Below are 113,884 nucleotides of genomic sequence, written 5' to 3' on the forward strand. Positions count from 1 at the left end.
AATAATGTTTTTTTTTGTTTTTTAGTGTTTACATGATTTGAGGATAGGGGACCGGACTCCACACGTCTGCTCTTCCGAACTGCCCCCGCCCCCCCGCCCCCCCCCCCCCACGATTCGGTGACGACAACTTCAGGGATGTAGTGGCCTCGCCACTGTGGGAGGCCACTACATCCCTGAAGTTGCGCGGATCTTGCCAGCGGCCCGGCGCGTGGAGGCGCAGCGCGCGGGAGCCCTGGCCCGCGACCGGTCTGGCCCGCGACAGGCCTGGCCCGCGGACCGGCCTGGCCCACGATCGGCCTGGCCCACGATCGCCTGGCGTGGGCCGGGGTCAGCCGAGTAGGGGGCGGAAGGTTCCGGCCAGGATGCTCGTCGTCAGGGCCGCGCCGGCCAGCGCCGCCGCGCCGACGACCAGCAGCGTGTCGGCGAGCCGGAAGCGTTGCCGGCGAGCCACGGTACGGGGTGTGCCGGCGTCGAACCCGCGCGCGTCCATCGCGACGGCCAGCCGGGTGCCTCGGCGGATCGCCCCGACCAGCAGTGCGAACGCCGTGGACGCGAAGAGTCGTAGCTTGGCCACCGGGTTGCGCCCCGCGTCGACGCCGCGGGCCCGGCGGGCCATGCTGATCATCTGCCACTCCTGCCCGAGCAGCGGCACGAGCCGGAACGCGGCCAGTGCCCCGATGGCGAACCGCGCCGGCGCCTTCGCGTTCTGGATCAACGCGTCCGCCAGGTCGGTCGGGTCGGTGGTGGCGAAGACGATCACCCCGGGCAGGGCCACCGCGAAGATCCGCAGCACCAGGCCGAGAGCGGTGAGCAGCACGCCGGTACTCACCAGCACCGGCCCGGCGTGCAGCAGGACGCGGCCGGACTGGTCGGCGGCGAAGAGCACCAGCGTGACCAGGATGCCGACGGCGCTGAGCAGCAGCGGCAGCGCCCGCCGGGCCAGTACCCGGTAGCGCAGGCCGAACAGCGGCAGCACGGCGAGTTCGACGGCGATGGCGACCGCGGGCGCCACCGGGTCGAGCGTGGCCAGCAGGGTGAACGAGAAGACCAGCGCGGCGGCGAGCTTCGCCACCGGGTTCCGGCGGGCCAGCGGCGCTCCGGGTCGGGCGACCGGCTCGATGCTGATCATGGGCGTGGCTCCCGTCCGGCGCTGCGGCGTCGGTAGCGGCGCGCCGCCGCGTTCACGATCGCTCCGAGGTGACGGTTGCGCGCCGCCGCGCTCACGACCGCTCCAGGGTGACGGTGCGGTCGGCGAGCGCGGCGACGAAGTCCGGGTCGTGGGTGACGCTGACGACGCCGTGCCCGGCGTCGCGCAGGTCGGCGAAGAGGTCGACCAGCTCGCCCCAGGTCCGCCGGTCCTGGCCGAAGGTGGGTTCGTCGCAGATCAGCAGGCGTGGCGCGGTGGCCAGGGCCGTCGCCACGCTGAGGCGTCGCGCCTCCCCACCGGAGAGGGTGTACGGGTTGGCCGCCGCGAGCCGGGTCAGTCGTAACCGCTCGAGTAGTCCGGCCACCGTCTCCTTGACCGCTGCCTCGGGTTGACCCGTCCGGCGTGGGCCGAGCGCCAGCTCGTCGAAGACGGTGCCGGTGACGAACTGGTGCTCCGGGTCCTGGAAGACCGACCCGATCCGCCGCGCCAGCGTGGGCGCGCGCCAGCGGTGCGGGGGAGTGCGATGGTGGGCACCGGCCAGCTCGGCCGAGGCGGTGACCCGGCCGGTGCCCGGTTTGAGCAGCCCGCCGAGCAGCAGCGCCAGGGTCGACTTGCCGGCACCGTTCGGTCCTCGTACGGCGAGGGCCTCTCCGGCGCGTACCGTCAGATCGGTGGGCCCCAGCCGCGACGGCAGGCCGAGCCGGTCGGCGGTGAGCAACACGTCGCCGGCGGCGGCGGTGGCCCGGCGCGGCGCGATGGGGTGACCGGGCACCCAGACGCCCTCGGCGGCGAGGGCGTCGCCGTGCGTGGCGAAGACCGCGTCGGGTGGCCCGTCCGCGCGGATGCCGCCGCCGGGCTCCAGGACGACCACCCGGTCGACCAGCGGCAACGCCTCGGCCACCCGGTGTTCGACGAGGATCAGGGTGGTGTCGGCGTCCAGCGCGCCCGCCACGGCGCCCCGGACCAGGGCGGCGCCGTCCGGGTCGAGGTTGGCGGTCGGCTCGTCGAGCAGCAGCAGGCCGGGCCGCAGCGCCAGCGCGCCGGCCAGGGCGAGGCGCTGCTGCTCGCCGCCGGAGAGGGCGGCCGTGTTGCGGTCGCGGGGGTACGGGAAGCCGACGCGCCGCAGCGCCTCGTCGACGCGCGGCCAGATCTCGTCCGTGGGTACGCCCCGGTTCTCCAACCCGAACGCGACGTCGTCGCCGCTGCGTGCCATGACCAACTGGGTCTGCGGGTCCTGGAAGACGATGCCGACCCGTTCCCGGCCCTTGCGCGGGTCGAGCCCGTCGATCTCGACGGTGCCCTCCTGCTCACCGGAGTCCTCCGGCAGCAGCCCGGCGAGCGCGGCGAGCAGGGTGCTCTTGCCGGCCCCGGAGGGCCCGAGCAGCAGCACCCGCTCCCCGTCCGCCACCCGGAGATCAACCCCGCGCAGCGCCCAGGCCCGCCGCCCGGCGTGCCGCCACCCAAAACCCCGCAGCAGTACCCCCACCACCCCTCCTCCCGGGTCGTCCCCCTGTTGATCAAGAGGTTCGCGTCAGAATTCCGCCTCGCGGTGACGCCAACCTCTTGATCAACGAGGTAAGGGCAGGTTCTAGACCAGCGCGCGGGTTCGGCCTGATGGGAGGCGGTCCAAGGCGCCGGTGTTGGCCAGGGCGCGGGTGAGCGCCCAGCCGCCGACGCCCGCGATGATCGTGGCGCTGACGATGGTGAGCAGCGCGTACGGGATGCGGTAGTCGCCCAGCGCGTACTCGGCGTTCCAGACGAAGAAGTCGAACAGGGCCGCGCTGAGGCCGGTCAGCGCGCCGGCCAGCACGGCGGTCGGCAGGCGGTACGACCGGTACCGGAAGGCGGCGAACGCCAGCTCGGCCCCGATTCCCTGCACGATGCCCTGCGGGATGACCGTGCCGGCCCACTGGCTGCCCAGTAACGCGGAGATGACCGCGGCCACCGTCTCGCAGTAGAGCGCGGCGCCGGGCTTGCGGATGACCAGCCCGCCGACCACGGCCGGCATCAGCCACACGCCGTAGATCAGCGTCTGCGCCGGCGGGAAGAAGGCGAACGCCCCCTCGGTGGCGCTCCAGACCAGGCCCCAGGCCCAGAAGATGACGCCGAAGGCGACCGCGATCACCGAGGCGACCACGATGTCGATCGTGCGCCAACGGTTGGTGGTGTTGTCCATGCTGTGCTCCCAGTTCAGTGAAACGAACCAGGAGAAGACGCACGCCGCGCGTCCGGTGGCACCGGACCCACGGCGCGGCTGGAGGTCGACCGAACTCCCTGCGCTGGCATTACCCAGATCAGGTTCGAGGGTCTGCGGGCGTGCCCGCACTCTCAGCGCTGTGCGCTCCCCTGTCGGATGTGAAGTTGTCTCGCTGACGCTAGCACCGACCAGGGGTAACAGCCCAGCAGGGCGTCACCGTGGCCGGCGCATCCGGGTCGGCGCGACGACGGCTGGGTAGGCTGACGATCATGCAGGTCGACGCGCGGGGTCTGACATTCGAGGTACGCACCGGCGGCCCGTCCGACGGCGTCCCCGTCCTGCTGCTGCACGGGTTTCCGCAGCACAGCGGCGAGTGGGACGAGGTCGTGCCGCCGCTGCACGCCGCCGGCCTGCGCACCTACGCCCTCGACCAGCGGGGCTACTCGCCGGGCGCGCGCCCCGCCGAGGTGGCGGGGTACCGGATTCCCGAGCTGGTCGCCGACGCGGTCGCGGTGCTCGACGCGCTCGGTCTGGACGCCGTGCACCTCGTCGGCCACGACTGGGGCGCGGTCGTGGCCTGGGCGGTGGCCGCCGCGCACCCGCAGCGGGTCCGTACGTTGACGGCGGTGTCGGTGCCGCATCCGGCGGCCATGGCACACGCGCTCGCCACGGACGGCCAGCAGAAGGCCCGGTCGTCGTACATCGCGCTGTTCCGCAAGCCGGGCAAGGCCGAGAAGGTGCTGCTCGCGTGGCACGCGACGGCGCTGCGCAAGCTGCTGGGCGGGGTGGGCGACGCCACCCGGGTTAACCGCTACGCCGAGCCGATGCGCGAGCCGGGCGCGCTCACCGCCGCCCTGAACTGGTACCGGGCCATGTCCCGCGCCGACCTGGCCGCCGTCGGCCCGGTCGCCGTACCGACCACCTACGTGTGGAGCGATCGGGACGTCGCGATCGGCCGGACCGCCGCCGAGGCGTGCGCCGCCCACGTGACCGGCGACTATCGCTTCGTACCCCTGGCCGGGGTGAGCCACTGGATCCCGGACGCCGCGCCCGCCGCGCTGGCCGAGGCGGTCCTGGCGCGGGTCGCCGGGACGGCCTGAGCCGTGCCGGGCGGGGGAGAGCTGTGACCGTTCCCGTCGGCGGGCCGAGCACCCGCCGGTCGATCGCCGCGCAACTCCGCCTGCTGGGCGTACGCCCCGGATCGACGGTGCTGGTGCACGCCGGGATGCGCCCGCTGGGCTACGTCTGCGGCGGACCGCAGGCGCTGGTGCTCGCCCTGCGTGACGCGCTCGGCCCGGACGGCACGATCGTGGTGCCCACCCACACCCCCGACAACAGCGACCCCGCGCAGTGGCGGAACCCGCCGGTGCCGGTGGACTGGTGGCCGCTGATCCGCGCCGAGATGCCCGGCTTCGACCCGGCGGTCACGCCGAGCCGCCACATGGGCGTCCTCGCCGAGACGGTCCGCTGCTGGCCACGGGCACTCCGCAGCACCCACCCCCACGTGTCGTTCGCGGCGCTCGGCCCGACGGCCGGGCAGGTCGTCGCCGGGCACGCGCTGGCCGACATGCTCGGCGAGGCCTCACCGCTGGCCCGGCTCTACGACCTGGACGCCGACGTGCTGCTGCTCGGAGTCGACCACAGCGTCAACACCTCGCTGCACCTGGCCGAGTACCGCCGTCCCGCCCTCGTCCGCGAGCGACTGGGCGCGGCGGTGCGGACCGCCGACGGCGGCCGGGAATGGGTCTGGTGGCAGGACGTCCGGCTCGACGAGAGCGACTTCGGCGCGCTGGGCCGGGACCTCGACGCCACGACGGTGGTCCGCGTCGGCCCGGTGGGCGCCGGGACGGCGAGGTTGGTACGCCAGCGGGCGGCGGTCGACTTCGCGGTGCGGTGGTTCGCCCGCAACAGACGGACGGAGGACGTATGACGGTGAGCGCCGAGGACTACCTGAGGGTGGTGACCGAGACGATGTCCCGGGTGGCCGCCAGCCAGGCCGAGGCCGTGGGTCGGGCCGCCGACCTGATCGCCGACGCGGTACGCGCCGACGGGGTGGTGCACGCCTTTGGCACCGGGCACTCGGAGGCCCTCGCCATGGAGATCGCCGGCCGGGCCGGCGGGCTGGTACCCACCAACCGGATCGCCCTGCGGGACCTGGTGCTGCTCGGCGGCGAGCCGGCCGACGTGCTCGGGCCGCTACTGGAACGGGACCCGGCGGTGGCGCACCGGCTCTGGGCGTTGGCTCCCGTACGGCCCGCTGACATCTTCGTGCTCGCCTCGAACTCCGGGGTCAACGGCGCGATGGTCGAGTTCGCCACGCTGCTCAAGGAACGGGGTCACCAGCTGGTCGCGATCACCTCGGCACAGCACTCCGGCCGGATGACCTCCCGCCACCCGTCCGGGCGCAAGCTGGCCGACCTCGCCGACGTGGTGCTCGACAACGGCGCGCCGTACGGCGACGCGACGCTGCCGTTGCCCGACGGGGGCGCGGTCGGCGCGGTCTCCTCGATCACGGCCGCGCTGCTGGCCCAGCAGATCACCGTGGAGGTGGTGGCGCGGCTGCTCGCGGTGGGGGAGCGGCCCCCGGTCTACCTGTCGGCGAACATCCCGGACGGGGACGCGCACAACAACGCGCTGGAGGCCCGGTACGCCGGACGGATCCGTCGCGGTTCCTGACGTTGCCGCGCGATGAACGGCAGGTGTCGTGAGCCTGTTTCGCGCTCGGTCGGGTGGGGCATTGGCGTTGCTGCCGGCGGCCAGGACCGTCGGCAGTACCGTCGCACCGGAGGTAGCGCGTGTCCAAGGAGACCGAGAAGCAACGCTGGCAGCGTAACTTCGCCGACCTACTCCAGGAGTTGCGGGTCGCCCAGACCGGCGTGCAGATCCTCTTCGCCTTCCTGCTCACCCTGCCGTTCAGCAACGGCTTCACCCGGACCAGCGAGTTCCAGCGCGACGTCTACATCGTCGCCCTGCTCGCCGCGGCCGCCGCCACCGCGATGATCATTTCGCCGGTGGCGTTCCACCGGGCGCTGTTCCGCCAGGGGCGCAAGCCGGAACTGGTGCGGTTCGCGCACCGCATGGCGACCGGCGGCCTGGGCTTCATGTTGATCGCCATGGTCAGCGCGGTGCTGCTGATCACCGACTTCGTGCTGGACCGGCCGATCGCCTTCGTGCTGAGCGCGCTGGCCGGGCTCTGGTTCCTCGTCTTCTGGGTGATTCTGCCGTTCGCCCGGCGCAACTGGGGTGACGACGACATCGACGACGAGGACGACGACCCGGACACGCTCACCGTCGGCTGACCTCCGTCGATGTTCACGCCACGCTACCCCTGGGTAACAACCGGGGGTAGCGTGGCGTTAGTCGCACACGTCGAGCAGCCGCACCGAGCTTCGAGGGGGCAGCCGTGACCACGACACAGGACGGCCGACCGGCACCGGACGGCCCCGAATCCGGTCCTGCCCCCGAACCCGGTGCCTCGGCCGGCACCGCCGCACCGCTGCCCGCCGAAGCCGGACAGGTCTCCGAGAAGGAGGCCCGCAGGGTCGCCGAGGCCGCCCGCGAGTCCACCTGGGACCGTCCCAGCTTCGGCAAGGAACTGTTCCTCGGCCGGTTCCGGCTCGACCTCATCGACCCGTGGCCGCGGTCCGACCCGGACGACGTGGCCCGCGCCGAGGAGTTCCTCGGCCAGCTGCGCTCCTTCATCACCTCCGAGGTGGACGGCGCGGCAATCGAGCGGGACGCCTCCATCCCCGACTCCGTCTTCCACGGCCTCGCCGACCTCGGCGCGTTCGGCATGAAGATCGACCGGAAGTACGGCGGCCTCGGGCTGAGCAACCTGCACTACTGCCGGGCCCTGATGCTGGCCGGCTCGGCCAGCCCGGCGATCGGGGCGCTGCTCTCGGCCCACCAGTCGATCGGCGTGCCGCAACCGCTGAAGATGTTCGGCACCGCCGAGCAGAAGCAGCGCTTCCTGCCCCGACTCGCCGCCGGTGAGGTCTCCGCGTTCCTGCTCACCGAGCCGGACGTCGGCTCCGACCCGGCCCGGCTCGCCACCACCGCCGAACCGACCGACGACGGCACCGGCTACCGGCTCAACGGCGTGAAACTCTGGGCCACCAACGGCACCGTGGCCACCCTGCTGGTGGTGATGGCCCGGGTGCCCGCCGCCGACGGTCGACGCGGCGGCATCACCGCGTTCGTGGTGGACGGCGACAGTGCCGGCATCACCGTGGAACGGCGCAACGAGTTCGTCGGCCTGCGCGGCCTGGAGAACAGCCTGACCCGCTTCCACGACGTGTTCGTTCCCGCCGAGAACGTCATCGGCGGCGAGGGCAAGGGCCTCAAAATCGCCCTGACCACGCTGAACACCGGCCGGCTCTCGCTGCCGGCCATGTGCGTGGGCGCCGGCAAGTGGGCGCTGCACGTGGCCCGGGGATGGGCCGCCGACCGCGTTCAGTGGGGACGGCCGGTGGGCGAGCACGAGGCCGTCGCCCAGAAGCTCTCCTTCATCGCCGCGACCACGTACGGCATGGAGACCATGCTCGACCTGTGCTGCCTGCTCGCCGACGACGACCGCAACGACATCCGGATCGAGGCCGCGCTGGTCAAGCTCTACGCCAGCGAGATGGCCTGGAAGATCGCCGACGAGCTGGTCCAGATCCGGGGCGGGCGCGGCTACGAGACCGCCGACTCCCTGGCCGCCCGCGGCGAACGCCCGGCCAACGTCGAGCAGGTGCTCCGCGACCTGCGCATCAACCGGATCTTCGAGGGCTCCACCGAGATCATGCACCTGCTGATCGCCCGGGAGGCCGTCGACGCCCACCTGTCGGTGGCCGGCGACATCATCGACCCGGAGGCGGGGCTCGGCCGCAAGGCCCGCGCCAGCGCCCGGGCGGGAGCGTTCTACGCGCGGTGGCTGCCGACCCTCACGGTCGGCAAGGGCCAGAGCCCATCGGCGTACGCCGAGTTCGGTCCCCTCGCCGGCCACCTGCGCCAGGTGGAACGCTCCTCGCGCAAGCTGGCCCGTTCGACGTTCTACGCGATGTCGCGCTGGCAGGGAAAGATGGAGCGCAAGCAGGCGTTCCTCGGGCGCGTCGTGGACATCGGCGCGGAGCTGTTCGCCATGTCCGCCGTCTGCGTGCGAGCGACCGCCGAACGTGACACCCACCCGGAGAACGTCGAACTGGCCGACCTGTTCTGCCGGCAGGCCCGCGTTCGGGTGGACGCCCTGTTCGCCGCCCTCTGGAACAACACCGATTCGGTCGACACCGCCGCCGCCAAGCGGATCCTCGCGGGCCGCTACGCGAGCGTGGAGGAGGGCGTCGTCACCCCGTCCGCCGAACTGCCCTGGGTGGCCCGCTGGGAGCCCGGCCCGTCCACCGCCGAGGACGTCCGCCGCCGCATCCCCCCGAAGCCGTAGGCCTTCGCGACAGGTCCCCGACCCATCGGCGGGACGATCGCGGCGTTGGCGGGGACGATCGCGGCGTTGGCGGGGACGATCGCGGCCCGCAAGATCGTGCTCGATCCTGGATTCAGTGGCATCCCTGCGACCCCGAGGCCACTACTTCCTGGTTCGAGCACGATCTTGGTGCGGTGCGGTGCGGTGCGGTGCGGTGCGGTGCGGTGCGGTGCGGTGGGGCACGTCAGCGGGCGACCGCCCAGGCCAGCACCCCGGCCAAGATCAGACCGTTGAGCCCGGCCAGGGCGAGGTACGCCGCAGGTGGAATCTTCTTGCCCCGGCGGACGAAGGAGACCAGGACGGCGGCGTAGCCGAGCAGCAGGACGGCGATGACGATCAGGAAGTAGAACACCCGACGACCTTAACGGCCTGTACCCGCACCCCCGAGCCGCCGCCACACCCCCAAACCCCACGCCCCGTGTTCCCGCCCCGAGTGTTCGCGCCGATCTTGCACTTTCGGTTGTCAACTCAGGACGGTATGCCCCTTACGTCACCACAGAAAGTGCAAGATCGCGGGGTGGTCACCGCCCGACCTCGTCGATCATGGAGTTGTGGTGCCTGTTATAGGGATTGAGGGGTGCTTTGTCACCCACCAGAACTCCATGATCGACGAGCGGGGGCGCGGGCGAGGGTGGAGCGGGGCGGGGGAGAGGGGGCGCGAGGGTGCACCCGTGGGCGAGGGCTTGGCGCGGGTGGGCGAGGTGCGGGCTCGCGTGGGCGCGTGGGCGAGGGTGGGCGCGTCGGCGTGGGCGAGGGTGGGCGCGCGGGCGTAGGCGCATGGGGTAGGCGCATGGGTAGGCGCGGGGGCGTGGGGCGCGTGGGCGTGGGGCGCGTGGGCGTGGGGCGTGGGTGGGCGCGTGGCGCGGGCGTGGGGCGTGGGCGTGGGGCGTGGGTGGGCGCGAGGGCGTGGGTGGGGGAGGGCGTTGGTGGGCCGGGGTTGAGGGGCGTGGGGTGAGGGGTGGGGGGTTAGCGGGCTTTGTTGCGGAGGCCTAGTTGGCGTAGCTCCAGCGCGGCCAGGGCGTCGACGGTGTCGTCGTCGCCGCGTCGCCACGCCTCGGCGACGTCCGGGGCGATCCGCGTGAGCCGGCCCAGCGGCTGGGTGGCCAGCGCGCGGAGCGCGAGCAGGTCCCGTCCGGCCGGTACGGCGGCGAGCTTCGCGGCCGAGCCGGCGCGACGCATCCAGCGCAGCCGCAGCGGCAGCCAACCGAAGAGCACCAGACCGAGCGGGAAGATCAGCACCGCGACGGTAAGGGCGAGGGCGAGTTGGTCGACCAGGTGCTGCTGTTCCCGGCCGGCGTCGGCGAGCCCTCGGGCGGCGTCGGCGGCGCGCTGGAAGGGTGCGGTCAGTTCGTCACCGACCAGCGGTACCCGGCGTACCTTGCCGCCGGCGTCGGCGAGGTTGTCGGCGAGGCCACTGCCCGCGCCCTCCAGCTTCTGCCCGGGTACGGCGAGCTTCTGCACCAGGTCGTGCAGCCAGAGGGCGGCGCGGATCGCGACGTACACCCAGACGACGACGAGCAGGTCGGTGAGCAACTGACGGACGGCGGTCGGAAACCGATCGGCGTAGATCTTCACGTCGGACAGCGTGCCACGAACGACGACGGGCCGGCACCCGTCGATTCGGTGGCCGGACCGGAGGGCGGGAGCCAGCCGTCGATCAGGCGAGCCGCAGGTCCACGAACGCGATGGTGTCGCCCGGTAGGACGTACCGGTCGGTCTCGACGAAGCCGTGGTGGCGGGCGAACCGCAGGCCCCCGTCGTTGGACGCCAGGACGACGGTCTCGATCGTCTGCGCGCCCAGCTCACGGGCCCGGGCCAGCCCGCGCTGGTAGAGCTGCTCCCCGTAGCCGTGCCGGCGGCTCCCGGGCAGCACCCGGGCGATCACGGTCGCGGCGTCGGGCGCCGGGGGGCGTACGGTCGAGCAGCCCACGGCCACCCCGTCGGCGTACGCGACCTCGAGGATGTGGCGCTGGGCTCGAGCGGCGATCTCGTCGGCGGACAGGGGCGCCGTCGGGATGATCGAGTTGTGGATGTGCTGCCAGTCGCGCAGCGCCGTCTCGGTGCCCGCGGACTGGACGGGAGTGAACCGAAGGCCCGTCATCGGACGCAGGTCGGGCAGGTGCCGAAGATCTCCAGGGTGTGGCTGACATCTGCGTACCCGTGCTCGGCGGAGACCCGGTCCGCCCAGCTCTCCACCGCCGGGCCGGCGACCTCGACGGTACGCCCGCAGGCCCGGCAGACCAGGTGGTGGTGGTGCCCCTCGCTGCACCGGCGGTAGAGGTGCTCGCCGCCCGGCGGGCGCATCACGTCGATCTCGCCCGCGTCGGCCAGCCCCTGGAGGGTGCGGTAGACGGTGGTCAGGCCGACCCGCTCGCCGCGCTGCCGGAGCATCGCGTGCAGTTCCTGGGCGCTGTGGAAGCCGTCCATCTCGCCCAGCAGCGCGCTCACCGCCGAGCGCTGCCGGGTGTTGCGTACGGCGGCGCCGCTCTCGCTCATGATCCCTCCCCCGCGTGACTGACCGCGTCCGCCACGATATGCGCGACGTGCTCGTCGACCAGGCTGTAGGCGATCTCCCGACCTCGACGCGAGCCGCGCACCACGCCCGCGCCGCGCAGCACCCGCAGGTGCTGGGAGACCAGCGGTTGCGCGGCGCCCAGCTTCTCCACCAGCTCGTGCACGCACCGCTCGCCGTCGGCGAGCTCGCTGACGATGGCCAGCCGGATGGGCGCGGACAGGGCTCGGAGCAGTTCGCTGGCTCCGTCGAAACCCTCGTAGCCCGTTGCGCTGGTCATCTTGCAACGGTAACCAATACCACCGACATCCGCCGATCCGGCCAGGCCCTAGTCGAGGACGACCTCGTGCGGCTCCACGGCTGGTACGAGCGCCGGCGCGGTGCGGCGGTGCCGCCTACGCCAGATCGTCCCGGCGACGGCCATCACCAGGAAGGAGGCGATGGCCAGCAGCACCACCGAGGCCCCGGGCGGGGTGTCGGCGCTGGCGGCCACCCAGACACCCGAGCCGGCGGCGAGGAACCCGAGCGCCATGGCGGCGGTCATCGTGCTGCGGAAGCCCCGGGTGACCTGCTGGGCGGCGGCCACCGGAACCACCATCAGCGCGCTGATCAGCAACACGCCGACGGCCCGCATCGCGATGGTCACCGTGACCGCGGTGGTGACCGCGATCAGCAGGTTGAGCGTGCGCACCGGGAGGCCGGAGACGCGGGCGTACTCCTCGTCGTGGCTGATCGCGAAAAGCGCCGGCCGCAGGGCGATCATGGTGATCAGGATCGCCGCACCGAGCACTCCGACGGTGATCAGGTCGTCGGTCGAGGTGGAGAGCAGCGATCCGAACAGGTAGGCGTTGAGGTTGGCGCTCGTCGCGTCCGAGAGGCCGACCAGCAGGACGCCACCGGCGATGCCGCCGTAGAAGAGCAGGGCCAGGGCCAGATCGCCGGAGGTACGCCCGCGGGCGCGGACCAGCTCGATGGCGATCGCGCCGACGGTGGCGACGATGACCGCCACCAGCACCGGTGAGCGGTTCAGGAGCAGGCCTGCGCCGACACCCGTCAACGCCACGTGGCCGATGCCGTCGCCGATCAGCGTCAGTCGGCGCTGCACCAGGTAGATGCCGAGCGCCGGAGCGGCCAGGCCGATCACCAGCGCGCCGATCAGGGCACGCTGCATGTAGGGGTACTGAAAGAGTTCCATCGTCAGTTGCTCCACAGCCCGGCGGGCTCGTCGGGACCGTGCGGGTGCACGTGGTCGTGATCGGGCTCGGCGTGGTGGCCGGCCGGGTCCGGAACCGGGCCGTCGTGACAGATGCCGCCCTGGTGGACGACGACCGCCCGGCTGATCACCGGTCGCAGCGGGCCCAGCTCGTGGGCCACCAGCAGCACCGTCCCGCCGTCGGCGACGAAGTCGCGCAACGCGCCCGCGAACGCCTCCTGGCTGGCCGCGTCCACTCCGGCGGTGGGCTCGTCGAGGATCAGCAGTTCCGGCTTACCGGCCAGCGCGCGGGCGATGAGGGTGCGCTGCTGCTGTCCGCCGGAGAGGGTGGACACCGGATCGGTGGCCCGTTCGGCGAGCCCGACCGCCCGCAGCGCCGCGTCGACGGCGGCCCGGTCGGCGGCGCCGGGAGGGCGCAGGATGCCCCGGCGGGCCAGCCGGCCGGAGGCCACCACCTCACGGACGGTGGCGGGCACGCCCGACCCGGCGCCGAGGCGCTGTGGGACGTACCCGATGCGCTGCCACTGGCGGAACTGGCGCAACGGCCGGTCGAAGAGGGTGATCGAGCCGGAGCTGAGCGGCACCAGGCCGAGGATGGTGCGGATCAGCGTGGACTTGCCGGAGCCGTTGGCCCCGAGCACCGCGACCACCTCCCCGGCGGTCACGGTGAACGAGACGTCCCGGAGAACGGGGCGGCCTTCGTAGCCGACCGCGCCGTGCTCCACGGTGATGACAGGTGTGCTCACGAGCAGCTCAACGCCGTCCGCAGGGTCTGCAGGTTGGTACGCATCACCGAAAAGTAGTCGGCGTCGCTGCCCGCAGCGAGTCCTTCGATCGGATCGAGCACCGCGGTCTTCGCGCCGACCTGACCGGCGATGGTCTCGGCGACCTTCGGGCTGACCAGCGCCTCGAAGAAGATCGTGGTGGCGTGGTGTTCCTTCGCCTCCTCGATGACCTGGGCGAGCCGCTGGGGCGAGGGCTCGACGTCGGGGCTGAGCCCGGTGATGCCAACCTGGTCGAGGTGGTAGCGGTCGGCGAGGTAGCCGAACGCGGTGTGGCTGGTCACGATCTCGCGTCGCTGGCAGGTCGCCAGGCCCTTGGTGAACTCGCCGTCGAGGGTGGTCAGGTCGGCGCGCAGGGCCGCGGCGCGGGCGGTGTAGTCGGCGGCGTGCTTCTCATCGACCGTGCCGAGCTGTTGGGCGAGCTTGTCGCCGATGGTGGCGAGCCGGATCGGGTCGAGCCAGACGTGTGGGTCCTTGGCGTGCCCGTGCCCCTCCTCGCCCTCCTCGTCGCCCTCGTGGTTGTGGCCGCCGGAGCTCGCGTCCATCAGCGGCTGCACGCTGGCTACGTCGAACACGGGTGCGTCGTCGTCCTGCGCGATCGCCTCGTCCACCGCGGGCTGGAAGCCCTTGAGGTAGACGATCAGTTCGGCCTCGGTGATCTCACCGACCTGGCGTGGGCTCAGCTCCAGGTCGTGCGGCTCGGCGCCGGGCTTGGCCAGGTTGGTGACGCGGACGGCGTCGCCGCCGACGCGCTCGGCGACGAACTGGAGTGGGTAGAACGCGGCCACCACGTCGACCCGTTGGGGATCGGCGCCGGCCGGGCCGCCGGTGGAGCAGCCGGTGGCGGCGCCCAGGGCGATCAGGGCGGTCGCGGCGGCGGCCAGGACGCGGGACATGGTGCGGTTGCTCATGTCGCCAACTGTCCGTGGTAACGACAATGATTGTCAAAAACGCATGCTTGCATGTCAGAGCAGCTTCGCCAGGCCCACCGTCACCAGCAGAGTCAGCATCAGCAGCCGGAGCACCCTCGTCTGCGGCGCCTGAACCGGCCAGGTGGTCACCAACAGGGCGATCAGAGCGGCGGCGAGGGCCAGCGTCAACAGGCCGCCGACCACCCCCGGCGTGAAGAACGCCACCAGCACCACCACCAGGGTGAGCAGGAACACCGACGTCGGGTTCGCCCCGGCCAGCCGGGCCAGCAGAGGGCGCTGCGTACGCTGCATCCCACAGACTCTACGAGGAGGAACCCCCGGTGCTGGTGACCAACCGGTTCGTGGTCGACGTCGATGTCGCCGACGGCTTCACCGAACGGGCGCACGCCGCCCTGACCGCGCTGGCCGCCTGCCCCGGCTACCTGCGCGGCCAACTGGTCCGGGCCCTGGACGACCCCCGGTACTGGTCCCTGGTCACCGAGTGGGAGTCGGTCGGCACCTACCGGCGGGCACTGGGCGCGTTCGAGGTCAAGGTGAGCGCGGTGCCGTTGCTCGCCGAGTCGGTGGACGAGCCGTCCGCGTACGAGGCGCTGGCCAGCGCCGCGCCGGGCGGAGCCGTGGTGGTCGCCGAGAGTGATCGGGCGGCAGGTCCTTACCGCTGAGACTCGGGCACTACCCTGCTCCTATGACCGCACCCGCCCCGCCGCCCGGTCCCGGTGTGGCTCCTCCCTTCGCCGCGCCTCCCACCGAGGGGCGTCGTACCCGGCTCTGGATCGGCCTCGGCGTCGGCGCCCTCGCCGTGCTGCTCTGCTGCGGCGGAGGTGGCACGGCCATCGTGGGCCTGGCCGTGAGCGGCGTGCAGGCGGTACGCGAGCAGGGCCGCACGGTGACCGGCGACTACTACCAGGCGCTCGTCGAGCGCAACTACGGCCGGGCGTACGACCAGCTCTGCGACGACGCGCAGCGGCGCGAGTCCCGCCCCGAGTTCGAGCGGCGAGCGGCCGCCGAGCCGCAGGTCACCGCGTTCCGGGTGGGTGAGGTGGACACCACCAACCTCACCGTGCCGGTGGACGTGACGCTGGCCGGCGGCGACCGGGAACGTCAGCAGGTCAGCCTGGGTCAGGACGGTCAGACCGGTGGCATGGAGGTCTGCGGGGTGAGCTGACCCGCCCCCGGTATTCTGCTGGGCTCGGGGCGACGGTGGTCGTACCGTTGTTCCGAACCGACCGTTCCATCCACATCTCGCCCCCGCCGACCGCCAGCCGGCGTAGGAGGAAACATGCCAGCCGACCGTATCGACGCCGTCGTCAGCCTCGCGAAGCGCCGAGGCTTCGTCTTCCCCTCCAGCGAGATCTACGGAGGCACCCGGTCGGCGTGGGACTACGGTCCGCTCGGCGTGGAGCTGAAGGAGAACGTCCGCCGGCAGTGGTGGAAGACCATGGTCCAGCAGCGCGACGACGTCGTCGGCCTCGACTCCGCGGTGATCCTGGCCCGCAAGGTGTGGGAGGCGTCCGGCCACATCGCCGAGTTCGTCGACCCGCTCACCGAGTGCCAGTTCTGCCACAAGCGGTTCCGGGCGGACCACATCGAGGAGGCGTACGAGGCCAAGCACGGCCACGCGCCCACCTCGCTCGCTGAGGTCAACTGCCCCAACTGCGGCAACAAGGGCACCTTCACCGAGCCGAAGATGTTCAACGGCCTCATGAAGACGTACCTGGGCCCGGTGGAGAGCGACGAGGGCATGCACTACCTGCGCCCGGAGACCGCGCAGGGCATCTTCGTCAACTACAAGAACGTCGAGACGGTGGCCCGCAAGAAGCCGCCGTTCGGTATCGCGCAGACCGGCAAGTCGTTCCGTAACGAGATCACCCCGGGCAACTTCATCTTCCGGACCCGCGAGTTCGAGCAGATGGAAATGGAGTTCTTCGTCGAGCCGGGCACCGACGAGCAGTGGCACGAGTACTGGCTCCAGGAGCGCTGGAACTGGTACCTCGACCTTGGCCTCTCGGCGGACAATCTGCGCCTGTACGAGCACCCGGCCGAGAAGCTGTCGCACTACTCGAAGCGCACCGTCGACATCGAGTACCGGTTCCAGTTCGGCGGGACCGAGTTCGCCGAGCTGGAGGGTGTCGCCAACCGCACCGACTTCGACCTCTCCACGCACAGCAAGCACTCCGGCGTCGACCTGTCGTACTTCGACCAGACCAAGGGCGAGCGCTGGATGCCGTACGTCATCGAGCCGGCCGCCGGTCTGACCCGGGCGGTGCTCGCCTTCCTGCTCGAGGCGTACGACGAGGACGAGGCCCCGAACACCAAGGGCGGCGTGGACAAGCGCACGGTCATGCGGTTCGACCCGCGCCTGGCCCCGGTCAAGGTGGCGGTGCTGCCGCTGTCGCGTAACGAGGCGCTGTCACCCAAGGCGAAGGACCTCGCCGCGCTGCTGCGCAAGCGTTGGGTGGTGGAGTTCGACGACTCGCAGGCCATCGGCCGCCGCTACCGCCGGCAGGACGAGATCGGCACCCCGTTCTGCGTGACCGTCGACTTCGACACGCTTGACGACAACGCCGTGACGGTGCGGAACCGGGACACCATGGGCCAGGAGCGCGTCTCCCTCGACCAGGTCGAGCGTTACCTGATCGAGCGCCTCCCCGGCTGCTGAGACGGTGGGCACGGGGCCCCGGCCGACGCGGAAAGCGCCGGTCGGGGCCCCGTACACTTGTGCGGTGACCGCCTCGACCGTTCCCGCGCTGCGCCCGTTGGCCCTCGGGCCGTACCAGGTGTCGCCGCCGGTGGTGCTCGCGCCGATGGCCGGGATCACGAACGTCGGATTCCGCCGGCTCTGCCGCGAGCAGGGCGGCGGCATCTACGTCTGCGAGATGATCACGACCCGGGCGCTGGTCGAACGGAACCCGAAGACGCTGCGCATGATCGCCTTCGGCGACGACGAGAAGCCGCGCAGCCTCCAGCTCTACGGCACCGACCCGGAGATCACCGCCGCCGCCGTGCGGATCGTCGTCGAGCGCAACCTGGCCGACCACATCGACCTCAACTTCGGCTGCCCGGTCCCCAAGGTCACCCGGCGGGGCGGCGGCGCGGCGCTCCCGTGGCGACGCCGGCTCTTCGCCCGCCTGGTGCGGGCCGCGGTGGACGCCGCCGCACCCTCCGGCGTGCCGGTCACGGTCAAGATGCGCAAGGGCATCGACGACGACCATCTGACGTACGTCGAGGCGGGGCTCGCCGCGCAGGAGGCCGGCGTCGCCGCGGTGGCCCTGCACGGGCGTACGGCATCGCAGCGCTACTCGGGCACCGCCGACTGGGACGCGATCGCCACCTTGAAGCAGGCCCTCGACGTGCCGGTCCTCGGCAACGGCGACATCTGGGAGGCTGACGACGCGCTGCGGATGGTCGCCCACACCGGCGTCGACGGCGTGGTCGTGGGTCGCGGCTGCCTGGGCCGGCCGTGGCTCTTCGCCGATCTGGAGGCCGCCTTCAACGGTCGGCCGGAGCGGCGTCTGCCCACCCTCGGCGAGGTGGCGGTGACCATGCGCCGGCACGCCGAGCTGCTGGTCGACCAGTTCGTGGCGGGCGCCCGCAACCCGGCCCGGGGTGAGCGCGACGGCTGCACCGACTTCCGCAAGCATGTCGCCTGGTACCTCAAGGGCTTCCCGGTCGGCGGCGAGCTGCGCCGCTCGCTGGCGATGATCGAGAGCCTGGCCCAGCTCGACGACCTGCTCGGCAAGCTCGACCCGGCGGAGCCGTTCCCGGTGGCCGCCCTGGGTCAGCCGCGCGGGCGTACCAACTCGCCGGGCAAGGTCGCCCTGCCGGACGGCTGGCTGGCCAGCCGGGACGACGACACCGTCCCCGAGGGCGCCGAGATGGACGACTCCGGCGGCTAAGCGGCCAAGGGGCCGCCTCACCCGTCTCCGACCACGCCACCGCAGCCTGAACGCACAAATCTTGGACAGTTTCCGTTAGCCGCTAACGGAAACTGTCCAAGATTTGCTCATGTATTGGGCAGGTGGGCGAGGAACCGGGCCACTCGGCGCGGGGGCGGAGGGGCGCTTCGTGCCTGCCCGGCTGCCGGCTGACGGCATGCCGAAAGGGCCGGGCCCCGTGGTGGGGTCCGGCCCTCTCGGTTGTGTGCTGGTGGTGCAGGTTGCGATCAGCTGGTGGCGTAGCCGCGGGTGGCGATCCAGTCGGCGAGGTGCTCGACGGTGATGTCGTAGGCGGCGGTGTTCGGGTCGGCCGAGTCGGCGATTCGTACGATGTTGCCGTTGTCGCGGTAGCCCACGACGCTGATGTAGTGCCCGCCTTCGAACGAGTGGATACCACCGTCGGTGTCGGTGCTGGTGCCGGCGATGTTGGCGACCACGGCGCGGCCGTTGTCGACGGTCTTGACGATGTCGGCGCGCAGCTTGTCGGTCTGCGTGGCGTCGGCGTCGGGCTTGCTGATCTCGACGCTGTGGTAGGCGTCGGTCTTACCGGTCTCCTTGTTCAGCACCGGGGTGATGTCGTTGATGCTGTTGGTGCCGGCCTCGGTGGTGCCCATCTCCTTGGCCATGGCGTCCACGCTGATGTCCTTGCCCTGCACGCTCAGGGCGTTACGGGCGGCGGCGGGGCCGCAGTAGTAGAAGTTCGGCTGCGCTTCGTAGCGCACGCCCAGCTGACGCTCACCCGCAGGCTTGCGGTCGGCCTGCGTCGCAGTGGCGGGCTTGGCCTCGGACGCGGCGTAGGCGGTGGTGATGGGGCCGGCGATGGCGCCGCCGGTGAAGGCGAGGCCAGCAGCGGTCAGAGCGGTCTTACGAATCAGATCGGTACGCATGATGGCGTGCTCCTCTGCATCGGGGGATACCGCAACGACACACAAAACGGGGGGACGTGTGCCGAGCGGGAAAGTTCACGGCGGGACGTGGCCCGGCGACCCGGCGAGGGCCTGCACGGGGGTGTCCCGGAGGGTGGTGCAACGGTCCGGGGTGGCGAATCATTCCGCCGACGTTCTTCCCGGACCGGGGGACGACCGGTGGTGCTCGGCCGTGCGGGGTTGTAACCGTGGCCGCCGGCGGAGTGTTCGCGGCGGCTGTCACACGGGCCGGGCCGGGTGGTGCTGCTCGGCGGTACGGGGGATGTAACCGTGGCGGCCGAGCGGGTGTTCCCGGCGGCTGCCGCGCCACCGAAGCCCGAGGCTCGCGGCGCCATGCCAGGTATAACGACCCCGCCGGGTCCCCGATTCCGCCCCCAGGGTGCCGCCGACCACGGGACGGCAATGCCGAATCCACCCAAACCACCCACCGGAACGGACACCCGCCACCGCCGGGAGTGATCCACACGCGATCGGCGATACCGGGGTATCCGAGGCGCCCGGGACACCCCGACATGGCCGAACCCGAGTGGATCACCAACGCGCGGCCCCACGGCCACTCGATGATCGCGCTCGAACCAGGAAACAGGGCCCTCACCCAGCCGGCGAGGCCACTACATCCAGGATCGAGCACGATCATGCCCGCCGAGTCATGCGTGCACGGTGTCCGTCGGTGGGGCGGCTCGCCGCTGACCGCAACTCCGGGGTGTGCCGCGCCTTCAGTGGGTTGTCGTGTCGTCTTGGGGCGCGCGGTGTTGGCGGGGAATCGTGGGGGCCGCCGGCCAGGGGATCTCGGGGCTGCGGTGGAAGGTGATCCCGGCGGTGGACCAGCGCGGGCCGTGCCCGGCCAGGCGGTCCCGGAAGCCGGCCCAGTCGTGCGTCGCCCGGGGCGACCAACCCAGCTCGGCGATGGCGGGGAGCCGGGGGAGCAGTAGGAACTCGATGTCGGCCAGCGAGGTGACCGATTCGGTCCAGAGCGGGGCTTCCACACCGAGGACGGCCGTGCTGGGCACGCCGTCGACGTGCGTGCCCGGATCCCAGTCGTACGCGCGGCGTACGTCGATGAGGCCCGCCCAGTCGTGGCCGATCGGGGTGTCCTCGGCGTACTTCATGTCCAGGTAGGCGTGGTTACCGGGGGAGACGATCAGTCGTGCGCCCCGCCGGACGGCGTCGGCGGTGGTGGAATCGTCGGTGTCCGTACCCCACCACTGCAGGACCCGCCCGTCGACGTGTGCGGCCGGGGCGAGCTGGTGCCAGCCCAGCACGGTCTTGCCCGTGTCGGTGACGAGTCGCTGCGCCCTCTCCACGAAACCGGTGTAGACCTCGCCCTTGACCTTGAACGCCTCGTCGCCGCCGATGTGCAGCCACGGCCCCGGGGTGAGGGCGGCGACCTCGCCGAGGACGTCGGCGATGAAGTCGTACGTCTGCTCGTCGGCCGGGTCGACGTAGCTGAAGCCGACCTCGGTGCCGGTGTACGGCGCGGGCGCGAGCTTGTCCGGCGCCAGCTCCGGGTACGCGACGAGCGCCGCGTTGGTGTGGCCCGGAAGGTCGATCTCCGGGACGACGGTGACGTGCCGGGCGGACGCGTACGAGACGATCCGCCGGTAGTCGGCCTTGGTGTAGTGCCCGCCGGGGCCGCCGCCGACCTCGCTCGCCCCGCCGACGGTGGCGAGCCGCGGCCAGGAGTCGACGGCGATGCGCCAGCCCTGATCGTCGGTGAGGTGCAGGTGCAGGTGGTTGAGCTTGTAGCGGGCCAGGTGGTCGATCACCCGCAGTACGTCCTCGACGGCGAAGAAGTGTCGGGCCACGTCGAGCATCGCGCCCCGGTACGGGAAGCGGGGGCGGTCCAGGATCGTGCCGCCGGGCAACGCCCAGCGGGCAGCCACCGGAATCGGGCTCTCCACGGCAGCCGGGAGGAGTTGCCGGAGCGTCTGGACGCCGTAGAAGAGACCGGTGGCGGTCTCGGCGACGACGCGTACCCCGGTGGTGGTCACGTCGAGCCGGTAGCCCTCTGCCCCGAGGTCGGCGCTCTCGCCGGGGGTGATGGGAGGCGTCGGGGTCATGCCGGCCAGGGTGAGCGTCACCGTGCCGGCCGGCTCCGCCGCGAGGGTGTCGGCGACGGGCAGCGGGAGGCCGGTCGCCGGGCGCAGCAGCTGGGCCAGGTGGTCGGCCACCTCCCGGGCGCCCGGCGCAGCGGTGACCCGAATGGCCGTGTCCCCGTCGAGCACGAACGTCACCCTCGGGTCCGCTTCGATCCGTTCCGGTGCCGGCACGACGTCGTCGAGGCGGACCGGCGGAGCGAGCAGGTCGTCACCGGCCGCCCGAGCGGCGAGCGCCGCCAGGTCACCGACCCCCGGCTGGTGCGCGGGCAGCGCGGCCGGGTCGGCGCTGACGGTCGGATCGGGGGTGGGGGAGGAGAGCGAAGGGGAGGACACGACGACGGCTCCGGAAGGGGTTATTTCGCGTCGGATATGGCAAAAGCGAGCTTCGGCAGAACCAGTGTCGTCAACAATACGAGGACCGGAGATATTGCGTGATCGTGCGCGTGGAAGCGTTCCCAAAAACCGGTACGAACGCGGATAGTCGTGACGGCTGTGCCAATTGTCACCGACCAGCCCCAGGCCACCCGATCTTCGCTTAACCTTCGCCCTGAACCTTCGTTAAGTGTCAATCCGGCGCGCGTGGGAGGCTCTGGTGGCAGCGCAAGAGACCGACGATCACAAGTACGTCTACGACTTCTCCGAGGGCAACAAGGACCTGAAGGACCTGCTCGGGGGCAAGGGCGCCAACCTCGCCGAGATGACCAACCTCGGCCTGCCCGTGCCGCCCGGCTTCACCATCACCACCGAGGCGTGCCAGGCGTACCTCGCGACCGGCCGGGAGCCCGACGGCCTCGCCGGTCAGATCGAGGCGCACCTGCGGGCGCTGGAGCGTGAGATGGGCAAGCGCCTCGGCGACCCGGGAGACCCGCTGCTGGTGTCCGTCCGTTCCGGCGCGAAGTTCTCCATGCCCGGCATGATGGAGACCGTCCTCAACGTCGGCCTCAACGACCAGAGCGTGGTGGGACTCGCCGCGCAGGCAGGTCAGAACGACCGCTTCGCCTGGGACTCGTACCGCCGACTCATCCAGATGTTCGGCAAGACCGTCTGCGAGGTGCCGGGCGAGGAGTTCGAACACGCCCTCGACGAGGTCAAGCGCGCCAAGGGTACGCACAACGACCTGGACCTGGACGCGGACGACCTGCGCGGGCTGGTCGACGCGTACAAGAAGATCTTCGCCAAACACACCGGCCGGGAGTTCCCGCAGCAGCCGCGTGAACAGCTCGACCTGGCCATCCGGGCGGTGTTCGAGTCGTGGAACGCCGAGCGCGCGGTGCTCTATCGCCGCCAGGAGCGGATCCCGGCCGACCTCGGCACCGCGGTCAACGTGGTGACGATGGTCTTCGGCAACCTCGGCCCCGACTCCGGCACCGGCGTCGCCTTCACCCGCGACCCGGGCAGCGGCGCGCAGGGCATCTACGGCGACTACCTGGCCAACGCCCAGGGCGAGGACGTGGTGGCCGGCATCCGCAACACCGTGCCGTTGCAGGATTTGGAGCGACTGGACAAGTCCTCCTACGACGAGCTGCTCTCGATCATGGCCCGGTTGGAGGAGCACTACCGGGATCTGTGCGACATCGAGTTCACCATCGAGCGCGGCAAGCTGTGGATGTTGCAGACCCGGGTCGGTAAGCGGACGGCCGCCGCCGCGTTCGTCATCGCCGGGCAGCTCGTCGACGAGGGCCTGATCGACCTGAACGAGGCGCTGCACCGGGTCAACGGCGCGCAGCTCGCCCAGCTCATGTTCCCCCGCTTCCAGCTCGACCACGAGTTCGAGGCGGTCGCCACGGGCATCGGCGCCTCGCCCGGTGCGGCGTCCGGCACGGTGGTCTTCACCTCGGCCCGGGCCGTCGAGCTGGCCGCCGAGGGCAAGTCGGTGATCCTGGTCCGCCGGGAGACCAACCCGGACGACCTGAACGGCATGATCGCCGCCCAGGGCATTCTCACCTCGCGCGGCGGCAAGACCAGCCACGCCGCCGTGGTGGCCCGGGGGATGGGCAAGACCTGCGTCTCCGGCGCGGACGAGATCGACGTGAACGTGCCGGCGAAGCGGTTCACCGTGGCCGGACGGACCGTCGGCGAGGGCGACGTCATCTCCATCGACGGCACCACCGGCAAGGTGTACCTGGGCGAGGTGCCGGTCATGCCGTCCGAGGTGGTGCAGTACTTCGAGGGCAGCCTCGACCCCGAGCACATCGACAACCCGCTCGTCCGTGCCGTACACCGGATCATGACGCACGCCGACGGCAGGCGGCGGCTCGCGGTCCGCACGAACGCCGACACCGGCGCGGACGCGGCCCGTGCCCGGCGCTTCGGCGCCGAGGGCATCGGGCTGTGCCGCACCGAGCACATGTTCCTCGGCGACCGGCGCGAGCTGGTCGAGCGGTTGATCCTGGCCCGTGCCGAGGGTGAGCGCGACGAGGCGCTGGCCGCGCTGCTGCCGTTGCAGCGGGCCGACTTCGAGGAGATCTTCCGCGAGATGGACGGGCTGCCGGTCACCGTCCGGCTCATCGACCCGCCGCTGCACGAGTTCCTGCCGCCGCTGGAGCAGCTCGCGGTCAACGTGGCGGTCGCCCAGGAGCGCGGCGAGGACGTGGCCAAGGAGGAGGCGCTGCTCGCCGCCGTCCGGCGGATGCACGAGGAGAACCCGATGCTCGGGCTGCGGGGCGTACGCCTCGGCCTGGTCATCCCCGGCCTGTTCGCGATGCAGGTCCGGGCCATCGCCGAGGCCGCCGTCGCGGTCGTCCGCGCCGGCGGCAGGGCCTGCCCCGAGATCATGGTGCCGCTGGTCGGGGCCGTGCAGGAGTTGGAGACGGTACGCGCCGAGGCCGAAAAGATCATCGCCGAGGTGGTCGGGGACAGCGCCGTCGAGGTGCTGATCGGCACCATGATCGAGGTGCCCCGGGCGGCGCTGACCGCCGGGCAGATCGCCGAGGCCGCCGAGTTCTTCTCCTTCGGCACCAACGATCTGACCCAGATGGCCTGGGGCTTCTCCCGCGACGACGTCGAGGGCGCGTTCTTCTGGCGCTACCTGGAGCTGGGCATCTTCGGCATCTCGCCGTTCGAGTCGATCGACACCGACGGCGTCGGCCGGCTGGTGCGGATCGCCGCCGAGGAGGGCCGCGCCGCCCGCCCCGGGCTGAAGCTCGGCGTCTGCGGCGAGCACGGGGGCGACCCCGACTCGGTGCACTTCTTCCACGAGGTCGGCCTGGACTACGTCTCCTGCTCGCCCTTCCGGGTGCCGGTGGCACGCCTGGAGGCCGGCCGGGCGGCAGTGGAGACCGACGGTTCGGACAGTCGCTGACGCGTGACGCCGTGGCGGACCCGGGCGACCGGGCCGCCACGGCGTCCACCACCCGTCGCCGCGTCGGGGGCACGTCAAGGAGCCGTGACGGGCGTAACCTTGGCTCGCTCGCAACGGCCGATTGACTACGCCGTCGAACGGGAAGGGTGACTGAATGACAAGCGTCTGGGAGAGCCTCACCGTCGATGCCCGTGATCCGGCACGGCTGGCCCGCTGGTGGGCCGAGGCGCTCGGCTATCAGATCATCTCCGATAAGCCGGGCGGCGTGGAGATCCGCCAGTCGCCGGATCGGTCCCCCGCCATCTTCTTCGGCCCGGTCGCCGAGGGCAAGGTGCGAAAGAACCGGCTCCACCTGGACCTGCGCCCCGCCGACCGGGAGGCCGAGGTCGAGCGACTGGTCGACATGGGCGCCCGGCACGTCGACATCGGCCAGGGCGAGGTGGAGTGGACGGTGCTCGCCGACCCGGAGGGCAACGAGTTCTGCGTGCTGCCTGAGAAGTGAGCGTTGATCCGGCCGGCCGGTTGGTGGCGGAGCCGCCGAAGGACACCGGCCACCGCCGGTCGCCGTACGAGCGTGATCGTGCCCGGGTGCTGCACTCGGCCGCGTTCCGCCGGTTGGCCACCAAGACGCAGGTGCACACCGCCGGCACCGACGACTTCCTGCGTACGCGGCTGACGCACTCGTTGGAGGTGGCCCAGATCGCCCGGGAGATGGGCGCTCGGCTGGGCTGTGACCCGGACGTGGTCGACGTCGCCGGGCTCGCCCACGACCTGGGGCACCCGCCGTTCGGGCACAACGGCGAGGCCGCGCTGGACCTGCTCGCGTCGCCCTGCGGTGGCTTCGAGGGCAACGCGCAGACGCTGCGGGTGCTGACCCGGCTGGAGGCGAAGGTGCTCGCCCCGGACGGGTCGTCCGTCGGGCTGAACCTGACCCGGGCGTCGCTCGACGCGATCGGCAAGTACCCGTGGCCGCGCCGCCCGGGACAGCGGAAGTTCGGGGTGTACGCCGACGACACGGCGGTGTTCGAGTGGCTCCGGGCCGGTGCGCCGGGGGACCGGCGCTGCCTGGAGGCGCAGGTGATGGACTGGGCCGACGATGTCGCGTACTCGGTGCACGACGTCGAGGACGGCATCCACGGCGGGTACGTCACGCTGGGTCCGCTGCTCGCCGACGCCGACGAACGGGCCGCGCTCTGCGCCGACGTGGCCGCCACGTACTCGGGGGAGTCCTCGACCGACCTGGCCGAGGTGCTGGTCGCGTTGCTGGCCGACCCGCTGCTCGCCCCCCTCGCCGCGTACGACGGCAGCCATCGTGCCCAGGTCGCGCTGAAGGCGACCACGAGCGGGCTGACCGGCCGGTTCGTGTCGGCGGCGGTGGAGGCCACCGAGGAGCGGTACGGCCCCGGACCGCACCGCCGGTACGCCGCCGACCTGGTGGTGCCGAGGCGGGTCCGAGCGCAGTGTGCGCTGCTCAAGGGCATCGCCCTGCGGTACGTGATGCGGCGCAGCGGGTTCCGGGGTCGCTACGAGCGGCAGCGGACGATGTTGGCCGAACTGGTCGCCGCGCTGGTCCGGCGGGCGCCGGACGGGCTCGATCCGATCTTCGCTCCGCTGTGGCGGGCCGCGCCCGACGACGACGCCCGGCTGCGCGTCGTGATCGACCAGGTCGCCTCGCTCACCGACCCGGCGGCGGTGAGCTGGCACACCCGTCTGGTGGACAGCTCGACAACTTAGGCTAGCCTAACCGCATGACGGAACGCCCCAGGAACGTCACCTCGGTCCGGGTGCTGCGCACCGAACGACCCACCCCGCACCTGATCCGGCTCGTCCTCGGTGGGGACGAACTGGACGGCCTGCCGGTGGGCGAGTTCACCGACCACTACATCAAGCTGGTCTTCCCGCAGTCCGGCGTCGCGTACCCCGAGCCGCTCGACCTCGCCGCGATCCGCCGGGACATGCCCCGCGAGCAGTGGCCCCGGCTGCGCGCGTACACCGTGCGCCGGTGGGACCCGCGCGCCGGCGAGCTGACCGTCGACGTGGTGCACCACGGCGACGAGGGCCTGGCCGGGCCGTGGGCCGCGGCGCTGCGCCCCGGTGACCCGGTGCACTTCGTCGGCCCCGGCGGGGCGTACGCGCCGGACCCGGACGCGGACTGGCACCTCCTGGTCGGCGACGAGAGCGCTCTGCCGGCGATCGCCGCCGCGCTGGAACGGCTGCCGCTGGGCGCGCCGGCACACGTCTTCGTGGAGATCGCCGACCCGGTGGACGAGCAGAAGCTGCTCAGCCCCGGAGCGGTCACGCTCACCTGGCTCCACCGCGGCGACCGCCCGGTGGGCGAGGCGCTGGTCGACGCGGTGCGATCGCTGGAGTTCCCGGCCGGCCAGGTGCACGCCTTCGTGCACGGCGAGGCAGCCTTCGTCCGGGACCTGCGTCGGCTGCTGCGCGGCGAGCGTGGCGTGCCGCTGGACCGGCTCTCCATCTCCGGCTACTGGCGACGCGGCATGGACGACGAGGGCTGGCGTTCGTCGAAGCAGGAGTGGAACCGGCAGGTCGCCGCCGAGGAGCCGGCCGCCGCCTGAACGTGGCTCAACCCTGGCCGACGTCGGTCGAGCCGTCGGCCGTGGCGGCGAGTCGTCGGGTGAGCAGCACCGCGTACCCGACGACCGCCACCGAGAGCAGGGCCAGCATCAGCTTCGGCTCATGCACCACCGTGGTGATCAGGACGGCCGAGCCGATGCCGTAGCCGGCGATGCCCAGGCGACCGATACTCGGCCGGTTCCACACCCAGTGCAACGCCAGGCCGCAGAGCATCCAGACGGTGATCGAGGCGGCCAGGACGAGTCGCAGCTCCACCGGTAGCCGCACCACCTCGTCGTCGGCCAGTCGGACCATCTGCCCGAGCGCCCAGCCGAGCAGCAGCAGCGCCGCGCCGAGCGGGATGTGCAGGTAGGCGTACGTCTGGCCGCCGCGCAGCCGTCGCCGTGTCTCGCGGGTGGTGACGAAGGTGGTGTAGACCCACCAGACGGCCGCCGGCACCAGGAACGCCAGTCCGGCCGTCACGATCATGTGCGTCCGGGGATGGTCGGGCACCGCGAAGAGCAGGTTGGCCAGCGCGCTGCCCAGCACGATGATGGTGAACTGCCCGATCCGCTCGGGTAGGTGCTGGTCGTCGACCGGAAACCGGTTCAGCCAGCGCTTGCCCACCCACGGGGTGGCCAGCTCGATGATCATGGCGACGATCCACAACGTCGGCCGCGTGGATGCCGGGGCGGCCAGCGAGGCCAGCCAGATCAGCCAGCCCGACCCGAAGCCGCACAGGTAGATCGTGGTCACCGTACGGGCCTGCGGACTGGTCGGGCGGGCCCGCAGGTACAGCACGAGCAGCACACCCCGCACGACCAGGTAGCCGACCGGCAGGAGCACGCTCTCCGGCACCTCGTCCACCCCGAGCGTCATCGTGCCCGCGCCGACCAGCGCGACCAGCACCAGGAGCCGGTGCGGTACGTCGTCCGGGTCGAAGCGGGTGTCGTAGAACACCTGGCCCAACCAGGCCCACTGGACCACCACGAACAGCCCGAGCACGGCCAGCACGGCGCTGGGCGACGGCGTGGGATCGTCGCCCAGCCGGCGTACCACCGCCGCCAGGGCGTACACGAAGATGAGGTCGAGGAACAGCTCCAACCAGGTCGCGTGCCGTTCACCGGTGTCGTCCGTCTGCGGACCCTGCCCGCGCATCCGCAGCCGACCGGACACCCATCGCGGCGGCCGGGGCCCGTTGGCGCGTACCCTGCGCATCTGGTCATGGTCCCCGCGCGGACCCGGCTGCCGGGCGGAAACGGGTGACCCCGGCGGCGGCCTCCACCACACCGGCGTCCCCCGGCCGGCGTGTCGTCGGCCCGGCAGGGCAGGATGTACGACGAGGGGGTGGCGCATGGCTGGGCGGATCCGGGACGAGGACATCGCGCTGGTCCGGGAACGCACCTCGATCGGGGATGTGATCTCCGAGACGGTCACCCTGAAGTCCGCCGGGGGCGGCAACCTCAAGGGCCTGTGCCCGTTCCACGACGAGAAGAGCCCGTCGTTCAACGTCTCGCCGGCCCGCAACGTCTGGTACTGCTTCGGCTGCGGGGCGGGCGGCGACGCGATCAAGTTCCTGATGGACGCGGAGCACCTGAGCTTCGTCGAGTCCGTCGAGCGGCTGGCCGGGCGCGCCGGCATCCAGCTCCGCTACGTCGAGGACGACCGGGGCACCCCGCGTCCGCGCCCGCAGCAGGGCCAGCGCCAGCGACTGGTCGCCGCGCACGCCGCCGCCGTCGAGTTCTACCGGGCGCAGCTCAGCACCGCCGGGGCCCGACCGGCGCGCGAGTTCCTGGCCCAACGCGGTTTCGACCGGGCCGCCGCCGAGCGCTACGGGTGCGGGTTCGCGCCGGAGGGCTGGGACCTGCTCACCAAGCACCTGCGTCAGCAGGGCTTCACCCACCAGGAGCTGGTCACCGCCGGGCTGTCCCGGGAGTCCCGCTCGGGCACGCTGATCGACCGGTTCCGTCGTCGGCTGCTCTGGCCGATCCGCGACCTGGCCGGCGACGTGATCGGCTTCGGGGCGCGCAAGCTCTTCGACGACGACGACGGCCCGAAGTACCTGAACACCCCCGAGACGCCGATCTACAAGAAGTCGCACGTGCTCTACGGCCTCGACCAGGCCAAGCGGGAGATTGCCAAGCAGGGCCGGGTGGTCGTCGTCGAGGGCTACACCGACGTGATGGCCTGTCACCTGGCCGACGTGCCGACGGCGGTGGCGACCTGCGGCACGGCGTTCGGCGCGGACCACATCGGGGTGCTGCGCCGGCTTCTGCTGGACACCGACTCCGTAGCCGGCGAGATCATCTTCACCTTCGACGGGGACGCCGCCGGCCAGAAGGCGGCGCTGCGCGCGTTCGGCGACGACCAGCGCTTCGTCGGCCGGACGTTCATCGCGGTCAGCCCCGACAACATGGACCCGTGTGAGCTGCGCCTGGCCAAGGGTGACCTGGCCGTGCGGGACCTGGTCGCCCGCCGTGAACCGCTCGTCGACTTCGCGCTGCGGCACGAGATCAGTCGCTTCGACCTGGACACCGTCGATGGCCGGGTGGAGGCCATGCGCCGGGCCGCGCCGCTGGTCGCGCAACTCAAGGACCGGGAAAAGCGTCCGGAGTACGTCCGCAAGCTCGCCATGGACCTCGGGATGGAGATCGAGCCGGTGCAGCGGGCCGTGCTCGCCGCCGCCAACACTCCGCCGTCCGGCGGTCGGGACGCCGCGCCCGCTGCACGGCCCGCCCCGGCCCGCCCCGAGCCGGCCGTGGACAGCCCACAGTCGATGGTCGAGCGCGAGGCGTTGAAACTCGCCCTGCAACAGCCCGTGCTGGCCGGGCCGATGTTCGACGCGGTCGAGGCCACCGAGTACCGCCACCCGGTGCACGTGGCCGTCCGGGCGGCCGTGGCGGCGGCCGGCGGGGCCGCGTCGGCGACCGGAGGCGCGGTCTGGATCGAGAAGGTCCGCGACGCCTGCGAGGACCTGGCCGCCGCCGCGCTGGTCGGCGAGCTGTCCGTGGAGCCGCTCCGCATCGACGGTGAGCCCGACCCGCGCTACGTGTCGATCACCATGGCCCGGGTGCAGTTCGGGTCGGTGACGGCCCGCATCCGGGATCTCAAGTCGCGGATCCAGCGGATCAACCCGGTCAACAACAAGGACGAGTACTTCGCCGCCTTCGGGGAGTTGCTGTCGCTGGAACAGCACGCCCGGGCGCTGCGCGAGCAGGCCGCGGGAGGGCTCTGAGATGGGACTGTTCAGCCGCAAGCCGAAGCTGCCCCCGGCCGACCGGCCGCCGATGGCCGCCGACGAGCGGGTACTCGCCTGGGCGGCGGTGGGCAACGGCGAGGGCGACGGCGTGATCGTGGCCAGCAACCTCGGGCTGTGGCTGCCCGGCCGGGGGCACCGCATCGGCTGGCACGACCTGATCAAGGCGGTCTGGTCCGGTCGGGAGCTGACCGTCACGCCCGCCGAGACCGTCGTCGAGCGCGACGGCTACCTGGTGGTCGCCGACGGGCCGGCCGAGACGTACCTGCTACTCGACCCCGGTGAGCTGCCGCACCAGGTGCGCGCCCGGGTGACCCGCTCCGTCGCGTACACCGAACACCACCCGGTGCCCGGCGGCGCGGCGCGCGTCGCGGCCCGCCGCGCGGCCGGGGCCGACGGTCTGACCTGGACGGTCCGACTCGACCCCGGCACACCGGCGGACGACGAGGCGCTGCTCGCCGAGACCGACCGCCTGGTCGGCGTGGCCCGTGCCGCCACCGCGCCGACCGACCTCTGACCGACGGTCACCTCGCTCCCAGGTCGTTCAGCGCCTTCTCGGCGCCCCGGTGCAGCGGCACCGGCAGGGTCCGGCGGGCCTTCTCCAGCGAGATCCCCTTGGCCGCCGGGTTGGCCTGGGCCAGAACCTCGCGTTTGTCGAACACCGTCCGGGTGATCGCGCAGGCGACGTTGGCGTCCAGGTCCTCGCGGACCAGCAGCACGTTCGGCACGACGATGGTCGGGGTGTCGGTCACCGTCCGGTACACGTCCCGACCGATCGTGCCGGACTGGTAGCCGGGGCTCAGCGCGGTCAGCTTCGGCAGCAGCGACGAGATGTCGACGAACGTCACCGTGTCGCCGGCGGTCGTGAACAGGTCCGTCAGGCCGCCGGTGGGCAGGCCGCCGGACCAGAAGAACCCGTCGACGCTGCCGTCCTTGACGCCGTCGACCGTCTTGGCGAGGTCGAGTCGCTGCGCCCGCACGTCCTTGGCCGGGTCGAGCCCGGCGGCCTCCAGCAGCCGGTTCGCGATCACCTCCGTGCCGGACTTCGGGGAGCCCGTGGAGATCCGCTTGCCGCGCATGCCGGCGACCGAGGTGATCCCGGAGTCCTTGCGGACCACCACCTGCGTGTAGTTGTCGTAGAGGCGGGCCAACGCCCGCACCGGCTGTGGCTCGTTGAAACTGCCCTTGCCCTCGACCGCGTTGACCGCCGTGTCGAACAGCGAGAACGCCACATCGTACTGGCCGCCGACCAACTGCTCGACGTTCTGCACCGACGCGCCGGTCTCGGCGGCGGTGCCGGTGAGCTTGCCGCCGGTCGCCCCGGAGAGCTGCCCGGCCAGGGCGTTGCCGACCACGTAGTAGACGCCCGTCGAGTTGCCGGTGGCGATGCCCACGCGGGTCTCCCGGCTCACCTCGCAGGTGACCGCACTGGCGGTGTCGTCCTTGGCCGCGTCGCCCTGCTGGCCGCCGCAGCCGGTGACGCCCGCCAGGACGAGGGCGAGCGCGCTCACTCCCGCCGCGAGCCGTACGTCGGTTCGTCGCACAGTTTCTCCTCTGTTGGTGTTCGCGGTCGGCCCTCTGTCGCTGTTCGCGGTCGGCCCTGTGTTGGTGTTCGCGTTCGGCCCGTCGATCCGTGTCGGACGAGCACTCCCGCTGCCGCGATGGCAGCCAGCGCCACGCCCACCGCGACCGGCACGGGTTCGAGCCAGAGCAGGGTGACGCCGGCGATGACGCCGAGCACCCGTTCCGGTACGCCGGCGGGACCCACGCCGGGCAGCCAGCCACCCGCGGCGACGGCCAGCACGGACACGCTGAGCGCCGTCACCACGGCGGCGACGGCGATCCGCGGCACGCCGCCGATGCCGAGCAGGCCCAGCCCGGTCGGGGTGATGACGAACGCGATCGGGGTGAGGTACGCCGGCAGCGCGTACCGCAGGGTCTGCCACATGGTCGGCACCAGCCGGCCCCCGGTCACGGCAGCCGCGGCCACGGCGGCGAGCGCGGTCGGCGGGGACACCTCGGACAGCACGGCGAAGTAGAAGACGAACATCGCCGCGGCGGGCGCGGCCACGCCCAGGTCGAGCAGGGCCGGCCCGACGATCACCCACCCGATCACGAACGAGGCGGTGACCGGCACGGCCAGGCCCAGCAGACTGAGCGCGACGGCGGCGAGCAACGCCGTCAGCACCAGGACCAGCGTCGGGTCCGAGGTGGCCGCCTGCGCCCCGCCGACCAGCAGCGCCGCCGCCTGCGGCCCGAGCCCGGTCTTCGTGGTGGTCGCCGTGATGATGCCGGCGGCGGCGCACACGGCGGTGACGGCGAGGACCCCGCGTACGCCGGTGACGAGCGCGGTCACCAGCCGGGCCGGGGTGAGCCGGTGCGTGCGGTCCAGCCACGACAGCGCGGCGGTGAGGACGATGGCGAAGACCACGGCCCTCATCGCGGAGACACCGACCGCGAGGAACACGACGATCGCGATCAGCGAGGCGAAGTGGTAGCCGAAACGGCCCAGCAGCCGCCACGGCGAGCCGACGTCGAGTACGACCGGTCGTACGCCGGACCGGCGGGCGTCGATCTCCACGGAGAGCAGGATGCCCAGGTAGTACAGCACCGTCGGCACCGTCGCCCAGCCCAGCACCTGAAGGTACGAGACGCCCAGGTACTCCGCGATGATGAACGCCGCCGCCCCCAGGGTGGGCGGGGAGAGGATCGCGCCCACCCCGGCCGCCGCCAGCATGCCGCCGGCCCGCTCCGCTGGATAGCCGGCGCGACGCAGCAGCGGCCAGGTGACCGCGCCGATGCTCACCGTCGTCGCCGCTCCCGAGCCGGAGACCGTGCCGAGCAGGAAGCCCGAGGCCACCGCCGTCCGGCCGGCGGCGGTCCGGGAACGGCGGAACGCGGCGGCCGACAGGTCGACGAAGAACCGCCCCGCCCCGGACAGCTCCAACACCGCGCCGTAGATGGTGAACAGCACGATGTACGACGCGGCCACGTCCAACGGCGTGCCGTAGAAACCGCTGTCGGAGTTGTAGAACGCGTCGACGAGTTGCCGGAAGTCGAGCCCGGCGTGCGCGACCGGCCACGACTGCGGCAGCAAGCCGCCGTAGTAGCCGTACCCGAGGAACAGCAGGCAGACCGCCGGCAGGATCCAACCCGTGGTACGCCGGCACGCCTCCAGCAGCAGGAGCAGCAGCACGGTGCCGAGCAGCAGGTCGATCGGCGCGAGCAGGCCCTGCCGGTCGAGGAACGCGTTGTAGCCGCCGCCACCCGTGCCGATCGTGATCGGCACGACGGGATAGAGACAGGCCGCCACGGCCAGGGCGGCCAGCAGCCAGTCGACGAGGGTGGGTCGGGTGCTGTTGGTGCTGTCGGTGGCTTGTCGCGGCCCGCGTCGGCCGGCCCAGCGCGGCAGGACGGCCGGGTAGGCGAGGAAGACCAGCGGGAGCACACCCGCCAGGAAGATGATCAGGTAGTACTTGCTGCCCTGCGCGAGTGGGCGGAACACCTGCCAGAGCGCGAGCGCGCCGACCGCCAGGGCCACCGTGCCGAGGAGCAGAGCCGCCGGACCGGACAGCACCCGGCCGGGCTTCTCGTCCTCGAACTGGGCCGCCATGTCCCGGGTGGCCCGCTCGGCGGCGCCGGCCGGTCCACTGGGCTCTACGGTTCCGGTCGGCTCTGCGGTCTTGGCCGGGTTCGTGGTCTTGGCCGGGTTCGTGGTCTCGGCCGGTTTTGTGGTCTTGGTTGGATCTGCGGTCGCCGAGCGCGGTCGGGGTGGCCCGTCGCCGGGTGAGTTGGCTGGTCGGGCGGGTGGCGGCGGACCATCGGGCGAGCTGGCGGGCGACACAGGGGGACGATACCTGTCGATTGGCCGATGGCGTGAGGCATTGATCGGCGTTTCGTTTCGGGCGGGTCGGACGCGCGCGTATTTGCGTGGAGGGGTGTCGGACCCGGCGGTTAGGGTCGGGCGGTGACTACCGGGCGACCACTGATTCGGGCTCGTGGGCTGGTGAAGCGGTTCGGCGACTTCACCGCCGTGGACGGCATCGACGTCGAGGTGCAGTCGGGTGAGGCGTTCGGCTTTCTGGGACCGAACGGCGCCGGCAAATCGTCCACCATGCGGATGATCGGCTGCACCTCGCCACCGAGCGCCGGTGAGCTGCGCATCCTCGGCCTGGATCCGGTGGCCGACGGGCCGGCGATCCGCGCCCGCCTCGGCGTGTGTCCCCAGCTCGACAACCTCGACCCGGAGCTGACCGTCCGGGAGAACCTGACCGTCTACGCCCGCTACTTCGGCATCTCGCGGCGGGCGGCGCGGGCGCGCGCCGACGAACTGCTCGACTTCGTCCAGCTCACCGAGCGGGCCGACAGCAAGGTCGATCCGCTCTCCGGCGGGATGAAGCGTCGCCTGACCATCGCCCGCGCCCTGGTCAACGAACCGGACCTCGTGCTGCTCGACGAGCCGACCACCGGGCTCGACCCGCAGGCCCGACACCTGGTGTGGGAGCGCCTGTTCCGGCTCAAGCAGCAGGGCGTCACGCTGGTGCTCACCACGCACTACATGGACGAGGCCGAGCAGCTCTGCGACCGGCTGGTGGTGATGGACGGCGGCCGGATCGTCGCCGAGGGCTCGCCCCGGGCGCTGATCGAGCGGTACTCCACCCGCGAGGTGGTCGAGCTGCGCTTCGCCGCCGAGTCGCAGGCGCCGTTCGCCGACAAGCTGGACGGAGTGGGGGAGCGGGCCGAGGTGCTGCCCGACCGCGTACTGCTCTACGTGCCCGACGGCGACGCGGCGGTCGCCGAGGTGACCGCGCTGGGGTTGCAGCCGGCCAACGTGCTGGTGCGCCGCAGCAGCCTGGAGGACGTCTTCCTGCACCTGACCGGCCGCACCCTCGTCGACTGAGGCGCGGCTGGCTGCCGGCGGTGTGGCCGAGCCGGGCCGATCGGTGCGGGTCAGCCGGGCGATCGGTGGCCGCTCAGCGGTATTCGTGCCGGCGTGTCGTGCTGTTGAACAGCCAACGATCATCGGGCTCTGGCCCAGGCGAGGAAGCGGTCGGTCAGTCGTTCGCTCTCCGGGAGGTCCCCGGCGGCCTCGTCGAGCAGCGTGGCGAGGTAGATGAGCAGGCCGGTCCTGTTCTCGCGGTACTCGCCGAGCAGCGCCAGCCGGGCCGGTGAGCAGGGCCACGCGGCACCGCAGACCCGGCAGCGCCACGACGGGCGGGCCGCCACATGCGGACGGTAGCGAGGCATCGGCGCCTCCCTGCATCGTGAACCGACGTGCTCGGGCAGGTCCTTTGCTCTGCTTCCACCGGCGCAACACCCGAAGGCTCCCGGTGTTGCCTCCGGTGAAGCAGAGCAAAGGATGGGTGGGAGCGCCCCGGATCGGGGGTCACGGGGCGTTCCCGGCCTGGTTCCGCCCGCCGTCCGATCCCGTGAGCGGTTCCGCTGCGTGACAGTCTGGTGATGGCCCGACTACCGTGGGAGGTTCCGCGCGCCGACGACCAGGGCGTACGACGGTCGGCCCGGCACGGTACGAAGATGTACGGAGGTTGTCCGTGGAGAGTTCGTCCATGCTGGAGCACTTCGCGGAGGAGCTGCGGCTGGCCCGGGCAGCCAGGGGCCTGTCACAGGCGGCGCTCGCCGAGGCGCTGAGCTACTCGGGCGCGCTGGTCGCCAAGGTGGAGACCTCCGAGCGTCGACCGAGCCTGGACTTCGCGCGCCGCTGCGACGTCGTGTTGGCCGCCGACGGCCGGTTCGAACGCATCCAACGCCGGATCAGCCGCGAGACCGTGGTGCCGTGGTTCCGCGACTGGGCCGGCATAGAGCAGGAGACCACCGCACTGCGCTCGTTCGAGCCGCTCTACGTGCCGGGCCTGGTCCAGACCGAGGGGTACGCCCGCGCCATCCTGGCCGGTGCCGGGCTCTTCGCGGCGGACGAGATCGAGCAGCAGGTGACCGCCCGGCTCGACCGGCAGGGCGTGCTCAGCCGGGACCGGCCGCCGCTGCTCAGTCTGGTCGTCGACGAGTACGCGCTGCGCCGGCAGGTCGGCGGGCAGGAGGTAATGCGCGAGCAGTTGCACCACCTGACGAAGATCGGCGCGACGCTGCCCCGGGTCAGAATCCAGGTAGTGCCGCTCTCCGCGGGTGCTTACGCTGGGCTCGATGGTCCCTTCGTGATCGCCGCCGCGGCAACCGGTGAGGATGTCGTCTACCTCGACGGGCAGCGTCATGGGCAGGTCATCGACCGGTCTGAGTACGTCCGTCAGATGGTCGAGGTGTGGGAGTCGATCCGGGGTGAGGCACTATCGCAGCAACAGTCCCTCGACCTGATCGCAGAAGTGGCGGAGACATGGAACTGACCGGTGCCCGGTGGCGCAAGAGCACTCGCAGTAACGGCAGCGGTGGAAACTGTGTGGAAGTGGCTGACAACCTTCCGGGGCTGGTGGCCGTGCGTGATTCGAAGGACCCGGATGGCCCAGTGCTGGTCTTCGAACCCGAGGCGTGGCGCGCGTTCGTCGGGCTCGGTGCCGGTGTCCGGTAAGTCGCCGGGCCGATAGGTCGCCGGACCGGTAGCTCCCGGGCGGTCGCTCGTCGACCACCTCGGCCTGCACAGTCCCAAGGTCCACTCGGCTTCCTGCGAACCGGGGTGTCTGCGGGACCAGGACACCCCGCTTTCCGGGAGCCCGAGTTGATCTGCCATGAGGCACCACCGCAGCAGCAGTCACCCGACGGACGCGAAGGAAGTGGCGGAGACATGGAGCTGACCGGTGCCCGATAGCGCAAGAGCACTCGCAGCAACGGCAGCGGTGGCAACTGCGTGGAGGTTGCGGACAATCTGCCGGGGGTGGTGGCCGTCCGTGACTCCAAGGATCCGGATGGGCCGGCGCTGGTGTTCACGCCCGACGCGTGGCGCGCGTTCGTCGGGTCCGACGCCGCCCGCAGAGCGTGATCCACACCAGATCGGCGATGTGGGGCCGTCCGGGCGATGGGATGCCGCCACTCCGCAGATCAGGAGTTGATCATCGCGCGGGCGGGCCGCCGGCACGCCAGAGCCGAGCCGGCGCGGCGTAAAGGGGTCGCGGTCTGTCGTACCCCGGGGGTAGACAGGTCGTGGTCGATGCGGGTGGGGGTGGCGCGGTGAGTGTGGCGGAACGGACGCGGGCGAGACCAGGACCGCCGTGGGCGCCGGCGTCCGCGGTGTTCGGTTACTACCTGGTCGGGCTGCGGCGCACCTGGCGGGCCGGGGTCTTCTCGTCGTTCCTGCTGCCGGTGCTGACGGTGCTCGGGTTCGGCGTGGGCGTCGGGGGCTACATCGACCAGGGTGTCGACGGGGTGCGCTACCTGGACTGGCTGGTCCCCGGGTTGATCGCCTCGACCGCGCTCCAGGTGACCGTGGGTGACTCGACGTGGCCGGTGTTCAGCAACTTCCAGTGGATCAAGAGCTACCAGGCGCAGAGCGCGTCGCCGCTGCGCGTCGGCGACATCCTGGCCGGGCACCTGGCCTTCGTGCTGTTCCGAGTGGTCACCACGATCGCGGTGTTCCTGCTGGTCACCGGGTTGTTCGGGGCGTTGCGGTCGCCGTGGGCGGTGGTCACCCTGCCGGTGGTGGCGTTGCTCGGGCTGGCCGTGGCCGCGCCGACCTTCGCGTACTCGGCGGTGGTGTCCAGTGACAGTTGGCTGGCGATGCTGTTCCGGTTCGCGGTCATCCCGATGAGCCTGTTCGCGGGGGTGTTCTTCCCGGTCGAGTCGCTGCCCGAGGCGCTGCGGTGGCTGGCGTACGCGACGCCGCTGTGGCATGCCGTCGACCTGTGCCGGGCGGCCACGCTCGGTGTCGCCCCACAGTGGTCGATCGTCGGTCACCTGCTCTACCTGGCCGCCTGGGCGGTCGTCGGGTGGCTGCTCGCGCTGCGCACCTTCCGCCGCAAGCTCGTCGTCTAGGGGGAACCCGTGGTCACGCTGGTCCTGCCCCGGCTGGTCGACGTCTCCGGCGCGTCCCGCCGGTCGGCGTCGGTGATCGGGCGCAACGTCGCCGCCCTGAAGTCGGTCTACTGGCTGCTGCTGCTCTCCGGCTTCGTGGAGCCGCTGCTTTATCTGTTCTCCATCGGCCTGGGCGTCGGCACGCTGGTCGGGGACCTGCCGCTGCCCGACGGGCGGCTGGTGTCGTACGCCGAGTTCGTGGCCCCGGCGATGCTGGCCTCCTCCGCGATGACCGGGGCGCTCTCGGAGACCACATTCAATTTCTTCGGCAAGATGAAGTACATGAAGCTGTACGACGGGATGATCGCCACCCCGGTCCGCCCGTTCGAGATCGCCCTCGGGGAGCTGGGGTGGGCGATGCTGCGCGGCAGCGCGTACTCCGCGGCGTTCCTCGGAGTCATGGTCGCGCTCGACCTGACCACCGTGACCCGGGCCGTCACCGCGCTCCCGGCGGCGGTGCTGGTCGGGTTCGCGTTCGGTGGGCTCGGCATGGCGGTCGCCACCGTCATGCGCAGTTGGCAGGATTTCGACCTGGTGGGGTCGGTCCAGTTCACCCTGTTCTTCTTCTCGGGCACGTTCGTGCCGGCGCAGGCCTACCCGACCCTGCTGCGCTGGCTGGTCGAGGTCACTCCGCTGTACCGGGCGGTGCACCTGATTCGTGGGGTGACGTTGGGCGCAGGCGGGTGGCTCTGGCTGCTCGACGTGCTCTACCTGCTGGCGATGATGGCGGTCGGTCTGCTGGTGGCGTCGCGCCGGATGGGCAGGATGCTCTACAAGTAGGGGTTATCCGAGGCCGTCGACGGGGCATGTCCGCAGGTGACACCCCGACGACGAGGAGGGGCGATGGCCTCGGACGAGTCTTCCGCCCAACGCGACCACAGCACCGTGGGCGACCGCAGCGTGCACGACAGCACCGCGGGCGATCGCGGCGCGCGCGATCGCAAGCACGGCCGGAGCGAGCACGACCCCCGCACGCGCGGCCGCACCGAGCGTGACCGCGCCAGCGCGCCGGTCGGGCCGGTCGGGCCGGACGCCGGCCCGGACAGCCCCACCGACCTGCCCGGCAGTGGCTGGAAGGCGGCGCTGCGCCGTACGGTCCGCGAGTTCCAGGACGACAGCCTGACCGACTGGGCGGCGGCGCTGACCTACTACGGCGTGCTGTCGATCTTCCCAGGGGTGCTGGTGCTGATCTCGATCCTCGGGCTGCTGGGCACCAGCGCCACCGAGGGGGTCAAGGACACGGTCAACCAGGCGGTGCCCAACGACAGCGTCCAGAAGATCATCGAGGAGGCCATCAAGCAGGCGCAGGGCAGTGGTGGGCTGGCCAGCGTTGCCGCGATCATCGGTCTGCTGGCGGCGTTCTGGTCCGCGTCCGGTTACGTGGGCGCGTTCATGCGCGCCTCGAACACCATCTACGACGTGCCGGAGGGCCGGCCGATCTGGAAGACGCTGCCGATCCGGCTCGGCGTGACCGCGGTGATCGGCGTGCTGCTGCTGGCCAGCGCGGTGATCGTGGTGTTCACCGGCCGGCTCGCCGAGGTGGTCGGCGACGCGATCGGCGTGGGCTCCGAGGCGGTCACGGTGTGGAACGTCGCCAAGTGGCCGGTGCTGCTGCTCCTGGTCAGCCTGATGTTCGCCATCCTCTACTGGGCGTCGCCGAACGCCCGGCACGGCGGGTTCCGCTGGGTCAGCCCGGGCGGCGTGCTGGCGGTGGTGATCTGGCTGGTGATCTCCGGTCTGTTCGCCTTCTACGTGAGCAACTTCGGCTCGTACAACAAGACGTACGGGGCGCTGGCCGGGGTGATCATCTTCCTGGTCTGGTTGTGGCTGAGCAACATCGCGATCCTGCTGGGCGCCGAGTTCGACGCGGAGTTGGAGCGCGGCCGGGCCATCTCGGCCGGTCACCCGGTGGACGACGAGCCGTACGTCGAGCTGCGCGACGACCGCAAGCTCCGCAAGAAGGGCGCCGCGCACAACGGCTGAGCCACCCGAACCCGCCCCGCCAGCACAGACCCGCTGGCGGGGCGGGTTCGTGTCGGTCGATGAAACTGCACGCGAGCGCCTGCGGGCACGCCGTTATCCTTTTCTTGATCCACTTTTAGCTTTTGTTCCTTCGGACAAAAGTTGGGAACGGAACGGCTGAAGCTCTGGACACGCGGCGCAGAGCGCTCCTACTGTGTCGGACACAACACATCGACATTGCGTCGATGTGAACGAGTCCGATGAAGAGGTGAACCGCGCGTGCGGACCGTCGACCCCCTGCACGTCCGACTGTTGCGGTTGCTCCGCGACGAGGGGGCCGTGTCCCGCGCCGAGCTGGGCGACCGGCTCCAGATGCCGCGCCCGCGACTGCTGGCCGAGCTGGACCGGCTGGTCGCGCTGGGGTACGTCGCCGAGGCCGGTTTCGCCGCGTCCCGGGGAGGGCGTCGCTCGACGCTCGTCGAGCTGAACCCGAAGCTGCGCTTCGCCGCCGTCGACCTGGGCGCCAGCTCGATGGACGTCGAGGTGGTCAACGGTCGCCTCGAACCGGTGGCCCACTACGCCGAGCCGGCCGACATCCGCAGCGGCCCGAAGGTCACCCTGCAACGGGTCAACGAGCTGCTGCACAAGGCCCGGGTCGACGGGGCGTACGAGCGGCTGGACGCGGTGGGCATCGGCGTACCCGGGCCGGTCAGCTTCCGCGACGGCGTGCCGGTGTCGCCGCCGATCATGCCGGGCTGGGACCGGTTCCCCGTCCGCGAGTTGCTCAGCCGCGAGCACGCCTGCCCGGCGGTGGTCGACAACGACGTCAACATCATGGCCATCGGGGAACGCCACGGCGGGGTCGCCCACTCGGTGGACGACTTCCTCTTCGTGAAGATCGGCACCGGTGTCGGCTGCGGCATCTACCTCTCCGGCGAGGTCTACCGGGGCACCGACGGCTGCGCCGGGGACATCGGCCACATCCAGGTCGACGCGCACGGTCCGATGTGCTCCTGCGGCAACGCGGGCTGCCTGGAGGCCCTGTTCAGCGGCGCGGCGCTGGCCAAGGACGCGTTCGTCGCGGCCCGCAGCGGAGCGTCGCCGGCCCTGGCCGAGCGGTTGAGCACGCGGGGCACGGTGACCGCGCTGGACGTCGCCGAGGGCGCCGTCGAGGGCGACGTGACCTGCATCCAGTTGATCCGCGACGGCGGACGCCGGGTCGGCGGGGTGCTCGCCGGCCTGGTCAGCTTCACCAACCCGTCGATGATCGTGATCGGCGGCGGGTTGGCCCAGCTCGGGCACATCCTGCTCGCCGAGATCCGCAGTGTGGTCTACCGCCGGTCACTGCCCCTGGCTACCGGCAACCTGCCCGTCGTGCTGTCCGAGTTGGGTGGCCGGGCCGGTGTCGCCGGCGCGGCCGTGCTCGCCAGCGACGTCGCCTTCGGGGAAGCATCATGAGCGAGGAGGAGACCGTGGCCCTGTCCGACGAGACCGCCACCACCGGGTCGGCCGACGCCGACGCCGCCGCGCCGCTGGTCGAAGCTCCGCCCGACACCGTCGCGGGCGAGGTGGTCCTGCGCCTCACCGACGTGGTCAAGACCTTCCCCGGCGTACGCGCCCTGGACGGGGTCCAGCTCGAGGTACGCGCCGGCGAGGTGCACTGCCTGCTGGGGCAGAACGGCGCTGGCAAGTCCACGCTCATCAAGGTGCTGGCCGGCGTGCACCAGCCGGATTCCGGGCTGGTGGAGTGGCGCGGCGAACCGGCCACCTTCACCAACCCGCAGGCCGCCATGAAGGCCGGCATCGCCACCATCTACCAGGAACTCGACCTCGTCGAAGACCTCTCGGTCGCGGAGAACGCGTTCCTCGGGCACGAGTACCGCAGCTTCGGTTTCGTCCGGCGCGGCCGGATGGCCCGGCACACCCGGCAGATCCTCAGCCGGCTCGGGCACGGCGAGATCCCGCCCGGTCGGATGGTCCGCTCGCTACCGGCGGCCGGCAAGCAGATCGTCAGCATGGCCCGGGCGTTGTCGCACGAGGCGCGACTGATCATCATGGACGAGCCGAGCGCGGTGCTGGCCCACGACGAGGTCGGCAACCTGTTCCGGATCATCCGCGAGCTGACCGCTCAGGGCATCGCCGTCATCTACATCTCCCACCGCATGGAGGAGATCCGCGAGATCGGCGACCGGGTCACCGTACTCAAGGACGGCCGGACCACGGCGGCGAACCTGCCGGCGCGCGACACCCCGACCCGCGACCTGGTCAGCCGGATGACCGGCCGGACCATCGAGTACGTCTTCCCGGACCGCCCGGCCGACGACACCGCCGGCGCCGACCTGCTCCAGGTGGAGGGGTTGACCCGGACCGGCGAGTTCGCCGACGTCTCGCTGAACGTGCGGGCCGGGGAGATCGTCGGCATCGCCGGCCTGGTCGGCTCCGGCCGGTCCGAGCTGTTGGAGACGATCTACGGCGCCCGGCTGGCGGAGGCCGGCACGGTGCGGATGGACGGCAAGGCGCTGCGCCCCGGCGTCGGGGCGGCGGTGCGGGCGGGCATGGGCATGGCCCCGGAGGAGCGTAAGAGCCAGGCGCTGCTGCTCGGCGAGCCGATCTACCGCAACGTCACGCTGGCCACCTTCGGCCGGTACGCGCGGCTCGGCTTCACGAACGCGGCGGCGGAACGCGCCGAGGCGGACCGGATCGCCGAGACCCTGGAGCTGCGTCCCCGGGACGTCGACCGGCCGGTACGCACCCTGTCCGGCGGCAACCAGCAGAAGGTCGTGGTCGGCCGGTGGTTGCTCGGCGGCACCAAGCTGCTGCTGCTCGACGAGCCCACCCGGGGTGTGGACGTGGGCGCCCGGGCCGAGCTCTACCAGGTGATCCGCTCACTGGCCGCGCAGGGCGTCGGCGTGCTGCTGGTCTCCAGCGAGGTACCCGAGGTGCTGGGCCTGGCCGACCGGGTGCTGGTGATGCGCGAAGGCCGGGTCGTCCGCGAGGCCGCGGCCGGCGAACTGGACGAGAACACTGTGCTTGACCTCGTTATGGCGGGGTCCTTGATGGAAGGCGCACCGGCATGAGCGACGCGACTCCCACACCCACCGCGACACCGGAGCGCCCGCAGCTTCCGGCCCAGTCGCCGCCGGTGGACCCGGCGGAGACGGCGGTGGCCAGCGAAAAGACGGCATCCACCGGCAAGCTCTCCTGGTGGCGGGGCGACGGCGGCGACGGTGCGAAGCGTAACCTCGGCCTGATCGGCGTGCTGGCCGCGCTCATCGTGGTCGGCGCGATCACCAAGCCGGACCTGTACGGCGACCCGACCTGGGTCTGGAACAACGTCCTGGCGATCCTCCAGCTCGCCTCGGTCGTCGGCGTGGTCACGGTCGGCATGACCTTCGTGATCATCGGCGGCGGCATCGACCTGTCGGTCGGAGCGATCGTCGCGCTGGCCGGGGTCTGGTGCACCACGGTCGCCACCCAGAGCTACGGCGCGGGCGGCATGATCTTCACGGCCCTCGTGGTCGGCATCTGCGTCGGCCTGGTCAATGGCGTCCTCATCTCGTACGGCAGGTTGGTGCCCTTCATCGCGACCCTCGCGATGCTGGTGGCCGCGCGCGGCCTGGCGGCCTCGATCTCCAACAAGCAGACGCAGGTGTCGAGCAGCACGTTCATCAACGACATCGCCGCCCGCAAGATCATCGGTGTCCCGATCCTGGTCTATATCCTCGGCGCGGTCGTACTGGCCGGATGGGTCCTGCTCAACCGGACGACCTTCGGCCGGCGGACCATCGCCGTCGGCGGTAACCCGGAGGCGGCCCGACTGGCCGGCATCAACGTCCGCCGGCACACGATGCTGCTCTACGCGCTCTCCGGTCTGTGCTGCGGCATCGCGGCCATCATGCTCACCTCGCAGGCCACCTCGGCGCAGGCGGCGATGGCCAACCTGTACGAGTTGGACGCGATCGCCGCCGCGATCATCGGCGGGACGCTGCTCAGCGGTGGTCGGGGCACGATCGTCGGCTCGCTGCTCGGCGTCATCATCTTCGCCACGATCACGAACCTCTTCGCCATCAACGGCCTCTCCATCGAGGCGCAGAACATGGTCAAGGGCGGCATTATCGTCGCCGCCGTCCTGATCCAGCAGTTCAAGTTCAAGTCAGTCACCCGGCTCCTCGCGCGGAACAGGGTCACCACCACAACCTGACGCACCGCACCGTTGTCCTGGCGACGTCGAGATCTTCGACGGTGGCCGGGCCTCGCACACCCTCACCCAGATGAAAGCCCGCTCCCAGGAGGTCGTTCATGACCCAGAACAGTCGCGACCTGTCGCGCCGCCGGTTGCTCTTCGGTGGTGCCGCGGTTGGCGCCGCCACCCTGCTGACCGCCTGCACCAGTAACGAGACCCCGGCCGCCAGCACCCAGACCAAGGCCGCCGGCAACGCCGAGGGCAACAACGCTCCGGGCAAGAAGGTCGTCATCGGCTTCTCCGCCCCGGCCGCCGACCACGGCTGGATGGGCGCGATCCACGCCAACGCCAAGGCGCAGGCCGCGGCGTACTCGGACGTGGAGTTCAAGGAGGTCGACGGCGGGTCGAACTCGGAGGCCCAGCGCTCCACGCTCGGCACCCTGATCGCCCAGAAGCCGGACATCATCGTCGTGCTGCCGCACGACGGCAAGGAGGTCAACGCCGTTGCCCTCCAGGCCATGCAGGCCGGCATCCCGATCGTCAACCTCGACCGGGCGTTCCCCGACGCGCTGGCCTCGCGGCTGGTGATCAAGGGTGACAACTACGGCATGGGCGTCTCCGCCGGGCACTACATCGGAAAGATGCTCAAGGACAAGGGCGTCGCCAACCCGGTCATCGGTGAGATCGCCGGCCTGGAGATCCCGCTGACCGTCGAGCGCAGCGAGGGCTTCAAGGCCGCCCTGGCCACCTACGGGTTCAAGGTTGCCAACCGGCGCTCGGCCGAGTTCACCTCGGACAGCGGTCAGCGCGAGGCGGCCCAGCTCCTCCAGGCGCTGAAGAAGATCGACGCGATCTGGAACCACGACGACGACCAGGGCATCGGTGTGCTCGCGGCCATCAAGCAGGCCAACCGGTCGGAGTTCTTCATGGTCGGCGGCGCGGGCTCCAAGCTCGCGATCGACGCGATCAAGGCCGACAACTCGGTGCTCAAGGCGACGGTCACCTACAACCCGTCGATGGCGTCCTCGGCGATCTCGCTCGCGCGGCTCATCGCGCAGGGCCGGGGCCTGGGCGACCTGACGGAGCTGCAGGTGCCCAAGGAAGTGACCCTCGCCTCCGAGACGATCACCAAGGAGAACGCGAGCAGCTACGACAAGCTCGGGTTCTGACATACCGGGGGGAGACCCACCTTGTCCACGACAGACAGAGAACTGCGGATCGGCATGGTCGGTTACGCGTTCATGGGCGCCGCGCACTCACAGGCGTGGCGCACCGTGAACCGCGTGTACGACCTGCCGGCGCGGGCCCGGATGGCGCTGATCTGCGGCCGGGACACCACAGCGGTGTCCGACGCCGCCGACCGGCTCGGCTGGGACGCGTACACGACCGACTGGCGTGACCTCGTCAACCGGGACGACATCGACGTTGTCGATGTCTGCACCCCGGGCGACAGTCACGCCGAGATCGCCCTCGCCGCGTTGGCCGCCGGCAAGCACGTGCTGTGCGAGAAGCCGTTGGCCAACACGGTGGCCGAGGCACGGGCGATGACCGCCGCGGCGGACACCGCACGCGCCGCCGGGGTGCGGTCGATGTGCGGGTTCAACTACCGCCGGGTCCCCGCGGTCACGATGATGCGCCAGATGGTCGCCGAGGGACGACTCGGGGTGATCCGTCACGTCCGAGCGTCGTACCTGCAGGACTGGATCGTGGATCCGCAGTTCCCGCTGGTCTGGCGGTTGCAGAAGGACAGGGCGGGCTCCGGCGCGCTCGGTGACATCGGTGCGCACATCATCGACCTGACGCAGTTCGTCGTCGGCCAGCAGATCACCGGCGTCAGCGCGATCACCGAGACGTTCGTCAAGGAGCGGCCGTTGCCGGCCGAGTCGAGCGGGCTGGCGGCCACTGTCGACGGCGAGTCGGCCGACGGCAGCGCTCCGGCCACCGGGACGGTCACCGTCGACGACGCCGCGGTCTTCGTGGCCCGGCTCGACGGCGGCGCCCTGGCCACGTACGAGGCGAGCCGTTTCGCGACGGGCCGCAAGAACGCCCTGCGTGTCGAGATCAACGGCTCGCTGGGCAGCGTGGTCTTCGACCTGGAGCGTCTCAACGAGTTGGAGTTCTACGACGCCACCCGGCCCGTGCTGGAACAGGGCTTCAGCCGGATCCTGGTGACCGAGGGAGACCACCCGTACATGTCGGCGTGGTGGCCTCCGGGTCACATCATCGGCTACGAGCACTCCTTCACCCACCAGATGCGCGATCTCATCGAGGCGATCGCCACCGGCACCGACCCGGCGCCCTCCTTCGCCGACGCCTTGCAGGTCCAGCTCGTGCTGGACGCGGTGACCCGTTCGGCGGAGACCGGTTCCTCGTGGACCGACGTGGAACCGGCGCTGACCGTGGTCGCCGTCTGACCCCCTGACCATCCGCGACGGCGGTGTTCGCGCCGCCGTCGCCCGACCGGCTTTCCGGAGCCGACCGGCGAGGGACCGGCCGCGGTTTGCGCCCCGCGGCCGGGACGAGGTCGGCTCCGGAGAGTGTGCAGCCGGGCCCTTGAGGCCTGGTGGCGCACGGATAGGACGGTCGTCCGGTGCGACCGGACCGGGATTCCCCGGCCGCACCGGAGGACCGCCACCACCACCCCGGCGATCCGGAGGACCCGATGACATCGCCCGCCGCTGCCCCCACCCGTACCGCCTCCGCCTGCCACCGCACGGCGGACCGCACCCCGGTCGAGGATCCGGTGGGCGCGGCAACCTGAGACGTCCGGTCGGGGCATGCCAACGCCCCGGCCGGCGGATGCGGGGGAGGCAGGGTCGAGACGCCGACCGACCCTGCCTGCCAGCCCCGTCTGTCCGTACCCGTGCCGAGATCCGGTCCGTCGTCGTCGCCGCCGACGCCGACGCCGGGCCGGCGTCGTACCGGTACGGGTCGGGCGGGCGGGGCCCATCCATCCGGCCCGAAACTTTTCCGAAACCGGGCCGTATCTTTCCGAAACATATTCTGATATTCCTATATTTAGCGGTACCGACGGTTCCTCGGAAATGGGGAAGGAGCACCATGCGAACAGGTGTCTGGCTGGTAGGAGCGCGCGGTTCCGTCGCGACCACCAGCATCGTCGGGGGGCTCGCGCTGCGAGCCGGCCTGGCCGGGCCCACCGGCTGTGTGACCGAGCTGCCGGACCTGCGCGGTCCCGCCCTGCCGTCCTTCGCGGACCTGGTCTTCGGCGGGCACGACGTGGCCACCACCCCGCTGTGCAAGCGCGCCGAGGCGCTCGCCGACGCCGGTGTCATCCCCGGGCGGCTGGTCGCCGCGCTCCGCGACGAGTTGGGCGTGGTCGAGCAGGAGTTGCGCCCCGCGCCGGTCGGTGACACCCAGGCCGACCGGGCCGCGGCCGTGGTCCGCGACCTGACCAGCTTCCGGGAGCGCCACGACCTGGATCGCGTGGTCGTGGTCAACGTCTCCGCCACCGAGGCCGTGCCCCGACCGCACCCCGGGCACGCCGACCCGGCCGCGTTGCGCGCCGCCCTCGACGGCACCGACGAGGTGCTGCCGCCCAGCTCCCTGTACGCGTACGCGGCGCTGCTGGCCGGCTGCCCGTACGTCGACTTCACGCCGTCCACCGGCCTGCGGTTGCCGGCGCTGGCCGCGCTGGCGCAGGAGCGCCGCCTGCCGTACGCCGGGCACGACGGCAAGACCGGCGAGACCCTGGTCAAGTCGGTGCTCGCGCCGATGTTCGCGATGCGCAACCTCGCCGTGCGCTCCTGGTCCGGGATGAACCTGCTCGGCGGCGGCGACGGCGCCACCCTCGCCGACCCGGCCGCCAACGCGGCCAAGGTGCAGAGCAAGCAACGCGTGCTGGGCGAGACGCTGGGCTACGTCCCGCAGGGCAACACCCGCATCGAGTACGTCGAGGAGCTGGGCGACTTCAAGACCGCCTGGGATCTGATCACGTTCGCCGGCTTCCTCGGCACCGGCATGCGGATGGAGTTCACCTGGCACGGCTGCGACTCGGCGCTGGCCGCGCCGCTGGTGCTCGACCTGGCCCGCCTCACCGCGGCCGCACACGCCGCCGGGCACGTCGGGCCGCTGGCCGACCTCGGCTTCTTCTTCAAGGACCCGCTCGGCACGCCGACCCACTCGCTGGCCGAGCAGTGGGCCCGGCTGACCGACTTCGCCCAGCGACTGCACGCCGGCCCGGACGGTGGCCATGACCACGCTGGCTGACCTGGCCGAGCTGGTCCGCGCGCCGGCCGCGCTCTCGGTCCCCGGGGACGTCGTGGCCGGCGCGGCGGCGGCCGGCGCGCTGAGCCCGCGTACTCCCGCCTTGGCGGGCGCGTCGGTGCTGCTCTACTGGGCCGGCATGGCCGCCAACGACTGGTCCGACCGGCGGCTCGACGCCGTCGAACGCCCCGAGCGCCCGATCCCCAGCGGCCGGGTCACCCCGAACGCCGCGCTGGGTCTCGCCGCCGGCCTCACCGCCGCCGGCGTGGGCCTGGCCGCCGCCGTGGGCGGTCGCCGCGCCGCCGCGCTCGCGGTGCCGCTGGCCGCCAGCATCTGGGGGTACGACCTGCTGGCCAAGAACACCGCCGCCGGCCCCGCCGTGATGGCCACCTGCCGAGGGCTGGACGTGCTGCTGGGCGCGTCCGGCGGCCGGCTGGCGCGGGCGCTGCCCTCGGCGGCCACCGTGGCGGCGCACACCTGGACGGTCACCGCGTTGTCCCGTCGCGAGGTCAGCGGCGCGGACGCCGCCCTGCCGATGCGTACCCTGGCCGGCACCGCCGTGGTCGCCGCGAGCGCCGCCGTCGCCGTACCCCGGCGCGCTGGTATCGCCGCCGCGCTGCCCGCCGTGCTGGCCGGGTGGTACGCCGCCCGCTACGGCGCGGCCCAGGTGCAGGTGGTCCGTGATCCGTCGGCCGGGAAGGTCCGCGCGGCGGTGGGCGCCGGGATCACCGGCCTGCCCGCCCTCCAGGGAGCGCTCACCGCCCGTGGCGGCGCCGGCCTGCTCGGGCTGGCCGTCGCGGCGGCCGCGCCACTGGGCCGCCGGCTGGCCCGGAAGGTCTCCCCGACATGACCGTGCCCGAGCCCCGCCGCGTGCAGCCCGACGTCGTGCAGCCCGACGTGGTTCCGGGCGACGCGACGACGGTGCGCCTCGGGTACGGCACCAACGGCTTCGCCAACCACCGGCTCGACGACGCGCTCGCCGTCATCGCCGACCTGGGCTACGACGGGGTGGCGCTCACCCTGGACCACGATCATCTGGACCCGTTCGCGCCCGGCCTCACCCGCCGGATCGCCGCGGTCGGCCGCCGGCTGTCCGAACTGGGTCTCGCGGTGGTGATCGAGACCGGGGCCCGCTACCTGTTGGACCCGTGGCACAAGCACGCCCCGACGCTGCTGCACGACGACCCGACCCGGCGGATCGAGTTCCTGCGCCGGGCGGTACGGATCGGCGCCGACCTGGGCGCGGAGGCCGTCTCGTTCTGGGCCGGCGTACGGCCCGAGGCGGTGTCGCCGCAGTGCGCCTGGGACCGGCTCGTCTCCGGCTGCGCCACCGTGGTCGACGCCGCCGACAGCGCGGGTGTGACGCTCGGCTTCGAACCGGAACCGGGGATGCTGGTGCAGGACATCGCCGACTGGCGTCGACTGCACGCGGCGCTCGGCGCCCCGGCCCGCCTCGGCATCACCCTCGACATCGGCCACTGCCGGTGCCTGGAGCCTCAGCCGGTGCCGCAGTGCGTCGCCGAGGTCGCCGAGCACCTGGTCAACGTGCAGATCGACGACATGCGCAGGGGTGTGCACGAGCACCTGGAGTTCGGTGCCGGCGAGATCGACTTCCCGCCGGTGCTGGCCGCCCTGGCCAATGCCGGCTACCACGGCCTGGTCGCGGTGGAGCTACCCCGCGACTCGCACGCCGCGCCCGCCGTGGCCGCCCGGTCGATCGAGTTCCTGCGCGCCGCTGCCACCGCTGCCGCCGCTGCCACCGCTGCCGCCGCTGCCACCGCAGCCACCTCGGCCACCTCGGCCACCGCGATGGCCGGTGCCCGGCCCGCCGGGGGCGAGGTCCCCGCTGACGTCCTTTGCTCTGCTTCAACGGAGGAAACAGCGACCGTCCGATATTCGAACACCGGCCGTTTCCTGGAGTGAAGCAGAGCAAAGGACGTGCCTGAGGTGCCCGCCGCGCAGAGCAGCAGCCGGTCGACGCAGTAGCGCGGCATCAAGGGCAGCACGGCACGACGGCAGCACAGCAGCACAGCAGCACGGCAGCACGGCAGCACAGCAGTACAAGGGGAGGAGACGGGATGACACCGGATTCACTGCGGGCCGCGCTGCGGGGCGTACCCGATCCCGACTGGCTGGACACGGCGCTGCGCCGGGTCGCGGCCGAGCCCACCGCGATCACCCGGCTCTTTCCGGCCGCCGGCCGGCGGTGCGGTCGGGCCGCGCTGCCGGACGCACCCGGCTGGACCGCCGACGACGCGGCCCGGGTGCTGCTGCTCACCGGCCTGCCCGGCGAGCACGCCGCCTACGCCGAGAGCCTCTACCGGCACGGCGACGCCGCCGAACGGCGGGCCGTGCTGCGGGCCCTGCCGCTGCTGCCGATCGGCGCCGAGGCGGTGCCGCTGCTGCACGACGCGATCCGGACCAACGACACCCGGCTGGTCGCCGCCGCGCTCGGCCCGTACGCCCGGCACCTCGACGCGGCCGCCTGGCGGCAGGCGGTGCTCAAGTGCGTGTTCAGCGGGGTGCCCCTCGCCGCGGTGGCCGACCTGGACGGCCGGGCCGACGGCGAGCTGGCCGCGATGCTCGCCGCGCTCGCCGCCGAACGGCACGCCGCCGGCCGGGACCTGCCCGCCGACGCCACCGACCTGCTCCACCGGCTCACCGCCGCACTGCCCCGGGAGGCGTGACATGCGCATCTTCGACCCGCACATCCACATGACCTCGCGAACCACCGACGACTACGAACGGATGGCCGGCGCTGGCGTCCTCGCGGTGGTCGAGCCGGCGTTCTGGCTGGGGCAGCCGCGCACCAGCGCCGCGTCGTTCGTCGACTACTTCGACTCGCTGATCGGCTGGGAGCCGTTCCGGGCCGGGCAGTTCGGCGTGCGCCACTTCGCCACCATCGCGCTCAACCCGAAGGAGGCCAACGACCCGCGCTGCCGCCCGGTGCTCGACCTGTTGCCCCGCTACCTGGACAAGGACGCGGTCGTGGCGGTCGGCGAGATCGGGTACGACTCGATGACCCCCGAGGAGGACGAGGCGTTCGCCGCGCAACTCGCCCTCGCCGTGGCGTACGACCTGCCGGCGCTGGTGCACACCCCGCACCGGGACAAGGCCCGGGGCTGCGAACGCACCCTCGCCGTGGTCGCCGAGTCCGGCATCGACGCGGGTCGCGTGGTGGTCGACCACCTCAACGAAGTGACCGTCAAGCTCGTCAAGGACAGCGGCTGCTGGCTGGGCTTCTCCATCTACCCGGACACCAAGATGACCCCGTCGCGGATGGTCGAGCTGCTGCGCGAGTACGGCACCGAACGGATGCTGGTCAACTCGGCCGCCGACTGGGGACGCTCCGATCCGCTGCTGACCCGGGCCACCGGCGAGGCGATGCGTGCGGCCGGCTTCAGCGACGACGACGTCGACAAGGTGCTGTGGCGCAACCCGGTGGAGTTCTACGGGCAGTCGGGTCGGCTCGACCTCGGCGACGTGGAGGCGCCCGTCGCCGTGGACCCGCAGACCGGCAACTCAATCCTGCGCGGTGGTAGCTGATGCGGCTGCGACATTCCGGCGGCGAGACGGTCCACCTCGGCTACTGCACCAACGTGCACCCCGCCGAGGACCTGGCCGGCATCCTCGCCCAACTGGACACCTACGCCGTGCCGGTGCGTCAGGCGCTCGGCAGCGACCTGCTCGGGCTCGGCCTGTGGCTGGCCGCCCCGGTCGCCGCCGAACTGGCCGCCGACCCGGCGCTGCGCCGCCGGCTCCGCGCGGAACTGGACGCGCGCGGTCTGGAGGTGGTCACCCTCAACGGCTTCCCGTACGCGGCCTTCCAGGCCCCCGTCGTGAAGCAGGACGTGTACCACCCGGACTGGACGACCGAGCAGCGACTGACGTACACCCTGGATCTGGCCCGGGTGCTCGCCGACCTGCTGCCCGACGACGCGGCCCGGGGCTCGATCTCCACCCTGCCGCTGGCCTGGCGGCGGCCGTGGAACTCCGACCTGGCGGACGCCGCCCGGCGGCGGCTCGATGCGCTCGCGGCCGGCCTGGCCGATGTGCAGCGGGACACCGGCCGCGAGGTGCGGGTGGCGTTCGAGCCGGAGCCCGGTTGCGTGGTGGAGAGCACCGGGCAGGCCGCCGCGCTGCTGTCCGGCATGGACACCGACCGGATGGGAGTCTGCCTCGACCTCGCGCACCTGGCCTGTGCGTGGGAGGAGCCGGCGGCGGCGCTGGACCGGCTGCGGGCGGCTGGACTGCCGGTGGTGAAGGTGCAGGTCTCGGCCGCCGTCGAGGCGGCCGACCCGGCCGGTGGGGCCGACGCGCTGCGCCGCTGGGTGGAGCCGCGCTTCCTGCACCAGACCCGCAGCGCCGGCTGCGCGGGCGTGGCCGACCCGGCCGACGAGGCGTACGCCGCCGACGATCTGGACGAGGCCCTGGACCGGGAGCTTCCCGGTCCGTGGCGGGTGCACTACCACGTGCCCCTGCACGCCCCGCCCGAGGAGCCGCTCGGCTCGACCCTGCCGGTTCTCCGTGCGGCCCTGAGAGCGCTCTTCGAGGGGCCGGCCGCGGGCTGCGACCACCTCGACGTCGAGACGTACACCTGGGGTGTCCTGCCGGCCGCACGGCGGCCCGGCACCGACGCGGAGCTGGCCGCCGGCATCGCCGCCGAGTTGGCCTTCGCCCGCGACGAACTGGTCGGCCTCGGGCTGACCGCAGACCGAACCGCGAGCATGGAGGTGACGCGATGAGCCGGCGACTGGTGGTCCTCGACGTGGTGGGGTTGACCCCGCGACTGCTGAAGCACATGCCCCGACTGCGCGGCGTCGCCGACGGTGGCTTCCGGGCCGAGCTGGGCACGGTGCTGCCGGCGGTGACCTGCTCGGTGCAGTCCACGTTCCTCACCGGCGAGCAGCCCAGCGGGCACGGCATCGTCGGCAACGGGTGGTACTTCCGGGAGCTGGGCGAGGTGCTGCTGTGGCGGCAGCACAACGCGCTGGTCGGCGGGGACAAGCTCTGGCACGCGGCCCGCCGGGCCGAGCCGGGCTACACCGTCGCCAACGTCTGCTGGTGGTACGCCATGGGCGCCGACGTCAACTGGACCGTCACGCCCCGCCCGGTGTACTACGCCGACGGGCGCAAGGAGCCGGACTGCTACACCGACCCGCCGGAGCTGCACGACGCGCTGACCGGGCGGCTCGGCACCTTCCCGCTGTTCACGTACTGGGGGCCGACGGCCGCGCTGCCGTCGTCGAAGTGGATCTGCCAGGCGGCCGAGCAGATCCTGGCCGACGTGTCACCCGACCTGACCCTGGTCTACGTGCCCCACCTGGACTACGACCTGCAACGGTACGGCCCCTCGTCGCCGCAGGCCGCCACGGCGGCGGCCGAGCTGGACGCCGTCCTCGGGCCGCTGCTGGACGCCGCCCGGGCCCGGGACGCCACCGTGGTGGTGCTCTCGGAGTACGGCATCACCGACGTGTCCCGGCCGGTCGACGTCAACCGGCTGCTGCGCAGCGAGGGGTTGCTGCGGGTGCACACCCAGGCCGGCATGGAGTACCTCGACCCCTGGACGTCGAAGGCGTTCGCCGTCGCCGACCACCAGATCGCGCACGTCTACGTCAAGGACCCGGCCGACGTGCCGGCGGTGGCGAAGCTCTGCGCCGGACTGCCCGGGGTGGCCGAGGTGCTCGACGCCGACGGCAAGGCCGTGCACGGGCTGGACCACCCGCGCGCCGGCGAACTGGTGCTGGTGGCCGAGCCGGACTCCTGGTTCACCTACTACTACTGGCTCGACGACGCCAACGCGCCCGATTTCGCCCGGCTGGTCGAGATCCACCGCAAGCCCGGGTACGACCCCGCCGAGCTGTTCTTCGACCCGGCCAATCCCGGTGCCGCCAAGGCTCGCGCCGGCGTGGCGCTGGCCCGCAAGAAGCTCGGCATGCGCTACCTGATGAGCGCCGTCGGCCTGGACGCCGGTGCTCGGGCGGTCCGCGGTTCGCACGGGCGGCTTCCCACCGACCCGGCGGACGCCCCGGTGCTGCTCTGCTCCGACGCGTCCGCGGCCCGGGACCGGATCGCGGCCACCGAGGTCAAGGGCCTGTTACTGGAGCTGGCCGGGTTAAGCGCCGCTGGTGCGCAGGGTCCGGGAGATCGGACGTGACCGTCACCGTCGCGCCCACCGACACCAGCGGTCTGCGGGCGCGCTTCGACGCGGAGCTGGCCGCCTTCCTCGACCGGCAGGGGCCGGACTGGCCCGACGGCGCGCCCCGGGGGGTGTTCACCGCGCTGCAACGGTTCGTGCTGGCCGGGGGGAAGCGGCTGCGCCCGCTGTTCTGCTACTGGGGCTGGCGCGGCGCCGGGGCGGCCGACGCCACCCCGATCGTGGTGGCCGCGGCGGCGTTGGAACTGTTCCACGCGTTCGCGCTGATCCACGACGACATCCTGGACGGCAGCGACCGCCGCCGGGGTGAGCCGTCGGTGCACCGGCTCTTCGCCGACCTGCACGCCCGGTCGTCGTGGCGCGGCGACCCGGAGGCGTACGGGCGCAACACCGCCCTGCTCTGCGGCGACCTCTGCGCGGCCTGGTCGGATCAGATGTTCCACGAGTGTGGGCTGGGGACCGAGCAGGTGCACCGGGGGTACGCGGTGTTCGCGCTGATGCGTACCGAGGTCATCGCGGGGGAGTACCTGGACCTGGTGTCCGGGGTGGGCGACGGCTCGGTCGCCAGCGCGCTCACCGTGATACGGATGAAGGCGGCCCGGTACACGGTCACCCGGCCGTTGCAGATCGGCGCGGCGCTCGCCGGTGGGGGACCGGAACTGATCGCCGCTCTCGGCGAGTTCGGCGACCCGTTGGGGGACGCGTTCCAGCTCCGTGACGACGTGTTGGGTGTCTTCGGTGATCCGGCGGTCACCGGCAAGTCGATCCTGGACGACCTGCGCGAGGGCAAGCCCACGGTGATGATGGCGCTGGCCCGCAGCTCCGCGGACCGGTCGCAGACCGCGCGGCTGAAGGAACTGTTCGGCAACCCGTCGCTCGACACCGACGGCGCGGCGGACCTGCGCGAGATCATCGAGGCCACCGGCGCGCGGGACCGGATCGAGCAGATGATCCGGGTCCGCACCGAGGCCGCGCTGACCGCGTTGCGGAGCGCGGCGGTGAACGAGGAGGCCCGGGCGGCCCTGGTCGCGTTGGCCGGACAGGCCATCGACCGGCGCGCCTGACCGGCCGACTTTCGATCAAATCGACGAAAGTTCATGCCGTACCACCGGAAGGTATGGACACATCGACACTTGCGACTTAGTGTCGGGGCCAACACAGCAATGTTTCGTCGAGGTGAACCGGCGGCGCGGTAACCCATCGACCCCACCACCCGCTACGGCATCCGGCGCGACGGCGCGCGCCCCGCCCTGGCCTCTTCGTCAGGAAGGGACAGCACAGATGTCCATGAAGGACAGACCCACCCAACGGTCCCGACGATGGTTCTCCGCCGGATCGGCCCTGCTCCTCGTGGCCGCGGCCGGCACGGTCACCCTCACGGCCAGCGCGACACCGGCCCAGGCGCACACGATCAACGCCAGCGACTTCCAGCAGGTCGAACTCGCCCGGGGCGTCACCGACATGGGCGAGCCGATGTCGCTGGCTGTCCTGCCGGACCGCTCGGTCCTGCACACCGCCCGCAACGGCACCCTGCGCCGCACCGACGCGAACGGCACCACCTCGGTGATCGGCACCCTGTCGGTCTACAACCACGACGAGGAGGGCCTGCAGGGCGTCGGCGTCGACCCGAACTTCGCCAGCAACCGGCAGATCTTCCTCTACTACGCGCCGCCGCTGTCCACCCCCGCCGGCGACGCCCCCGCGACCGGCACCGACTTCTCGGCCTGGCAGGGAGTGAACCGCCTCTCCCGGTTCACCCTCAACAGCGACTTCACGCTCAACCAGTCCAGCAAGGTGGACGTCCTCGACGTGCCGGCCGATCGCGGCCTGTGCTGCCACGTCGGTGGGGACATCGACTTCGACGCCGCCGGCAACCTCTACCTGTCCACCGGCGACGACACCAACCCCTTCGAGTCCGCCGGCTACTCGCCGCTGGACGAGCGGACCAACCGCAACCCGGCGTACGACGCGCAGCGCAGCGCCGGCAACACCAACGACCTGCGGGGCAAGATCCTGCGGATCAAGGTGAACACCAACGGGACGTACTCCATCCCCTCGGGCAACCTGTTCGCGCCCGGCACCGCCAAGACGCGGCCGGAGATCTACGCGATGGGGTTCCGCAACCCGTTCCGGATCAGCGTGGACAAGGGCACCGGGGTCGTCTACGTCGGCGACTACGGGCCGGACGCCGGCTCCACCAGCTCCACCCGTGGCCCGTCCGGCCAGGTGGAGTTCAACCGGGTCGCGGCACCGGGCAACTACGGCTGGCCGTACTGCACCGGCACCAACACCAGCACCGAGACGTACAACGAGTGGGACTTCGCCACCAACACCGGCGGCGCGAAGTACAACTGCACCGGCGGGCCGACCAACAACTCGTTCCGCAACACCGGCCTGACCACCCTGCCGCCGGCCCAGCCGGCCTGGATCCGGTACGCCGGTGACGCCGGCACCCCGACCGAGTTCGGCGGCGGCTCCGAGTCGCCGATGGGTGGCCCGGTCTACCGGTACAACGCCTCGTCGACCTCCACCACGAAGTTCCCGCAGTCGTTCGACGGGCAGTTCTTCGCCACCGAGTTCGGCCGTGGCTGGATCAAGCCCATCCACGTCAACTCCGACGGCTCCCGGGGCACCATCGACACGTTCCCGTGGGTCGGCAAGCAGGTGATGGACTCGGCCTTCGGCCCGGACGGCTCGTACTACGTGCTCGACTACGGCACCGGCTACTTCAACGGCGACGCCAACTCGGCGCTCTACCGCTTCGACTACGTCGGCGGCGGCAACCGGGCGCCCAGCGCCTCGGCGAGCGCCAACAAGACGTCCGGCGCGGCCCCGCTGGCCGTGACGTTCTCCTCGGCCGGCTCGTCCGACCCCGAGGGCGGGACGCTCACCTACTCGTGGAACTTCGGCGACGGCACCACCTCCACGGCGGCGAACCCGACGAAGACCTACAGCACCAACGGCACGTACACGGCGACGCTGACCGTACGGGACCCGCAGGGTGCCACCGGCAGCGCCAGCGTGCAGATCAACGTCGGCAACACCGCGCCCACGGTGACCATCAACAACCCCGGCAACGGGCAGCTGTTCAGCTTCGGTGACACGGTGCCGTACAGCATCACGGTGACCGACCCGGAGGACGGCACGATCGACTGCACCAAGGTCAAGATGACCTACGTGCTCGGGCACGACCAGCACGGGCACCAGATCACCTCGAAGAACGGCTGCTCCGGCTCGATCACCATCCCCGTCGACGGCGAACACGACGACGCGGCGAACATCTTCGCCATCTTCGACGCCGAGTACACCGACGCGGGCGGCCTGACCACGCACACCCAGCACACCCTGCCGCCGCGGCACCGCCAGGCCGAGTTCTTCGGCAGCTCCTCCGGCGTCAACGTGTTCAGCAAGACCCCGGCCGAGGGCGGTAAGACCGTCGGCGACATCAACAACGGCGACTGGATCTCGTTCCAGCCGTACCGGCTCGGCAACGTCACCTCGTTCACCGCCCGGGTCTCCTCGGCGGGCAGCGGCGGCACCCTCCAGGTGCGGGCCGGCTCGGCCACCGGCACGGTGCTCGGCTCCGCGACCGTCCCGGTCACCGGTGGCTGGGAGACGTTCACCACCGTCACGGGGACGATCACCAACCCGCCGACCGGCACCACCACGCTCTACCTGACCTTCGCGGGTACGGGCACCGGCGCGCTCTACGACCTGGACGCGTTCACCTTCGTCACCGGCTCGGCCCCCACCGGTGGGACCGGCCCGATCACGGGCCTGGGTGGCAAGTGCCTGGACGTGCGCAACGCCGCCACCGCCGACGGCACGCAGATCCAGATCTACACCTGCAACGCCAGCGCGGCCCAGACGTGGGCGGTCACGCCGAACTCCACCATCAAGTCGTTGGGCAAGTGTCTCGACGTCTCCGGCGCCGGCACCGCCGACGGCACCAAGATCCAGCTCTACACCTGCAACGGCACCGGGGCGCAGAACTGGGCCGCGCAGGCCGACGGCACGCTGCGCAACGTGGCGTCCGGAAAGTGCCTGAACGTGTCCGGAAGCAACTCCGCGGACAGCACCGTGGTGAACCTCTGGACCTGCACCGCCGCCGCGAACCAAAAGTGGACCCTGCCCTGAGTTGAAAGGAAGGGCCCCTTGTTAACGCCTAGTGTTGTACAAGGGGCCCCTCCTAACACTTTTTAGGAGAGCGACATGCGCAGACTCCTGCGATCCACGGTCGGCCTGAGCGCCGCCGTCCTCGCCGTCATCGCCTGCACCACCCCGGCAACCCCGGCCAGCGCCGCCGACGCCCCGTACGACGTGCTGGTCTTCTCCAAGACCGCCGGCTTCCGGCACGACGCGATCCCGGTCGGCATCCAGACCATCCGTGACCTGGGCGCGGCCAACAACTTCACCGTCACCGCCACCGAGGACGCCGCCGCGTTCACCACGAGCAACCTCGCCCAGTACGAGGCGGTGGTCTTCCTCAACACCACCGGTGACGTGCTCAACGCCACCCAGCAGACCGCCTTCGAGTCGTACATCGGCTCGGGCCGCGGGTACGTGGGTGTGCACGCCGCCGCCGACACCGAGTACGACTGGCCGTTCTACGGCAACCTGGTCGGCGCGTGGTTCGCCTCGCACCCGGCCATCCAGCAGGCCAACGTCAAGGTGGAGGACCGGGGGCACGCCGCGACCGGGCACCTGCCGCAGACCTGGACCCGCACCGACGAGTGGTACAACTACCGCACCAACGCCCGGTCCACCGCGCACGTGCTCGCCACGCTCGACGAGTCGTCGTACTCCGGCGGCGGAATGGGCGCCGACCACCCGCACTCCTGGTGCAAGAGCTACAGCGGCGGCCGCTCCTTCTACACCGGAAGCGGGCACACCCAGGCGTCGTACGCCGAGCCGGCCTTCCGCAACCACCTGCTCGGCGGCATCCGGTACGCGGCCGGCCGGAGCAAGGCCGACTGCCGGCCCGAGACCGGCTACACGCCGCTCTACAACGGCTCCACCACCGGCTGGTCGCAGGCCGGCCCGGGCAACTTCACCAACTCCGACGCCACCCTCACCTCGGTCGGCGGCATGGGCCTGTACTGGTACAGCGCGAAGCAGTTCACCAACTACTCGCTGAAGCTGGATTGGAAGCTGGCCGGCGACGACAACTCGGGCATCTTCATCGGCTTCCCGCCGTCGAGCGACCCGCAGTCGGCGATCGACAACGGCTACGAGGTCCAGATCGACGCCACCGACGCGGTCGACCGCACCACCGGCGCGGTCTACACGTACAAGGCCGCCGACATCGCGGCTCGGGACGCGGCGCTCAACGCGCCGGGGGAGTGGAACACCTACGAGCTGCTGGTCGAGGGGGAACGGCTCCAGGTCTTCCTCAACGGGGTGAAGATCAACGACTTCACCAACACCAATCCGGTACGGTCGCTGGCCGGCCACATCGGCATCCAGAACCACGGTACGGGCGACGACGCCTACTTCCGCAACATCAGGATCAAAGAGCTGGGCGGCAGCAACCCGCCGACCGGCAACACCACGGTCCAGGCCGAGGCGTTCAGCTCGGCCAACGGCGTCAGCGCGTTCACCAAGGCCGGCGCCAACGGCGGCCAGACGCTCGGCTACATCGAGCCGGGCGACTGGGCCGGGTACAACGGCGTGGACCTGACCGGCGTCACCTCGTTCACCACCCGGGTCGTCTCGGGCGGCGCGGGCGGCACCATCGGAGTCCGTACCGGCTCGGCCACCGGGCCGGTGCTGGGCACGGTCACCGTGCCGAACACCGGTAGCTGGGACACGTACGCCAACGTCACCACGACGCTGTCGAACGTCCCGTCCGGCACCCAGAACCTGTACCTCACGTTCAACGGCAGCGGCACCGGGCTCTTCGACGTCGACGACTTCACCCTCGTCAAGGGGACCGGCGGCGGTTCCGGCGTCGGGCCGGTCAAGGGGCTCGCCGGCAAATGCCTGGACGTCCGCAGCGGCGCCACCGCCGACGGCACCCAGATCCAGATCTACACCTGCAACGGCAGTACGGCGCAGACCTGGACCGTGACACCGAACTCGACCATCAAGGCGCTCGGCAAGTGCCTCGACGTCAGCGGCGGCGGCAGCGCCGACGGCACCAAGATCCAGCTCTGGACCTGCAACGGCACCGGCGCGCAGAACTGGGCGGCCCAGTCCGACGGCAGCCTGCGCAACACGTCCTCGAACAAGTGCCTCGACGTGTCCGGCAACAACTCCGCCGACAGCACCGTCGTCCACCTCTGGACCTGCAACGGCGCGGCCAACCAGAAGTGGACCCTGCCCTGACCCACCGAGCCCGCTGGGGCCGTCGGACGTGACCGGCGGCCCCGGCGTACCACCCGATGACGCCGCCGGCGCGGCGGTACCTCACCGCCGCCGCGCCGACGGCGTCCCGCGCGTCGGACCGATGCCGCGGATCGACTGCCAGTCGGCTGCCGTACCTTGACCGGCATGGGGCGTTACGCGCGATGGCGCCGGATGGTCCAGGCGCAGGGGCGCCGGCTGCACGACGCGCTGCGCCCGGCCGACGAGCCCGACCCACTGACCGGGCCGGCACCCAGCCTGAACCGCCTCGATGCCCTGGTAGAGGGCTTCGCCGCAGGCCAGCCCGTGCGGTGGAGCCTGGCCGGGGCGCCCCGGCCGCTGCCCGAGGCGGTGGACGTGGCGGCGTACCGGGTCATCGAAGAGGCCCTGACCAACGCGTGCCGGCACGCGCCGGGCGCGGCCGTCGCGGTCCGCCTGCGCTACGACGACGAGGGCATCACCATCGAGGTACGCGACGACGGCGCGCCAGCGGTGCGGAGCCCGGCGGGGGCCGGTGGCGGCCTGGTCGCGGTATGCCGTCGGGTCGAGCGCGTCGGCGGCACCCTGAGCGCCGGCCCGAACCCGGGCGGCGGCTTCACCGTCCGGGCGGTCCTGCCGGCCCCCGAAGAAGTGGCCGGGTGACAGTCGGGGGCTTTCGCGATGCGGTCGGGTGACGGCCGGGGGCTTCCGCGATGGGCCCGGCGGAAATAGGGTGGGGTCGGCGACCGTGACGGTTGCCGGTGACCCGGTGGGAGGCGCAACCCGCCGGGTTCAGGTGCGCTCGGCACCCACCGGCGTTCCGCCCCGATGCCACGTACCGGTCTGACCGGTCACCCTCGCCCCGGTCCGCACAACGGAATCCCCATCACATCAGGGGAGAAGGACAATGGCGCGACCCATCACGCTCTTCACCGGCCAGTGGGCCGACCTGCCGTTCGAAGAGGTCTGCCGGCTCGCCTCCGAGTGGGGCTACGACGGTCTGGAGATCGCCTGCTGGGGCGACCACTTCGAGGTCGACAAGGCGCTCGCCGACGACTCGTACATCGAGCGCAAGAAGGAGACCCTGGCCAAGCACAACCTCCAGGTCTTCACGATCTCCAACCACCTGGTCGGTCAGGCGGTCTGCGACCACCCGATCGACGAGCGGCACCAGGACATCCTGCCCGGCCGTATCTGGGGTGACGGGGAGCCCGAGGGCGTACGCCAGCGGGCCGCCGAGGAGATCAAGGACACCGCGCGGGCGGCGGCGAAGCTCGGTGTGAACACCGTCGTCGGCTTCACCGGCTCGTCCATCTGGCACACCCTCGCCATGTTCCCGCCGGTGCCGCCGGCGATGATCGAGCGCGGCTACCAGGACTTCGCCGACCGGTGGAACCCGATCCTCGACGTCTTCGACGAGGTCGGCGTGCGGTTCGCGCACGAGGTGCACCCCAGCGAGATCGCGTACGACTACTGGACGACGAAGCGGACCCTCGAGGCGATCGGCAACCGGCCCGCCTTCGGGCTCAACTGGGATCCGTCGCACTTCGTCTGGCAGGAGCTGGACCCGGTGAACTTCATCTTCGACTTCGCCGACCGCATCTACCACGTCGACTGCAAGGACGCGAAGGTGCGTACCGGCGACGGCCGTCGCGGCCGGCTCGCCTCGCACCTGCCCTGGGCCGACCTGCGCCGCGGCTGGGACTTCGTCTCCACCGGCCACGGCGACGTGCCCTGGGAGGACTGCTTCCGGGCGTTGAACGCGATCGGCTACGACGGCCCGATCTCGGTCGAGTGGGAGGACGCCGGCATGGACCGCCTGGTCGGTGCCCCCGAGGCGCTGCAGTTCGTCCGCCGGCTCGCCTTCGACGCGCCGAGCGCCGCCTTCGACGCCGCGTTCAGCAGCAAGGACTGACGAGTCACCGCCCGGCCCGACGACAACCGGGCCGGGCCGGGTTCGGTTGGCCCGGTTCGGTCGCCGGGTTGCCCGGTTGCCCGGTTGCCCGGTTGCCCGGTTGCCCGGTTGCCCGGTTGGCCGGAGCGTGGTCCGGACAGACCACGGGCCGGTCGCCTCGCGGCGGCCGGCCCGTCGACGTGCGGGTGGGTCAGAGCGTGCTTGCGTTGGTGCCCGAGCCGGACGGCTTGGTGCGGGGGGTGGTGGCCGACGGCGACCCGGAGGTCGTGCCGACCGGGCTGCTGCCCGCCTTGGCGCCCACGGTGGCGGGCGTGCCGGCGAACGCGTCGTCGGCGGCGGTCAGCTCCTGCTTGCCGGTGCTGCCGTTGCCCAGCTTCTCGCCCAGCTTGGTCTGGCCGAGCTTGTCCTTGCCCTCGCTGTAGAGCCGGTTGGCCTGGGCCTGCGCGACCCCGGCCGCCTCCTGGACGGTCGGGTGGTCGAGCACCTTGCGGCCCCGGACCACGAGCTCTTCGTACTTCTCCCGGCCGGCACGGGCGCCCAGGACGAATCCCGCAGCCAGCCCGCCAAGAAACATGATCTTTCCGCGCATGGCGGCTCCTTCCGTACCTGACGCGCCGTCGCCCCGTCGGGTCGCCCCGCCGGACGCGACCAATCCGCGCCTGCGTCCTCTGTCCGCACCTAACTACCCATCCTGCTCTCCGCTCAAGCCTGCTTGTGCCCGGATGGCGATTTGCCCTAATTGTGAACGCGCTCCCAGCTCTGACCTGCGGATCTGGATCATGGTGGGCTGCGGGTGGATTGAGGGTGTGCCGCGGGTGGGCTGCGGGTGGAACCCACTGGACCACCACCCGGGGATGTCCTGTACTCTTGTCCCCGTCGCACGGTGCCGGCGAGATCCGGATGCCAAGCGGTGCACGATCCCCTGTAGCTCAATTGGCAGAGCAGCCGGCTGTTAACCGGCAGGTTATTGGTTCGAGTCCAATCGGGGGAGCTTCTCCACCCAACGCCCGTCGGCCCACGCCGACGGGCGTTGCCGTATCCCCACCCTCCCAGCCTCCTCGGGCCGTCCCTGCCCTCGGGTCGTCCCTGCCCCCCGGGTCGTCCCTGGCCCCGGGTCGTCCCTGCCCTCGGGTCGTCCCTGGCCTCGGGTCGTCCCTGGCCCCCGGCCCTCCCGGCCATGACGCGCCCCGGCACTGCCGGGCCCTCCCGGCCCTGGCCCCTGAAGGCGCTCCCGCCCCGGCCCCTCCACCCTCGGCCCTGCTCCGACCCCACCCTGGGCCCTGCCTCGGCCTCGCCTTGCCTCGGCCCAACCTCTGCCTCGGCCTCGCGGCCCACCCCTGCGCGCCGATCTTGCACTTGGTGCGGTGGCATATCGGGATGTAGCGCGCCTTTCGACAACCGAAAGTGCAAGATCGACGCGATCATGCCGGCAAGCGCCGGGGGCGCACGGCTGTGCGGGGCAGGATGTCGGCGTTCGGGGCAGCAACTTCAGCGATGTTGCTGCTTCCCGCGTGGCGGATGCAGCAACATCGGTGAAGTTGTGAGGATCTTGGGCGCGGGGCGCGGGGCGCGGGGCGCGGGGCGCGGGGCGCGGGGCGCGGGGCGCGGGGCGCGGGGCGCGGGGCGCGGGGCGCGGGGCGCGGGGCGCGAGGCGGAATGAGAGGTTCGACCCGCTTGGGGCTCGTGGGCGCGGCAGGATGACGATGTCGACTTGGACTCCCGCTGCGTCGATTGTTGCATCGATTCTTGGAGTGAGCGCGAATGTCCGGACGAGGGGGCTTCGGCCGCGCCACGCTGGTCGCGGTGGTGGTCGTACTGGCCTGGTTGGTGATCGGCGCGGTGGCCGGCCCGTACGCCGGACGGCTCGGTGAGGTCTCCACCAACGACAACGCCGCCTTCCTGCCCACCGACGCCGAGGCGACCCGTGCCCAGGATCTCGCCGGTGGGTTCGTCGACCGGCCGACCACTCCGGCGCTGGTCGTCTACGAGCGGGCGTCGGGGATCACCGACGCCGACCGGCAGCGGGTCGCCGCCGACGCGGCCCGCTTCGCCCGGGTGCCGGGCGTCGTCACCCCGCTGCCCCCGCCGATTCCCAGCGAGGACGGCCAGGCGTTACAGGTCGTCGTGCCGGTGGACGACGCCGAGGGTGAGCAGATCGGCGCGGTCGTCCGACAGGTGCGCGACATCGCCGGGGGCGACCGGGACGGTCTCACCGTGGACGTCGCGGGACCGGCCGGTCTGCTCGCCGACCTGATCGAGGTGTTCTCCGCGATCGACGGGCCGCTGCTGCTGGTCACGCTCGTCGTGGTGCTGGTCATCCTGCTGATCGTCTACCGCAGCCCGGTCCTGTGGGTCTTTCCGCTGCTGGCCGCGGGGATGTCGTACGCCCTCGCCGCGGTCTTCGTCTACCTGCTCGCCGACGCCGACGTCCTCAAACTCAACGGGCAGGCGCAGGGCATCCTCACCGTCCTGGTCTTCGGCGCGGGCACCGACTACGCGCTGCTGTTGATCGCCCGCTACCGGGAGGAGCTGCACCGGCACGACCGCCCGTGGAGCGCGATGCGTGCCGCGTGGCGGGGTGCGGCGCCGGCCATCATCGCGTCCGGCGGCACGGTCATCGTCAGCCTGCTCTGCCTGCTGCTGTCCAGCCTGAACTCCAACCGGGCGCTCGGGCCGGTCGCCGCCATCGGCATCGCCGCCACGCTGCTGGTGATGCTCACCTTCCTGCCCGCGCTGCTGGTGCTGGGCGGCCGGTGGGCGTTCTGGCCCCGACGTCCCCGGGTGGACCAGGCCGATCCGCAGGCCGAGCACGGCATCTGGAGCCGGATCGCCGGCTTCGTGGCCCGGCACGCCCGACCGATCTGGCTGAGCACGGCCGTCGTGCTGGCGGCGCTGACGTTCGGCCTCACCCAGCTCGGCGCGACCATCCTCGGTCAGTCCGACCTGTTCACCCAGCGCACCGACTCGGTGGACGGTCAGGAGGTGATCGCCCGGCACTACCCGGCCGGCACCGGCAGCCCGGCCACCATCTTCACCACCGAGCAGTCCGCGCAGCGGGTGGCACAGGTGGCGCAGGGCGTGCCCGGGGTGGCGGCCGTCCGCCCGTTCAGCGGCGGCCAGCAGGGCGGCCCGCCCGACCGCGACGCCGCCCCGAAGGTCGTCGACGGTCGGGTGCAACTGGAGGCGACCCTGACCGACCCACCGGACAGTGACGGCGCCGAGCGGACCATCCGCGACCTGCGGGAGGCCGTACACCGGGTGCCCGACGCGGACGCCGTGGTCGGCGGCTTCACCGCGATCAACGTGGACACCTCGGACGCCGCGAAGCGCGACCAGAATGTCATCATCCCGGTGGTGCTGGTGGTCATCGCGGTGATCCTGGCCCTGCTGCTGCGCGCCCTCCTCGCGCCGCTGCTGCTCATCGGCACGGTGCTGCTCAGCTTCGCGGCCACCCTCGGCCTGTGCGCGTTGCTGTTCCGCCACGTCTTCGGCTTTCCTGGCGTGGACTCCTCGTTCCCGCTGTTCGCGTTCGTGTTCCTCGTCGCGCTCGGCATCGACTACAACATCTTCCTGATGAGCCGGGTTCGCGAGGAGTCGGTCAAGCGGGGTACCCGGGCCGGTGTGCTCGCCGGCCTCGCCGTCACCGGCGGGGTGATCACGTCCGCCGGCATCGTGCTCGCCGCGACGTTCTCCGCCCTCGCCGTGCTGCCGCTGGTGGTGCTTGTCGAGCTGGGTACGGCGGTCGCGATCGGGGTACTGATCGACACGATCATCGTCCGGTCGCTGCTGGTGCCCGCGCTCACGTACGACGTCGGGCCGAAGATCTGGTGGCCGGGCCGGTTGTCCCGGACGAACGGTGAGCGGGAGGCGCGCGATGCTGGCTGAGACCGACGTGGTGGTCGTCGGCGGTGGCCTGGCGGGCCTCGCCGCCGCCCGCCGGCTGCACCGCGCGGGCGTGCCCTGGCGGCTGCTGGAGGCCGGTGGCCGGCTCGGGGGTCGGGTCGCCACCGACGTCGTCGACGGGTACCTGATCGACCGCGGTTTCCAGGTGCTCAACACCGCCTACCCGAAGCTCGGCACGCTGCTCGACACGGACCGCCTGAACCTCGGATACTTCACCTCCGGCGTGCTGGTCCGTCGGGGCGACGACCTGCTGCGGCTGGTCAACCCGCTGCGCGAGCCGACCGGCGGCCCGCGTACCGCCCTCGCCGGCGTCGGCTCGTTGCTCGACCGGATCCGCTTCGCCGCGCTCGCCACCGGTGCCGCCACGCTGCCGGCGTCCCGCCTGCTCGCCGCGTCGGAGACCACCACGGAGACGGCGCTGCGCCGGGCCGGTCTCTCCGACGCGATCATCGAGGAGCTGCTGCGGCCGTTCCTGTCCGGTGTGTTCATCGACCGGGAGTTGGCGACCTCCAGCCACGTGTTCGCGATGGTGCTGCGCTCGTTCGCCCGGGGCCGCATCGGTCTGCCCGCCGAGGGGATGGCCGCGCTGCCCCGGGCCATCGCCGACCCGCTCCCGGTCGACCTGCTCGACCTGGACACCCCGGTAGCGCAGGTCGCGCCCGGCCTGGTCCGCACGCAGGCCGGCGACATCAGATGCCGGGCCGTCGTGGTCGCCGTCGACCCGCCCGCCGCGGCCGCGCTGCTGCCGGCTCTGACGAGGGTACGGATGCACAGCTACACGACGTACTACCACAGCGCTCCCGAACCACCGCTCCGCGAGCCGATCCTGCTCGTCGACGGTGACCGTCGGGAGATCGTGGCGAACACGGTGGTGCTCAGCAACGCCGTGCCGACCTACGCCCCGGCCGGCCGGCATCTCGTGGCCACCTCGGTGGTCGGCCCGACGGCCCCGCCCGAACCGACCATCCGGGCCGAGTTGACCCGGCTGTACGGACGATCCACCGCCGACTGGACGCACCTCACCACCGTGTCCGTACCGGACGCGCTGCCCGCCGCCCCACCCCCGCAGGGACGGCTGCGTAAGCCGGTCGCGCTCGGGCAGGGGCTGTTCGTGGCCGGTGACCACCGGGACAGCCCATCGATCCAGGGCGCTCTCGCCAGCGGTTGGCGTGCCGCCGGCGCGGTGCTGGAGGAGCTGCGCGCCGGCTGAGCCCGCGCCGAAAACGAGGGCACCACAGCCTTAAATGATCACCTATGATCGCCGCCATGCCCGCCACCCTCCCGGCGCCCACCTTCGACGTCGCCGACGCGTACCCCGAGGTCAGTGACCTGCACAAGGCGCTCGACGCCGCTGACTGGCCCGCGGTGCGGGCGGTGTTCGCGGACCGCGACCCGGACGGCCGCACGCTGCTCGTCGCCGCGGCCGGCGACAAGGTCGGGACCGAGCCGTTCCTGCGCCAGGTGTACGACGCGGACCCCACCGACCAGCTCGCCGGGACGTTGCTCGGCAACCACCTCATCCGCGCCGGCTGGCGGATCCGCAGCGCCTACCGGGCCAAGTACGTCAGCCGGGAGCAGTTCGACCAGTTCCATGACCATCTGCGTCGCGCCGAACGGGTGCTCATCGACGTCACCGCCCGGTACCCCGACGACGCGGCCGCCTGGACCCAACGGATCACCATCGCCCGTGGTCTGGAACTGGGGCAGAACGAGGCCCGTCGCCGCTACGACCGGCTCGCCCAGCACCATCCCCACCACGCGCCCGCCCAGGCGACGCTGCTCCAGCAATTCTGCCCGAAGTGGAGCGGCGACTGGGATCGCGCCTTCGCCTTCGCCCGCGAGTGCGCGCAGGCCGCGCCCGCCGGCGCGCCCAACGCCGTGGTGCTCGCCGAGGCGCACCTGGAACGCTGGCTCGACTTCGACACCGAGCGGGAACGCGCCGCGTACGTGCGCAGCGCCCCCGTCGTGGACGAGATCATGCAGGCCGGGCAGCGGTCCGTGCTGCACCCGGACTTCGTCGACCGGCCCGGCTGGGTCTGGGTCCGCTCGTCGTTCGCGCTGGTGTTCAGCCTCACCGAGCAGTGGTCCGCGGCGGCCAGCCAGTTCAGAGCGCTCGGCAACCTCGGCTCGGAATTCCCCTGGACGTACGCGGACGACGCCGAGGGCTACACGAAGTACCGCGCGAAGGCGTACGCGAAGGGTGGCCAGTCGTGATCCAGCACCTGGACGTGGACGGGGTGCCCACGCTGCTCGCCCCCACCGGTGGGCCGATGCGCGCCGGGCTGACCTTCCGGGTCGGCACCGCCGACGAGACACTCGCCCGCGCCGGCACCACCCACCTCATCGAGCACCTCGCGCTCGCGCCGCTCGGCCTGGCCGACTACCACGTCAACGGCGTGACCGCCCCGGCGTTCACCATGTTCCACACGCAGGGCTCCGAGACCGACATCGCGGCGTTCCTGACCGCCGTCTGCGGGCACCTGTCCGACCTGCCGGTCGCGCGACTCGACGTCGAGAAGGACATCCTGCGTACCGAGTGGAGCAGCCGGGGCGCCGCCGCCATCGACGACATCCCGCTGTGGCGACACGGGGCCCGCGACTTCGGGCTCAGCAGCTACCCGGAGTGGGGCCTGGGCGCGCTGACCGCCGACGACCTGCGCGAGTGGACGGCCCGCTGGTTCACCCGGGAGAACGCGGTGCTGTGGATCTGCGGCGACCGCGTGCCCGCGGGGCTCCGGCTGCCGCTGCCGACCGGGGTACGCCAGCCGGTCCCGGCGGTCTCGTCGGCGCTGCCGCAGACCCCCGCGTACTTCGTGCACGGCGCCCGGGCCGTGGTGCTCGACGCCGTGGTGCGGCGCAGCGCCGCCGCGGCCGTCTTCGCCGGTGTGCTGGAACGGGAGCTGTACCGGTCGCTGCGCCAGGAGTCCGGTCTCTCCTACACCGCCACCACCGGGTACGACCCGCGCGGCGACGGCAACGCCACGCTGCGGGCGCTCGCCGACGCGCTGGCGGAGAAGCAGGACGCTGTTCTCGGCGGCTTCGTCGACGTGCTCGCCAAGCTGCGGGTCGGCCGGATCGAGCAGGCCGACCTGGACGCCACCGTGGCCAAGCGCGAGGATCTGCTCGGCACCGCCGAGGTCGATGCCGCGCGACTTCCCGGGTACGCCCTGAACGTGCTCACCGGGGAACCCAACCTCACCATCGACGAGCACCGGGCCGAGTTGAAGGCCGTCAACCTCGCCGACCTGCACGAGGTCGCCGGCGAGGTGATGGGCTCCGCGCTGCTCATGGTGCCGCGAGGGCTCACCGCCGACTGGGCCGGCTTCGTCGCCGCGCCCACCCACTCCACGGAGATCCTGGACGGCACCGGCTACTCGGCGAAGGAGGGCAACGCCGCCCTGCGGATCGGCGTCGACGGAGTGACCCTGTTGCAGAACGACAAGCCGCTGACCGTCCGGTACGCCGACTGCGCCGCCATGCTCACCTGGCCCGACGGCGCGCGGCAACTGATCGGCGCGGACGCCATCGTGCTGCACATCGAGCCGACGATGTTCCACCTGCACCCGGCGGCGCTCCCGGTCATCGACGCCCAGGTGCCGGCCGACCGGCACATCAGCATGCCGGCACGTACGCCGGACGAGATCCCCCAGCCCTCGACGCCGCAGAAGCCGGCCCGCGCGCCCGGCGACCGCCCCTGGTGGGAGGTCGCGATGATCGTGGTCAGCGGCGTCGCCGTACTCGTGGTGGGTGCCGCGAGTCTGCTGGTGACCTACGTCGTGGTCGCCGCCGGCACCGAGCCGGGCGAAGAGTTGCTGTGGGGCGTCGTCGTGGCAGGCTGGCTGCTCACTGTTATCCTCGCGTTGCCCATCGTCCTGCTGTGGCGACGGCGGCGGTGATGGGACGGGGCCGCATCGGCGCTGGCCCGTGATCCACCGGGCGGGATAAGATCCGCGCGGTTCCGGGGCGGTAGCTCAGCCGGTTAGAGCAGGGGACTCATAATCCCTCGGTCGCGGGTTCGAGTCCCGCCCGCCCCACCAGCACTAACACTCATCCAAAGATCAACAGTTTCGGGCTTTGGGTGCACCCTGGGTGCACCAATGGTCAAACAGCAGGGGCACGTCCCCTAAGGACGTGCCCCGTACGTCTCCTGTAGCCACGAGTCGGAGGGAATCCGAGCGCCAGGGGGCAGAGTGCCCGTGAGAGTCTGGTCGCGGAGGAGCGCGGCGAGCTCATGCGAGCTGACCTTCGGCTGCCCCGGGTCCATCACGAGCGTGATTGTGTGACAGCCGGCACTGATCGCTGTGGTGGGACATGTTGGTACAGGTTGGGCGGAATGCGAAACGCCCTTGCACTGCGGGGGACTGCGCGGGCCGGGTCGTCGGACGCCCTGCAGCATGACGGGACTGCGGGGCGCGTCGCCAACCCGATCGAGGTAGCGTGCCTCTACGCTCCCCGGCATGGAACGGCCACCCGTCATGCGCGCCAAGCAGCCCGGCTCTTGCTCCTCATGCAAGGGTGGATGGCGGGAGCGCACTCTCATCACCTTGAAAGACGGAGTCTGGATCCACTACGCCTGCCGAGACGGCAATCGGGCGTTGCCGAAGTGGACCCGCCACGACAGCCCCGAAACGGGGGCGTACCTGGCGGCGGTGGCACGCGGCGAAGCTAACCTGTCTCGTCGAAAGGTGAACTGGCGTACCTCGCCGCCTGCACCTCGGCAGCGCTGACTGGCCGCGCCGCAACGTAGCTACCTGCCGTTGCCGCGCGGGGCGTCAACAGTCAGGCGTCTAGGTAGACCCATCCGAGTCTCCTGCCACCTCCCGAACCAGCTCCCATGGGGTGCGCCACGCATCCCCTGCATCGACTCCCCATGGAGGCTGAGTTAGCTGCGCCTGAGCAGCAGCGAAGCGTAATGCGGCTGTGACAACGAACTGGAGACAAGACGCCACATCGTCCGCCGTGGGCTCGTATCCCGGCGGGGCGTGGTACTTGCGCCGCCCGTCGTAGTAGTCGTCACGCTGTGGGGTCAGCGCCCGGAAGCGATGGTATGCGGCGAAGTCGATGCCCACGCTGGTGAGGCGAGCCGCCGCCTGAAGCTCCTTCACGATTTCGGTGACGCCTGCGATCTGACGGCCGATGTCCTCATTTCGCCGGACATACCGATACCGCTGCCCCTCGTTCAGCAGGTAGCTCGCGATGTCTTGCTCCGAGAGAGTCCGCCCCAGCGTCGGCCCGAACTTGAACGGGGGCGAACCGTCGACGTCATCCCTCCATTCCTGCAGAGAGAACAACTCCGTCCATGCGTCAGTCAGGAGAACCATGGCCCCGATCCGATCACCGATGCCGTTCGCCGTGTCCGCCTGCACGACCAGCTCGCGCACGCGCTCCTGCGGGATCACGCTCGCCATGCTCGTCGTCTCATAGTCGACGCCGAAGACCAGCTGACTTGCTGCCGCGAGGAACGTGGCGGTGTCGTTCTTGATCAGCTCGATCGTCGTGGGACTCGGGTGGGCGCCGTGGTGCTTCACTAGCTTCCGCTGGTGGTTGAGGCGTTTCATGCCCTGCTGGACCGGAAGGTCGATGCCGCCGAGCAGCTTTGCTGGCCTCAGCGCATCCCAGTACCGGTCGAACTCGTACGTCGAGGGGGCACCTAAGTGCTCGCCGGCCGTGAGCAGGAAGCTCTCTACAGCGTCGTGGAACATGAGCACACTGGCGGACGACATCGGCTCCGGTAGGCGCGCCTGCTCAACGCCTAAGTGGTGCAGGTACCGGATGTAGGCGAGGCGTCGGACGATCTCGGCGGGTTCCAGGCGGGGCACGAATGGAAGCCTGCCATATCACTGCCGGCTAGCGAGCTCAGCGAGGCCGCGCTGCGCGGCGTTGATCGGGTCCAACGTCGCAGAGATCGGCTGGCTCGGAACACGGTCCACATGGCGGCGACGAAACTGAGGGCAGCCGTAGTAACGGCGGTCTGCTGAACGAAGCGGGAGCCAACCTCGGCAAGGCTCGCGATGCCCTCCGCAAGCAAAAGCGCGCCAGGGAGGAAAGCAAGCCCCATCGCGATCCGCAACGGCGCACATCCGCCGCGAATGGGGTTACTCGAAACACGAGGACAAGCGGCTCGTGGATGCGCTCAAGGAGGCCTTGGCCGGGAATCTGCTTTCCGATGCCCGAGGGCGGTTGGCTCGCTACCCGTACCTGGACAGCCTGCCCGCCAGAGGGTAGGCGGCTTCGTCGTATATGGGATCACTCGCACCCGTCGACTGCGCCCGCTGGTTCGCCTCGCAGTAGTCGGCCCGGTGCTCGGACACCGCCACATCCTCGCCCCGGTTGGCGCGCTCCCCGCTCCGCTCGTACACGCACACGTCAACCACGACCGTTTCACCGCCGCCATCGAAAAGCCGACCATCGGCGGGACCATGCCTAAGCAGCACCTTCACGCAGGTGAACGTAGCTCGGAGATGCGGTCACGACGCCAACAAGTCGAAGTGGAAGCCCACCACGAACAGCAGTAACGCCAGCCAGCGCAGCACATGCAACGGGCGGGACTTGTCTAGCACGCCCGCCAACACAGTGCCCGCAGCCAACGCCGGCAGCGACCGCACAACGTGCGGCACCAACACCAGCCCCGTTGTGAACCATGCCGCCACCGCATCGGCGAACATGCCCGTCAAGATGACGAGGCAGGCGACCGCGAAGACCAAAAGCAAGTCACCCAGCGACGGCACATCCGTCATCGTCGTCGCCGGAATCACAAAGCCCAACAGCAGCCCCGCGAACCAGACAGCAACCTTAAGCCGGCGCACGCGCCTCGTCGTCGCTAGCAGCGCAGCGAAAACCTCGTACGGTAAAACCCGCTGCATGCAGTTGCGTATCTCGCGCTCCATCACGGCACGCACATTCGGGTTCGTCGTATCAACCAGGTAGTACTGTGACTCCGGCAGGGCCAATCCCACGTCTCGCCAAAGCTGCTGGTATGTGGCGTTGGTGAAGGGGTGGCCGGGTCCGGCAGTCGGCGGCTCCCGCCTCAGGTAGGTCCCAAACGACGCGCCGTCGGTGCTGTCGGTGGTGTGGAAGCGCAGCTCGGTGAGCCCCTTGAATGCCCGCACTTCAAGGTCGAGCAGTGATCGAACCTCGACTTGACGCCGCAGCAGCGCCCGATGTGCCCGGATGCTCCGCGATGCGACTCGGCCTTTGCCGCGCAGTTTTTCCGGGTCGAGAAGGTCGACCACCACCACAAGCCCTGCGACGAACTGCATCAGCTTCCCGGCGCGTCCCCAGATGAGCACTGTCCACGGGCCGAGAGGCTGGCTGTTGACTTGCTGCCCGTCGGACCATGCCAACCACAGGTGCCACCACGTGTGGCAGGCGTCCGCCCACATGATCCACCTGGTCGGGTGCACGGCCCGAGGGTACAAGCCGACACCAAGCAGTCCGCACGTTCCGAACCTGTGACCTGCGCCAATGGCTTCCGGCCTACCCGGCGGTGCGACCCTGCACGACCTCGGCCTCATTATCGCTGTCGTCGTCGGGATCCCAACCGTGCTGCCGGGCGCGCGCCTCAGCCTCATCCCGAGCCGCAGACAACGCCTCAATCAGATCGTTCAACTCGACCGTGTCCATCCGGCACTGGTAGGCCACCGACAAGGCGCCCTCGTTCGTCTCCGCCATCCGCAGACCAAGGCTCACGTACACGAACGTGGTGTCCTCATACTCGGTGGCCTGCACATCGACGGTCATGCCCGTGCCATCGGAGATGGTCACCGAATGGCGGGGGAATCTGGGATCATCCAGCGGGCCTGGGGTGGAAGTCATGTGGGTGCTCCAAAGCGATGGCTTGTGAGATCAAGATGCTAGCCACCGTCGCGGCAATCGGACGCCTTGGTCGCTGACCGCTCGCCAGCACGACGAAGCCCGGGCCCGCACGGGACCGGTGCAACCTTTAACCCAAAGCTAAGAGTTGGCTGCTGAGCCGCACATCCCTCATGCGACGAAGCCCCGGCCGTCACCGGTCCGGGGCTTCACCCACCAGCGGCAAGACAAGGTCAACGCCCGTCGTCGTATTCCGGGTTGATGCCGTCGTGGTGGATCCGCGACAACTCCTGCGAGATCGACAGCAGCGCCCGAACCTGAACGACCTGCAACCGCTCCGCTGTGCTCATGGTGTCGAACGGCTGCCTCGCCAACACGTCGTTGAGGTCGTCGAATGCTTCAGCGAACAAGTCCATGTGTTCTCCCCACGGTCAGGCGGGTAGCAGGTGCTCCCGCCAGGGCCACGCTAGTTCAAGGCAGCCGGCCCCGGCCGGCGCGACCATCCCCGCATCGAGCGGCCCCCGTACGCCCTGCTCCATAAACCGGTACCGCTCCGGGACCACCGCGCCTTCGTCGTTGCGATCAACGAAGTCGGCCGCGAGGGAGTCGAACACGTCGGCGTCGACTACCCGCACCGTCATGATCTCCCCGATCAAGGTCAGCACATCCAGCGCGACACTCAGGCAGTGCACCTACAGCCGCCCGTCAGCCCGCACCCCGTCGAGCACGGCGAACGGCCCTGACGCGTAGTCCACCGGATGGCCGTGCCCATCGCATTCGGGCATGCCCAGCAGTCCTCCGAGAACTCGCGTTCGATGTTGCGCCCTAGGCCGAAGTCGGCGGCGCGGGCGGCAGGCAGGATGCTCGACGGTTGGAAGATGCCACTGGGGATGACCTGCATCATGCCGTCGACGGCAGCCACAGCGCGCGGGTCACGGCGGTGCCTGAGAAATTAGGCGGAGTCCCCGTCTCGGTGGATCGTCAACGTGGAGATGGCCGGCATGACCCGGGCGGCGGGCGACGTCGAACGGGGAGCCGATCAGGCGCCGGTACGGCAGATCCCGCAGCGACGCATGCGCGGCCAGCTCGCCATCCGAGTCCAACGCGACGTACGCCAGCTCGCGGGCGGTCGGATCGCACACGGCCACCGCTGCGAAATACGTCGTTGCCGCGAACCTCAACGAGCCTCGGCCGTCCGGCCCGGCCGACCGGCCAGGCTTGGAGACGACAAGACCAGAAGAGGTCGCCGCCTGTTCGCTCGATCGCGCCCGTGGTCAGGAGGTCGTCGGGGCGTGGCCCCGAGGGGCTGCTCCCCAACGCACGCCGGGCGGAACGAGGCCGAACCAGGCTCCGATGGCGGCCATCGAGGCGACGAGGTACGCCGCCCACCACCCGAGCAGCGCCCACATACCGTGGCCGACGAGGTCGGCCAGGCCGAGCACGAGGAACGCGAGAAAAAGGTAGGCCAGGCGGCCGTACGAGAGGCTCCTGCTCTTCGGCAACTCATGGGCCTTGCGGAACGGAATGAGGCTGACCCCGTAGGGACGACGGAGCAGCGTGAGACTTGCCGGCCAGAGCCGCCCGTACCCGGCCACGTCGACCACGCTGACGCCGGGCCCGTGCCGGACCGTAGCCTGATGCGACCTGGTCAGCTCGCGCAACCACGGTTCCCAGACGACACGTTGGTGCAGGACGCCGCCCCTGCCCCGGCCGCTCACCGTCAGCCACACGGAGTATCCCTTGGGGCTGGTGTCGGACCCGCCGGCGGCGCTTACGGCGTGCGCCGCAGCGGCGACCCGCCCCGCGCTTCCCGGCTGCCTCCCCTGCGCCAGATGCGCGGCCACCAGGACGCGCCTCGCGGGAGCACGAGCGGCACCCCACCACTGCACCAGGCGGACGAGCCAGGACAGCACCAGAAAGGCTCCCGGAGCCAGCACCACGCGGATGACGGTACCGCCGTGCCCGACCCGCGGGTCGGTACTCAGCCGGTACCCCAGCGCGATGAGGGCGGCCAACGCCACGACGCTGCCGATCACGACCATCGGCGCGCGAGCACGCCGATTCGCCAAGCTAGCTGTACTTCCGCTGCTGGCCATCGCGTCGTCCTGCCTGTTCACGCCCCAGACGTAGCCACGACGCTAGCAACGCCGAGCAAGGCTCATATCGCGCGTCCGAACCAGATCTTCACCGCGTTGCACGGCGTGGCAGTGCAGCTCAGGCGCGAACGCGATCGAACGCGACAGTGACAAGCAAGAAGACCCCAGCCCCGAGCGCGGACAGAGCGCGCCAGGTGTCGATGTGGGTGACGGTGGTGAGGACAGCCGTCAGGAACGTTGCCGATGCGCCTACCTGCCACCATTGGCGAACACGGAGAAGTCTTGCGCCAAGTAGCGCCACCAGGAGTGCTGCGGGAAACGCGAAGACCAGGCCAGTCATGCCCTGCGCCGCCCCGCACGCCACGCCATCAACGCCCGAGTTCAGGCACTCGGAAATTGGGGGCATGACCTCCCAGGCGACGGTGACAGCTGCCACGCCGAGCACGCCCGATCCCAACGCCGTCCAGAGCCACCGGTCCCGCACGAACATCAAGGTTTCATGCCCCAGCCTCACCACGGAGTCACCATAGTGCTGCCAGTCAGCCGAAGGCGCGCCGGTGTATCCGAACGCGGGTCCCTACTCCGGGGCAGGGGGATCCACGTACTCGCCGAACGGCTCGATCGATCCGTCCCAGCCGAGCCAGCCCTGTTGGGTCATCCGTCCGTCCGCGTAGATGTAGGACCAGCGGGCGCCGTCCTCACCTTCGAAGTGGACGACGCCGGAGCGAACGAACGGCGCGATCGCGACGTAGAAGGCGATGGCCTGCTTCGACCACTTGGGGTCGCCCTCGTCGTCGTGATCGAACTCGATCCAGTCCCCGTCGCGGGTGATCGAGGCCCTGGCCTCGCACGCTATGTCGACGAGCCGGTCATTCACCTCGCCCATGTCGGGCTCGTACCAATGACTCTGTTCGGCCATGGCGGCCTTGGCGGCGGCGGTCGCAGCGGCATCGTCCGACTCCGGTAGGTGCAGACGGCCCGATGGCCACACCGAATATCCCACGGCGAGCAGTCTACGGTCGTCGATGTTCCGTATACCGACCCGAACAGCGCGCTAACGCCGGGTCAGTCCGATGGCGGCGGCCAGGCGGGCAACGTCGGCGGTTGTCGGGCCGGCTCGTAGCGCGGCGGTCAGCGTCTCCCGGGCGACGGGGCGGGTCCGCGTCTCCGCAGGCGCTATGCGATCGGCGTTCACCAGGGCCTGGCCGGCTGCGCCCGCGTCGCCGAGGTTCAGGTGAGCACGTGCGATGTCGATCAGGTGGGCGGCTCGATGTTCGGCGGGGAGCAGGTGCCAGCCGGTGGCACCGATGGCCCGTCGGTGTCTGAGCACGGCCAGGTGGTGATCCCCGGACCACGTCGCGATCAATGCGCGAGCGAGGTCGACCCCAGTGGCGCTGAATGCGATGCCGTCGTGGTCGTGGCAGTCGGCGTGGTTCGCGAGGCGGGCCGCGCGCTCGGTGAGTTCGCCTGCGGCGGTGGCGTCCGAGCTGATGGCGGCGGCGAGCGCCGCCTCGATCAGCAGGGTCCCCGCTACGCCCGCATGGCGGGGGTGGGGCGGCGCAAGGTCGATCTGGCGTACGGCGTCCATGGCGGCCGTCATCGCCAGCCGGCCCCGACCGAGGGTCCGTAGTGCCTGCGCGAGGGAGATCCCCGCGAGGCCGCTGCGCCACGGGTCGCCGTTGGCGGCGCTCATCGCCCGGTCGGCGGCCAGCCAGGCCAGGTCGCCTTCGCCGACCTTGACCAGCACGTGGGCGGCGAGCCGGTTCACCCGCACCGAGAGGTCCGCTGCCTCGCGCGGGTGCGCGTGGCAGGTCCGGCGGCTGTCGGCGAGCAGGCCGGGCAACAGCCGTAACACCTGCGGATGGTGACCGTGGCGGTACGCCGTCCACGCGTACCCCGCCTGGCTGTCAAGCTCGACCAACGACGGCCTTGGCCGGTCGTCGCTGCCGGAACCGGGCAGGTCGTAGCGCGCGAGCGCGGCGCGGACCTGGTCCACGTCACCGCCGGTGTCGGCGACCGACTCGCGCGGAGCGTTGCCGGCGAGCAACACATCGGGCGCTACGCCGAGGGCTCCGGCCACCGTCTCGATCACCGAAAGTCGATCGAGGGTACGGACGCCTCGCTCGACTTTGTCCACCCAGCTCTTCGACCTGCGGATCCGGTCGGCGAACACCTGTTGGCTCATGCCGCGTCGGGCCCGTAGCTCCGCCATCCGTCGCCCGATGGGCGGCTCGTTGCGGTGGTGGGGCCGGTGACGTGATGGAGTTGCTCGTCGCGTACGGCGTCAGGATCGACGAGGAGCCGGGCACCTCGCTGCTCGACCAGGCGCGGGCACTGCGCGAGGACGGTTGGTGGCAGCGCCTCGGCGGTAAGTACGCCACCTACATCGCGTACGAGATCGAGGCCGTGGAGCTCAAGAACTTCGAGCCGATGCTGGTGCCCGGTCTGTTGCAGACCGAGAGCTACGCCCGCGAGGTCAACGTGATCGGCCGGGAGACGGACCCGGACACCATCGACCAGCGAGTCGCCGCCCGGATGACCCGGCAGGAGGTGCTGCGTCGGCAGCCGAATCCGTTGCGGATGCACGCCATCCTCTCGGAGGCGTCGCTGCGCACGGAGGTCGGCGGTCCGGACGTGCTGCGTGAGCAGCTCGACCACTTGGTCACGCAGAGCCGGCTGCCGAATGTGACGATCCAGGTGCTGCGCTTCGAGGCCGGTGCGCACTTGGCTGACAGCAGCGGCTTCGTTCTGCTCGGCTTCGAGCAGGATGAGCCACCGCTCGGCTACGTCGAGACCCTGGCGGGCGAGCTGTTCCTTGAGTCCAGTCGTGACCTGGCGCGGCTGTCGGCGGCGTACGACAATCTGAAGATGCTGGCGATGTCACCCGCCGAGTCGGTCACGTTCATCAAGGAGCTGAGCAAGCATGGAACGTAACGCCTGGCGCACGTCGAGCCGTTCCGGTAGCAATGGCCAGTGCGTGGAGGTGCGGGACCGGGGCGTCGGGGTCGATATTCGCGATTCCAAGGCTCCGGATGCCGGGGTGTTGAGCTTCGCACCGGCCGCCTGGGCGGCGTTCATCAGCAGCGCCAAGCAGCCGCGCTGACCCGTTCCCGCGCACGCGGCCGGAACCTTCGTCAGAAGGACCAGTCGAACATGCGCACCGGCAGGAGTACGAGGACGACGGTCGCGGCGACGGCGAGCAGCACACGCACCGTGCGGAGGCCTCGCCACCAAGGGATGGTCCAGAGCAGCAGCCACATGACGCCCGCGATCGCCAGGTGCGTGCCGATCACCCGGAGGCTGGTCTCCTCGCACATGTTGTCGGCGACGGCCTCTGTGCACAGCGGCGGGGTGCGGTGGTCGTTCTGGACGTTTCCCAACACGCCGACGATGCCGGCCAGCACCGGTGCCGCCACGAGGGTGAACAGTGGCGTCACCACCCATCCGGCAAGGTCACGACGCCGGTCCAGTTTCACCGGTGGGACGATACCGCCGAATATCGACGCCCACAGTCCCGTCACCGCGGGGAGTGGGACGCCTTCCCGCGCCGGGATCTGCCGCGATCCCGCCACAGTTTCGTCGTCGCAGTGGTGGCGACGAGGGTCGCGCCGACGGCGTTCGCCAGCCGGGCGCTCCGCGTACGCCTGGTGTTGAACGCACTTGTCGTCAGCGCCCACAGGCCTGCGGCGGCGACTGCGACGTACCCGCGTCGGCTCGTGGCGAGCGTGCCCGCCAGGACGGCGGCGGCCCCCACCACCGCGGCGGCCGTCGTCCGTGGGTGCGGCGCCCGCTTGCGTACGGCGAAGACGTTGACGACCGAGGCCACGCTGGTCCAGCCGAGCAGCAGCCCGGTGCTGTGCGGCGCGATGCCCGCCGGCCCCGTGCCCTGGAGTTGACGGTGTGCCCCCGCTGCCAGAGCCGTCGCGACCGGCAGGATCGCGGCGGTGTATCGGAAGCGGCCAGACTGGGCGACCAGCGACCAGGCGGCGTTCGCGGCGTGGGCGCCGGCGAGCCACCAGCCATGCCGCCGGTTGACGTCGTCGGCAGCGTGGACGATGTGCTGGATGGTGCTCGCCGCGCTGGTGGCGAAGATCGGCGCCCAGATCGCAAATGCGTAGTTGGGCGGCGTGATGTCGGTGTCGAACTCCTCCGCGCCCTCCTCGGTGCCCGCCAAGACCGGTCCGAGTGTGGGGACGAGAACCAGTGCGGCGGTCGATACACCGAGCGCGACGCAGCGGAGCCGGTCAGACCTGTTCATGAGCACTCACCTCGGATCGGGGTGCGGAGGGACATGCCGAGACCAGCAACGAGCAGGCTTGGCAACAAAGTAGCTTGGTTTCCAAGCTAGACTATTATGCGGAGATGCGAAACCAGGACGACAAGGCATCCCCGGACCTGTCGATGGCGCTGCACCACTTCGTCGTCGCGGCTGCGGAACTCGATGTCGCCCTGGGTCGGCGACTGCGGCTCAGCCCCGGCGACTATCTGGCCATGAAGCACCTGATGACCAGCGAGGCCGCCCTCGGTCCGGTCGAACTCGGCACCCTGGTCGGCCTGACCTCCGGTTCCGCCACCGGCCTGGTCGACCGCTTGGAGCGCGGCGGCCATCTCCACCGCCACCGCGACCCGCACGACCGGCGTCGCCTCGTCCTCGAACCCAGCGAGCAGGCCCTCGACCGCGCCGCGAACGAACTGCGCCCGCTCGACGACGCGATCCAGGATCTGGCGACCGACTACACCGACGACGAACGCGCCACGATCGAACGATTCCTGCACGACATCACCCGGCTCTATCGCGCGTTCAGTCGACAGGACCGCGACGAGCGGGCTTCCCGAGCCGCCAGGACGGAGGAAGCCGGAGGCGGCGACGATTGAGCCCACGACGGCACACGGACGATTGATCGACTCGGCTTCCGGGAAATGGGGGTATGAACGCGCCGTTTTCCGACCGACTTTCAGGAACCTGAGTGGATCAGGCAGTCCTAGGCGTCGATGATCGTCGTACCGTGTTCCGATGGTGTCGGACGCGATGCGGTACTACGACGACTTCCTCACCGAGCGGGACTGGCTCGCCGAGGGGCTGAGCTGGGCCGTGGTGCAGCCGGCGAGTGCCGAGGCCACCGTCGACGGGGTCGTCGAGCGGCTGCGGGCCAGGCGTGTCGAGCCGGGTGACGGGCAGGCGGGCGAGCTTGCCGACCTGGCCCAGATTGGCCCGAACGTGCTGGTGTTCCAGGACAACGGCTGCGCGTTGAGCCGGCCCGAGGTGCTGCGCTGGCTGAGCGACGGTACGCGGGTGCACACCGTCGAGTGGACCATCAACGGCAACGGCGGCCTGACGTACGCGGTGTACGGCCGGGTGCTCGCCTGGATGGACCTGAACGACCCGGATCGGCGGCACGGCGACGACCCGTCCGCGTTCGCCGACGACCTGGACGACGTACGTGCCGCGCGCGGAACCGGGTACGTGCGGTCGGCGGCGATGGCGTTCGTCGAGCGGCGAACCGGGGTGCGGCTGCCGGCCGAGTGGATGAGCGACGAGGGGGCCGATCCGCAGGCCGGGCCGTGGGTGACCGTACGGCTGCCGCACATTCCGGCCGACCCCAGGCCGCCGTCGAACTTCGGCCACTACGAGCCCGACCTGGACGCGCGGCTGCGGGCCGCGCCGGAGCAGGTACGGCGGGCGGCGGTGGCGCACGCCGTACGGGCGGTGACCACGCGGTTCCGGTTCAGCGACGACGACCTGGCGAGGCAGGTGGTCGAGGCCGTCGAGCGGGGGCTGACCGTGGACGCGGAGACCCGGTGGAGGATCGCCCGCCTCACGGCGCAGGTCGGTGACGTCCGGGCCGGCGCCGACGCCGCGCACGCCCTGCACGCGGCGCTGGCTGCTGGGGCGGCCGCCGTCGACGCGCTGGGCGCCGTTCGGCACGCGCTCGGCGAGGACTGGCCGGCGGTGCGCCAGGACCTGTACCGCCTGGTGCGGGAGGCCGGCTGACCGAGAGGGATCCGGCACGTGAGGGTGATTGTGCATGCATAATGAATGCATGGTTGCTCTTCAGATTCGGGACGTGCCCGAAGAGGTGCGGGACGCTCTGGCGGCCCAGGCCAAGGCGCGTGGACAGTCGCTCCAGGCGTACCTGTTGGAGTTGGTCGAGACGCAGGCGCGGCGGCTGCGCAACACGGCGACCCTTGATCGTTTCGCTGGTCGTTCGGATGGTGCCCGTTCCTTGCCGGGGGAGACCGCCACCGAGCTGGGTGACCAGCGGGAGCAGCGTGGACCGGGGGGAGACGCCGCGTGATCGTCGTGGATGCGTCGGCGTTGGTCGACGCGTTGGTCGACGATGGTCCGCTGGGCGACGCGGCGCGGGCGGAACTGACCGGTGATCCGCACTGGGCTGCTCCGGGTCACCTCCTCGTCGAGGTTCTGTCGGTCATCAGAGGCAAGGTCCTCGGTGGCAAGCTCGGCCTCGCTCGTGCTTCGGAAGTGGTTGACACTCTGCCCTCGCTGGTCGTCGACGAGGTCAACGTCGCGATGCTGCTCGACCGGATGTGGCAGTTGCGGGGCAATGTCACGGCGTACGACGCGGCCTACGTCGCGGCGGCCGAACTGTTGGGCTGCCCACTCGTGACCGGCGACGGCCGGCTCGCCAAGGCCAGCGGCGTCCGCTGTGAGATACGAGTGCTCGGAGCATCCTGAGGGGGTAGGGCTTCTTTCGACCCGGCTGTCGAAACCCTGGCGGCTCGTTCGTGGTACGGGTGGAGGCGGTTGCCGAAGGCCGCCCGGAAGAAGGGAACTCTGAGATGGCGCGATACCTGATCTCGTTCGACGATGGCGCGATGGACCACATCCCCGCCGAGGAGTTGCCCGAGGTGGGCAAGGCGGCGCACGCCGTGCTCCAGGAGGCCATCGACGCGGGCGTCTGGGTGTTCGGCGGCGGCCTGGAACGGCAGCAGGCCAGCATCGTTGCCACGGACGGGTCGGTCACCGACGGCCTCTACCCGGAGACCAAGGAGGTCATCGGCGGGTTCGTGGTCGTCGACGTGGACACCCGCGAGGAGGCGCTCGGGTGGGCCGCCAAGTGGGCCGCCGGTTGCCGCTGCGCCCAGGAGGTCCGGGAGATCATGGCCGACCCCGAGATGGAGGAGATGCTCCGCCGCGCCGACCGTCGAGGGTGACCTTCATCGGGATGATCCTGGTGGAGCGGTATACCTCAGCGGAATGAACATTCCACCGAGGTATACCGCTCGCCACGGCCGGTGTGGTGGGTCGAGCAGACCCGGCCGGCCCGGTAGCGCAGGCTGTACCAGAAGGAGGGCAGCTGGGGGGATCGTCCTCGGATCGGAATTCTTGAACCCTTGATGGCGTCAAGCGTTTCCGAAGCAGAGGAGCAGTCATGCCGCCGCACGCCGTCACGTCCACGCACCGCCGGGCCCTGCGGGCTCTCGCCGCGACACTGGCCGCCGCCACCATCCTGACCGGCTCCGCCGCGTTCGCCGCCACCGACGGCGGTCGCCCGGCCGGGCCACGCGATGCCGTGCAACGGCAACTGGACGGCCTGGTCAGCGAGAGCGGCTTTCCGGGCGTCCTCGCCTCCGTACGGGGGGCCGACGGCCGGGTCCGCGACTACACCGCCGGGGTCGGCGACCTCCAGACGCGCGGCCCGGTTCCCCGGGACGGCCAGGTTCGCATCGGCAGCAACACCAAGACCTTCACCGCGGTGGTCGTCCTGCAGTTGGTGGGGGAGGGACGCATCGACCTGGACGCCACGGTCGAGCACTACCTGCCCGGAGTCGTGCGAGGTCACGGCAACGACGGCGAGGCGATCACCGTACGTCAGCTGTTGCAGCAGACGAGCGGCCTGGCGGACTACGACGACGTGCTGTTCACCAAGGCGCAGGACCTCATCGACAAGAGCCACTCGTACTACCAGCCGAGGCGGCTGGTGGATGCCGCGCTGACGAACGCGCCGCACTTCGCGCCCGGCGCGAGGTGGGAGTACAGCAACACGAACTACGTCCTCGCCGGGCTCATCGTCGAGCAGGTCACCGAGCGTCCCATCGGCGAGGAGATCAACAACCGGATCATCAGGCCACTCGGCCTGCGCGACACCTACTGGCCGGGGGTGGGGGAGCAGTCTCTTCGGGGTACGCACCCGCACGGCTACGTCGGAGTGGCCCCCGGCGCACCGTGGGTGGACGTCACCGACATGGACCCGTCGCTGGGCTGGGCCGCCGGTCAACTGGTCTCCACGCCCGACGAGCTGCGGACCTTCTTCCAGGCGCTCGTCGACGGCCGGCTGCTCGAGCCCGCGCAGCAGAAGGCGATGATGACCACCGTGCCCGCGCCCGGCTTCGAGCCGACCGGCGAGTACGCGTACGGGCTCGGCATCGCCAGCCACGAGTTGCCCTGCGGCGTCGAAGCCTGGGGCCACGGCGGCGACATCCAGGGCTTCGAGACCCGCAACCTGGTCACCCGCGACGGCCGTGGGGCCGTGGTCGCCGTGACCGGCCTGCCGACCGGTGAGCAGATGCTCGCCGAGGTGAACGAGAGCGTCGAGAAGGCGCTGTGCGGCACCGACCACTGAGCATCGTCGGCCCGGTGACATCGCACGCGGACCTGCGCGCCTACCTTCCGGCCGCTACGCCGAGCCGACGCCGTAGGAAGGCGGCTCCCAGCGGGTACCGGTGATCCCGGCCGCCTGTTCGTGCGCGCGGTTGAGGATCGACTCGGCCTCCCGCCGCGCGGCGGTCACGATGTTCTCCGCCTCGAGTCGCGCGACGGCGCGGTGGTCCTCGGCCTGCTTCTCGGCGAGGTCGAGGATCTGCTCCACCCGGGTACCCAGGCCGCTGAGGGTCGGCGTCTCCCGCTTGCGTCGCCGCGGAGCGGTGGCGGCCTGGTCGTCCTCTCCCCGGTCGGCCAGGCCGTCCTCGACGAGGTGGGACTCGCCGGTGCCGATCAGGGAGAGCGCGACTCCGATCGCGGCGACCGCGACACCGGACCAGAGGGCGGCCGGCCCCAGGGCCGGACCGACCGCGCCGCCGACGCCGAGCCCGACGAGGACGGCCGCGGTCCTGGCTGGCTTGCGCACGGGTCCTCCAACGACGGTACGGGCGCGGGCATCGGCTTTCAGCATGACGATCGAGTCAAGCTCGCCAGCCCCGAACACTCCATCGTGGAGCGAGGTCGGTCACCGTACGGGGGACTGGATTCCCGCCAGGGAGAGGGCCAGGAGTCGTTCCGCCTTCGTGGCGTCGGCCGGCTGGGCGGCGAGTGAGATGGCGTTGGCGAGGGTCATCACGTCCGCCATGACGACATCCGCGCGGACGGTTCCCTGCTCGACGGCCCGACGCAACAGCTTCTCGCCCGCCGCGCTGAGCGTCGCGCCGCAGGTCTCGTTCTCCTCGGGTGGCGCGTTCAGCAGTGTCACCGCGAGCCCACGGGTCGTCGTGGCGTACACGGTGACCTCCCGCAACCAGGTGGTGAAGGCGGCGAGAGCGTCCGGTTCGGCCAGCAGGTCCTCGGCGCGACCGGCGAGGTTCTGCACGCAGGTCCGGAAGACGGCCTGGAGCAGGGACCACCGGGACGGGAAGCGCCGGTGCAGGGTCGCCGAGCCGACCCCGGCGGAGCGGGCGATCTCCTCCAGCGAGGCGTACGCGCCATCGCGGGCGATCGCCTCGGCGGCCGCCTTCACGATGAGGTCGTAGTTGCGTTGTGCGTCGGCTCTCATGTCCCGCCCTTGCCAAAGTGGGGTGGTCCCCCATATCGTAGCCGGCGACAAGTGGGGGGACGCCCCACTTATTTGGAGGCATCATGGCTGTCCTCGTCATCGGCGCGACCGGCAAGCAGGGAGGGGCTACCGCCCGAGCACTGCTCGACCGTGGCGTCGTGGTCCGTGCCCTGGTCCGCGACGTCGCCACCGACAGCGCACAGGCTCTGGCCGCGCGCGGCGCCGAACTGGTCAAGGGCGACCTGGACGATCCAGCGTCGCTGCTCGCCGCGGCCCAGGGGATGGACGGACTCTTCTCGATCCCGTTTCCCGACGTGGCGAACCTGCAGGGCGACGCCGAGCTGACTCGCGGTCGGAACGTCGTCGAGGCCGCCCGCCGGGCCGGCGTGGCACACGTCGTACACAGCAGCGTGTCCGGCGCGGGCGACTTCCACCGCAGCCAGCCCGGCTGGGCCGAGGGCCGCTGGGACCGGCACTACTGGGAGAGCAAGGCGGCGATCGACGAGATGGTCCGCACCGGTGGCTTCGCGCACTGGACCGTCCTGGCGCCCTCGACGTTCATGGAGAACCTCGTCGGCTGGTCGTACCTCTTCGGTGACTGGTCCAGCGGCACGATCATCACCGGCTTCGCGGCGGACACCCAGCTTCCCTGGGTCGCCGTCGACGACATCGGAGAGGCCGCGGCGATCGCGTTCACGGACCCGGGACGGCTCGACGGCCTGGACGTCGAACTCGCCGGCGACCTGCTCACCATGACCGAGGTGGCCGCGATCCTCAGCGAGGTCACCGGCCGGACGATCTCCGCGCCCGTGCTCACTCCGCGGGAAGCCGTCGAACGCGGACTGCTTCCCGCCATGGTCAATTCGGTCGAGCGGATCAACGAGAACGGCAGCCCCGCCCGTCCCGAGATCACCCGGGCGCTCGGCCTGCCCACGACCGACTTCCGGACGTGGGCACGCCGCACCTTCTCCTGAGGGTCACACTCTCGCGGCGGTCTCCGTCTTGGTCGCCGTGACCCGGCGGCGGCGCACCGGGTACGGGATCGGGTGGGAGATCCCCCAGGCGGCGCCCTTGCAGACGACCTCCTTGTAGCGGGCCGCCAGCCGCCCGGTCAGCTGGGACGGCTTGGCCCGGTCGTCGGCGGTCACGTACTGGATGATGCCGTCGCGGCGGCCGAGACTGATGCACTGGTTGAAGTAGCGCAGCGGGGCGTTCGGCATCTTCGTCCGGCCGGTCAGGCGCGCGGCGATGGCGTCGGCCGCCTGCCAGGCCATCGGAGTTCCCGAGGCGCACGACATCCGTAGCGGCTTGCCGCCGGGCCCGGCGGCGAGGGCGGCGTCGCCGACCGCGTACACGTCCGGGTGCGAGACGGACCGCATGGTGTCGTCGACGATGATCTGCCCGGTGGCCGCGACGGTCAGACCGGTGGCGGCGGCGATGGGGTGGACGGCGAAGCCGGCCGTCCAGACGGTCACCGTGGCCGGGATCGTCGTACCGTCGGCGGTGACCACGCCGGCCGGCTCCACCCGGACGACGTCGGTGTGCTCGTGCACCGAGATGCCGAGCCGGTCCGTGACGCCCCGCAGGTGCTGTCGCGCCCTGTCGTTCAGCCAGTCACCGAGACCGCCGCGGACGGCGATCGCGACGTCGAGGTCGGGCCGGGCCTCGGCGATCTCGGTGACGGCCTCGAGGCCGGTGAGACCCCCGCCGACCACGAGCACCCGCTGCCCGGCCACGAGGTGGGCGAGACGGTCCCGCAGCCGCAGCGCCGACGGTCGGCCCGCGAGGTCGTACGCGTGCTCGGCGACGCCGGGAACGCCGTGGTCGGCAGAGGCGCTGCCGAGAGCGTAGACGAGCGTGTCGTACGCGATCTCGTCGTTGCCATGCTCGTCGGTCAGCGCGACGGTCCGGCGGTCGACGTCGACGGCGGTGACCCGGGCGACGCGGACCCGCACGCCGGTGCCCGCGTACACCCGGCTCAGCTCGCGGCGCGTGAGGTCCTGGCCGGCGGCGAGCTGGTGCATGCGTACCCGCTCGACGAAGTCGGCCTCGGCGTTGACAACGGTGATCTCGATGTCGTCGGGGTGCAACCGGCGGGCGAGGCGGCCGGCGGCGGTCGCTCCGGCGTAGCCGGCTCCGAGGACGACGATGCGGTGCTTCATGGCGGCGCTCCTGTCTCGGCGATGGTCGCTACCTGAACCGGGCGGCGACGCCGTTGCTGACAGGAGGCGGCTATGACCTGGGTCACCAGACGTGCAGGAGCGGCTCCGAGTGTGCGGTGACGGACCACTGGCGGGTGACGCGTTCGAGCTTGTCGGGGTTGACCTGGACGCGGATCGCCGCGACTCCCTCGGGCGTCATCTCCAGGGACATGACACCGACGACCTGCTCGCCGGTCACGACGACGACCGCGGGGCCGCCGTTGACGACCTCGGCGTAGAGGGCGGGGCTGCTGCCGCCCACCAGGTTCCGTTTCACGTCGCTGGGCCGAAAGAGACCGCGCAGGAACTTCGCCACCGCCAGCGCGCCGACGACCGGCGTGGTGCGGGCCGGGATCTTGCCGCCGCCGTCACCGATGCTCGTCACGTCCCCGGTCAACAACTCCACCAGCCGCTCGATCTGGCCGCTGTTGGCCGCCGTGAGGAATTCGGTGACGATCTTCCGGGCGGCGACGTCGTCCACCTCGCCGCGCGCCCGACCGGCGGCGACGTGCTGCTTGGCCCGCCGGTAGATCTGCTGGCAGTTCGACTCGCTGAGGTCGAGGATCTCGCCGATCTCGCTGTGCGGGTAGCCGAACGCCTCGCGTAGCACGTACACCGCGCGCTCGTTGGGGGACAGCCGCTCCATGAGGGTGAGCACCGCCATCGATACCGACTCGCGCTGCTCGACGGTATCGACCGGGCCGAGCATCCGATCCCCGGCGAGGACGGGCTCGGGCAGCCAGGTGCCCACGTAGGTCTCGCGGCGGGCGCGCGCCGAGGTGAGCTGGTTCAGGCACAGGTTGGTGAGCACCCTCGTCAGCCAGGCCTCGGGCGTCTCGACGCGCTCCCGGTCGGTGGCCTGCCAGCGCAGGAACGTGTCCTGGACCGCGTCCTCGGCGTCGCTGGCCGAGCCCAGCAGTCGATAGGCGATCGCCTCCAGGCGGGGCCGGGAGCGCTCGAACACCTCGACCTCGTCGGAACGCAGTGGCATGGCTCGACAGTAACCGCGCCTGTCGCGCGGCCGCAGATCCCACTACCGGCCGTTAGGATGTGGGCCATGAGCGCCGAGGCCGTCGGCCCCCGCCGACTACCTCGACCAGAGCCTCTGACACGCGCCCCTACTGGTCGACGAGCGCCGTCAGGGCCGCGCGTTGTGGCCACGCCTCGTCGGTCATACAGTCCGTGAGGCAGGAGAGACCGAACGCGAGCGGCCACGAGGCGCTGTGCCGGTTCTCGGCGGGCAGCAGCGCGAGAGGGTCGTCGGGATCCCACTGTGTGGTGGTCGGGACGGGTACGGCGAGCACCTCACCCACGTACGGCCGTTCCCTCCAGAGGACGGCCCGCCGCAGCACCTCTTCGGCAGTGACCTTGAGCAGGGTGACCGTGCAGAACTCCGGCACGCCACCCCGACTGATCCACCGCCCGAAGCCGAGGACCACGCTCTCGGCTATCTCGTGGGGTTCGAGGTGGCACTCCTCGCGCAGCTCACGCAGCGCGCCAGCGACGATGACCTCCTGAAGGCTGGGCGCGGTAACCGTCGCCGCCGCGTCCCCGGGCTCCAACGAACCGGATCCGGAGGGTGCGATGAGCCCCGGGCTGCCCACGTTGTCCCGGGTCTGGGCGACGAGCAGCAGCCGTCCGTCGAGGGTGAACGCGAGGGTGGAGATGCCCACCACGTTCGCCAGCCGACTGTCGGCGAACCGTCGCAGCCGGCCCCGGTGGTCGAGGATCAGGTCGCGGCCACGCATCGGTCGGGTGTCCCGACCTGCCTCGTAGACGTCGTACGGCGCGAGCAGGTTGCTGCGGTGGCGGGCGGCCGCGCAGGTCGGCAATTCGTCTGTCGAGGACAGATGTCGCTAACCGGACAAGACGGTAAAGCCCCTGGTAGAGGACCCTTGAGGCAGGTGAGAGGGCGAGGAATGTCGGGCCACATCCCCACCCGCGCGCCCGGTACGGACAGCATCGTCCGCTCCGGTGCCGCCCTCGCCGGCCCGGCCCCGCCGGTGCGGGCCCGGCACAGCCGCCGGCCCCGACGACGCGTACGGCTCGGCCGTCCCCACACCGCTGGAGGCGCCCGCAGCGGTGTCACCGTCCACCGCCGGCGACGTCGCCCACCGGCACGTCGCCTACGTGCCCCGTCGACCACACGCATCGTGGATCCCGCCCTGTTCGGCGTCGCTCACCCGCGCGCCCGACCGGGCGACCGAATCAGAGAGGCCCTGTCATGGCGGCTCCCACCGCGACCGCAGCCCTGAACGCATCCGTCTTCTCGCCGGGTGACCAGATGCTGCTGACCGTCACGTACTCCGACGCCGACACCAAACCGCTGACCGTCACCATCGTGGTCACCGACGCGCAGGGCAACAGCAGCGCGCCGGTCAAGGTCACCGCGGTCATCGACCCGCTCACCGTGACCGTCTCCGACAACTCCGGGCGTACCTGGACCCGGGTCTCCGACAACGGCTCGGTTGCCGTGTACCGGGCGGTGGCGTGATGCCCCGGGTCACCGTCCAGGTCCGCGACGCCGCCGGACACACGGCGACGGCCGGGGTCGACTACACCGTGCGCCAACCGGTGCTCGGCGGCTACTACCTGTCCGGCGGGGCCGACCCCACCGCCGACATGGCCGGCGGCAACTTCCGCTCCCTGACCCAGTACCGCAGCTTCGCCGACGGGTACATCTTTCCGGGCTACAACCGACCGTGGCTGATCAACCTGGGCAAGGCCGGCGTGCAGATGAACATGGTCCTGGAGCTGAAGCACTACGGCGCCGCCAACGCCGGGCCGCAGACCTTCACCGTGGACGGCGTCACCTACACCGTGCCCGCGCCGTCGATGACGATCCAGCAGCGTCCGGGCGTGACCCCGTGGCCGAAGGCGTACGGGTACACCCAGGTGCTCAACGGCCAGTGCGACGGGCTGTTCGCGCGTGCCCTGTCGCAGTACCGGTCGCTCGGCTTCGGGGTGAACATCCAACTCGCGTCCGAGTTGGACACCGACCACGAGTTCGGTACGACCGAGGCCGGCAAGGCGTACACCTGGGCCGAGTCCGACGCGCGGGCGGTGCAGGCGGTGAACTACATCGTCACCTGGTTCAAGGCCCGGACCCTGCCCACCGGCACGACCTTCTCGGTCGGTCTGGGCGGCTTCGACCGGGCGTGCTTCCAGCGCACCCACCCCGAGTCGTTGATGTCGCGGCTGGACTACCTCCAGTGGAACGCCTACGCGACAGCCGTCGGGCAGACCGCGCTGGCCCGCTTCCGCCGGACCAAGGACTGGGCGGTGGCTGACCTCGGCCCGGTGGCGCTGTCCAAGCCGGTGATCATCGCCGAGTACGGAGTGCGCTCGGCCGAGATTCCCGACCAGGCGGCCTGGATCGCCACCGTTCCAGCGGCGATCGCGCAGCTCAACGGCGAGCGGGGTCCCCTCATCGCGCGGACCAACTACTTCAACTCCGGGTGGGGCACCCTGTCGCCGAAGGCGGCCGGGCTGGCCGCGCTACGCACCGCGTACGCCACCCGACCGTACGTCTGACCGGTCATTCGGCGTCGAGCTGCTCGGCGTACGCGTCGCGCAGCTCGGGCCAGCCGAAGTCCTTGGCCTCTGCGCCCCGGATGGGGCCGACCGGATCGCCGTCGAGCAGCCGGTCGGCCACGTCCAGGCAGAGGTGCCAGCCGGCGGCGACCATCGGCAGCGCGCCCGGATCCGCGACGGTGTGGCGCAGGGTGAGCCGGGTGCCGTCCCCCGAGGGGGTCAGCTCCCAGCGCAGCAGGTCCTCACCCCAGGTGTATTCGAGCAGGTGGGGTGGCTCTGCGTGGCGTACCACCGCGGTCTGGTCGGCGGTGGTCTCGCCGTCGACCAGGGTGAGCACGGCGGTGCCGGGGCTGCCGAGGTCACGGTCGGCGAGGAACGGCGCCCACTGCGCGAGCTGGGCCGGCTCGGTCAGCGCGGCCCAGACCGCGCTGGGTGGGTGCCGCAGGTCGCGGACGAGCACCAGGGTCGCGCCGCTGTCGGCGTGTTCGGTGTACGCCTTGCCGGGCGGGCTGGGGCGGAACGCGTCGCGGTCCATCTCACTGCTCCTGACTGTCGAGGTGCCGTTGCAGGGCGTCGAGGTGCCGGCTCCACAGCCGGCGGTACGGGTCGAGCCAGCCGTCGACCGCCCGCAGCGGGCCGGGGTCGAGGCGGTAGATCCGCTGCCGGGCGGCCACCCGGCAGGAGACGAAGCCGGCCTCGCGCAGCACCCGCAGGTGTTTGGAGACGGCCGGCTGGCTGACGCCGAGCCCGTCTACCAGCTCGTTCACGCTGTGGTCGCGCTCGCGGAGCGCGTCGAGGATCCGGCGTCGGGTGGGCTCGGCGAGCACGGTGAACGCGTCGGTGGACACCTGCCCAATATGTCTCGGCAGCCATATGTCTGTCAAGGCATACGACTCTCGCCGCCGTCCCGGAGCGGCGTCGGAGGCCGCTATCTATGCTCGGAGCATGGAACTGCGGATCTTCACCGAACCCCAGCAGGGCGCCACGTACGACCAACTGCTCGCGGTGGCCCGACGTGCCGAGGACGCCGGCTTCGGCGCGTTCTTCCGCTCCGACCACTACCTGAAGATGGGCTCGGTGAGCGGCGACCCAGGCCCCACCGACGCGTGGACGACGCTTGCCGGTCTGGCCCGCGACACCAGCCGCATCCGGCTGGGCACGCTGATGACCGCCGCCACGTTCCGGCTGCCCGGCCCGCTGGCGATCACGGTGGCGCAGGTCGACCAGATGAGCGGCGGTCGGGTGGAGCTGGGCATCGGCACCGGCTGGTACGGCGACGAGCACACCGCGTACGGCATCCCGTTCCCGGCGCTGGGCGAGCGGTTCGACCGGCTGGAGGAGCAGCTCGCGGTCATCACCGGCCTCTGGTCCACCCCGGCGGGCGAGACGTTCAGCCACCCGGGCCGGTACTACCCGGTCACCGACTCGCCGGCCCTGCCCAAGCCGGTGCAGCAGCCCCGCCCGCCGATCCTGCTCGGTGGGATGGGTCCGAAGCGGACGCCCCGGCTGGCCGCCCGCTACGCCGACGAGTTCAACCTGCCGTTCGCCTCGCCGGCGGACTCGGCGGCGCAGTTCGAGCGCGTCCGCGCGGCGTGCGCGGAGATCGGCCGCGACCCGGCGGAACTGGTCTGGTCCAACGCCCTGGTGCTCTGCTGCGGACGCGACGACGCCGAGGTGGCCCGCCGGGCCGCCGCCATCGGCCGTGACCCGGACGAGCTGCGGACCAACGGCGTCGCCGGCACGCCCGACGAGGTCCTGAACACCATCGACCGGTACGCCAAGATCGGCAGCCAGCGGATCTACCTTCAGGTGCTGGACCTGGCCGACCTCGACCACCTCGACCTGGTCGCGAGCGAGGTGCTGGCGAACCTGTGACCCGTCAGGCCCGGTACTGCGCGTGCCGGCCCGGCTCGCGCAGCACCGTGTCCAACCGGCCGTCACGGTCGCTGTCCACATAGGTGATGTCCGGTACGCCGTCACCGTCCACGTCGATCTGGACGACGTCGGCCACGCCATCGCCGTCGAGGTCGGTGACGATCTCGACCGACCCGTCCAGGTGCCGCGTCACGATCGACCGCGACTCGCCGCCGGGCTCGCGCGGCGGCGGCCCCGGCGACGGTACGGGCGTCGGGGCGGGCGCGGGAGCGGGCGTCGGCCGGGGACCGGGTGTGGGCGCCGGATGGTTCGGCAACCGGACGCCCGGCGGCGCACTGGCCGGCTCGACCGCGCTGCCGGTCGGGTCCAGCTCCTCCTCCGACGGGAAGACGTCACCTCGCGCGGCCGGATCACGGTAGCTGCTCATGGTCGTAGGGTTCCCCGACGACGGCGAGAACAACCGTGCCCGATCGTGGGGTGTCCTCGGTGCCCGGTCTGGCGGAAGATGTCGGGACCGACGCCACGGTCATGAAACGGGGGTCCGCGGGTGGAATTGCGCCGGAATCGGGGGGCCCGTGCGCTCGCCCTGGCCTGCGTACTCGGTGGGGTGATCCTGCTGGCCTATCCCAGCGACCGCGCCCTGCTACGGACGATCATCGCGGTGGGTGCCATCGCGCTCGGCGCGGTGGCGCTGGTCAGCGCGCTGCGGCCGTTCCGGTTCGGGATCCACGCGGACGGGCTGAGCATCCGGCGGCCGGGCCTGCGCCGGGAGTTCCGGTGGGCCGAGGTCGACGCGGTGGTCCTCGACGAGCCGCCTCGACAGGATGGCTACCCGACCCCGCCGAGGTTGCTGCTGGTGCCCGCGCAGGGTGTGCCGCGTGAGCTGGTGACCGCCCGCCACCCGCTCGACGGCCGGCCGGCCATCGAGCTGCTCGTCCTCGACCAGGTCCGCGAGCAACCCGAGCAGGTGTCCGAAGCGCTCACCCGGCATGCCGGAGACCGCTTCGTCGACCTGCTCGCGCTGCGGCGCGCCGCGTTCGCCGTCCCGGACATCACGGTGGGCCTGCGCGGCTACGCCATGGACCGGGTCGATCGGTTGATCCGGCGCGGCCAGGACGCCCTGCTGTCCGGCGACGAGACGGCCCGGCAGGCGGCCCGCGGTGAGATCGAACGCGCCGCCGCGGCCGGTCTGCCGCGCGCCCAACGTGGTTACCACACGTTCCAGGTGGATACGGTTCTAAACGCCCTCGTCGCCGCTCTGAGCGACCAGCAGTCCACCGATCGGGAGACCGCCACGTGACCACCCGGGGACCGAACGCCACGTCGACCGCAGCTTCCGAGGTGCCGCGCCGCAACTGGGCCGGCAACGTCCGGTACGCGGCCCGGACGTTCCACCGACCGACCTCCCTCGACGAGGTGCGTCGTCTCGTCGCCGACAGTCGGCGCGTCCGCGCCCTCGGCACGGGACACTCCTTCAACCGCTTCGGCGACACCGACGGCGACCTGGTGAGCCTGGCCGGTCTGCCGCCGACCGTCGAGGTGGACCGAGAACGCGGCCAGGTCACCGTGAGCGGCGCGATGCGCTACGGCGACCTCGCCGGACACCTGCACACCCAGGGGTACGCGCTGGCCAACATGGCCTCGCTGCCGCACATCTCGGTCGCCGGCGCGGTGGCCACCGCCACCCACGGCTCCGGCCCCACCCACGGCAACCTGGCCAGCGCCGTCGCCGGGCTGGAGCTGGTCACCGCCGACGGCGACCTGCTGCGGGTCGACCGCGACGACGACACGTTCGCCGGCATGGTGGTGGGGCTCGGCGCGCTCGGCCTGGTCACCCGGGTCACCCTGGACCTGGTGCCGGCCTTCGAACTGCGCCAGTACGTACGGCTCGACCTCGACCCGGCCGCGCTGGACGAGGCGCTCGACTCGGCGTACAGCGTGAGTGTCTTCACCGACTGGCGTACGCCGCGCCTGCGGGAGGTGTGGCGCAAGCAGCTCGCGGACCAGCCGCCCCCGGCGGCGGACTGGCTCGGCACCACCCCGGCCGACCAGCCACGGCACCCGGTGCTCGGCATGCCGCCGGAGAACTGCACCCCGCAACTCGGCGAGCCGGGCCCGTGGCACGAGCGCCTGCCGCACTTCAAGCTCGGCTTCACCCCGAGCAGCGGTGACGAGTTGCAGTCCGAGTACCACCTGCCGCGTACCGCTGTGGCCGACGCGCTCGCCGCCCTGGCCGACGTGGCGCACCTGATCGCCCCGGTCCTGCACGTGTGCGAGCTGCGGACGGTGGCCGCCGACGAGCTGTGGCTGAGCCCCAACCACCAGCGGGACAGCTTCGTCGTTCACTTCACCTGGGTCGCCGACACCGACGCGGTGCTGCCCGTGCTGGCCGAGGTGGAGGCGCGCCTGGCCCCGTTCGCCCCGCGCCCGCACTGGGGCAAGGTCTTCGTCACCGACCCGGAGGACCTGTCGGGCCGCTACCCGAGGTACGCCGACTTCACGTCCCTGCTGACGAAGCTGGACCCGAAAAACAAGTTCGGAACCGACCAGCTGAACCACTACTTCCCCCGCTAGCTCCCCGCGCCGCCCTACCCATGTCGATCATGGAGTTGTGGTGCCCGTTCAGGGGGCTTCGAAGACGTTTTGATCCCACCGCAACTCCATGATCGACGCGGCGTGGGCGGGCGGGAGAGGGGCGTCAGCGGGAAGGGGTGGGGGTGCGTAGGGTGGCGCGTTGGACGGCGCGGCTGATGTCGGTGGGGGAGACGATTCCGGTCAGGCGGCCGTCCTCGGCTACCACCAGGGCTCGGCCGTCGGCGCACTCGGTGAGTCGGGGGAGCAGGTCGTTGAGCTGTTCACCCGGCTGGGCGAGCACCAGCTCGTCGGCCCGGCAGGCCACCTCGGCAAGCGTGGTCGACGCGCGCCGCTCGGCCGGTACGCCCCGCACCCGGTCCACGGTGACCAGGCCGGTCGGCCGCCCCTGGTCGGTCAGCGGCAGCGCCGAGTGCCGGTACGCGAAGAGGTAGTGGTCGACGAAGTCGGCGACCGTCATGTCCGCCGACGCGGTCTGCGGCTGCGGTGTCATCACGTCGCCGACCCGGATTCCGCGCAGCGCGGTCCCGGTGCGGGCCTGCCGCTCCTCCACCCCGGCGGCCCCGATCAGGAACCAGCCGATCAGCGCCAGCCACAGCCCGCCGAAGCCGACGCCGGACAGGAACTGCCACAGCCCGAGGCCGATGAGCAGCGCGCCGAGCACCCAGCCGGCCCGCGCGGCGACCACTGACGCCCGGGTCCGGTCGCCGGTGGCCTTCCACACCGCCGCGCGCAGCAGCCGACCGCCGTCCAGCGGCGCGGCCGGCAGCACGTTGAAGATCGCCAGCAGCACGTTGATGCCGGCCAGCCAGGCGATCGCCCCGAAGAGCAGCCCGCCCTGCCCGGCCAGCGCGAACAGCAGCGCGATGACGCCGAAGAACGCCCCGAGCAGCAGACTGACCAGCGGTCCGACGCCCGCGATGCGCAACTCCGCGCCCGGGTCACGCGGCTCGCCCTTCAGCTCGGCCACGCCGCCGAACAGCCACAGCGTGATGCCGTCGACCTCCAGCCCGTTGCGTTTGGCCACCACGGCGTGCGACACCTCGTGGGCGAGCAGGCCGACGAAGAAGACCACCGCCGCGGCCAGGCCGGCGAGGGTGTACGCCACGGGCGAGCGATCCGGGTACGACCGGGGAAACTGGTTGGCGGCCAGCCCCCACGCGATCAGCGCGAAGATGACCAGCACGCTCCAGTTGACGCCGACCGGCACTCCCGCGATCCGACCGATCCGGAAACTCGCCCTCATCCCGGGCTCATACCCACGGTCAGCCGAGCCATGCGGCACGCGGCGCCAGAGGTGTTCAGTCGGCCGAGCCGGGCGGGACGACCCACGCGCTGGGTTGCCCGGTAATAGCGCTGATCAGGTCGAAGTCGCCGTCGTAGTGCAGAACGGTGACGCCGTGTCGTTCGGCGGTGGCGGCAATCAGCAGGTCCGCCATGGACAGCGCGCGGTGGTTGCCCTTGTGCAGCGCCTGCACCTGCACGTCGATCGCCCGGTCCCAGATCTCGTCGGGCATCGACAGCCACCGGAAACCGCCCATCAGCCACCGCGCACGTTGGGCGTCCTTCGCAGTACGGGCACTGTGGATGACCTCGATCTCGACCGCCGCGCAGACGGCGAGCAGGCCTCGGTCGGAGAGTTCGCCGAGGACGGGAGCTACGAGACGCTTGGGCCAGCGGGCCAGGGCCGATTTGTCGAGCAGATACTGCTCGTGGTTCACGCCGCGTCCGGCGCAGCGGTCTCGACGGGGCCGGTGAGGTCGGGAAGCCCGCCACTCTTGAGCCAGTCGGCGAACTCGCGTCGCTTTTCCCGGTCGACGACCGCCTTGAGGGCTGCGTTGACGGTGGCCTTCTTCGTCGAGGTGCCGAGAATCTGCCCGGCTTCGTTGAGTAGTTCATCGTCGACGTCAAGAATCGTCCGGCTCACGGTGCCTCCTCAGCTTCTCGGCCGCGCCGATGATATCAAGAATGCGGTGCATTGATATCCGCGGCGCGGTCGAGTCCCTGGCCGTCAGCGGCGGGGGGTCTCGCTGGCGATGGTCGCCTCGCGGGGCAGCGCCGCCGCCCGCATCGCCCAGTCCAGCGCGTAGTCGGCGATCTCCTCCCAGCCGGGCGCTCCGACCGTGAAGTGCGACCGGTCGGGAAACTCCTCGTACGCGGTGAGCGCGCGGGACTTCTGGTAGAGCCCCGCGTTGGCGCGGACCACCGACGCCGGCACCACGTGGTCCTGCCCGCCGGCCATGAGCAGCAGCGGCGCCCGGTCGACGCGTCCGGTGTCGACGCGGGCGGGCGAGCGCGGGTCGACGTTGGCGAACGCGCCCTCGAAGAACACCCGACCGGCACCGGGGACGGCATAGCGCTGGTAGGCCCGGTCGGACTCCTCGCGGCTCAGTGTGTTGCCGAAGGTGTAGGCGAAGTCGTCCGGGGTGAACGGGACGGCCTTGCCACGGTTGGCGGGGCTGCGCAGGATCGGGAAGCCGGAGCGCAACTGGCTCAACGGCACCTTGAGTACCCCCTTGATCGCGGCAGGGTGTACCCCCACCACCGCCGCGCCGAGGCCCCGGTCGGCGAGGACCTGGGCGAACAGCCCGCCGAACGAGTGACCCATGATGATCGGCGGACGCGGGAGCGCCCGGATGATCCGGTCGTAGTGGGCGACGATCGTGGCCATGCTCTGCTCGGCGATGGGGCTCGGGTCGTCGCGCAACTGCTCCACGGACCGGTCCATCCCGGGCCAGGCCGGGGCGATCACGTGCATGCCGCGCTCGGTGAATCGCTGGGCCCACCCCTCCCAACTCCGTGGGGTCATCCAGAGCCCGTGGATCAGCACGATCGTGTCGACCTGGCCCTGCGGTGTGGCACCCATCGCGTCCTCCCGGTGTCGCGGCGTCCGGCGGCGCGCTTACCCGCTGCCGGGCGCGGAATGCCTCGTGGCACGCCCCTGACAAATGTCACGGTCGGAACGTGACGGCCGCTTCAGGAGTCGAGGTCCGCGACACCCCAGGATCAATGCCATGACGAGTACGCATCCGGCCGTCGAGCTGAACGGCCTCACCAAGACCTTCGGTACGGTCACCGCGGTCGACGGACTGAGCCTGCGGGTGCAGCCCGGCGAGGTGGTGGCGTTCCTCGGCCCTAACGGGGCGGGTAAGACCACCACGATCGACATGCTGCTCGGCCTGGCCCGCCCGGACGCGGGCACCGTGCGCGTTCTCGGTGGCACCGCCGACGAGGCGGTGGCCCAGGGGCGGATCGCCGCCGTGCTCCAGACCGGCGGCCTGCTCAAGGACCTCACCGTGGGCGAGACGGTACGGATGACCGCCCACTTCTACCGGCACACCCGACCGGCCGCCGAGGTGCTGGCGCGCGCCGGCATCGCCGACATCGCCGACCGGATCGTCGGGCGGTGCTCGGGCGGTCAGCAGCAGCGGCTGCGCTTCGCGTTGGCGCTGCTGCCGGACCCGGACCTGATGGTCCTCGACGAGCCGACCACCGGCATGGACGTCGAGGGTCGGCGGGACTTCTGGCAGGCCCTGCGCCGCGACGCGCGTGACGGCAGGACCGTCATCTTCGCCACCCACTACCTGGACGAGGCGGACGCGTACGCCGACCGGATCGTGCTGGTCCGCCAGGGCCGCGTCGTCGCCGACGGCACCACCGCCGAGATCAAGAACCTGGCCGCCGGCCGTACGGTGCGGGCCACCCTGCCCGGCGCGGACCAGGCCGCGCTCGCCGCGCTGCCCGGCGTCGACGCCGTGGAGGTACGCGGCGACAGCGTGCTGGTGCGTACCGGCGACTCGGACGCGATCGCCCGGCACCTGCTCACCCGGACCGCCGCCCGGGACGTGGAGATCACCTCCCGCAACCTTGAGGACGCCTTCCTCGCCCTGACCACCGAACGTATCGGAGCCTGACGATGTCCACCCCCATGGCCACCAGCACCGACCGTCCTGCCCGGCCCGATCGCCGCCCGTCCGCTCTGGGTGGCTTCGCCCCTGCGGTTCTCGGCATCGAGCTGCGCCGGGTGCTGCGCAACCGCCGCACCCTCGCCTTCACGCTGATCATGCCGGGCGTCTTCTTCCTCATCTTCGGTCTGCCGCAGCGGGGGCAGACGCTCGACAATGGCCGGCCCGTCACGGCGTACATCATGATCAGCCTCGCCGTGTACGCGGCGATGGTGGCGACGACCAGCGCGGGTGGCGCGGTCGCCACCGAGCGGGCGTTGGGGTGGAGCCGGCAGCTCCGGCTCACCCCGCTGCGGCCGACCGCGTACGTGGCGACGAAGCTGGCCACCGCGATGACCCTCGGCCTGCTCGCGGTCGTCGTGGAGTTCCTGGTGGGGGCGGCCACCGGCGTCCGCCTTCCGCTGGACGTCTGGCTGCTGTCCGGGCTGGCCGCCTGGATCGGCTCGCTGGTGTTCGCCGCGTTCGGCCTGTTCATCGGCTACCTGGTGCCGGCCGAGAACGTCATGCAGTTCATCGGGCCGATCCTGGCGGTGCTGGCCATGTTCGGCGGGCTGTTCGTGCCGGTCGAGGTGCTGCCGCACGTGCTCCAGGAGGTCGCGAAGTTCACCCCGGTGTACGGCATGGGTGAGCTGGCCCGCTCGCCACTGACCGGCGACGGCGTGAGCATGGCGGCGGTGGCCAACATCGTCATCTGGACCCTGGCCTTCGGGGTCGGCGCGACCCGGCTGTTCCGTCGGGACACCGCTCGGGTCTGACGGCCGCGACCGCTAGCGTGGACTCGATGGATCTCCCGGCGGGGCAGCCCCGGCCGATGACCCGCCACTGGCGGGTCATCGGCTGGCTGTTGGCCGCCGTGTGGCTGTTCTTCCTCAACGTGCCGCTCGCCACCGCGCTGCACCAGCCGCAGCCGTGGCGGCGGATCGTCGGAGTGGCCGCCCTGCTCCTGTTCGGCCTGGGCTACGTGCTGCTGTTCCAGTGGGCCCGCCGGTTGCGTCAGTTGCTGCTGCCGATCCCGGCCGGGCGGGCGCGGGTGGGCCTGCTCCTGCTGCTCGCGGTTGGCCTGGCCAGCATCCCGGGCACCGGCGGAGACTGGCTGGCGACGCTGGTCTACGTGGCCGCGGCCGGGGTGTTCCTGCTTCCGGCGTGGGAGGCGGCGGCCACCGTGGCGCTCTGCGCCGTGACCCCGGCGCTGACGTCCTGGCTGGTGAGCGGATGGGAGGCGGAGAACGGCATCGTCTTCGCGGTGCTGCTCGCCTCGTTCGCCATGTTCGGCGTGTCGCGGCTGGCCCAGCGCAACAGCGAACTACAGGCGGCCCAGCAGGAGATCGGCCGGCTCGCGGTCGCCGAGGAGCGGGCCCGCGCCGCCCGCGACCTGCACGACATCCTCGGACACTCGCTGACCGTGGTCGCGATCAAGGCCGAACTGGCCGGGCGGCTCGTCGAGGTCGACCCGCCCCGGGCCGCCGCCGAGATCGCCGAGGTGGAGAGGCTGGCGCGGGAGGCCCTCGCGGACGTGCGGCAGACCGTCGGCGCGTACCGGGAGGTCACCCTCGCCGGGGAGTTGGCCGGCGCGCGGTCCGCGCTCGCCGCGGCGGGCATCGCGGCCGAGGTGCCGGCCGAGGTGCCGGAACTGCCGCGCGAGTGGGACCGGTTGTTCGGATGGACGGTGCGCGAAGGGGTGACCAACGTGGTCCGGCACAGCGGAGCGCGGTGCTGCACGATCCGGGTACGCCCGGACGGGGTCGAGATTGGCGACGACGGGCGAGGCCCGTCCACACCCGACGCCGCCGGGTACGGTCTGGTCGGCCTACGGGAGCGCGCCCGCCGGCTGGATGCCGTGGTCACCCTGGGACGGCGTAGCGACGGCACCGGTTTTGTGTTGCGGGTGCACGCCCCGGGGGAGGCCCGGTGAGCGGCTCGTCGACGCCGATCCGGCTGCTGCTCGCCGACGACCAGGCGCTGGTCCGTGGCGCGCTGGCCGCGCTGCTGTCGCTGGAGCCGGACCTGACCGTCGTCGCCGAGGTCGGCCGGGGCGACGAGGTGGTGCCCGAGGCGCTCCGGCACACGCCCGACGTGGCGCTGCTGGACGTCGAGATGCCCGGCCTGGACGGCATCGCCGCCACCGCGGCCGTGCGGGCCGCGCTGCCGTCCTGCCGGGTGCTCGTGGTGACCACGTTCGGTCGGCCCGGTTACCTGCGTCGTGCCATGGAGGCCGGCGCGAACGGGTTCGTCGTCAAGGACACGCCGGCCCGGCAGCTCGCCGACGCCGTCCGACGGGTGCACGCCGGCCTGCGGGTGGTGGACCCGACCCTGGCCGCGGAGACGCTGGCGACCGGAGCGAGCCCGTTGACCGAGCGGGAGACCGAGGTGTTGCGGGCGGCGCGGGGCGGCGGCGCGGTCGCCGAGCTGGCGAGGACGCTGCACCTGTCCGAGGGGACGGTACGTAACCACCTGTCGGCGGCGATCGGCAAGACCGGCGCGCGGAACCGGGCGGCGGCCGTACGCATCGCCGAGCAGAACGGTTGGCTACTCGGCGACTGAGCGACCCGCTCAGGCGGTCGACGGCGGGGTGGGGAGCTGGTCGACGACCACCAGGCTGCTACCGGGCCGGACCTCGGCGAGCAGTTCCCGCTGACCGCTGCGGGTCACCCGGATGCACCCGTTGGTCGTGTTCTCGCCCAGTTCGTCGTCGTCCTGCCAGGTGTGCAGGCCGATGTGCGCGCCCTTGAGCCCGGTCGGCACCGCCTCCGGGTCGTCCGGCACCGAGCCGAGGGCGTAGATGTCCACGCCGCCGTAGACCGCCTCGGGTGGCGGGGTGCGGCCCAGGATGAAGGTGCGCCCGAGCGGCGTCTCCTGCCCCGACTGGCCGAGGCTCGTCTCCCAGGAGCGCACCGGCTTGCCGGCCCGGTACCAGGTCAGCCGGTGCACCTTGCGCTCCACCACGATCTGGTCGCGCAGCGCCACGGTGTCGAAGCCGCCCGGCGGCAGCCAGGCGAGCTGCCGGTTCGCCGACGGCAGCAGGACGGCCGTCCAGCCGGCCCGCCGTTGGGCGATCGGCACGGTCAGCTCGACCCCCGCGAGCGTCGGCTCGACGAAAGCCAGCGGCCGGCCACCGGGAGCGTCGTACGCGGCGATCCGCCGGGTCGGGTGCACGCCCTCGGTCAGCGGCGTGGTGTCCATCGTGGCCGGGTCGGCGGGGAAGCCCTTGGGCGCCGGGTCGTAGTCGAGTACCGGCAGGCCGTCCGGAGCGGGCGCGGCCGGCGGGACCGACTCCTCCGGGCTCTGCTCGACGCTGTTCGGCGTCGGGTCGGCGACCACCACGTTCTGCTCGTCGGGGGCCGTCGAGCGCGGGGTGAGAGCCTGGCCGATCAGCAGCGCGGCGACCAGCAGCACGGGTACGGCGACCGCGCCGGCGATCCAGCCGGCGCGACGACGGGACGGGGACATTCGGTCAAACGGCACTAAACCACTCTAGGGTGCTGAACGGTCCGGGGCCCCCGGTTCGGCGATACCCGCCAGCCGGAGGCCCCGGAGTCGGTCAGAGCCGCGCGCCGATGTGGATGGCCACCGCGTCGTGCGCCGGCACGCTCGCGGCGAACCAGCCGTTACCGTCCACGGTGATCACCGGGCCGCTGCACGAACCGTTCGCGTACGTGCCGTGGATGACGTCGCAGTACCGGCCGGCGGGTAGTCCGGTGTAGTACGAGCGGCCGTTCACCGCGCCGTCCTCGTCGTTGACGGTGAGGTAGCCCTTGCCGCTGCGGCTGAACGCGATGTGGTTGTTGCCGTTGTCGTACCAGTTGGCCACGCCGGCACCCTCGGTGGCGTTGCGGAAGCCGACCATGTTGGCGATCACCGGCCAACGGTGCTCGCACTCCCAGCCCGAGTAGCAGGTGGTGTTGAGGGTCTTGTTGCCGCCGTCCGAGGGCGGGCCGGCGTCCCGGTCGCTGAAGGTGTAGCTGGACATGACGGTCGGCGACCCGTACGGCCAGGCCAGCATGAAGGCGTTCGCGAGGGCGTAGATCCCCCGGTCGCGGTAGGTCAGCACGCCGCTGGAGTCGCGCTGGGTGTCGTGGTTGTCCACGAACACCGACGCCGAGCCGGAGGGCAGGTGCCCCCAGCCCTCGCCGAAGTTCTTCAGGTACGCCAGCCGCTCGGAGCGGAACACCCGGGCCAGGTCCTTGCCGTAGCGGAACTCGTGCACGTCGCCGTTGCCGGTGTACTCGGTCGGCTGGACCGGCTCGCCGGCGCCGTAGATGACCTCCTGCACGATGTACGCCGACCGGGACAGCTTGCTCCTGATGGCGGCGATGTCGGCGGCCGGCATGTGCTTGCTGGCGTCCAGCCGGAAGCCGTCCACACCGAGGGACAGCAGGTCGTTGAGGTACGACGCGATCTTCGTACGGACGTAGTCCGACTCGGTCTTCAGGTCGGACAGGTTGACCAGCTCACAGTTCTGCACCTCGTACCGGTCGTTGTAGTTGGCGATGTCGTCGCCGCCGTTGCGTCCGCAGTGGTGGAAGTCCTGGGTCTGGTAGATGCCCGGGTAGTCGTAGTGCGCGTACGACGAGCCGGCCCAACCGGTGCCGCCGTTGTCCTGGCCGGACATGTGGTTGATGACGGCGTCGACGATCACCTTGACGCCGGCCGCGTGGCAGGTGTTCACCATCGACTGGAACTGGGCCCGGGTGCCCTTGCGGGATTCGATCCGGTAGCTGACCGGCTGGTACGCCATGTACCACTGGTTGCCCCGCACGTGCTCCTGCGGGGGCGAGACCTGCACGTAGCCGTAGCCCTTGGGGCCGAGGGTGCTCTGGCACTCGCTGGCGACCGACGGCCAGTTCCACTCGAAGAGCTGGACGATGACCTTCTTCGCGCCGGACGGGCTGGCGGCGGCCGGGGACGCCGCGGTGAGGGGAACCAACAGGCTGGCGACCAGGCCGAGGGCGAGGATCGCCGAGCCGCGTCGACGTTGGCGCATCGGGACTCCTGACGGGAGCGGGGGTGGGGGTGGTGGTGCCGGGGAGCACAGGACTGCTGGGATCTTGCAATACGTGCTGAAAATTTGCCGAAAGGTTACAAGCGTGTTGCAAGGGCTGTCAATGCATGGACCTGCGTCACTGCCTGGCACGCGCGAGGATCGTGCACAACGCACCGCGACGTCACTTGGTTCGATGGCGGCCCAGAATTTTTTCCCTCCGGGTGATCCGCGCGCGCCGCCGGTCCGTACTGGATGGGGGAGCAGGGGTCGGCCGGTGGTACGCCGCCGCGAGACGATCGAGGAGCAGATGGCCCGGGCAAAGCAGAACCAGAAGGCCACCGAGGTCCGGACCAGCACCAGCAGTCGGGGGGTGCGGACGCGGTCCCGCTCGGCGACGATGATGCTGATCGCCTCGTTGCTCGCCGCGTTCTGGGCGGCGACCATGCTGACCGGCGCCGGTCAGATGGCGTACGCGTACGGCTTCTTCTTCACCGAGTTCTTCGCCGGCGTGATCGCTCTGGTGTCGCTGAGTCTCACCGTGATGCTGGGACTGCTCGCCACCGACCGGCTGGTGCTGAACATCTCGCACCGGGTGCTGATGCAGTCCGCGCACCGCGCCACCGGCGTCCTGGGTACGGCCGGACTGGTCTTCCACGTGCTCACCAAGATCGCTACCGGTCGGGCTGCGGCGACCGACTCACTCGTGCCGTTCATCGGCGGTCGAGGGCTCTACGTCGGCCTCGGCACCGTGGCCGCCCTGCTCATGGTCAGCGTGATCTGGACCGGCATCATCCGGGCCCGCTTCGCCGGCGTCGGTCCAAAGTGGCTGTGGCGCACGCTGCACTCCGCCGCCTACCTCGCCTGGCCGTTCGCGATCTTCCACGGCCTCAACGCCGGTCGGGCTGCGGCATCCTGGGTGGTCCTCAGCTACTTCGCGTGCGTCCTGCTCGTCGTGTTGGCGCTGCTGGTGCGGCTCTCGGTCACCATCGGCCGGCGCAGTCGCGAGCAGCAGCAGGCCGCCGTGCGCAACGCGGCGATGGCCGGGAGGGCCACCGACGAGGGCCGTGGACGCTCGCTGCTGGCCGGCCTGGGTCGCCGCCGCGAGAAGAGCGAGGACAAGCGTCCGGCCTGGGCGGAGGCCACCACCGCCACGTGGACGGCGCCGACCGGTCCGCGGCGGCGGGACCCCGAGCGGTTCACCGTTCCGGTGGTGCCCGAGCCCGGTTCGCTGGTCGAGCCGGTCCGGCCGAGTCGCCGTCGCCGCGACGAGGAGCCCGCCGCCCGGCAGGACCGCCGCGAAGAGATGGAGACGACGGCGACCCGCCGCTCCGCCCGCCGCAGCGACGAGGAGGAGATGGAGCCGGTGACCCGGCGGCGCGCGTCGCGCAGCCGCGACCGGGACGAGGAGACCGCCCCCACCCGGCGGCGGCGCGCCGAGGAGCCGGCGGCCGAGCGGAGCGGACGACGGTCCCGCACCGAGGACGAGGGCACCCGGTACTCGGCCCCGCCGCGGCGGGCCGTGGACGAGCCGGAGGAGCCGTGGGACAGCCCGCGCCGCTGGCAGGCCGCCGAGCCGATCTCGGCTGGTCCGGTCTCGGTCGAGCCGATCTCGGCCGGCCCGATCTCGAGCAGCCCGATCTCGGCCGGTCCGATCTCGGCGGCGCCGCGCAGCGGCAGCGGCCGGCACAGCGCGGAGGACGACCTGCCGGAGGAGCCGGACTACTGGCGCCCGCCGGCCCGGTACGTCCCCGACGAGGTCCCGCCGCCCGTCGACGACACTCCGACCCTTGTCGACCTGGCATCTCGTCGCGCGCGGCGGGCCGAGGGCCGGTCCGCCAAGCGCCGCAAGGCCAGCGCGGACGCCGTGGACGGGGCGTACTGGGCCGGACTGCGGGGTGAGGCGAAGTGATGCGGACGACCGTCCCCCCGGTGGCCTGCGTCGGTGAGCCTCGACTCACCGCCGGGTTCGCCGAGTTCGGACGCCTCGACCTGGCCGCGCACGAGGAGGTGCACGGACCGATCGGCCCGATGGAGCCGGCGCAGCTGCTCCGGCTCGCCGAGGGCATGCAGCTCAAGGGCAAGGGCGGCGCGGGCTTCCCGTTCGCCCGCAAGATGCGCGCCGTGCTGGAGTCGTGCGAGCGGCAGGACCTCTCCGCGGTGGTGGTGGTGAACGCCACCGAGGGCGAGCCGGCGAGCTGGAAGGACAAGGTACTGCTGACCCGCGCCCCGCACCTGGTCCTCGACGGGGCGGCGCTGGCCGCGTACGCGCTGGACGCCGACGAGATCGTGATCGGCGTGGCGGACGACGGGGTCGGCCGGGACTCGCTGATGGAGGCCCTCGACGAGCGCCGGATGCCGGTGCCGACCACCATCGTCACCGTGCCGCACCGATTCATCTCCGGTGAGGGTGGCGCCCTGGTCAACGGGATCAACGGGCTGCCGCACATACCGCCCGGCACCAAGAAGCGCTCCAGCGACTCCGGGGTCAGTGGCCTGCCCACCCTGTTGTCCAACGCCGAGACGTACGCACAGCTCGCGGTCGGCGCGCGACTCGGCCCGTACGAGTACGCGGCCCTCGGCACCGACGACGAGCCGGGCACCGTGCTGCTCACGGTGACCGGCGCGGCGGGCCGGCCGGCCGTGGTGGAGTGCACCGCCGGCATGCCGCTGCGCGACGTCCTCGACCTGTGCGAGGTCCCGGACGTACAGGGCATTCTGATGGGCGGCTACCACGGCAAGTGGATCACCGCCGAGGCGGCCGAGAAGGCCGAGGTCTCCCGCAAGGGCCTCGCCGCGGTCGGCGGCACCCTGGGCGCGGGCATCATCATTCCGATCGGGGTCGACACCTGCCCGCTCGGGGAGGCCGCGCAGGTGGTGCGCTACCTGGCCGGCGAGTCCGCCGGCCAGTGCGGCCCGTGCAAGATGGGCCTGCCGGACCTGGCCCGCGCGGTCGACCTGGCCGTGGCCGGCAGCCAACCGGCCGACGTCGTCCGCGCCGCCGCGGGCGAGGTCAAGGGCCGCGGCGCGTGCAGCCACCCCGACGGTACGGCCCGGTTCGCGCTCTCGGCGATCGAGGTCTTCGCCGAGGACCTGCGGCTGCACAGCACCGGCGACGGCTGCGGTCGGCGGGTCAAGGGCGTCATGGGGCTGCCCGGCGCACCCGACCCGAACCCGCAGAAGCTCACCCTGGACTGGTCCCGCTGTGACGGGCACGGTCTCTGCGCGCACGTGGTGCCGGACTTCATCCGGCTCGATGCCAACGGCTACCCCGCCTTCCCCGCCACGCCCGTGCCGACCTGGCTGCGCGAGGGCGCCCTCAAGGCGGTCAAGGTCTGCCCGGAACTCGCCCTGCGCCTCGCCAAGGCCGAGTGAGGAAGGGCACCTTTTCAACGCCTCGTGTATAGGAAGGGGCCCTTCCTTACGACTGTGGAGGAGCACGGATGCACAAGCGGATCGGGCCGACGGCGGCAGCAGTACTCGTCGCCGCCCTGCTCGCCACGACGGCCTGCACCGGCACGGTGCCGCCCGACGCTGCCGCCGCCGGGACCGCGCCGGCCCCGACCGGCTCCCCGACCCCCTCGGCTACCCCCTCGGCCGGCGCGTCGTCGGCCCCGGCGGCCCCGATCCCGGACACCCTGCGCTTCACCGGTACGACCCTCGCCGGCGGCGCCTTCGACGGGACGCGACTGGCCGGCCGGCCGGTGGTGCTCTGGTTCTGGGCGCCGTGGTGCGCCACCTGCGCCAGCCAGGCCTGGACGGTGGCCGAGATCGCCCCGAAGTACCGGGACACCGTGCCGATCGTCGGCGTCGCCGGGCTGGGCGAGCAGCGCGACATGAAGAACTTCGTCACCGAGTTCGACCTCGGCGACATGCCCCAGATCGACGATCGCAAGGGCGTGCTCTGGAAGCGGTTCAAGGTCACCGAACAGAGCATCTTCGTGATCATCGATCGGGACGGCAAGGTCGTCCACCAGGGCTTCCTTGACGGTGAGTCACTCACCGCCCGGGTTACCGCGCTGGCCGGGGCGTGACCGGCCCGCTGCTGCTCGCGCTGACCGCCGGCATGCTCGGCGCGGTCAACCCGTGCGGTTTCGCGTTGCTGCCCGCGTACCTCTCACTGCTGGTCGCCGGAGCGTCGGACGCCCGCGGCGCGGTCGGCCGCGCGCTCACCGCGGCGGCCGGGCTCACCCTGGGGTACGTGGCGGTCTTCGGCGCCTTCGGGTTGGCGCTCGCGCCGCTGGCCGGCTGGCTGCGGCCCCGGCTGCCGTGGCTGACGGTGGTGCTCGGGCTGCTGCTGGTCGCGGCCGGTTGCTGGCTGCTCGCCGGCCGACGACTGCCCGCGCCGGGCTGGACCGCCCGGGCACCCCGGCTGACCAGGTCGTGGCCGTCGATGGCGCTGTTCGGGGCGGCGTACGCGCTGGCCTCGCTGGGGTGCGCCATCGCGCCCTTTCTGGCCATCGTGGTGACGAGCCTCCAGGCCGGCTCGACCGGGCGTGGGCTGGCCCTGTTCGGCGCGTACGCCCTCGGGATGGGCCTGGTGGTCGCGGTCGCCGCGGTCGGTGTGGCGCTGCTGCGCGATTCGCTGGTGGCCCGGCTGCGCGTCGCCGGCGCGCTGGTGCCCCGGCTCAGCGGCCTGGTGCTGCTGCTGGCGGGCGGCTACGTCGCCTGGTACGGCTGGTACGAGCTACGGCTGGCCGCCGGCCGGCGAGAAGCCCTGCGAGATCCGGTCATCCAAGCAGCCGCCCAGGTGCAGCACGCCCTGTCGAACACCGTCGATACCCTGGGCCCGGCGGTGCTCCTGGCCGCCCTGGCAGCGCTGCTTCTCCTGGCAGCCCACACCGCACGCTCCCGCCGTCATGCCCGCGATCTTGCACTTTCTGTCGTCCCAAAAGACGCGGATCGGGGCATCGAGACGACAGAAAGTGCAAGATCGGCGGGGTGAGCTGGTCGGGCGCGGGGGAGGGCCTGAGGCGGTGATGTTGGTCTTGACATCTGGGGGTGATCGTCGGAGCCTGGCTGACAACGTTGTCACCACCGAAGGACCACCATGCGTATCTCCGAATTCGAGCTGAGCAGGCGGCGGCTGCTCATCCTCGGCGGCGCCATCGGCGCTGGACTCGCCACCGCCCGACCCGCCGCCGCCCGGGCCGCGTCGGCCGCCGCCACGCCACCGGCTGCGGCCACCGGCCCGGTCGCCAACACCTACCACGCGCTGCTGCTCGCCCACACCCGATGGGCCGAGGAGCAGTGGGATCCGGCGATCAGCGCGTACCGCCTCGCGGACTTCCGGTTCGCGGTCGTGCTCGGTAACGCGGTCCTGCTCATCTCGCCCGGGTACGACCCGGCGGTGACCGGCGTCGACCGGGACACGCTGCACGCCCGTACCATCGCCACCATCCGCCGGTTCGCGGCCACCAACCGGCTCGCCGGTGGCACCGAGTGGGGACGACAGCTGTTCTGGGACAGCACCTTCGAGCTGTACTTCGTCCTCGCCGCCCGACTGCTCTGGTCCGACCTGGACGAGGTGACCCGCACCAACGTCGACCGCATCGCCCGTGGGCAGGCCGCGTACGCCCACTCCCTCGGCACCGGTAACGACCCGCTGAGCGGCAGTTGGACGCCGAACGGCCGCACCGGTGGCTGGATCGGTGACACCAAGCTCGAGGAGATGGGGGTCTACGCCCAGGCGATCGCGCCCGGCCTGGCCTGGGCGTCGGACGACCCCGCCGCCGCGGCGTGGCGCGAGCGGTTCTCGATGTGGACGCTCAACGCGAGTGGTCTACCGGCAGCCGACCGCGCCAACCCCGCCGTCGTCGACGGGCGGGCCATCGCGGACTGGAACACCGCCCACAACATCCACGACACGTTCCTCGTCGAGAACCACAACTCCTTCGGCCCGCACTACCAGGAAGAACTGTGGCGCACCGCGGGTCGTACCGCGGTGCACTTCCTGACCGCCGGCCAACCGCTCCCGGAGGCACTCACCGGCCAGCCCAGCGGCGACCAGTTGTGGCGGACCATGCGGCTGCTCGCCAGTGACGCCGGCGAGCCCTTCATGCCGATGGTCGCGGACCGCTACCACCTGTACGGCCGTGATGTCCTGCCGCTCGCCTTCCTCGCGCAGGTACAGGGCGACCGGCACGCCGCCCGGGCCGAGGCGGACCTCGCCGACCGGCTCATGCCCTACCTGAACTACCCGCCCGAGAATCGGCTCACCAAGTTCAGCGGCGAGCCGAAGTACGAGCCCGAGGCCCGGGCCGAGATCGCGATCAGTTACCTCTTCCACTCCTGGCGGGCGGCCAACGGCGGCGTGGTCCAGCCGGTCGCCAGCACCACGTTCTTCACGGCGGCGGCGGGCACCCGCGACTTCGGGGAGCAGGCCGGGCTGACCGCCCAACAAACCCCGGCTGCCTTCGCCGCGGCGGTCAGCAAAACCGGATTCGTCTCGTTCCAGTGGGCCCCCGCCCACGACAACTGGTTGTTCGACACCCGGGCCGCCTCGCTGCTGCCGAGGCAGTCCGCGCCGGTCCTCGGCCGCACCTCCGCCGCGTACACCGTGGCCCGGGACGGTGTCGACGCCACGGCGACGGTTCTGCGCGTCGCCGACGGCACCGCCGGGTACGCCACGCTGCCCACCGGTACGGTCGTGTACGCCACCACCGGCATCAGTGCCGACGAGGGCACGCTCACCCTGTTCAACCTGGACATGCCCGGCGTACCCGGGCTCACCGGCACCCGTACCTTCACCGGCGAACAGGGGTCCGTCACCCTGGCCGGACAATCGGGCGTCGGCGACGGCGGAACCGACCAGATCAGCTTCGCGTCTCGTTCCGCCCGGCACGTGCGGATGCTCGGCCGTTCCCCCGCCACCCAGTACGGCTACTCCCTGTTCACCTTCGCCGTGCTCGACGCCGGTGGGGTCGACCGCGCCGCCGGCCGGACCGCCACGGCCTCGTCCGCCGACCCCGCCTACCCCGCAGCGCGCGCCACCGACGGCAATCCCGGCACCCGCTGGGCGGTCGCCCGGGAGGAACGCGCCCGCGCGGACAGTTGGGTCGCCGTCGACCTCGGCGAGCCGATCGACATCAGCGGCGTACGCCTGGACTGGGAGTCGGCGTACGGCACCCGCTACGTCATCCAGACCTCTCTCGACGGCTCCGACTGGAGCGACGCGGCGGTGGTGCCGGACAGCCCCACCATCGCCGGCTCCTGGCTGGACATCGACGGACGAGCGGGTCTGGTGGTCCACAACGCCCAGAATCCGATCACCGTGACCGCCACCACCGTCACCCTGTCCAGCGGGCCGGCCACCGGCAGCACCCGGCTGATCATCGAGGGGTACGCGGGCGCGAGCCGGCCGGCCCTGGCCGCCGCGGCGTCCCGAACCCTGCCCGGCGGTGGTCCGGAGGCGTTGCGGGTGAGTGACGCGGACGGATACCTGAGCCTGTTCAACCTGTCCGACAGCGCCATCACGGCGGCGGCCGTCACGCTTGCGCAGCCCGCCACGCTGCGGCTGTACCACGGAAGCCAGGTCACCGGGACGGGGACCACGACGTACCAGGTCGACCTTGCCGCCGCGACCGCACGCGTCGAGCCGACCCGGTTCACCGTGACCGCGGCACAGCCGGAGAAGGCGATTCCCGCCGGTACCCGGTTCGACGTCACCGACTCGCACCACCTCCGAGTCACCGCGCCCGCCGGGCACATCGTGAAGGTGCAGGTGGAGTCCGCGGCCGGCGGCGCCCGCCAGCGGCTGACGGTTCCCGCCGGACACAGCAAGGACGTCGCGTTCGCGGGTGGAACGGTGACGCCGACCAGCGGTCTGGCCCGGTCTCGGACGACCTACCCGACGTCACCGCTGCCGGCCGGCATGACCGACCCGTCGGCCGCCGTCGACGGTGACCCGGGGACCGCCTGGCAACCCGGCCCGAACGGCCGAATGGTGATCGACCTCGGGTCGTCGCGGGAACTGGCCTCGGTCCGCCTGACCTGGACTCCCGGTCGGCGGCGGCCGATCACCGTGGCCACCTCGGCCGACGGACTCGGCTACGAGACGGTCGCCTCGGTGCCGAAGCCGAAGCCCGAGACCACCGTCACGACCACGTCCTCCGGGCGGTACGTGGCGG

At 71.5% G+C, this 113,884-nt stretch carries 108 protein-coding genes, 2 tRNA genes, 3 pseudogenes and 1 riboswitch (1 of these 114 cut by a window edge); of the genes and pseudogenes, 68 read left to right on the forward strand and 45 right to left on the reverse strand.

What is annotated here, in order from left to right:
- Window positions 1-328: 328 nt before the first annotated feature.
- The 3 genes from ABZ272_RS19055 to ABZ272_RS19065 form a co-directional block, all read right to left on the reverse strand.
- Window positions 329-1,129, reverse strand: a complete 801-nt coding sequence (locus ABZ272_RS19055; protein WP_355051270.1) for an energy-coupling factor transporter transmembrane component T — start codon at window positions 1,127-1,129, stop codon at window positions 329-331.
- 91 nt (window positions 1,130-1,220) lie between these two features.
- Window positions 1,221-2,636, reverse strand: a complete 1,416-nt coding sequence (locus ABZ272_RS19060; RefSeq protein WP_355051271.1) for an ABC transporter ATP-binding protein — start codon at window positions 2,634-2,636, stop codon at window positions 1,221-1,223.
- 99 nt (window positions 2,637-2,735) lie between these two features.
- The gene (locus tag ABZ272_RS19065) at window positions 2,736-3,323 is read right to left on the reverse strand and encodes an ECF transporter S component (RefSeq protein ID WP_355051272.1); all 588 of its coding nucleotides are present in this window, start codon (window positions 3,321-3,323) and stop codon (window positions 2,736-2,738) included.
- A gap of 77 nt (window positions 3,324-3,400) precedes the next feature.
- Window positions 3,401-3,505: riboswitch (TPP riboswitch) on the reverse strand.
- Between the two features lie 108 nt (window positions 3,506-3,613).
- Here ABZ272_RS19065 and ABZ272_RS19070 point away from each other — a divergent pair.
- The 5 genes from ABZ272_RS19070 to ABZ272_RS19090 all read left to right on the forward strand — a co-directional run bounded on the left by ABZ272_RS19070 (window position 3,614) and on the right by ABZ272_RS19090 (window position 8,763).
- Window positions 3,614-4,444, forward strand: coding sequence for an alpha/beta fold hydrolase (locus tag ABZ272_RS19070; protein ID WP_355051273.1), 831 nt, complete (start codon window positions 3,614-3,616; stop codon window positions 4,442-4,444).
- Window positions 4,445-4,467: 23 nt separating this feature from the next.
- Window positions 4,468-5,274 (forward strand): AAC(3) family N-acetyltransferase, encoded by an 807-nt coding sequence (locus tag ABZ272_RS19075; protein WP_355051274.1) that lies wholly within the window; start codon window positions 4,468-4,470, stop codon window positions 5,272-5,274.
- Window positions 5,271-6,020 (forward strand): SIS domain-containing protein, encoded by a 750-nt coding sequence (locus ABZ272_RS19080; RefSeq protein ID WP_355051275.1) that lies wholly within the window; start codon window positions 5,271-5,273, stop codon window positions 6,018-6,020. The genes ABZ272_RS19075 and ABZ272_RS19080 overlap by 4 nt, the downstream gene beginning before the upstream one ends.
- Window positions 6,021-6,139: 119 nt before the next feature.
- Window positions 6,140-6,643, forward strand: coding sequence for a DUF6328 family protein (locus tag ABZ272_RS19085; protein ID WP_355051276.1), 504 nt, complete (start codon window positions 6,140-6,142; stop codon window positions 6,641-6,643).
- Window positions 6,644-6,840: 197 nt separating this feature from the next.
- Window positions 6,841-8,763 (forward strand): acyl-CoA dehydrogenase family protein, encoded by a 1,923-nt coding sequence (locus tag ABZ272_RS19090; protein WP_355051492.1) that lies wholly within the window; start codon window positions 6,841-6,843, stop codon window positions 8,761-8,763.
- 223 nt (window positions 8,764-8,986) lie between these two features.
- On the opposite strand, the gene ABZ272_RS19095 is transcribed toward ABZ272_RS19090, so the two are convergent.
- The 9 genes from ABZ272_RS19095 to ABZ272_RS19135 form a co-directional block, all read right to left on the reverse strand.
- Window positions 8,987-9,154, reverse strand: a complete 168-nt coding sequence (locus ABZ272_RS19095) for a hypothetical protein (RefSeq protein ID WP_355051277.1) — start codon at window positions 9,152-9,154, stop codon at window positions 8,987-8,989.
- A gap of 614 nt (window positions 9,155-9,768) precedes the next feature.
- A complete protein-coding gene (locus ABZ272_RS19100; protein ID WP_355051278.1) occupies window positions 9,769-10,377 on the reverse strand; it encodes a hypothetical protein in 609 nt (202 codons plus the stop codon).
- A gap of 82 nt (window positions 10,378-10,459) precedes the next feature.
- Window positions 10,460-10,903: a GNAT family N-acetyltransferase gene (locus tag ABZ272_RS19105; protein ID WP_355051279.1), complete on the reverse strand. Its 444-nt coding sequence runs from the start codon at window positions 10,901-10,903 to the stop codon at window positions 10,460-10,462.
- Entirely contained in the window at window positions 10,900-11,298 is a 399-nt protein-coding gene (locus ABZ272_RS19110) for a Fur family transcriptional regulator (protein WP_355051280.1), read from the reverse strand. Before ABZ272_RS19110 ends, ABZ272_RS19105 begins: the two co-directional genes overlap by 4 nt.
- Window positions 11,295-11,594: a metalloregulator ArsR/SmtB family transcription factor gene (locus ABZ272_RS19115; protein WP_282257156.1), complete on the reverse strand. Its 300-nt coding sequence runs from the start codon at window positions 11,592-11,594 to the stop codon at window positions 11,295-11,297. Before ABZ272_RS19115 ends, ABZ272_RS19110 begins: the two co-directional genes overlap by 4 nt.
- Window positions 11,595-11,642: 48 nt before the next feature.
- A complete protein-coding gene (locus ABZ272_RS19120) occupies window positions 11,643-12,509 on the reverse strand; it encodes a metal ABC transporter permease (RefSeq protein WP_355051281.1) in 867 nt (288 codons plus the stop codon).
- Between the two features lie 2 nt (window positions 12,510-12,511).
- A complete protein-coding gene (locus ABZ272_RS19125) occupies window positions 12,512-13,273 on the reverse strand; it encodes a metal ABC transporter ATP-binding protein (RefSeq protein ID WP_355051282.1) in 762 nt (253 codons plus the stop codon).
- A complete protein-coding gene (locus tag ABZ272_RS19130) occupies window positions 13,270-14,220 on the reverse strand; it encodes a metal ABC transporter substrate-binding protein (RefSeq protein WP_355051283.1) in 951 nt (316 codons plus the stop codon). Before ABZ272_RS19130 ends, ABZ272_RS19125 begins: the two co-directional genes overlap by 4 nt.
- Before the next feature lie 54 nt (window positions 14,221-14,274).
- Window positions 14,275-14,532, reverse strand: coding sequence for a hypothetical protein (locus ABZ272_RS19135; RefSeq protein ID WP_355051284.1), 258 nt, complete (start codon window positions 14,530-14,532; stop codon window positions 14,275-14,277).
- A gap of 29 nt (window positions 14,533-14,561) precedes the next feature.
- On the opposite strand from ABZ272_RS19135, the gene ABZ272_RS19140 reads away from it, so the two are divergent.
- From ABZ272_RS19140 to dusB, 4 genes are all read left to right on the forward strand, one after another.
- Entirely contained in the window at window positions 14,562-14,903 is a 342-nt protein-coding gene (locus ABZ272_RS19140) for an antibiotic biosynthesis monooxygenase (protein ID WP_007463893.1), read from the forward strand.
- Window positions 14,904-14,926: 23 nt separating this feature from the next.
- Window positions 14,927-15,406, forward strand: coding sequence for a hypothetical protein (locus tag ABZ272_RS19145; RefSeq protein ID WP_355051285.1), 480 nt, complete (start codon window positions 14,927-14,929; stop codon window positions 15,404-15,406).
- Between the two features lie 114 nt (window positions 15,407-15,520).
- Window positions 15,521-16,900 carry a glycine--tRNA ligase gene (locus ABZ272_RS19150; RefSeq protein WP_234587283.1) on the forward strand — a complete coding sequence of 460 codons (1,380 nt, stop codon included), beginning with the start codon at window positions 15,521-15,523 and terminating at the stop codon, window positions 16,898-16,900.
- Between the two features lie 64 nt (window positions 16,901-16,964).
- A complete protein-coding gene (dusB, locus tag ABZ272_RS19155) occupies window positions 16,965-18,137 on the forward strand; it encodes a tRNA dihydrouridine synthase DusB (protein ID WP_355051286.1) in 1,173 nt (390 codons plus the stop codon).
- A 266-nt stretch (window positions 18,138-18,403) separates the two neighbouring features.
- Here the strand turns inward: dusB and ABZ272_RS19160 are convergent, their stop codons facing one another.
- Together ABZ272_RS19160 and ABZ272_RS19165 are read right to left on the reverse strand one after the other, a co-directional pair.
- The gene (locus ABZ272_RS19160) at window positions 18,404-19,063 is read right to left on the reverse strand and encodes a C39 family peptidase (protein WP_355051287.1); all 660 of its coding nucleotides are present in this window, start codon (window positions 19,061-19,063) and stop codon (window positions 18,404-18,406) included.
- Window positions 19,064-19,818: 755 nt separating this feature from the next.
- The gene (locus ABZ272_RS19165) at window positions 19,819-21,534 is read right to left on the reverse strand and encodes a beta-N-acetylhexosaminidase (protein WP_355051288.1); all 1,716 of its coding nucleotides are present in this window, start codon (window positions 21,532-21,534) and stop codon (window positions 19,819-19,821) included.
- 259 nt (window positions 21,535-21,793) lie between these two features.
- Between ABZ272_RS19165 and ppdK the strand changes: the two genes are divergently transcribed.
- From ppdK to ABZ272_RS19185, 4 genes are all read left to right on the forward strand, one after another.
- Complete coding sequence (gene ppdK / locus ABZ272_RS19170) at window positions 21,794-24,502, forward strand: pyruvate, phosphate dikinase (RefSeq protein WP_355051289.1); 2,709 nt, start codon at window positions 21,794-21,796, stop codon at window positions 24,500-24,502.
- Between the two features lie 154 nt (window positions 24,503-24,656).
- Complete coding sequence (locus tag ABZ272_RS19175; protein WP_355051290.1) at window positions 24,657-25,004, forward strand: VOC family protein; 348 nt, start codon at window positions 24,657-24,659, stop codon at window positions 25,002-25,004.
- Complete coding sequence (locus ABZ272_RS19180) at window positions 25,001-26,236, forward strand: deoxyguanosinetriphosphate triphosphohydrolase (RefSeq protein WP_355051291.1); 1,236 nt, start codon at window positions 25,001-25,003, stop codon at window positions 26,234-26,236. The genes ABZ272_RS19175 and ABZ272_RS19180 overlap by 4 nt, the downstream gene beginning before the upstream one ends.
- 14 nt (window positions 26,237-26,250) lie before the next feature.
- Window positions 26,251-27,081 (forward strand): siderophore-interacting protein, encoded by an 831-nt coding sequence (locus ABZ272_RS19185; protein WP_355051292.1) that lies wholly within the window; start codon window positions 26,251-26,253, stop codon window positions 27,079-27,081.
- A gap of 7 nt (window positions 27,082-27,088) precedes the next feature.
- On the opposite strand, the gene ABZ272_RS19190 is transcribed toward ABZ272_RS19185, so the two are convergent.
- Window positions 27,089-28,297: a low temperature requirement protein A gene (locus ABZ272_RS19190; protein ID WP_355051293.1), complete on the reverse strand. Its 1,209-nt coding sequence runs from the start codon at window positions 28,295-28,297 to the stop codon at window positions 27,089-27,091.
- Window positions 28,298-28,411: 114 nt separating this feature from the next.
- Here ABZ272_RS19190 and dnaG point away from each other — a divergent pair.
- Window positions 28,412-30,314 (forward strand): annotated as a pseudogene (dnaG, locus tag ABZ272_RS19195) (DNA primase).
- Between the two features lies 1 nt (window position 30,315).
- Complete coding sequence (locus ABZ272_RS19200) at window positions 30,316-30,852, forward strand: hypothetical protein (RefSeq protein ID WP_355051294.1); 537 nt, start codon at window positions 30,316-30,318, stop codon at window positions 30,850-30,852.
- Window positions 30,853-30,859: 7 nt separating this feature from the next.
- Here the strand turns inward: ABZ272_RS19200 and ABZ272_RS19205 are convergent, their stop codons facing one another.
- Window positions 30,860-31,879: a TAXI family TRAP transporter solute-binding subunit gene (locus tag ABZ272_RS19205; RefSeq protein WP_355051295.1), complete on the reverse strand. Its 1,020-nt coding sequence runs from the start codon at window positions 31,877-31,879 to the stop codon at window positions 30,860-30,862.
- Window positions 31,843-33,948: a TRAP transporter fused permease subunit gene (locus ABZ272_RS19210; RefSeq protein ID WP_355051493.1), complete on the reverse strand. Its 2,106-nt coding sequence runs from the start codon at window positions 33,946-33,948 to the stop codon at window positions 31,843-31,845. The genes ABZ272_RS19205 and ABZ272_RS19210 overlap by 37 nt, the downstream gene beginning before the upstream one ends.
- Before the next feature lie 354 nt (window positions 33,949-34,302).
- Here ABZ272_RS19210 and ABZ272_RS19215 point away from each other — a divergent pair, with 354 nt between their 5' ends.
- Entirely contained in the window at window positions 34,303-35,235 is a 933-nt protein-coding gene (locus ABZ272_RS19215; RefSeq protein WP_355051296.1) for an ABC transporter ATP-binding protein, read from the forward strand.
- Window positions 35,236-35,354: 119 nt separating this feature from the next.
- Here ABZ272_RS19215 and ABZ272_RS19220 read toward each other — a convergent pair whose 3' ends face one another.
- A complete protein-coding gene (locus ABZ272_RS19220; RefSeq protein ID WP_355051297.1) occupies window positions 35,355-35,582 on the reverse strand; it encodes a flavin reductase in 228 nt (75 codons plus the stop codon).
- A gap of 305 nt (window positions 35,583-35,887) precedes the next feature.
- Here ABZ272_RS19220 and ABZ272_RS19225 point away from each other — a divergent pair, with 305 nt between their 5' ends.
- The 23 genes and pseudogenes from ABZ272_RS19225 to ABZ272_RS19335 all read left to right on the forward strand — a co-directional run bounded on the left by ABZ272_RS19225 (window position 35,888) and on the right by ABZ272_RS19335 (window position 63,074).
- Complete coding sequence (locus ABZ272_RS19225) at window positions 35,888-36,691, forward strand: helix-turn-helix transcriptional regulator (RefSeq protein WP_355051298.1); 804 nt, start codon at window positions 35,888-35,890, stop codon at window positions 36,689-36,691.
- Window positions 36,682-36,873: a DUF397 domain-containing protein gene (locus tag ABZ272_RS19230; RefSeq protein WP_355051299.1), complete on the forward strand. Its 192-nt coding sequence runs from the start codon at window positions 36,682-36,684 to the stop codon at window positions 36,871-36,873. The genes ABZ272_RS19225 and ABZ272_RS19230 overlap by 10 nt, the downstream gene beginning before the upstream one ends.
- A gap of 213 nt (window positions 36,874-37,086) precedes the next feature.
- Window positions 37,087-37,281: pseudogene (locus ABZ272_RS19235) on the forward strand (DUF397 domain-containing protein).
- 188 nt (window positions 37,282-37,469) lie between these two features.
- Window positions 37,470-38,270, forward strand: coding sequence for an ABC transporter permease (locus ABZ272_RS19240; RefSeq protein ID WP_355051300.1), 801 nt, complete (start codon window positions 37,470-37,472; stop codon window positions 38,268-38,270).
- Between the two features lie 9 nt (window positions 38,271-38,279).
- Window positions 38,280-39,089 (forward strand): ABC transporter permease, encoded by an 810-nt coding sequence (locus ABZ272_RS19245; RefSeq protein ID WP_355051301.1) that lies wholly within the window; start codon window positions 38,280-38,282, stop codon window positions 39,087-39,089.
- A 63-nt stretch (window positions 39,090-39,152) separates the two neighbouring features.
- Window positions 39,153-40,292, forward strand: coding sequence for a YihY/virulence factor BrkB family protein (locus ABZ272_RS19250; RefSeq protein ID WP_355051302.1), 1,140 nt, complete (start codon window positions 39,153-39,155; stop codon window positions 40,290-40,292).
- A 258-nt stretch (window positions 40,293-40,550) separates the two neighbouring features.
- Window positions 40,551-41,729 carry an ROK family protein gene (locus ABZ272_RS19255; RefSeq protein ID WP_355051303.1) on the forward strand — a complete coding sequence of 393 codons (1,179 nt, stop codon included), beginning with the start codon at window positions 40,551-40,553 and terminating at the stop codon, window positions 41,727-41,729.
- Window positions 41,726-43,348 (forward strand): sugar ABC transporter ATP-binding protein, encoded by a 1,623-nt coding sequence (locus ABZ272_RS19260; protein ID WP_355051304.1) that lies wholly within the window; start codon window positions 41,726-41,728, stop codon window positions 43,346-43,348. The genes ABZ272_RS19255 and ABZ272_RS19260 overlap by 4 nt, the downstream gene beginning before the upstream one ends.
- Window positions 43,345-44,472, forward strand: coding sequence for an ABC transporter permease (locus ABZ272_RS19265; protein WP_355051305.1), 1,128 nt, complete (start codon window positions 43,345-43,347; stop codon window positions 44,470-44,472). Before ABZ272_RS19260 ends, ABZ272_RS19265 begins: the two co-directional genes overlap by 4 nt.
- A gap of 98 nt (window positions 44,473-44,570) precedes the next feature.
- Window positions 44,571-45,623 (forward strand): substrate-binding domain-containing protein, encoded by a 1,053-nt coding sequence (locus ABZ272_RS19270; protein WP_355051306.1) that lies wholly within the window; start codon window positions 44,571-44,573, stop codon window positions 45,621-45,623.
- Between the two features lie 21 nt (window positions 45,624-45,644).
- Window positions 45,645-46,868, forward strand: coding sequence for a Gfo/Idh/MocA family oxidoreductase (locus tag ABZ272_RS19275; RefSeq protein WP_355051307.1), 1,224 nt, complete (start codon window positions 45,645-45,647; stop codon window positions 46,866-46,868).
- A gap of 646 nt (window positions 46,869-47,514) precedes the next feature.
- Window positions 47,515-48,681, forward strand: coding sequence for an inositol-3-phosphate synthase (locus tag ABZ272_RS19280; RefSeq protein WP_355051308.1), 1,167 nt, complete (start codon window positions 47,515-47,517; stop codon window positions 48,679-48,681).
- Window positions 48,665-49,528: an SCO3242 family prenyltransferase gene (locus ABZ272_RS19285; RefSeq protein ID WP_355051309.1), complete on the forward strand. Its 864-nt coding sequence runs from the start codon at window positions 48,665-48,667 to the stop codon at window positions 49,526-49,528. The genes ABZ272_RS19280 and ABZ272_RS19285 overlap by 17 nt, the downstream gene beginning before the upstream one ends.
- Window positions 49,525-50,601 carry a sugar phosphate isomerase/epimerase family protein gene (locus ABZ272_RS19290; RefSeq protein ID WP_355051310.1) on the forward strand — a complete coding sequence of 359 codons (1,077 nt, stop codon included), beginning with the start codon at window positions 49,525-49,527 and terminating at the stop codon, window positions 50,599-50,601. Before ABZ272_RS19285 ends, ABZ272_RS19290 begins: the two co-directional genes overlap by 4 nt.
- Window positions 50,602-50,756: 155 nt before the next feature.
- The gene (locus ABZ272_RS19295) at window positions 50,757-51,365 is read left to right on the forward strand and encodes an EboA domain-containing protein (RefSeq protein ID WP_355051311.1); all 609 of its coding nucleotides are present in this window, start codon (window positions 50,757-50,759) and stop codon (window positions 51,363-51,365) included.
- Between the two features lies 1 nt (window position 51,366).
- Window positions 51,367-52,224, forward strand: a complete 858-nt coding sequence (locus ABZ272_RS19300; RefSeq protein WP_355051312.1) for a TatD family hydrolase — start codon at window positions 51,367-51,369, stop codon at window positions 52,222-52,224.
- Complete coding sequence (gene eboE, locus ABZ272_RS19305; protein WP_355051313.1) at window positions 52,224-53,423, forward strand: metabolite traffic protein EboE; 1,200 nt, start codon at window positions 52,224-52,226, stop codon at window positions 53,421-53,423. The genes ABZ272_RS19300 and eboE overlap by 1 nt, the downstream gene beginning before the upstream one ends.
- A complete protein-coding gene (locus tag ABZ272_RS19310) occupies window positions 53,420-54,835 on the forward strand; it encodes a nucleotide pyrophosphatase/phosphodiesterase family protein (protein WP_355051314.1) in 1,416 nt (471 codons plus the stop codon). The genes eboE and ABZ272_RS19310 overlap by 4 nt, the downstream gene beginning before the upstream one ends.
- Window positions 54,832-55,899, forward strand: a complete 1,068-nt coding sequence (locus ABZ272_RS19315) for a polyprenyl synthetase family protein (protein ID WP_355051315.1) — start codon at window positions 54,832-54,834, stop codon at window positions 55,897-55,899. Before ABZ272_RS19310 ends, ABZ272_RS19315 begins: the two co-directional genes overlap by 4 nt.
- A 217-nt stretch (window positions 55,900-56,116) precedes the next feature.
- A complete protein-coding gene (locus ABZ272_RS19320; protein WP_355051316.1) occupies window positions 56,117-58,972 on the forward strand; it encodes a PQQ-dependent sugar dehydrogenase in 2,856 nt (951 codons plus the stop codon).
- 75 nt (window positions 58,973-59,047) lie between these two features.
- Window positions 59,048-61,162: a ThuA domain-containing protein gene (locus ABZ272_RS19325; protein ID WP_355051317.1), complete on the forward strand. Its 2,115-nt coding sequence runs from the start codon at window positions 59,048-59,050 to the stop codon at window positions 61,160-61,162.
- A gap of 165 nt (window positions 61,163-61,327) precedes the next feature.
- Window positions 61,328-61,822: an ATP-binding protein gene (locus ABZ272_RS19330; protein ID WP_355051318.1), complete on the forward strand. Its 495-nt coding sequence runs from the start codon at window positions 61,328-61,330 to the stop codon at window positions 61,820-61,822.
- A 244-nt stretch (window positions 61,823-62,066) separates the two neighbouring features.
- Window positions 62,067-63,074: a sugar phosphate isomerase/epimerase family protein gene (locus tag ABZ272_RS19335; RefSeq protein WP_355051319.1), complete on the forward strand. Its 1,008-nt coding sequence runs from the start codon at window positions 62,067-62,069 to the stop codon at window positions 63,072-63,074.
- Window positions 63,075-63,264: 190 nt separating this feature from the next.
- Here the strand turns inward: ABZ272_RS19335 and ABZ272_RS19340 are convergent, their stop codons facing one another.
- Window positions 63,265-63,663, reverse strand: a complete 399-nt coding sequence (locus ABZ272_RS19340; RefSeq protein WP_355051320.1) for a hypothetical protein — start codon at window positions 63,661-63,663, stop codon at window positions 63,265-63,267.
- 329 nt (window positions 63,664-63,992) lie between these two features.
- On the opposite strand from ABZ272_RS19340, the gene ABZ272_RS19345 reads away from it, so the two are divergent.
- From ABZ272_RS19345 to ABZ272_RS19370, 6 genes are all read left to right on the forward strand, one after another.
- A tRNA-Asn gene (locus ABZ272_RS19345) sits at window positions 63,993-64,065 on the forward strand.
- A gap of 770 nt (window positions 64,066-64,835) precedes the next feature.
- Window positions 64,836-66,959, forward strand: coding sequence for an MMPL family transporter (locus ABZ272_RS19350; RefSeq protein WP_355051321.1), 2,124 nt, complete (start codon window positions 64,836-64,838; stop codon window positions 66,957-66,959).
- Entirely contained in the window at window positions 66,949-68,187 is a 1,239-nt protein-coding gene (locus tag ABZ272_RS19355; protein ID WP_355051322.1) for an FAD-dependent oxidoreductase, read from the forward strand. The genes ABZ272_RS19350 and ABZ272_RS19355 overlap by 11 nt, the downstream gene beginning before the upstream one ends.
- 56 nt (window positions 68,188-68,243) lie before the next feature.
- A complete protein-coding gene (locus tag ABZ272_RS19360; RefSeq protein ID WP_355051323.1) occupies window positions 68,244-69,191 on the forward strand; it encodes a hypothetical protein in 948 nt (315 codons plus the stop codon).
- Window positions 69,188-70,873 carry an insulinase family protein gene (locus tag ABZ272_RS19365; RefSeq protein ID WP_355051324.1) on the forward strand — a complete coding sequence of 562 codons (1,686 nt, stop codon included), beginning with the start codon at window positions 69,188-69,190 and terminating at the stop codon, window positions 70,871-70,873. Before ABZ272_RS19360 ends, ABZ272_RS19365 begins: the two co-directional genes overlap by 4 nt.
- Before the next feature lie 64 nt (window positions 70,874-70,937).
- Window positions 70,938-71,014 (forward strand) — tRNA-Ile (locus tag ABZ272_RS19370).
- A gap of 750 nt (window positions 71,015-71,764) precedes the next feature.
- Here ABZ272_RS19370 and ABZ272_RS19375 read toward each other — a convergent pair.
- The 10 genes from ABZ272_RS19375 to ABZ272_RS19420 form a co-directional block, all read right to left on the reverse strand.
- A complete protein-coding gene (locus ABZ272_RS19375; protein WP_355051325.1) occupies window positions 71,765-72,796 on the reverse strand; it encodes a hypothetical protein in 1,032 nt (343 codons plus the stop codon).
- A gap of 369 nt (window positions 72,797-73,165) precedes the next feature.
- Window positions 73,166-73,417, reverse strand: a complete 252-nt coding sequence (locus ABZ272_RS19380; protein WP_355051326.1) for a hypothetical protein — start codon at window positions 73,415-73,417, stop codon at window positions 73,166-73,168.
- A gap of 27 nt (window positions 73,418-73,444) precedes the next feature.
- Window positions 73,445-74,359, reverse strand: coding sequence for a hypothetical protein (locus tag ABZ272_RS19385; protein ID WP_355051327.1), 915 nt, complete (start codon window positions 74,357-74,359; stop codon window positions 73,445-73,447).
- Between the two features lie 94 nt (window positions 74,360-74,453).
- Window positions 74,454-74,741, reverse strand: a complete 288-nt coding sequence (locus tag ABZ272_RS19390) for a hypothetical protein (protein ID WP_355051328.1) — start codon at window positions 74,739-74,741, stop codon at window positions 74,454-74,456.
- Between the two features lie 281 nt (window positions 74,742-75,022).
- The gene (locus ABZ272_RS19395) at window positions 75,023-75,205 is read right to left on the reverse strand and encodes a hypothetical protein (protein ID WP_355051329.1); all 183 of its coding nucleotides are present in this window, start codon (window positions 75,203-75,205) and stop codon (window positions 75,023-75,025) included.
- 15 nt (window positions 75,206-75,220) lie between these two features.
- A complete protein-coding gene (locus ABZ272_RS19400; RefSeq protein WP_355051330.1) occupies window positions 75,221-75,481 on the reverse strand; it encodes a hypothetical protein in 261 nt (86 codons plus the stop codon).
- A gap of 582 nt (window positions 75,482-76,063) precedes the next feature.
- Window positions 76,064-76,858 (reverse strand): hypothetical protein, encoded by a 795-nt coding sequence (locus ABZ272_RS19405; RefSeq protein ID WP_355051331.1) that lies wholly within the window; start codon window positions 76,856-76,858, stop codon window positions 76,064-76,066.
- A 145-nt stretch (window positions 76,859-77,003) separates the two neighbouring features.
- The gene (locus tag ABZ272_RS19410) at window positions 77,004-77,402 is read right to left on the reverse strand and encodes a hypothetical protein (RefSeq protein ID WP_355051332.1); all 399 of its coding nucleotides are present in this window, start codon (window positions 77,400-77,402) and stop codon (window positions 77,004-77,006) included.
- 60 nt (window positions 77,403-77,462) lie between these two features.
- Window positions 77,463-77,888 carry a hypothetical protein gene (locus tag ABZ272_RS19415; RefSeq protein ID WP_355051333.1) on the reverse strand — a complete coding sequence of 142 codons (426 nt, stop codon included), beginning with the start codon at window positions 77,886-77,888 and terminating at the stop codon, window positions 77,463-77,465.
- A gap of 51 nt (window positions 77,889-77,939) precedes the next feature.
- Entirely contained in the window at window positions 77,940-79,097 is a 1,158-nt protein-coding gene (locus ABZ272_RS19420; protein ID WP_355051334.1) for a helix-turn-helix domain-containing protein, read from the reverse strand.
- Between the two features lie 47 nt (window positions 79,098-79,144).
- Between ABZ272_RS19420 and ABZ272_RS19425 the strand changes: the two genes are divergently transcribed.
- Both ABZ272_RS19425 and ABZ272_RS19430 read left to right on the forward strand, forming a co-directional pair.
- The gene (locus tag ABZ272_RS19425; RefSeq protein WP_355051335.1) at window positions 79,145-79,819 is read left to right on the forward strand and encodes a DUF5753 domain-containing protein; all 675 of its coding nucleotides are present in this window, start codon (window positions 79,145-79,147) and stop codon (window positions 79,817-79,819) included.
- Window positions 79,809-79,988, forward strand: a complete 180-nt coding sequence (locus ABZ272_RS19430) for a DUF397 domain-containing protein (RefSeq protein WP_355051336.1) — start codon at window positions 79,809-79,811, stop codon at window positions 79,986-79,988. The genes ABZ272_RS19425 and ABZ272_RS19430 overlap by 11 nt, the downstream gene beginning before the upstream one ends.
- Window positions 79,989-80,019: 31 nt before the next feature.
- Here the strand turns inward: ABZ272_RS19430 and ABZ272_RS19435 are convergent, their stop codons facing one another.
- Complete coding sequence (locus ABZ272_RS19435) at window positions 80,020-80,361, reverse strand: hypothetical protein (protein WP_355051337.1); 342 nt, start codon at window positions 80,359-80,361, stop codon at window positions 80,020-80,022.
- Between the two features lie 41 nt (window positions 80,362-80,402).
- Complete coding sequence (locus ABZ272_RS19440; protein ID WP_355051338.1) at window positions 80,403-81,143, reverse strand: hypothetical protein; 741 nt, start codon at window positions 81,141-81,143, stop codon at window positions 80,403-80,405.
- A 104-nt stretch (window positions 81,144-81,247) separates the two neighbouring features.
- On the opposite strand from ABZ272_RS19440, the gene ABZ272_RS19445 reads away from it, so the two are divergent.
- The 6 genes from ABZ272_RS19445 to ABZ272_RS19470 all read left to right on the forward strand — a co-directional run bounded on the left by ABZ272_RS19445 (window position 81,248) and on the right by ABZ272_RS19470 (window position 85,467).
- Entirely contained in the window at window positions 81,248-81,760 is a 513-nt protein-coding gene (locus ABZ272_RS19445) for a MarR family transcriptional regulator (protein WP_355051339.1), read from the forward strand.
- 139 nt (window positions 81,761-81,899) lie between these two features.
- On the forward strand, window positions 81,900-82,877 hold the full coding sequence (locus tag ABZ272_RS19450) for a DUF6461 domain-containing protein (RefSeq protein WP_355051340.1): 978 nt from the start codon (window positions 81,900-81,902) through the stop codon (window positions 82,875-82,877).
- A gap of 49 nt (window positions 82,878-82,926) precedes the next feature.
- Window positions 82,927-83,181 (forward strand): hypothetical protein, encoded by a 255-nt coding sequence (locus ABZ272_RS19455; protein WP_355051341.1) that lies wholly within the window; start codon window positions 82,927-82,929, stop codon window positions 83,179-83,181.
- On the forward strand, window positions 83,178-83,579 hold the full coding sequence (locus tag ABZ272_RS19460) for a type II toxin-antitoxin system VapC family toxin (RefSeq protein WP_355051342.1): 402 nt from the start codon (window positions 83,178-83,180) through the stop codon (window positions 83,577-83,579). Before ABZ272_RS19455 ends, ABZ272_RS19460 begins: the two co-directional genes overlap by 4 nt.
- 104 nt (window positions 83,580-83,683) lie before the next feature.
- Window positions 83,684-84,058 carry a YciI family protein gene (locus ABZ272_RS19465; protein ID WP_355051343.1) on the forward strand — a complete coding sequence of 125 codons (375 nt, stop codon included), beginning with the start codon at window positions 83,684-83,686 and terminating at the stop codon, window positions 84,056-84,058.
- 218 nt (window positions 84,059-84,276) lie between these two features.
- Window positions 84,277-85,467: a serine hydrolase domain-containing protein gene (locus ABZ272_RS19470; protein ID WP_355051344.1), complete on the forward strand. Its 1,191-nt coding sequence runs from the start codon at window positions 84,277-84,279 to the stop codon at window positions 85,465-85,467.
- Between the two features lie 123 nt (window positions 85,468-85,590).
- On the opposite strand, the pseudogene ABZ272_RS19475 reads toward ABZ272_RS19470, so the two are convergent.
- Together ABZ272_RS19475 and ABZ272_RS19480 are read right to left on the reverse strand one after the other, a co-directional pair.
- Window positions 85,591-85,740, reverse strand: a pseudogene (locus tag ABZ272_RS19475) (cell division protein DivIVA); the annotation flags it as partial.
- A gap of 330 nt (window positions 85,741-86,070) precedes the next feature.
- Window positions 86,071-86,610, reverse strand: a complete 540-nt coding sequence (locus tag ABZ272_RS19480) for a helix-turn-helix domain-containing protein (protein WP_355051345.1) — start codon at window positions 86,608-86,610, stop codon at window positions 86,071-86,073.
- Between the two features lie 83 nt (window positions 86,611-86,693).
- Between ABZ272_RS19480 and ABZ272_RS19485 the strand changes: the two genes are divergently transcribed.
- A complete protein-coding gene (locus tag ABZ272_RS19485; RefSeq protein WP_355051346.1) occupies window positions 86,694-87,584 on the forward strand; it encodes an NmrA/HSCARG family protein in 891 nt (296 codons plus the stop codon).
- Window positions 87,585-87,587: 3 nt separating this feature from the next.
- Here ABZ272_RS19485 and ABZ272_RS19490 read toward each other — a convergent pair whose 3' ends face one another.
- The 3 genes from ABZ272_RS19490 to ABZ272_RS19500 all read right to left on the reverse strand — a co-directional run bounded on the left by ABZ272_RS19490 (window position 87,588) and on the right by ABZ272_RS19500 (window position 90,643).
- The gene (locus ABZ272_RS19490; protein WP_355051347.1) at window positions 87,588-88,772 is read right to left on the reverse strand and encodes an FAD-dependent oxidoreductase; all 1,185 of its coding nucleotides are present in this window, start codon (window positions 88,770-88,772) and stop codon (window positions 87,588-87,590) included.
- An 82-nt stretch (window positions 88,773-88,854) separates the two neighbouring features.
- Window positions 88,855-89,802, reverse strand: a complete 948-nt coding sequence (locus ABZ272_RS19495; protein ID WP_355051348.1) for an RNA polymerase sigma-70 factor — start codon at window positions 89,800-89,802, stop codon at window positions 88,855-88,857.
- 127 nt (window positions 89,803-89,929) lie between these two features.
- Window positions 89,930-90,643: a hypothetical protein gene (locus tag ABZ272_RS19500; protein WP_355051349.1), complete on the reverse strand. Its 714-nt coding sequence runs from the start codon at window positions 90,641-90,643 to the stop codon at window positions 89,930-89,932.
- Between the two features lie 392 nt (window positions 90,644-91,035).
- On the opposite strand from ABZ272_RS19500, the gene ABZ272_RS19505 reads away from it, so the two are divergent.
- On the forward strand, window positions 91,036-91,305 hold the full coding sequence (locus tag ABZ272_RS19505; RefSeq protein ID WP_355051350.1) for a hypothetical protein: 270 nt from the start codon (window positions 91,036-91,038) through the stop codon (window positions 91,303-91,305).
- Window positions 91,305-92,345, forward strand: a complete 1,041-nt coding sequence (locus ABZ272_RS19510) for a hypothetical protein (RefSeq protein WP_355051351.1) — start codon at window positions 91,305-91,307, stop codon at window positions 92,343-92,345. Before ABZ272_RS19505 ends, ABZ272_RS19510 begins: the two co-directional genes overlap by 1 nt.
- Window positions 92,346-92,349: 4 nt before the next feature.
- Here the strand turns inward: ABZ272_RS19510 and ABZ272_RS19515 are convergent, their stop codons facing one another.
- Together ABZ272_RS19515 and ABZ272_RS19520 are read right to left on the reverse strand one after the other, a co-directional pair.
- Window positions 92,350-92,880, reverse strand: coding sequence for an SRPBCC family protein (locus tag ABZ272_RS19515; RefSeq protein WP_355051352.1), 531 nt, complete (start codon window positions 92,878-92,880; stop codon window positions 92,350-92,352).
- A 1-nt stretch (window position 92,881) separates the two neighbouring features.
- Complete coding sequence (locus tag ABZ272_RS19520) at window positions 92,882-93,193, reverse strand: metalloregulator ArsR/SmtB family transcription factor (RefSeq protein WP_355051353.1); 312 nt, start codon at window positions 93,191-93,193, stop codon at window positions 92,882-92,884.
- A gap of 97 nt (window positions 93,194-93,290) precedes the next feature.
- On the opposite strand from ABZ272_RS19520, the gene ABZ272_RS19525 reads away from it, so the two are divergent.
- The gene (locus ABZ272_RS19525; RefSeq protein ID WP_355051354.1) at window positions 93,291-94,220 is read left to right on the forward strand and encodes an LLM class F420-dependent oxidoreductase; all 930 of its coding nucleotides are present in this window, start codon (window positions 93,291-93,293) and stop codon (window positions 94,218-94,220) included.
- Window positions 94,221-94,224: 4 nt separating this feature from the next.
- Here the strand turns inward: ABZ272_RS19525 and ABZ272_RS19530 are convergent, their stop codons facing one another.
- Window positions 94,225-94,647: a hypothetical protein gene (locus tag ABZ272_RS19530; RefSeq protein ID WP_355051355.1), complete on the reverse strand. Its 423-nt coding sequence runs from the start codon at window positions 94,645-94,647 to the stop codon at window positions 94,225-94,227.
- A 120-nt stretch (window positions 94,648-94,767) separates the two neighbouring features.
- On the opposite strand from ABZ272_RS19530, the gene ABZ272_RS19535 reads away from it, so the two are divergent.
- Window positions 94,768-95,520 (forward strand): hypothetical protein, encoded by a 753-nt coding sequence (locus tag ABZ272_RS19535; RefSeq protein ID WP_355051356.1) that lies wholly within the window; start codon window positions 94,768-94,770, stop codon window positions 95,518-95,520.
- Window positions 95,517-96,794, forward strand: coding sequence for an FAD-binding protein (locus ABZ272_RS19540; protein WP_355051357.1), 1,278 nt, complete (start codon window positions 95,517-95,519; stop codon window positions 96,792-96,794). The genes ABZ272_RS19535 and ABZ272_RS19540 overlap by 4 nt, the downstream gene beginning before the upstream one ends.
- A 124-nt stretch (window positions 96,795-96,918) precedes the next feature.
- Here the strand turns inward: ABZ272_RS19540 and ABZ272_RS19545 are convergent, their stop codons facing one another.
- From ABZ272_RS19545 to ABZ272_RS19560, 4 genes are all read right to left on the reverse strand, one after another.
- Entirely contained in the window at window positions 96,919-98,058 is a 1,140-nt protein-coding gene (locus ABZ272_RS19545) for a site-2 protease family protein (RefSeq protein ID WP_355051358.1), read from the reverse strand.
- Between the two features lie 55 nt (window positions 98,059-98,113).
- Complete coding sequence (locus ABZ272_RS19550; protein ID WP_355051359.1) at window positions 98,114-98,533, reverse strand: PIN domain nuclease; 420 nt, start codon at window positions 98,531-98,533, stop codon at window positions 98,114-98,116.
- Window positions 98,530-98,739 carry a type II toxin-antitoxin system VapB family antitoxin gene (locus ABZ272_RS19555; protein WP_355051360.1) on the reverse strand — a complete coding sequence of 70 codons (210 nt, stop codon included), beginning with the start codon at window positions 98,737-98,739 and terminating at the stop codon, window positions 98,530-98,532. The genes ABZ272_RS19550 and ABZ272_RS19555 overlap by 4 nt, the downstream gene beginning before the upstream one ends.
- An 84-nt stretch (window positions 98,740-98,823) precedes the next feature.
- Window positions 98,824-99,678 (reverse strand): alpha/beta fold hydrolase, encoded by an 855-nt coding sequence (locus ABZ272_RS19560; protein WP_355051361.1) that lies wholly within the window; start codon window positions 99,676-99,678, stop codon window positions 98,824-98,826.
- Between the two features lie 148 nt (window positions 99,679-99,826).
- On the opposite strand from ABZ272_RS19560, the gene ABZ272_RS19565 reads away from it, so the two are divergent.
- Genes ABZ272_RS19565 through ABZ272_RS19580 form a run of 4 tightly spaced genes read left to right on the forward strand, consistent with a single transcriptional unit; the run spans window position 99,827 to window position 103,318 of the window.
- Window positions 99,827-100,726 (forward strand): ABC transporter ATP-binding protein, encoded by a 900-nt coding sequence (locus ABZ272_RS19565; RefSeq protein WP_355051362.1) that lies wholly within the window; start codon window positions 99,827-99,829, stop codon window positions 100,724-100,726.
- 2 nt (window positions 100,727-100,728) lie between these two features.
- Window positions 100,729-101,532 carry an ABC transporter permease gene (locus ABZ272_RS19570; RefSeq protein ID WP_355051363.1) on the forward strand — a complete coding sequence of 268 codons (804 nt, stop codon included), beginning with the start codon at window positions 100,729-100,731 and terminating at the stop codon, window positions 101,530-101,532.
- A 26-nt stretch (window positions 101,533-101,558) separates the two neighbouring features.
- Complete coding sequence (locus ABZ272_RS19575; protein ID WP_355051364.1) at window positions 101,559-102,689, forward strand: histidine kinase; 1,131 nt, start codon at window positions 101,559-101,561, stop codon at window positions 102,687-102,689.
- Entirely contained in the window at window positions 102,686-103,318 is a 633-nt protein-coding gene (locus ABZ272_RS19580) for a response regulator transcription factor (protein ID WP_355051365.1), read from the forward strand. Before ABZ272_RS19575 ends, ABZ272_RS19580 begins: the two co-directional genes overlap by 4 nt.
- 9 nt (window positions 103,319-103,327) lie before the next feature.
- On the opposite strand, the gene ABZ272_RS19585 is transcribed toward ABZ272_RS19580, so the two are convergent.
- Window positions 103,328-104,239 carry a L,D-transpeptidase gene (locus ABZ272_RS19585; RefSeq protein ID WP_355051366.1) on the reverse strand — a complete coding sequence of 304 codons (912 nt, stop codon included), beginning with the start codon at window positions 104,237-104,239 and terminating at the stop codon, window positions 103,328-103,330.
- A gap of 76 nt (window positions 104,240-104,315) precedes the next feature.
- The gene (locus ABZ272_RS19590; protein ID WP_355051367.1) at window positions 104,316-105,758 is read right to left on the reverse strand and encodes an alpha-amylase family glycosyl hydrolase; all 1,443 of its coding nucleotides are present in this window, start codon (window positions 105,756-105,758) and stop codon (window positions 104,316-104,318) included.
- A 274-nt stretch (window positions 105,759-106,032) separates the two neighbouring features.
- Here ABZ272_RS19590 and ABZ272_RS19595 point away from each other — a divergent pair, with 274 nt between their 5' ends.
- From ABZ272_RS19595 to ABZ272_RS19615, 5 genes are all read left to right on the forward strand, one after another.
- On the forward strand, window positions 106,033-107,667 hold the full coding sequence (locus ABZ272_RS19595) for a hypothetical protein (RefSeq protein ID WP_355051368.1): 1,635 nt from the start codon (window positions 106,033-106,035) through the stop codon (window positions 107,665-107,667).
- Window positions 107,667-109,130, forward strand: coding sequence for an NADH-ubiquinone oxidoreductase-F iron-sulfur binding region domain-containing protein (locus ABZ272_RS19600; protein WP_355051369.1), 1,464 nt, complete (start codon window positions 107,667-107,669; stop codon window positions 109,128-109,130). The genes ABZ272_RS19595 and ABZ272_RS19600 overlap by 1 nt, the downstream gene beginning before the upstream one ends.
- A 68-nt stretch (window positions 109,131-109,198) precedes the next feature.
- Window positions 109,199-109,789 (forward strand): thioredoxin-like domain-containing protein, encoded by a 591-nt coding sequence (locus tag ABZ272_RS19605; RefSeq protein WP_355051370.1) that lies wholly within the window; start codon window positions 109,199-109,201, stop codon window positions 109,787-109,789.
- On the forward strand, window positions 109,786-110,700 hold the full coding sequence (locus ABZ272_RS19610; protein ID WP_355051371.1) for a cytochrome c biogenesis protein CcdA: 915 nt from the start codon (window positions 109,786-109,788) through the stop codon (window positions 110,698-110,700). The genes ABZ272_RS19605 and ABZ272_RS19610 overlap by 4 nt, the downstream gene beginning before the upstream one ends.
- A 105-nt stretch (window positions 110,701-110,805) precedes the next feature.
- Window positions 110,806-113,884, forward strand: the 5' portion of a protein-coding gene (locus tag ABZ272_RS19615) for a discoidin domain-containing protein (RefSeq protein WP_355051372.1). It continues 65 nt past the right edge of the window; only the first 3,079 of its 3,144 coding nucleotides appear in the window; the start codon lies at window positions 110,806-110,808; its stop codon lies beyond the right edge, outside the window.

This window comes from Micromonospora sp. NPDC005979 (genome assembly GCF_040614415.1).
Lineage (GTDB): Bacteria > Actinomycetota > Actinomycetes > Mycobacteriales > Micromonosporaceae > Micromonospora.

Bases quoted from the DNA above. Each gene is read 5' to 3' on its own strand.
- ABZ272_RS19420 (WP_355051334.1), bottom strand. From the start codon at position 79,097: ATGGCGGAGCTACGGGCCCGACGCGGCATGAGCCAACAGGTGTTCGCC.
- ABZ272_RS19560 (WP_355051361.1), bottom strand. From the start codon at position 99,678: ATGGGTGCCACACCGCAGGGCCAGGTCGACACGATCGTGCTGATCCAC.
- ABZ272_RS19130 (WP_355051283.1), bottom strand. From the start codon at position 14,220: ATGAGCAACCGCACCATGTCCCGCGTCCTGGCCGCCGCCGCGACCGCC.
- ABZ272_RS19600 (WP_355051369.1), top strand. From the start codon at position 107,667: ATGCGGACGACCGTCCCCCCGGTGGCCTGCGTCGGTGAGCCTCGACTC.
- ABZ272_RS19150 (WP_234587283.1), top strand. From the start codon at position 15,521: ATGCCAGCCGACCGTATCGACGCCGTCGTCAGCCTCGCGAAGCGCCGA.
- ABZ272_RS19495 (WP_355051348.1), bottom strand. From the start codon at position 89,802: ATGCCACTGCGTTCCGACGAGGTCGAGGTGTTCGAGCGCTCCCGGCCC.
- ABZ272_RS19565 (WP_355051362.1), top strand. From the start codon at position 99,827: ATGACGAGTACGCATCCGGCCGTCGAGCTGAACGGCCTCACCAAGACC.
- ABZ272_RS19430 (WP_355051336.1), top strand. From the start codon at position 79,809: ATGGAACGTAACGCCTGGCGCACGTCGAGCCGTTCCGGTAGCAATGGC.
- ABZ272_RS19570 (WP_355051363.1), top strand. From the start codon at position 100,729: ATGTCCACCCCCATGGCCACCAGCACCGACCGTCCTGCCCGGCCCGAT.
- ABZ272_RS19485 (WP_355051346.1), top strand. From the start codon at position 86,694: ATGGCTGTCCTCGTCATCGGCGCGACCGGCAAGCAGGGAGGGGCTACC.
- ABZ272_RS19530 (WP_355051355.1), bottom strand. From the start codon at position 94,647: ATGAGCAGCTACCGTGATCCGGCCGCGCGAGGTGACGTCTTCCCGTCG.
- ABZ272_RS19465 (WP_355051343.1), top strand. From the start codon at position 83,684: ATGGCGCGATACCTGATCTCGTTCGACGATGGCGCGATGGACCACATC.
- ABZ272_RS19145 (WP_355051285.1), top strand. From the start codon at position 14,927: ATGACCGCACCCGCCCCGCCGCCCGGTCCCGGTGTGGCTCCTCCCTTC.
- ABZ272_RS19160 (WP_355051287.1), bottom strand. From the start codon at position 19,063: ATGCGTACCGATCTGATTCGTAAGACCGCTCTGACCGCTGCTGGCCTC.
- eboE (WP_355051313.1), top strand. From the start codon at position 52,224: ATGCGGCTGCGACATTCCGGCGGCGAGACGGTCCACCTCGGCTACTGC.
- ABZ272_RS19510 (WP_355051351.1), top strand. From the start codon at position 91,305: ATGCCCCGGGTCACCGTCCAGGTCCGCGACGCCGCCGGACACACGGCG.
- ABZ272_RS19515 (WP_355051352.1), bottom strand. From the start codon at position 92,880: ATGGACCGCGACGCGTTCCGCCCCAGCCCGCCCGGCAAGGCGTACACC.
- ABZ272_RS19295 (WP_355051311.1), top strand. From the start codon at position 50,757: ATGACACCGGATTCACTGCGGGCCGCGCTGCGGGGCGTACCCGATCCC.
- ABZ272_RS19110 (WP_355051280.1), bottom strand. From the start codon at position 11,298: ATGAGCGAGAGCGGCGCCGCCGTACGCAACACCCGGCAGCGCTCGGCG.
- ABZ272_RS19490 (WP_355051347.1), bottom strand. From the start codon at position 88,772: ATGAAGCACCGCATCGTCGTCCTCGGAGCCGGCTACGCCGGAGCGACC.
- ABZ272_RS19455 (WP_355051341.1), top strand. From the start codon at position 82,927: ATGGTTGCTCTTCAGATTCGGGACGTGCCCGAAGAGGTGCGGGACGCT.
- ABZ272_RS19395 (WP_355051329.1), bottom strand. From the start codon at position 75,205: ATGGACTTGTTCGCTGAAGCATTCGACGACCTCAACGACGTGTTGGCG.
- ABZ272_RS19340 (WP_355051320.1), bottom strand. From the start codon at position 63,663: ATGCGCGGAAAGATCATGTTTCTTGGCGGGCTGGCTGCGGGATTCGTC.
- ABZ272_RS19330 (WP_355051318.1), top strand. From the start codon at position 61,328: ATGGGGCGTTACGCGCGATGGCGCCGGATGGTCCAGGCGCAGGGGCGC.
- ABZ272_RS19250 (WP_355051302.1), top strand. From the start codon at position 39,153: ATGGCCTCGGACGAGTCTTCCGCCCAACGCGACCACAGCACCGTGGGC.
- ABZ272_RS19185 (WP_355051292.1), top strand. From the start codon at position 26,251: ATGACGGAACGCCCCAGGAACGTCACCTCGGTCCGGGTGCTGCGCACC.
- ABZ272_RS19270 (WP_355051306.1), top strand. From the start codon at position 44,571: ATGACCCAGAACAGTCGCGACCTGTCGCGCCGCCGGTTGCTCTTCGGT.
- ABZ272_RS19230 (WP_355051299.1), top strand. From the start codon at position 36,682: ATGGAACTGACCGGTGCCCGGTGGCGCAAGAGCACTCGCAGTAACGGC.
- ABZ272_RS19480 (WP_355051345.1), bottom strand. From the start codon at position 86,610: ATGAGAGCCGACGCACAACGCAACTACGACCTCATCGTGAAGGCGGCC.
- ABZ272_RS19220 (WP_355051297.1), bottom strand. From the start codon at position 35,582: ATGCCTCGCTACCGTCCGCATGTGGCGGCCCGCCCGTCGTGGCGCTGC.
- ABZ272_RS19445 (WP_355051339.1), top strand. From the start codon at position 81,248: ATGCGAAACCAGGACGACAAGGCATCCCCGGACCTGTCGATGGCGCTG.
- ABZ272_RS19605 (WP_355051370.1), top strand. From the start codon at position 109,199: ATGCACAAGCGGATCGGGCCGACGGCGGCAGCAGTACTCGTCGCCGCC.
- ABZ272_RS19360 (WP_355051323.1), top strand. From the start codon at position 68,244: ATGCCCGCCACCCTCCCGGCGCCCACCTTCGACGTCGCCGACGCGTAC.
- ABZ272_RS19105 (WP_355051279.1), bottom strand. From the start codon at position 10,903: ATGACGGGCCTTCGGTTCACTCCCGTCCAGTCCGCGGGCACCGAGACG.
- ABZ272_RS19210 (WP_355051493.1), bottom strand. From the start codon at position 33,948: ATGGCGGCCCAGTTCGAGGACGAGAAGCCCGGCCGGGTGCTGTCCGGT.
- ABZ272_RS19135 (WP_355051284.1), bottom strand. From the start codon at position 14,532: ATGCAGCGTACGCAGCGCCCTCTGCTGGCCCGGCTGGCCGGGGCGAAC.
- ABZ272_RS19505 (WP_355051350.1), top strand. From the start codon at position 91,036: ATGGCGGCTCCCACCGCGACCGCAGCCCTGAACGCATCCGTCTTCTCG.
- ABZ272_RS19575 (WP_355051364.1), top strand. From the start codon at position 101,559: ATGGATCTCCCGGCGGGGCAGCCCCGGCCGATGACCCGCCACTGGCGG.
- ABZ272_RS19290 (WP_355051310.1), top strand. From the start codon at position 49,525: ATGACCGTGCCCGAGCCCCGCCGCGTGCAGCCCGACGTCGTGCAGCCC.
- ABZ272_RS19470 (WP_355051344.1), top strand. From the start codon at position 84,277: ATGCCGCCGCACGCCGTCACGTCCACGCACCGCCGGGCCCTGCGGGCT.
- ABZ272_RS19115 (WP_282257156.1), bottom strand. From the start codon at position 11,594: ATGACCAGCGCAACGGGCTACGAGGGTTTCGACGGAGCCAGCGAACTG.
- ABZ272_RS19300 (WP_355051312.1), top strand. From the start codon at position 51,367: ATGCGCATCTTCGACCCGCACATCCACATGACCTCGCGAACCACCGAC.
- ABZ272_RS19355 (WP_355051322.1), top strand. From the start codon at position 66,949: ATGCTGGCTGAGACCGACGTGGTGGTCGTCGGCGGTGGCCTGGCGGGC.
- ABZ272_RS19175 (WP_355051290.1), top strand. From the start codon at position 24,657: ATGACAAGCGTCTGGGAGAGCCTCACCGTCGATGCCCGTGATCCGGCA.
- ABZ272_RS19120 (WP_355051281.1), bottom strand. From the start codon at position 12,509: ATGGAACTCTTTCAGTACCCCTACATGCAGCGTGCCCTGATCGGCGCG.
- ABZ272_RS19055 (WP_355051270.1), bottom strand. From the start codon at position 1,129: ATGATCAGCATCGAGCCGGTCGCCCGACCCGGAGCGCCGCTGGCCCGC.
- ABZ272_RS19080 (WP_355051275.1), top strand. From the start codon at position 5,271: ATGACGGTGAGCGCCGAGGACTACCTGAGGGTGGTGACCGAGACGATG.
- ABZ272_RS19450 (WP_355051340.1), top strand. From the start codon at position 81,900: ATGGTGTCGGACGCGATGCGGTACTACGACGACTTCCTCACCGAGCGG.
- ABZ272_RS19070 (WP_355051273.1), top strand. From the start codon at position 3,614: ATGCAGGTCGACGCGCGGGGTCTGACATTCGAGGTACGCACCGGCGGC.
- ABZ272_RS19200 (WP_355051294.1), top strand. From the start codon at position 30,316: ATGGGACTGTTCAGCCGCAAGCCGAAGCTGCCCCCGGCCGACCGGCCG.
- ABZ272_RS19325 (WP_355051317.1), top strand. From the start codon at position 59,048: ATGCGCAGACTCCTGCGATCCACGGTCGGCCTGAGCGCCGCCGTCCTC.
- ABZ272_RS19320 (WP_355051316.1), top strand. From the start codon at position 56,117: ATGTCCATGAAGGACAGACCCACCCAACGGTCCCGACGATGGTTCTCC.
- ABZ272_RS19350 (WP_355051321.1), top strand. From the start codon at position 64,836: ATGTCCGGACGAGGGGGCTTCGGCCGCGCCACGCTGGTCGCGGTGGTG.
- ABZ272_RS19590 (WP_355051367.1), bottom strand. From the start codon at position 105,758: ATGCGCCAACGTCGACGCGGCTCGGCGATCCTCGCCCTCGGCCTGGTC.
- ABZ272_RS19335 (WP_355051319.1), top strand. From the start codon at position 62,067: ATGGCGCGACCCATCACGCTCTTCACCGGCCAGTGGGCCGACCTGCCG.
- ABZ272_RS19385 (WP_355051327.1), bottom strand. From the start codon at position 74,359: ATGTGGGCGGACGCCTGCCACACGTGGTGGCACCTGTGGTTGGCATGG.
- ABZ272_RS19280 (WP_355051308.1), top strand. From the start codon at position 47,515: ATGCGAACAGGTGTCTGGCTGGTAGGAGCGCGCGGTTCCGTCGCGACC.
- ABZ272_RS19065 (WP_355051272.1), bottom strand. From the start codon at position 3,323: ATGGACAACACCACCAACCGTTGGCGCACGATCGACATCGTGGTCGCC.
- ABZ272_RS19425 (WP_355051335.1), top strand. From the start codon at position 79,145: ATGGAGTTGCTCGTCGCGTACGGCGTCAGGATCGACGAGGAGCCGGGC.
- ABZ272_RS19545 (WP_355051358.1), bottom strand. From the start codon at position 98,058: ATGAGGGCGAGTTTCCGGATCGGTCGGATCGCGGGAGTGCCGGTCGGC.
- ABZ272_RS19525 (WP_355051354.1), top strand. From the start codon at position 93,291: ATGGAACTGCGGATCTTCACCGAACCCCAGCAGGGCGCCACGTACGAC.
- ABZ272_RS19440 (WP_355051338.1), bottom strand. From the start codon at position 81,143: ATGAACAGGTCTGACCGGCTCCGCTGCGTCGCGCTCGGTGTATCGACC.
- ABZ272_RS19285 (WP_355051309.1), top strand. From the start codon at position 48,665: ATGACCACGCTGGCTGACCTGGCCGAGCTGGTCCGCGCGCCGGCCGCG.
- ABZ272_RS19190 (WP_355051293.1), bottom strand. From the start codon at position 28,297: ATGCGCAGGGTACGCGCCAACGGGCCCCGGCCGCCGCGATGGGTGTCC.
- ABZ272_RS19265 (WP_355051305.1), top strand. From the start codon at position 43,345: ATGAGCGACGCGACTCCCACACCCACCGCGACACCGGAGCGCCCGCAG.
- ABZ272_RS19310 (WP_355051314.1), top strand. From the start codon at position 53,420: ATGAGCCGGCGACTGGTGGTCCTCGACGTGGTGGGGTTGACCCCGCGA.
- ABZ272_RS19260 (WP_355051304.1), top strand. From the start codon at position 41,726: ATGAGCGAGGAGGAGACCGTGGCCCTGTCCGACGAGACCGCCACCACC.